Genomic DNA, 114,989 nt, shown 5'->3' on the forward strand with positions numbered 1-114,989 from the left:
CGGTTGAAGACAGGGACTGTTTAAGCGTCGTATTCTTTTTCATGGACTCGCCCTCGCTGCCGTTGGCTTCTTAGACTGCCACCGTGGCGCATTGACGCCTCGGCGTGGGCGAGTCCATCCAATTACAGGGGGGGGATGTAATTTTCGGAAGGTCAGAAACGCAAAAACCCGCTTTCGCGGGTTTCTGTGAAATTCAAGGCCGTAACCTTGAATTTGAATTGGTGCCCAGAAGAAGACTCGAACTTCCACGACCTTGCGGTCACCAGCACCTGAAGCTGGCGTGTCTACCAATTTCACCATCTGGGCATTCATCTTCAGCGTTGCCGCTGTTGATGTGGCGCACTATACGGAGCGTGTTTTGATCTGTAAACCCCTGATTTTAAAATTAATAAATCAGAGCTCCAGAATGCAAAAAACCCGCTTTCGCGGGTTTTTGTGTGAGCCTTGAAATTGATCTAATCTCAAGCTCGAAATTGGTGCCCAGAAGAAGACTCGAACTTCCACGACCTTGCGGTCACCAGCACCTGAAGCTGGCGTGTCTACCAATTTCACCATCTGGGCAGTATCGGCAACGTCTCCGTCGTCGATGGCGCGCACTATACGGAGCGTCTTTTTAACTGTAAACCCCCAGGCTCAAAAAAACCTGGAAAATTTCGCCAGCGGTCTTCAAAACAGCTTTGCGGTGTCGATATGGGGCTTTAGATGGGGTGTCTTAGCCTGAAATTTCCCGTTTCATTACGCCTATGCCAAACTAACCCGTATATAGACAAGGTGAAAACTCTCTAATGGCCGATTGGCAGTCCCTCGATCCCGAGGCCGCTCGTGAAGCGGAAAAATACGAAAACCCTATTCCTAGCCGCGAACTGATCCTTCAGCACCTTGCTGATCGGGGTTCGCCTGCTAACCGCGAGCAGCTGGTCGAAGAGTTTGGTCTGACCACAGAAGACCAGATCGAAGCCCTGCGCCGCCGCCTGCGCGCCATGGAGCGCGATGCTCAACTCATCTATACCCGTCGCGGCACGTATGCGCCGGTGGACAAGCTTGACCTGATCCTGGGCCGCATCAGCGGTCACCGTGACGGTTTCGGCTTCCTGGTGCCGGACGACGGCAGCGACGACCTGTTCATGAGCCCGGCGCAAATGCGTCTGGTGTTCGACGGTGACCGTGCGCTGGCCCGAGTGTCTGGCCTGGATCGTCGCGGTCGCCGCGAAGGCATGATCGTCGAAGTGGTGTCCCGCGCTCACGAAACCATCGTCGGCCGCTACTTCGAAGAGGGCGGCATCGGTTTTGTAGTTGCCGACAATCCGAAGATCCAGCAAGAAGTGCTGGTGACGCCGGGTCGTAACGCCAATGCACAGGTAGGTCAGTTCGTCGAAGTGAAGATCACTCACTGGCCGACACCACGCTTCCAGCCGCAAGGTGACGTGGTCGAAGTCGTGGGCAACTACATGGCGCCGGGCATGGAGATTGATGTCGCCCTGCGCACCTACGACATTCCTCACGTCTGGCCTGACGCCGTACTCAAGGAAGCCGCCAAGCTCAAGCCGGAAGTCGAAGAGAAAGACAAAGAGAAGCGCATCGACCTGCGCCATCTGCCGTTCGTCACCATCGACGGCGAAGATGCTCGCGACTTCGATGACGCGGTCTACTGCGAAGCCCGTCCGGGCAAGCTGCGCCTGTTCTCCGGCGGCTGGAAGTTGTACGTGGCGATTGCCGACGTTTCCAGCTACGTGAAACTCGGTTCGGCGCTGGACGCCGAAGCCCAGGTTCGCGGCAACTCGGTGTACTTCCCTGAGCGCGTGATCCCTATGCTGCCTGAGCAGCTGTCCAACGGTCTGTGCTCGCTGAATCCGCAAGTCGATCGCCTGGCCATGGTTTGCGAGATGACCATCTCCAAATCCGGCGAAATGACTGACTACTGCTTCTACGAAGCGGTGATCCACTCCCATGCCCGCCTGACCTACAACAAAGTCAGCGCGATGCTGGAAACGCCGAAAGCCACCGAAGGGCGCAAACTGCGTGGCGAATACACCGACGTGGTGCCGCACCTCAAACAGTTGTACTCGCTGTACAAGGTGTTGCTGGCGGCCCGTCACGTGCGTGGTGCGATCGATTTCGAAACTCAGGAAACCCGGATCATCTTCGGTTCCGAGCGCAAGATCGCCGAAATCCGTCCGACCGTGCGCAACGATGCGCACAAGCTGATCGAGGAATGCATGCTGGCGGCCAACGTGGCCACCGCCGAATTCCTGAAAAAGCACGAAATCCCGGCGCTGTACCGCGTTCACGATGGTCCGCCACCGGAGCGTCTGGAAAAACTGCGCGCGTTCCTCGGTGAGCTCGGTCTTTCCTTGCACAAAGGCAAGGACGGCCCGTCGCCGAAGGATTACCAGGCATTGCTGGCTGGTATCAAGGATCGTCCGGATTTCCACCTGATCCAGACCGTCATGCTGCGTTCGTTGAGCCAGGCGGTGTACAGCGCTGATAACCAGGGCCACTTCGGCCTGAATTACGAGGCGTACACCCACTTCACCTCGCCGATCCGCCGCTACCCGGACTTGCTCACGCATCGGGCGATCCGCAGCGTGATCCATTCGAAGCAGGACACCCCGCACGTTCGCCGTGCTGGTGCGATGACCATTCCGAAGGCGCGCATCTATCCGTACGACGAAGCGGCCCTGGAACAGCTCGGCGAGCAGTGCTCGATGAGCGAGCGCCGTGCCGACGAAGCGACCCGCGACGTAGTGAACTGGCTCAAGTGTGAGTTCATGAAAGACCGCGTGGGCGAATCGTTCCCGGGTGTGATCACCGCAGTAACCGGTTTTGGCCTGTTCGTCGAGCTGACCGACATCTACGTCGAAGGCCTGGTGCACGTCACTGCGCTGCCGGGCGATTACTACCACTTCGATCCTGTGCACCACCGCTTGGCCGGTGAGCGTACCGGCCGCAGCTTCCGCCTTGGCGATACCGTAGAAGTGCGGGTCATGCGCGTCGATCTCGACGAGCGCAAGATCGACTTCGAGATGGCTGAAAACACCATCAACGCGCCAATCGGTCGCAAGAAGCGTGGCGCCGAAACTGCGGCACCTGCCTCCAAGTCCGCCGCAGAACCGGCGCCGGCGAAAACCGGTCGTCGTCCTGCAAAGGAAAAGACTGCCGAAGCCTATCGCCCAAGCGATGCAGCGGCAAAAAACGCCGAAGTGCGCAAAAGCCGTGAAATGAAGCAGGCGTTGCTCGCCGGTGCGAAAAGCGGCGGTAAAGCGGCGTCTGGGGGAAAGACCAGTCGGTCGGCGGCTGACAACGCTGTCGGCGGCAAGCCAGCCAAACCGAGCAAACATCGTAAAGGCCCGCCAAAAGCGGGCTCGGCCCCAGCCAAAAGCGGCGGGGCGCGTAAACCTAAGGCCAAGTCATGAGTCAGTTGGAAAAGATCTACGGCGTGCATGCTGTAGAAGCGTTGCTGCGCCACCACCCGAAACGCGTCAAGCAGATCTGGCTGGCCGAAGGTCGCAGTGATCCGCGGGTTCAGACCCTGATCGAACTGGCCAACGAAAATCGTGTTCAGGTCGGCCAGGCCGAGCGTCGCGAAATGGATGCCTGGGTCGAAGGCGTGCACCAGGGCGTGGTTGCAGACGTCAGTCCGAGCCAGGTCTGGGGCGAGGCAATGCTCGACGAGCTGCTGGATCGCACCGATGGCGCACCGCTGCTGTTGGTGCTCGACGGCGTGACCGATCCGCACAACCTCGGCGCCTGCCTGCGCTCTGCCGATGCGGCAGGTGCGCTGGCGGTGATTGTGCCGAAAGACAAGTCAGCAACCCTGACACCGGTTGTACGAAAAGTCGCCTGCGGTGCGGCGGAAGTGATTCCGTTGGTTGCCGTCACCAACCTGGCGCGCACTCTGGAAAAACTCCAGCAGCGCGGTTTGTGGGTAGTGGGCACGGCGGGTGAGGCCGAGGTCAGCATTTATGACCAGGACCTGACCGGCCCGACGATCCTGATCATGGGCGCCGAAGGCAAGGGCATGCGTCGTTTGACCCGCGAGCATTGCGACTACCTGGTGAACCTGCCGATGGCCGGTAGCGTCAGCAGTCTCAACGTTTCCGTGGCGACTGGCGTATGCCTGTTCGAGGCGCAGCGTCAGCGCAGTGCCAAAGCCAAGGCTGCCACCAAGAAGTCCTGATCCAGCCTGTAGGAGCCGGCTTGCTGGCGATTCATGCGCCTCGGTGTGTCTGACATGCCCGGTCGCATGGATCGCCAGCAAGCCGGCTCCTACGGGTGTGTGGTAAATGGTGGCTGTTCAAATAATCACCAATTACCTTGCGCCTCTCTCGCCCCTTCTCTACAATTGCGCCCCTTGCTGTGATGGCAGGCACCTACGTGTCTAGCGTCCGCAAGTCCATAAGTGTCATTCACTCCTTGTCTGACCGCTTTTGAGCGGCAGGCTACAACCCGTAAGGAGCATTCATGCGTCATTACGAAATCATCTTTTTGGTCCACCCGGATCAAAGCGAGCAAGTCGGCGGCATGGTTGAGCGTTACACCAAGCTGATCGAAGAAGACGGCGGCAAAATCCACCGTCTGGAAGATTGGGGCCGTCGTCAACTGGCCTACGCAATCAACAATGTTCACAAGGCTCACTACGTGATGCTGAACGTTGAGTGCACTGGCAAGGCCCTGGCCGAGCTGGAAGACAACTTCCGCTACAACGATGCAGTGATCCGTAACCTGGTCATCCGTCGCGAAGAAGCCGTTACCGGCCAATCCGAGATGCTCAAGGCTGAAGAAAACCGCAGTGAGCGCCGTGAGCGTCGCGACCGTCCTGAGCACGAAGGCGCTGAAAGCGCTGATAGTGATGACAGCGACAACAGCGATAACGCTGACGAGTAATCCACGGACCTTTTAAGGAGCCTATCAAATGGCACGTTTCTTCCGTCGTCGTAAATTCTGCCGCTTCACCGCTGAAGACGTGAAAGAGATCGATTACAAAGATCTCAACACTCTGAAAGCTTACGTATCCGAGACCGGCAAAATTGTTCCAAGCCGCATCACCGGTACCAAAGCTCGTTATCAGCGTCAGCTGGCCACCGCTATCAAGCGCGCCCGCTTCCTGGCCCTGCTGGCCTACACCGACAGCCACGGCCGCTGAGACCGGGCAGTCGACACGTAGCAAAGGATTGAATGCATGCGTGCCATAGCTGAGTTCATCATGCGCGGCCGTATGCAGGCCACTCTTGTAGTGGCTGGATGCGCGGCATTGCCGTTGTTGTATTGGTTGGGTGCTGCCGCTGGATGCCTTGTGCTCCTGCGGCGCGGATTGAAGGACGCCATAGGCGTTCTTGCTCTGGGAATGCTGCCGGCCTTGGCCTGGTGGCTCTACTCCGACGACCCACGGGCACTTCTGGTGCTGCTGGGGTCTGCGAGCCTTGCGTTGGTTTTGCGCGCAAGCGAGTCCTGGAACCGCGTGCTGCTGGTCAGCATAGCGATGGGAGTGGTGTTTTCAGTGGTGCTGGGGACGGCTTTTGGTCCCCAGATCGAGATGCTGGCGCAGGCTTTGATCAAAGTCATGCCGTCGCTACTCGGTGATGTCTACCAGAAGTTGTCGGTAGACGAGCAAGCGCGTTTCGCGTCCCTGATTGCACCAGTCCTGACCGGCCTGATTGCGGCCTTGTTGCAAATCGTCAGTGTGCTGAGCCTGCTTGCCGGGCGCTACTGGCAGGCGTTGTTGTACAACCCGGGCGGTTTTGGTCGCGAGTTTCGCGCCATCCGCTTCCCGCTTTTGCCGGCGATGTTACTGCTGGCGTGCATGCTTCTGGGGCCGAATCTCGGTTCGCAGATGGCCATGTTGACGCCGTTGTGCAGTGTACCGCTGATGTTTGCCGGGCTGGCCCTGATTCACGGGCTGGTGGCGCAAAAGCGACTGGCCAGGTTCTGGTTGGTGGGGTTGTACGTCACGCTGTTGCTGTTCATGCAGCTGATCTATCCGTTGCTGGTGGTCCTGGCCATCGTCGACAGCCTGATTGATTTTCGCGGTCGTTCGGCACCGAAAGATGCCGATAGCGCGAACGGTGAAGGTTAAAAGTTAAGAGGATTTTCACATGCAACTGATCCTTCTGGAAAAAGTCACCAACCTGGGCAACCTGGGTGACAAAGTGAACGTTAAGGCTGGTTACGGTCGTAACTACCTGCTGCCTTACGGCAAAGCTACCGCTGCGACCCCAGCCAACCTGGCTGCGTTCGAAGAGCGTCGTGCTGAGCTGGAAAAAGCAGCAGCAGATCGTAAATCGTCGGCTGAAAGCCGCGCTGCCCAACTGGCCGAGCTGGAAGTGACTATCACTGCCACCGCTGGCGACGAAGGCAAGCTGTTCGGTTCGATCGGTACTCACGACATCGCTGACGCACTGACCGCCTCCGGCGTTGAAGTGCAGAAGAGCGAAGTTCGTCTGCCGAACGGCACCATCCGCAACGTAGGCGAATTCGACGTAGCCGTGCACCTGCACGCCGAAGTTGAAGCCACCGTACGCGTTGTTGTGGTAGCAGCTTAAGCAGCACTTGTCGGCTGGCACCCTTGGGTGCTTGCCGGTAACATCGGGCACGATCCTGTTTACAGGTCGTGCCCTTTGTCTTTCTGATTCCTCCAATTTCAAGTGGCCATGAACGATATCTCCGCTCCTGAGCAATACGATCTGCAAACCGCCGCGCTGAAAGTGCCGCCGCATTCCATCGAAGCCGAACAGGCTGTACTCGGTGGTCTGATGCTGGACAACAACGCCTGGGAGCGTGTGCTCGATCAAGTCTCCGACGGCGATTTCTATCGACATGACCACCGCCTGATCTTCCGTGCGATCGCCAAACTGGCCGATCAGAACTCCCCGATTGACGTCGTGACCCTTGCCGAACAACTGGACAAGGAAGGTCAGACGTCTCAAGTGGGTGGCCTCGGTTATCTTGGTGAACTGGCGAAAAACACGCCGTCCGTCGCCAACATCAAGGCCTATGCGCAGATCGTCCGTCAGCGCGCGACGTTGCGCCAACTGATCGGCATCAGCACCGAGATCGCCGACAGCGCCTTCAACCCGGAAGGTCGCACTGCTGAAGAGATCCTCGACGAAGCGGAACGCCAGATCTTCGCGATTGCCGAGGCCCGGCCGAAAACCGGTGGCCCGGTGGGTGTGAATGATTTGCTGACCAAGGCCATCGATCGCATCGACACGCTGTTCAACACAGACAACGCCATTACCGGCCTGTCCACTGGTTACACCGACCTTGATGAAAAGACCAGCGGCCTGCAGCCGGCCGACTTGATCATCGTCGCCGGTCGTCCGTCGATGGGTAAAACCACCTTCGCGATGAACCTGGTGGAAAACGCCGTACTGCGTAGCGACAAAGCTGTTCTGGTGTATTCCCTCGAGATGCCAGGCGAATCGCTGATCATGCGTATGCTGTCGTCCCTCGGTCGGATCGACCAGACCAAGGTGCGCTCCGGTCAGTTGGAAGATGACGACTGGCCGCGCCTGACTTCGGCGGTGAACCTGCTCAATGACCGCAAGCTGTTCATCGACGACACCGCCGGGATCAGCCCGTCGGAAATGCGTGCGCGTACCCGGCGCCTGGCGCGTGAGCACGGTGAGATCGGCCTGATCATGATCGACTACCTTCAGTTGATGCAGATTCCAGGTTCCGGCGGCGACAACCGAACCAACGAGATTTCGGAAATCTCGCGTTCCTTGAAAGCCTTGGCCAAGGAGTTCAACTGCCCGGTGGTGGCGCTGTCCCAGCTCAACCGTTCCCTCGAGCAGCGGCCGAACAAACGGCCGATCAACTCCGACCTCCGGGAATCCGGAGCGATCGAGCAGGACGCCGACGTGATCATGTTCGTTTACCGCGACGAGGTGTATCACCCGGAAACCGAGCACAAAGGCATCGCCGAAATCATTATCGGCAAGCAGCGTAACGGGCCTATCGGCTTTATTCGTCTGGCCTTTATCGGTAAATACACCCGCTTCGAGAACCTGGCACCGGGTAGCTACAATTTCGATGATGACGAGTAAGGTATTTAGTGTCCTGAAAGGCCCCATCGCCGGCAAGCCAGCTCCTACAGGGGGGGCGTCGTACCTGTAGGAGCAAGCTTGCTCGCGATAGGGGCGACGCAATTTCCGACCATAGCCGTCGGAATTGGTCAAAAAATGTGCTATATTCCGCGCCCGCGAAATTCAATGAAAGCCAACACCGGTTATCGACATGCAAGCAGCCAAGCCGTTATTTGACTATCCCAAGTACTGGGCCGAATGTTTCGGGCCAGCGCCGTTCCTGCCCATGAGCAGGGAGGAGATGGATCAGCTCGGCTGGGATTCCTGCGACATCATCATCGTGACCGGTGATGCGTACGTCGACCACCCGTCGTTCGGCATGGCGATCATCGGCCGGCTGCTGGAGTCCCAGGGCTTCCGCGTCGGGATCATCGCCCAGCCTAACTGGCAGTCCAAAGACGACTTCATGAAACTCGGCGAGCCGAACCTGTTCTTCGGCGTCGCGGCCGGCAACATGGATTCGATGATCAACCGCTACACCGCCGACAAAAAAGTCCGCTCCGATGACGCCTACACTCCGGGCGGCATGGCGGGTAAGCGTCCGGACCGCGCCAGCCTGGTTTACAGCCAGCGCTGCAAGGAAGCCTACAAGCACGTGCCAATCGTGCTCGGCGGCATTGAAGCGTCCCTGCGCCGCATTGCACATTACGATTACTGGCAGGACCGGGTTCGCAACTCGATCCTGATCGATGCCTGCGCCGACATCCTGCTTTACGGCAACGCCGAGCGTGCGATTGTTGAAGTCGCCCAGCGCCTGTCGTTCGGTCACAAGATCGAAGACATCACCGACGTGCGCGGCACCGCGTTCATCCGCCGTGATACGCCAAAAGACTGGTACGAAGTCGACTCCACGCGCATCGACCGTCCGGGCAAGATCGACAAGATCATCAACCCGTACGTGAACACCCAGGACACCCAGGCCTGCGCCATCGAGCAGGAAAAAGGTCCGGTTGAAGATCCGCAGGAAGCCAAGGTCGTGCAGATTCTGGCCAGCCCGCGCATGACTCGCGACAAGACCGTGATCCGTTTGCCGTCGGTGGAAAAAGTCCGTGGCGACGCTGTTCTCTACGCCCACGCCAACCGTGTGTTGCACCTGGAAACCAACCCGGGCAACGCCCGTGCGCTGGTGCAGAAGCACGGCGAAGTCGACGTCTGGTTCAACCCGCCGCCGATTCCGATGACCACCGAAGAAATGGACTACGTGTTCGGCATGCCTTACGCGCGCATTCCGCACCCGGCGTACGGCAAGGAGAAAATCCCGGCCTACGACATGATCCGCTTCTCGGTGAACATCATGCGTGGCTGCTTCGGCGGCTGCACTTTCTGCTCGATCACCGAGCATGAAGGCCGGATCATCCAGAACCGTTCCCACGAATCGATCATTCGCGAAATCGAAGAGATTCGCGACAAGGTCCCGGGTTTTACCGGCGTGATCTCCGACCTCGGCGGCCCGACCGCGAACATGTACCGCATCGCCTGCAAGAGCCCGGAAATCGAATCCGCGTGCCGCAAGCCATCCTGCGTGTTCCCCGGTATCTGCCCGAACCTGAACACCGACCACTCGGCGCTGATCCAGTTGTACCGCAGCGCTCGTGAGTTGCCGGGTGTGAAGAAGATCCTGATCGCTTCCGGCCTGCGTTACGACCTCGCGGTCGAGTCGCCGGAGTACGTTAAAGAGCTGGTGACCCACCACGTCGGTGGTTACCTGAAGATCGCCCCGGAACACACCGAGGAAGGTCCGCTCAATCAGATGATGAAACCGGGCATCGGCAGCTATGACAAGTTCAAGCGCATGTTCGAGAAGTACTCCAAGGAAGCGGGCAAGGAGCAGTACCTGATTCCTTACTTCATCGCCGCCCACCCGGGCACCACCGATGAAGACATGATGAACCTGGCGCTGTGGCTCAAGGGCAACGGTTTCCGTGCCGACCAGGTGCAGGCGTTCTACCCGTCGCCGATGGCCACCGCCACCGCGATGTATCACTCGGGCAAGAACCCGCTGCGCAAGGTCACCTACAAGAGTGATTCGGTAACTATCGTCAAGAGCGAAGAGCAGCGTCGTCTGCACAAGGCGTTCTTGCGTTATCACGACCCGAAAGGCTGGCCGATGCTGCGTGAAGCGTTGACCCGCATGGGCCGTGCCGACCTGATCGGGCCGGGCAAGAACCAGTTGATCCCGCTGCATCAGCCGTCCACCGACAGCTACCAGAGCGCTCGTCGCAAGAACTCGACGCCGGCCGGCAGCCACAAGGTTGCAGGGGAAAAGACCACCAAGATCCTGACCCAGCATACCGGCCTGCCACCACGTGCCAGCGATGGCGGCAATCCGTGGGACAAGCGCGAACAGGCCAAGGCGGCGGCGTTTGCCCGCAACCAGCAGGCCGCCAAGGATCGCAAGGACGCCGCCAAGGGCAAAGGCCCCAAGCCGACCCGCAAGCCGGTCGTGCCGCGCTAAACCGCGCTTGAGCTGAACAGAACGCCAACCTTCGGGTTGGCGTTTTGCATTTTCAGGCATAGGAAATGTGTTGAAGCCATAGGCCTCATCGCTGGCAAGCCAGCTCCCACAAGGATCTTCAATGGCCACAGTATTGTGAATGGCAGATAAACCTGTGGGAGCTGGCTTGCCAGCGATGAGGCCGGCTCATTCAACCTTTCAGCAACTGCTCGCCACATTAAGGCGCAACTACCTCAATCCATTTCCTCGCATCGCCCGATTTTGGTGCTGTACTGCCTCCAGTAACCGGAGAAAGCGCCAGCACTGCTGGGTGGCATAAGTTTTGCGCGCTTTCGAATACGCTTAGGGCTCGCAGGAGGCACGCCGTGTCGATTCATGTCGCATTGCACCACGTCACGCATTACCGCTATGACCGCGCTGTCGAGCTCGGCCCGCAGATCGTTCGACTGCGTCCCGCCGCCCACAGCCGCACGCGGATTCTGTCCTATGCGCTGAAGGTCTCGCCCGAGCAGCACTTCATCAACTGGCAGCAAGACCCGCAGGGTAATTACCTGGCGCGGCTGGTGTTCCCGGAGAAAACCGAGGAACTGCGCATCGAGGTCGATCTGCTGGCCGAGATGGCGATCTTCAATCCGTTCGATTTTTTCCTTGAGCCCTACGCAGAAAAAATCCCCTTCGCGTATGCCGCCGATGAGCGCAAGGAATTGGCTCCGTATCTGGAAACCTTGCCGCTGGCGCCGGCGTTCAAGGCCTATCTGGACGGAATCGACCGTACCCCTTTGCCAGCCGTGGATTTCCTCGTCGCGCTCAATCAGCGCCTGAGCGATGACATTGATTACCTGATCCGCATGGAACCGGGCGTGCAAACGCCCGAGTACACCCTCGCGCAGGCGTCCGGTTCCTGCCGCGATTCCGCGTGGCTGTTGGTTCAGTTGCTGCGCAATCTGGGATTGGCGGCGCGTTTCGTCTCCGGTTACCTGATCCAGTTGACCGCCGACGTCAAAAGCCTCGACGGTCCATCGGGTACCGACGTCGATTTCACCGACCTGCATGCCTGGTGCGAAGTCTATTTGCCCGGCGCTGGCTGGATCGGCCTGGATGCGACCTCCGGGTTGTTCGCCGGTGAAGGACATATTCCGTTGGCCTGTAGTCCCGATCCGTCATCGGCGGCACCGATCAGTGGCCTGGTGGAACCTTGCGAGTGCGAATTCAGCCACGAAATGTCCGTAGAGCGGATTTGGGAAGCGCCGCGGGTTACCAAGCCCTACACCGACGAACAATGGCTGGCGATCCAGGCCCTGGGTCGGCAGATCGATGCCGACCTGCTGGAAGGCGATGTGCGCCTGACCATGGGCGGCGAACCGACGTTCGTGTCCATCGATGACCCGGATGGTGCCGAATGGAATACAGCGGCACTGGGGCCGAACAAGCGGCAGCTGTCCGCCGAACTGTTCCAGCGCATGCGTAAGCGTTATGCACCGCAAGGCCTGGTGCATTTCGGTCAGGGCAAATGGTATCCGGGCGAGCAACTGCCGCGCTGGTCGCTCAATTGCTATTGGCGCCGTGATGGCGTGCCGATCTGGCAAAACAATGCGTTGGTCGCCGATGAGCAAGAAGATTACGGCGCCGATGGGGTGCTGGCCGGGCGTTTTCTGGCGAGCGTTGCCGAACGCCTGAAAATTCCGACACGCTTTGTATTCCCGGCCTACGAAGACAATTTCTATTACCTCTGGCGCGAAGGGACGTTGCCGCAGAACGTCAGCGCCGAAGACTCACGCCTGGAAGAACCGCTGGAACGTGCGCGTCTGCGCAAAGTCTTCAGCCAGGGCCTGGACAAGGTCATCGGTCAGGTCTTGCCGCTGGCTCGCACGGCCAAGGGCGATCAATGGCAGAGCGGTCGCTGGTACCTGCGGGACGAGCATTGCCGATTGGTGCCTGGGGATTCTGCGCTGGGCTATCGCTTGCCGTTGGGTTCGCAGCCCTGGGCGAAAGCGGCGGAGTATCCGTTCATTCATCCGCAGGATCCGAATCAGGCATTCCCGCCGCTGCCGGATACGGCGCAACTTCAAAACCAGGGCGCAGCTGCCGAAACTGAAGATCGAGCGCCAAAGATCGATGAGTCGGCAGACTGGCTGACCCGCACCGCGCTGTGTGCCGAAGCCCGGGAAGGGCGGTTGTACTTGTTCATGCCGCCGCTGGAACGGGCCGAGGACTATCTCGAACTCGTCACCGCCATCGAAGCCACCGCCGAAGAACTGCGTTGCCCGGTGTTGCTGGAAGGTTACGAGCCGCCGAGCGATCCAAGATTGGGTAACTTCCGTATCACGCCGGACCCCGGTGTGATCGAGGTCAACGTGCAGCCATCCTCGTCGTGGGATGAATTGGTGGAGCGCACCGAATTTCTCTACGAAGAAGCACGCCAGACCCGCCTGACCACCGAGAAATTCATGATCGACGGCCGGCACACCGGAACCGGTGGCGGTAACCATTTCGTACTGGGTGGCGCGACACCGGCTGACTCTCCGTTTCTGCGTCGTCCGGATTTGCTGCGCAGCCTGATCAGCTACTGGCATAACCATCCGTCCCTTTCCTACCTGTTTTCCGGATTGTTCATCGGCCCGACGTCCCAGGCGCCGCGTGTCGATGAAGCGCGCAACGATGCCTTGTATGAACTGGAAATCGCGTTTGCGCAGATGCCCGAACCGGGCGAGGAGTGTCCGCCATGGTTGGTGGATCGACTGCTGCGCAACCTGCTGATCGATGTCACCGGCAATACTCATCGGGCCGAATTCTGCATCGACAAACTCTACTCGCCGGACGGCGCCACCGGCCGACTCGGGCTGCTGGAGTTGCGCGCTTTTGAAATGCCACCCCATGCGCGCATGAGTCTGGCCCAGCAATTGTTGCTGCGAGCGCTGGTTGCACGATTCTGGCGTGAACCCTACGCGCCGCCGACACTGGCGCGCTGGGGCACGGAGCTGCACGATCGTTTCCTGTTGCCGCACTTTATCGAACAGGATTTCGCCGACGTCATCGTCGAGCTCAACACAGCGGGTTATCCGCTGCGGGCCGAGTGGTTCGCGGCGCACCTTGAGTTCCGCTTTCCCAAGGTCGGCGATTACGCCGTCAGTGGCATCGCGCTGGAGCTGCGTCAGGCGCTTGAACCGTGGCATGTGCTGGGCGAAGAGGGCGCGGTCGGTGGCACGGTGCGTTATGTGGATTCCTCGCTTGAACGTTTGCAGATCAAACTCAGCGGTCTGCCGCCCCAGCGTTATCTGCTGACCTGCAACGGCATTCCCGTGCCCTTGCAACCCACCGGGCGTGTAGGCGAATTCGTAGCTGGAGTGAGATTTCGCGCCTGGCAACCGGCGAACTGTCTGCAACCGACTATTCCGGTGCATGCGCCGTTGGTATTCGACTTGCTCGACACCTGGATGCAGCGTTCGCTGGGTGGTTGCCAGTACCACGTTGCCCATCCGGGGGGACGCAATTACGACAGCCTGCCGGTCAATGCCAACGAGGCCGAGAGCCGCCGTATGGCGCGTTTCTTCCGTATCGGACACACGCCTGGGAAACTTCCTATACCGAATCTGGAAATAAACGACGAGCTACCGATGACTCTCGATTTACGACGTTTCTAAACCGTACGCGACGCTCGGATTTTTCGTCTATCCGGGCGTCATAAGCCTGCGTTAGTCTGACCGTTCATTGCTGTCTGCCGAGCTTTCCATGCCTGACCTGCTAGACCGCTACCCGCTGACGGCGGGCACCTATCACGAACTGCTCGACGACAGCGGCGCTGTGCGCCCGCACTGGCGCCGGCTGTTCGACCAATTGCAGCGCAGCACACCGGCGCAACTGGTGCAGCGTCAGGCATTGTTGACCCGGCAGATTCAGGAAAACGGTGTCACTTACAACGTCTATGCCGATCCCAAGGGCGCAGACCGGTCGTGGGAACTGGATCTGCTGCCCCATGTGATTGCGGCTGATGAGTGGCAGCAATTGTCTGCGGGCATTGCTCAGCGAGGGCGATTGCTCAATGCGGTTCTGGCAGATCTGTATGGCCCGCAACGGCTGATCGCCGAAGGGCTGTTACCGGCCGAACTGGTGTTCGGGCACAACAACTTCCTCTGGCCCTGTCAGGGTGTAAAACCGCCTGACGGGGCCTTTCTGCATCTGTATGCCGTGGATCTGGCGCGCACACCTGATGGACGTTGGTGGGTGACCGCGGACCGCACGCAAGCGCCGTCCGGTGCGGGGTATGCGCTGGAAAACCGCACCATCGTGTCCCGGGCGTTTCCCGAGTTGTACCGTGATTTGAAGGTGCAGCATCTCGCTGGATTTTTCCGCACGCTCCAGGAAACCCTGGCCCGGCAGGCGCCGTGTGGTGATGAGGCACCCTTGGTGGTGTTGCTGACGCCGGGGCGCTTCAATGAAAGCTATTTTGAACATTTGTACCTGGCTCGCCAGCTCGGCTATCCGCTGGTGGAAGGTGGTGACCTGACGGTTCGCGATGCCACGGTCTACCTGAAAACGTTGAGTGGCCTGCGCCGTGTGCACGCCGTCATGCGTCGGCTGGATGACGATTTCTGCGACCCGCTGGAGCTGCGTACCGACTCGGCCCTCGGCGTGCCGGGCCTGCTTGAAGCCGTGCGGCAGGGGCGGGTGCTGGTGGCCAATGCCCTCGGTAGCGGCGTGCTGGAGTCGCCGGGGTTGTTGGGTTTTTTGCCGAGGATCAATCAATTCCTGTTCGGCGAAGACCTGATTCTGCCGTCCATCGCGACCTGGTGGTGCGGCGAAGCGCCGGTGCTGGCCGAGGCGTTGGAAAAACTCCCCGAATTGTTGATCAAACCGGCGTTTCCCTCCCAGAGCTTCGCTCCGGTGTTCGGCCGTGATTTGAGTGAAAAGCAGCGCCAGGAGCTCGCCGAGCGCATGCAGGCACGACCTTATGCCTATGTTGCGCAAGAACTCGCGCAATTGTCGCAAGCGCCGATCTGGCAGGCTGACGACGGTCAGCTGCAACCCCGGGCGATCGGCATGCGCGTGTATGCGGTGGCGAGTCGCGAGGGCTATCGGGTTCTGCCGGGCGGTTTGACCCGGGTGGCCGCCGAAGCGGATGCCGAAGTGGTGTCCATGCAGCGCGGTGGTGCGAGCAAAGACACTTGGGTGCTGGGTGATCGCCCACCCAGCGGTGAGCAGTGGAAGGCGCAACGCAACATCGGCGTGCACGACCTGGTGCGACGGGATCCGTATCTGCCCTCTCGGGTGGTGGAAAACCTGTTCTGGTTCGGACGTTATTGTGAGCGTTGCGACGACAGCGCCCGATTGCTGCGCATCATGCTCGCCCGTTATGTCGATGGTGATGACCCGCAGGCCTTGCAGGCAGCGGTCGATCTGGGCGAACGCCTGATGTTGTTGCCGGATGAAGGCGAACTTCCGGAACGACTGCTGGCCGCGCTGCTGGGTGATGACTGGCCGTTCAGCCTGCGTTCCAACCTGCAGCGCTTGCAATGGGCGGCTTCGCAGGTGCGCGGCAAGCTTTCCCGGGAAAACTGGCAGGCACTGGTGGAGTTACAGCGCGAGGCCATGGAACTGGAAACTGAAGAGCCTGACTTCGGCGAGCTGTTGGACTTTCTCAACCGCTTGGTGATGTCCCTCGCGGCGCTGTCCGGTTTTGCCCTGGATGACATGACTCGCGACGAAGGCTGGCGATTCCTGATAATTGGCCGGCGAATAGAACGCCTGCAATTTCTCAGCGGCAGTCTGGCGGCGTTCCTGCGGGGAACCGAGACGTTTGATCAAGTCGGGCTGGAATGGCTGCTGGAACTGGGGAACAGCAGCATCACCTACCGTTCACGGTATCTGGCGGTGGCGCAATTGATCCCGGTGCTCGACCTGTTGCTGCTCGACGAACAGAACCCCCACGCCGTGTTGTTTCAGTTGAAACTGGTGACCCGGACCGTCAAACGCCTGAACGACGACTTTGGCGCCCCGCGTGAAACGGGGCTGCGGCAACTGGTGGAGCGTCTGGCGCGGTTCGACCTGAGTTGTCTGGAGCATTCGCTGTTCGGTGACGCCAGCGTTCGCGCCGCCATCGAGGGGCTGGCCGGGCTGCTGCAAGAAATCGCCGACGCCAGCAGCCAGGTCTCGGATCGCCTCGCGCTGCGGCATTTTGCCCACGTCGATGATGTCAGCCAGCGCACGGTGTCCGTCTGATGAGTGCCCGCTACCAGATTTTCCACGACACCCACTATCACTACGACAGTCCGGTGTCCCTTGCCCAGCAACTGGCCCATCTGTGGCCACGTGATTGTGCGTGGCAGCGCTGCACCGACCGGCAATTGCAGATCAGCCCCGAGCCGACGTCGCGTCGCGATGAGCTGGATGTCTTCGGTAACCCGCTGACACGGCTGGCATTCGAGCGGCCTCATGATGAATTGCTGGTCAATGCGAGCCTCACGATCGAAGTGCTTCCCCGGCCGGTGCTGGATTTCAACCGGTCTGCGGCATGGGAAGACACCCGCAGCGCATTGACCTACAACAGCCAACCTTTGTCGCCCGAACGGATCGAAGCGTGCCGTTATCGGTTCGAATCACCGTATGTGCATTTGAAGCGCAACTTCGTCGAGTTTTCCGAGAGCTGTTTCCCGGCGGGGCGGCCGCTGCTGCTGGGCGTTCAGGCCTTGATGGAGAAAATCTTCAGCGAATTCACCTTCGATGCCGAAGCGACTCAGGTGGCGACGCCGCTGGTAGAAGTGCTGGAGCGTCGGCGCGGGGTCTGTCAGGACTTTGCTCACCTGATGCTCGCCTGCGTGCGTTCTCGTGGTTTGGCGGCGCGGTACATCAGCGGTTACTTGCTGACTCAGCCACCGCCGGGGCAACCACGCTTGATTGGCGCTGATGCGTCCCATGCCTGGGTGTCGGTGTTTTGCCCAGAGTTGGGCTGGGTGGACTTCGATCCGACCAACAACGTGCAGCCAGCGCTGGAGCACATCACTTTGGCGTGGGGGCGGGATTTTTCCGATGTGTCGCCGTTGCGGGGGGTGATTCTGGGCGGGGGCAACCATGACCCGGAAGTACGCGTCACCGTGATGCCTATTGAATAAGCACGCCCCTCGTAGGAGCAGCCTTCGGCAGCTCCTACAGGGTCGGCAGCAAAACCGCCGACCCTGGACACAGATCCGGTGGGCCTGATCAGGTTATCGGGTCCGGAGGGTCTCAGGCGTCGGGCGCCTGATCTTTCGGTGCATCAACATCATCTTCTGCGGCTACTTCACCCTCAGGGTTCAGTTCCGTCTCTTCAGCTGTAGCTTTCTTGCGCTGAAGCTTTTCCTCTTTCTTCTGCTCCTTGGCCAAGTCTCTCTGACGTTTGGCGAAGGAATAATTAGGTTTAGCCATGGGCGATCCTCTGGGGTCGAAGGTGAGGTTGAGCGGCGCATATTCTGCCCTGTATCGGGGCCGAGCCGTTAGCTGGGTTTTTGCTCGGCCCATTTAGGCGCTACGCAAGGTTGCCAGGCATCCAGTGCGTCGAGCAGGGTTTGCGGCGATTCGCTCATTTGCAGCATGTCACGGTGCTGCCCGCGAACGAAGCCTTCGCCGACGATATGATCGAGAAAAGACGTCAACTTGTCGTAGAAACCGTTCACCTCGAGCAAACCCAGCGGTTTACCGTGGTAGCCGAGTTGGCCCCAGGTCCAGACTTCGAACAATTCTTCCAGCGTTCCCAGGCCACCGGGCAGGGCGATGAAGGCGTCGCTGAGTTCAGCCATCCGCGCTTTGCGTGCGTGCATGCCATCGACCACTTCCAGGCGAGTCAGGCCGCTGTGGCCGATTTCCTTGTCCTTGAGGCTTTGCGGGATGATGCCGATCACTTCACCACCGGCCGCCAGGGCCGCATCGGCGACGATGCCCATCAGCCCCACGGCGCCGCCGCCATACACCAGGGTCAGCTTGCGTTCGGCCAAGGCCTGGCCCAGGGCAATGGCGGCTTCACGATAAGCCGGGTTGGTGCCGGTACTGGCACCGCAAAATACACAAACGGACGCTAAAGACATGCCTTACTCCATGCTCGATCAGGGCCACAGAGTAAAGGCAGGCGCGCGACGCTCCAAGGGCTAAACTTCGAAATCGGGTGTTTCGTACGAACCGCTGGCGCCACAGGCATAGGCGGCCAGCAAACTGCACAACAGGCTATTGATGGACATGACAGACGCTCCGCTAAGTGATGACGGTCTGATCATAGGGCCGGGCTAGACGCTTGGCTGGTAGATTGTTTCGATGGGCGCCATAGCCCGAAAGTTGTATACAATTTTTGATTCAAGTCATATGAACTTGCGAGCTTTTCAGGCAGTCTTCTGTCCATTCACGTTTTCGTTAACCCTGCCTTGGAGATTCACCATGTTTGCCAAACTTGTTGCGGTATCCCTGTTGACACTGGCCAGCAGCCAACTGATGGCTGCCGAGTGCAAGACCACCGTTGACTCCACCGATCAAATGTCCTTCAACACCAAGGCCATTGAAATCGACAAGAGCTGCAAGACGTTCACCGTCGAACTGACCCACTCCGGCAGCCTGCCGAAAAACGTCATGGGTCATAACTGGGTACTGAGCAAAGAAGCCGACATGCAGCCGATCGCTACTGACGGCCTGAGCGCCGGCATCGACAAGAACTACCTGAAAGAAGGCGACACCCGCGTGATCGCCCACACCAAGGTCATCGGCGCCAAGGAAACCGATTCGGTGACCTTCGACGTGTCGAAGCTCGCGGCCGGTGAAAAGTACGGGTTCTTCTGCTCGTTCCCGGGCCACATCTCGATGATGAAAGGCACGGTTACCCTGAAGTAATCAGGCACACGCGTCATCGTTCATCGCTGGCAAGCCAGCTCCCACAGGTTTTGTGAACGACACAAATCACTGTAGGAGCTGGCTTGCCAGCGAATGGGCCAAAAGCATCAATGCATGTGTTGGCCAAAGAAAAAGCCCGCTGAAGCTCAACACTTCAGCGGGCTTTTTCATTCATTCACGCCTCAAGGCGCAAAGGGCATCACACGTTTGTGGCGCGTCTTGTTGAACGTGTCGACGATGATCTTGAACGCTTCCTCGCGCACCGGTTCGCCGTGCAGGAAGGCATCGATCTCGGCGTAGGTCACGCCATGGGATGCTTCGTCCGGTTTGCCGGGGGACAGGTCTTCAAGGTCGGCGGTCGGGATTTTTTCCACCAGCGATTCTGGCGCACCGAAACTGCGGGCAATCGCGCGGACCTGGTTTTTCACCAGACCACTCAGTGGTGCCAGGTCGCAGGCGCCATCACCGAACTTGGTGAAGAATCCCATCACCGCTTCCGCCGCATGATCGGTGCCGATCACCAGACCGTGGGCCGCGCCGGCGATGGTGTACTGGGCGACCATGCGCATCCGCGCCTTGGTGTTGCCAAGTACGAAATCCACCGAGACCGCATGCTTGCCTTCAAACGCGGCCACTTCATTGGCCAGGGATTTGACGGCCGGGCCGATGTTCACCGTGTGGCGCTCGTCCGGTTTGATGAAATCCACCGATGCCTGGGCGTCGTGTTCATCGAATTGGGTTTCGTAGGGCAGGCGCACGGCAATGAACTTGTAGCCGTCTTCGCCCGTGCGTTGGCGCAATTCACGCATGGCACGTTGGGCCAGCAGGCCGGCGGTCAGGGAGTCGACGCCGCCACTGATGCCCAGCACCAGGGTTTTCAGCCCGGAATTGACCAGGCAATCCTGGATGAAAGTCACTCGCCGGGCGACTTCGGCCTCAAGGGCGGCCTCATTGGCGAACGGCGGTTGGACCTTGAGCTGCTCAGCAATCTCACGCTGTACGGCTTGCATGAATTCACTCCTTGCTTGATGGACTGGAAAGGGCGGCAGGAACCTGGAAAACGTGTCGCAAGTAAGCGACGAAATTCGGGTCTTTGCAGTGGGTCTTGCCGGGCTCGTCGGAGATCTTCGCCACCGGTTGGCCGTTGCAGGCGGTCATTTTAAGCACGATGCTCATCGGTTCGACACCCGGAATGTCACACGTCAGGTTGGTGCCGATGCCGAAGCTGACATTGATCCGGCCGCGCAGCGCCCGGAATATCTCCAAAGCCCTGGGCAGGGTCAGGCTGTCGGAGAATGTCAGCGTCTTGCTCATCGGGTCGATGCCGAGCCGGTGGTAGTGAGCGATGGCTTTTTCCGCCCAAATCACCGGATCACCGGAGTCATGGCGCAAGCCGTCGAAGAGCTTGGCGAAAAACAGATCGAAATCGCCGAGGAAAGCATCGCTGGTGATGCAGTCGGTCAGGGCAATCCCCAGCAGACCCCGGTACTCACGGACCCAGCAATCGAGGGCGGCAATCTGGCTGTCGATCAGCCGTGGGCCGAGTTGCTGGTGGGCCATGATCCACTCATGGGCCATGGTGCCCAGCGGTTTCATGTCCAGTTCCCGCGACAAATGCACATTGCTGGTGCCGACGAAACGGCCCGGGAAATCATGCTTGAGCACGTTCACCACTTCTTCCTGAACGCGGTACGAAAAGCGACGGCGCGTGCCGAAATCGGCTACCTGCAATTCCGCCAATTCGTCAGTGCTGGCGTTGGCGCTCAGCCAGTCGAACTTGCGATAGAGCTGTTCGCGGGCCTGTTCCAGGACGATTTCACGGTAGCGATAGCGGTTGCGCACCTCGCTGACCATTGCCAGCAGCGGTACTTCGAACAGGATCACATGTAACCAGGGGCCCCGCAGGCGGATAAACAACTCGCCGTTCTCGATGCCGGTGTGGATATAGCGCAGGTTGAAGCGAAACAGTCCGAGAAAGCGCAGGAAGTCCGGTTTGAGGAAGCTGATGCGCTCCAGAAAACTCAACTGGTCGGCGCTCAGGCTCAGCTCGGCGAGACGTTCGATCTGAAAACGGATCTCCGCCAGGTACGGGCGCAGATCCTCACTGTTACGGCAACGAAACTCCCATTCGACTTCTACGTTCGGGTAGTTGTGCAGCACCGCCTGCATCATCGTCAGTTTGTAGAAATCGGTGTCGAGCAGGTTCTGCACGATGCGATCGGCAAACACACTCTCGCTCATAACGGGAATCTCCAGCGTTGCAGCGGTATTGATCAGTGGCGCTAGTGGCGCATATCCCAGACAGGGATTACCAGCATTTTTTCGACAAGCGCAGACCCTTGTAGGAGCTGGCTTGCCAGCGAAGAGGCCGGCACATCCAATATGAATGTCGATTGAAAGACCGCCTTCGCTTGCAAGCCAGCTCCTACAAGGCGATGGCGCCCATCAGGTTGCTTCCGGGCTATCGATCTGCTCCAACATCCACTTCACAAAATCCCGCACCTTGGGCACTTCCGCCGAGTGCTCCGGGTAGGCCAGGTAATACGCATCGCTGCTGGACATTGCATGCTGCCAGGGAATGACCAGTTTGCCGTCGGCCAGTTCCTCTTCCACCAGAAACCGCGGCAGCAACGCCACGCCGCAGCCGACCTGAGCGGCACGGATGCACATATAAAAGGTTTCGAAACGCGGGCCGTGGTAGCTGTGCTCGGTGTGGTAGCCCTGATGTTCGAACCAGTCGTGCCAGGCCTGGGGGCGTGAGGCGTTTTGCAGCAGTACCAGGTCGGCCAGTTGCGTCGGATCGGTGAATGGCGTGTCCGGCAAACTGCCCGGGGCGCACACCGGCACCAGTTCTTCGCCGAACAGTTTCAGGCATTCGGTGCCCGGTCGTGAGCCCTGGCCGAAGTAGAACGCCAGATCGCTGCGCCCTTGCAGCAGATCATCGGCCTCCTGCTCGCTGCACAGGTCCAAGTGAATCGACGGATGACGCAGGCGCCAGCCTTTCAAGCGAGGCACCAGCCAGCGTGCGCCGAAGGTCGGTGGCGTCGAGACGCGCAGGACTTCCGTCTCGCCGCCGTAGGAACGCAGGTAATGGGTCGACATCTCGACTTGTGTGAGGATTTTTCGTACTTCCACCAGATACAAATCCCCGGCCGGGGTCATTTGCAGGCGACGGCGTACCCGGCGAAACAGCAGGTGTTGTAGCAGCTCTTCGAGTTGCGCAACCTGCTTGCTGACCGCGCTCTGCGTCAGGTTCAGTTCTTCGGCGGCCCGGGTGAAACTCAAATGTCGGGTCACGGCTTCGAAACACTGCAACGCAGCAATCGATGGCAAGTAGCGTTTATTGAGCATGGGCGGTCCTTTGTTCTTGTCTCTTTATTGCCAGCAATGCACAGCATGAATAAACGGAATGATATCTCTCTTAAAGGTCGTTTGTTGAGTAACCTCCGGGAGGCTAAAACTACAGGTCTGATCAGCCGTGATTTTCCGGCTGCACCTGTTCCGTTTTTTGCTTGAGGAGTGACCCATGGTTGCCGCATTGCTTGATCGTCTTGGTGTGAACCCTGCCCTGTACCAGAACGGCAAAGTGCCGGTGCATTCGCCGATCGATGGCAGCAGGATCGCCGCCGTGAACTGGGAAGGCGCCGCTGAAGTCGAGCAGCACATCAGTCGCGCAGATCATGCGTTCGAACTGTGGCGCAAGGTTCCGGCACCGCGCCGTGGTGAACTGGTGCGGCAACTGGGTGACATCCTGCGTGAATACAAGGCCGACCTCGGCGAACTGGTGTCCTGGGAAGCTGGCAAGATCACCCAGGAAGGTCTGGGCGAAGTTCAGGAAATGATCGACATCTGTGACTTCGCCGTCGGCCTGTCCCGCCAGTTGTACGGTTTGACGATTGCTTCCGAGCGTCCTGGCCACCATATGCGTGAAACCTGGCATCCGCTGGGTGTCGTCGGCGTGATCAGCGCGTTCAACTTCCCGGTCGCGGTCTGGGCGTGGAACGCCACGCTGGCGCTGGTCTGCGGCAACCCGGTGATCTGGAAACCGTCGGAAAAGACCCCGCTGACCGCGCTCGCATGCCAGGCATTGTTCGACCGTGTTCTGAAGAATTTCAGCGACGCACCGCCTCACCTGAGCCAGGTGATCATCGGTGGTCGCGACGCCGGTGAAGCGTTGGTCGATGACCCGCGTGTCGCGCTGGTCAGCGCCACCGGCAGTACCCGCATGGGCCGTGAAGTGGCGCCGAAAATCGCCGCGCGTTTCGCCCGCAGCATCCTCGAACTGGGCGGCAACAACGCGATGATCCTCGGCCCAAGCGCCGATCTGGACATGGCCGTTCGCGCCATTCTGTTCAGCGCCGTCGGCACCGCCGGCCAGCGTTGCACCACCCTGCGCCGCTTGATTGCCCATGAGTCGGTGAAGGAAGAAATCGTCACCCGCCTCAAAGCCGCTTACTCCAAAGTGCGCATCGGTCATCCGCTGGAGGGCAACCTGATCGGCCCGCTGATCGACAAACAAAGCTTCGACAACATGCAGGACGCACTCGAGCAGGCACTGAGCGAAGGCGGCCGGGTGTTCGGCGGCAAGCGTCAGATGGAAGACAAGTTCCCGAACGCCTATTACGTATCGCCAGCCATCGTCGAAATGCCGGAGCAGAGCGATGTGGTCTGCCACGAAACCTTCGCACCGATTCTGTACGTGATCGGCTACAGCGATTTCCAGGAAGCCCTGCGCCTGAACAACGCCGTGCCACAAGGCCTGTCGTCGTGCATCTTCACCACCGACGTGCGTGAAGCCGAGCAGTTCATGTCGGCCGTGGGCAGCGATTGCGGCATCGCCAACGTCAACATCGGCCCGAGCGGTGCGGAAATCGGTGGTGCGTTCGGCGGTGAAAAAGAAACCGGTGGCGGCCGTGAATCGGGCTCCGACGCATGGCGCGGCTACATGCGTCGCCAGACCAACACCGTGAACTACTCGCTGGAGTTGCCGTTGGCGCAGGGCATCACATTTGACTAAATACATCCTTTGAACCCATGAAGATCACTGTGGGAGCGGGCTTGCCCGCGATAGCAATCTGTCAGTCACGTAAATGTTGAATGTGCTGACGCTATCGCGGGCAAGCCCGCTCCTACAGGTAAATGGTGTGTTGGTTAGGTTTCTGTTGGAGTCTGGCAATGCCGTTACGCGAAGAGTGTCTGTGGGAAAAACTGACGCCGCAAAGGCCTGACAATGCGGCGCTCAAGGGTGAAGTGACAGTGGATGTCTGCGTCATCGGTGCCGGTTTCACCGGGCTGTCGGCGGCGGTGCATTTGCTGGAACAGGGCAAGACAGTGTGTGTGCTGGAGGCCCATCGCGCCGGCCATGGCGGATCGGGACGCAATGTCGGGCTGGTCAACGCCGGGATGTGGATTCCCCCGGACGACATCGAGGCCGGATTCGGTGAGGCGGTGGGCAGTCAGCTCAACCGCATGCTGGGCGCGGCACCCTCCCTGGTGTTCAGCCTTGTGGATAAGTACAACATCGACTGCCAGTTGCGTCGCGAAGGCACGCTGCACATGGCGCATAACGCCCGCGGCGAAGCCGACTTGCGCAGTCGTGAAGAACAATGGAAACGTCGCGGCGCGCCGGTGGAGCTACTGACCGGCCAGGCGTGCGAGCAAGCGACGGGCACCAAAAAGATCGCCGCAGCATTGCTGGATCGCCGTGCCGGTACGCTCAATCCGATGGCCTACACCACGGGGCTGGCCAACGCGGCCATCGGCCTCGGCGGTCAATTGTTCGATCATTCCCCTGTCACCCGACTCGAACGCCAGGGCCAGCGCTGGTCGGTGCAGACCGCCCAGGGTTCGGTCATGGCCGAGAAAGTGGTCATTGCGTCCAACGCCTACACCGAAGGCGACTGGACGGAACTGCGCCGCAATTTCTTCCCGGGTTATTACTATCAGGTCGCTTCGGTGCCGCTGACCGAAGACGCAGCTCAGCAAATTCTCCCCGGGGGCCAAGGCTCGTGGGACACCCGGCAGGTCCTGAGCAGTATTCGTCGAGACAGGGACGGTCGTCTGCTGCTTGGCAGTCTCGGTAATGGCAACCAGAAACCGGCCTGGTTTCTCAAAGCCTGGGCCGATCGGGTTCAGCAACACTATTTCCCGTACCTCAAACCGGTTGAATGGGAATGCACCTGGACCGGTTGCATCGCATTCACGCCCGATCATTTGATGCGCCTGTTCGAGCCGGCGCCCGGTTTAGTGGCAGTCACCGGTTACAACGGCCGGGGCGTGACCACGGGGACAGTGGTCGGCAAAGCCTTTGCCGATTATTTGTGTAATGGAAATCCTCAGGCGCTCCCCATTCCCTTTGCCCCCATGCAGCCATTGGCCGGCGTGGGGTTGCGCAGCTGTCTGTACGAGGCGGGATTTTCGCTGTATCACGCGGGCCAGTGCTTGCGGATCGTCATTTGAATGTTGAAATTTGTTGCTGAAAGCGGCGCTTTTTCGTTCAACAGCTAGCCTGTAGTGGTGCGGGTTGTAGCAGTCCCGCACCAGCAGTGTGCACTTCGGTGACGAACGGTGTTACAGGCTGGTTGCACGATGTTTGGTGCCGCGGTTGCAATGATGGCGCATGAGGGTTGCGCCTAAAAAAATATCAGGTTTTACCTTCCGCGGTTTAGACGGTTGCACACCCAATGAAAATGGGACCGAAACAGTCGAAAAAACAATAAGGCAGCGACTTTTTTCAGAATAAAAAACCGATGGCACGGCCCTTGCTCTGAGCATTCAGTGAAGTCGCAGTGCCAATTAAAAAAAACCATGGAGCACCACCTCATGTCCCAGACGTTTTACAAGAAAGGTTTTCTGGCCCTCGCAGTGGCAACTGCGCTGGGTGTTTCTGCGTTTGCTCAGGCTGACATCAAGATCGGCGTAGCGGGACCAATGACTGGCGCCAACGCGGCATTTGGTGAACAGTACATGAAGGGTGCACAAGCGGCGGCCGATGCGGTCAACGCAGCGGGCGGCGTCAACGGGGAAAAAATCGTCCTGGTCAAGGGCGATGACGCCTGCGAACCGAAACAGGCTGTGACGGTTGCCAAAGACCTGACCAACCAGAAAGTCGCCGGCGTGGTCGGTCACTTCTGCTCCTCGTCGACCATCCCGGCCTCCGAGATCTATGACGAAGCGGGCATCATCGCGATCACTCCAGGTTCCACCAACCCACAGGTTACCGAGCGCGGCCTGAGTGCCATGTTCCGCATGTGCGGTCGTGACGACCAGCAAGGCATCGTGGCCGGTGACTACATCGTCGACATGCTCAAGGGCAAAAAGGTTGTCGTGCTGCACGACAAAGACACCTACGGCCAAGGCCTGGCGGATGCCACCAAGGCTCAACTGGTCAAGCGCGGCGTGACGCCGGTGCTGTATGAAGGCCTGACCCGCGGCGAGAAAGACTTCAGTGCCGTCGTGACCAAGATCCGTGCGGCCGGTGCCGATGTCGTCTACTTCGGCGGCCTGCACCCAGAAGCGGGTCCACTGGTTAAACAACTGCGTACCGAAGGCCTGAAAGACGTGAAATTCATGTCCGACGACGGCATCGTGACCGACGAACTGGTGACCACCGCTGGCGGCCCGCAATACGTTGACGGCGTGCTGATGACCTTCGGCGCCGACCCACGCATGCTGCCAGACAGCAAGACTGTCGTAGACGCATTCCGCAAGGCTGGCACCGAGCCTGAAGGCTACACCCTGTATGCCTACGCTTCGGTCCAGACCCTGGCCGCTGCCTTCAATGGCGCCAAGTCCAACAAGGGCGAAGACGCTGCTGCCTGGCTGAAGAAAAACCCGGTCAAGACCGTTATGGGCGAGAAGACCTGGGACAGCAAGGGCGACCTGAAAGTGTCCGACTACGTGGTTTACCAGTGGGACGCAACCGGCAAATACCACCAGCTGGAAAAACAGAAGTAAGGGCTGACCCGATCAGGGCTCCCCGATGAACCTTTTGTCGGAGCCGGCTTGCTGGCGAAGGCGGACTTGCAGGCGACATGTTTGTCGACTGTTCAATCGCTATCGCTGGCAAGCCAGCTCCTACAGGGGCCGGTGAGCGCTGCCTGTTCGTGTCTGACATTGCTCCGACGTATATCTGTATTTTCCTTAGAAGAACCGCACCCCCACAGGAGTGCAGGTTCTCATTGCGTGAGATTGCGTTATGGATGGTATTTTCCTGCAGCAACTGGTCAACGGCCTGACCCTCGGGTCGGTCTATGGCCTGATCGCCATCGGCTACACAATGGTCTATGGCATCATCGGCATGATCAACTTCGCCCACGGCGAGGTTTACATGATTTCCGCTTACCTCGCGGCGATCAGTCTGGCTCTGCTGGCATACTTCGGTATTGAATCCTTCCCTCTGCTGATGCTTGGCACACTGATCTTCACCATCGTCGTCACGGCGGTGTATGGCTGGGTCATCGAGCGTGTCGCCTACAAACCCCTGCGTAACTCCACCCGACTGGCACCCTTGATCAGCGCCATCGGTATTTCGCTGATCCTGCAAAACTATGCGCAGATCGCTCAGGGCGCCCGCCAACAAGGCGTACCGACCCTGCTGACCGGTGCATGGCGCGTCGATGTCGGAAGCGGCTTCGTCCAGCTCACCTACACCAAAATCTTCATCCTGGTCGCCGCATTTGCCGGGATGGCCCTGCTGACCTACGTCATCAAGTACACCAAGCTCGGCCGTATGTGCCGCGCGACCCAACAAGACCGCAAGATGGCTTCGATCCTCGGGATCAACACCGACCGGGTGATTTCCTATGTGTTCATCATCGGTGCAGCGATGGCGGCCCTGGCCGGCGTACTGATCACCATGAACTACGGCACTTTCGACTTCTACGCGGGCTTCGTCATCGGCATCAAGGCCTTCACCGCGGCGGTACTCGGCGGGATCGGCTCGCTGCCTGGCGCCATGCTCGGCGGGATCATCCTCGGGATTTCCGAGTCGCTGTTCTCCGGTCTGGTCAACTCGGACTACAAAGACGTCTTCAGCTTCTCGCTGCTGGTTCTCGTTCTGGTCTTTCGGCCCCAAGGCCTGCTCGGCCGTCCTCTTGTGTCGAAGGTGTAAGCGATGTCTTCAACCACTAAAAAAACCATTGATGTCAAAAAAAGCCTGGTTGACGCGATTCTTGCCGGTCTCATTGCCCTGATCGTGTTCGGGCCGATTGTCGGCGTCGTGCTCGATGGCTACGGCTTCAACCTGGAAACTTCGCGGGTGGCATGGATCATTGCCATCGTCATGGCGGGGCGTTTTGCCTTGAGCCTGTTTCTGCAAACCCCCAAAGGCCTGAGAATCCTCGAGGGGTTTGAAACCACCGGTTCCGGCGTTCATGTGCTGCCGCCCGACTACAAAACCCGACTGCGCTGGATCATCCCGCTGATCATTGTGATTGCCGTGGTGTTTCCGTTTTTCTCCAACTCCTATCTGTTGGGCGTGGTCATCCTCGGTTTGATCTACGTGCTGCTGGGCCTGGGGCTGAACATTGTGGTCGGGCTGGCCGGCCTGCTTGACCTGGGTTATGTGGCGTTCTACGCCATTGGTGCCTACGGCCTGGCGCTCGGTTACCAGTACCTGGGGCTGGGCTTCTGGACGGTGCTGCCATTGGCGGCGATCACCGCTGGCCTCGCCGGGTGCATCCTCGGTTTTCCGGTGCTGCGTCTGCACGGCGACTATCTGGCGATCGTGACCCTGGGCTTCGGTGAAATCATCCGCTTGATCCTCAACAACTGGCTGTCGCTGACCGGTGGTCCGAACGGCATGCCGGCGCCACTGCCAACGTTCTTCGGCCTGGAGTTCGGCAAGCGGGCGAAGGATGGCGGGGTACCGTTTCACGAGTTCTTTGGCATCGCCTACAACCCGGACGTGAAGTACTACTTCATCTACGCGGTGTTGTTCCTGGTGGTATTGGCCGTGCTGTACATCAAGCATCGTCTGGTCAAGATGCCAGTCGGTCGCGCCTGGGAAGCCCTGCGTGAAGACGAAATCGCCTGCCGCTCCATGGGCCTGAACCACGTGCTGGTCAAACTCTCGGCGTTCACCATCGGTGCATCGACTGCAGGCCTTGCCGGCGTGTTCTTTGCGACCTACCAGGGTTTCGTCAACCCGACCTCGTTTACCTTCTTCGAATCGGCCCTGATCCTCGCCATTGTGGTGCTGGGCGGTATGGGTTCGACCATCGGCGTGGTGATTGCGGCGTTCGTGCTGACCGTCGCCCCTGAACTGCTGCGCGGCTTCGCCGAATACCGCGTGTTGCTGTTCGGCATCCTGATGGTGTTGATGATGATCTGGCGACCGCGCGGCCTGATTCGGATCAGCCGTACCGGTGTGACACCGCGTAAAGGAGTAGCGCCATGAGCGAAGTCGTACTCTCGGTAGAGAAGCTGATGATGCACTTCGGCGGCATCAAGGCGTTGAACGATGTCAGCCTGAAAGTCGAACGCAATTCGATCTTCGCCTTGATCGGCCCCAACGGTGCTGGCAAAACCACGGTGTTCAACTGCCTGACCGGGTTCTACAAGGCCTCGGGCGGCAAGATTGAGCTCAACGTGCGGGGCGAGCAGACCAACGTCATCCAACTGCTGGGCGAATCGTTCAAACCGACCGACTTCGTCTCGCCGAAATCCTTTGCCAGTCGCCTGTACTACAAAATGTTCGGCGGCACCCACCTGGTCAACCGCGCAGGCCTGGCACGTACCTTCCAGAACATTCGCCTGTTCAAGGAAATGTCGGTGCTGGAAAACCTGCTGGTGGCGCAACACATGTGGGTCAACCGCAGCATGCTCGCCGGTATCCTCAACACCAAGGGTTATCGCAAGGCTGAAAGCGATGCACTGGACCACGCGTTCTACTGGCTGGAAGTGGTGGACCTGGTGGACTGCGCCAACCGTCTGGCCGGTGAGCTGTCCTACGGTCAGCAACGTCGTCTGGAAATCGCCCGGGCCATGTGCACCCGTCCGCAGATCATCTGCCTCGACGAGCCGGCTGCCGGCCTCAACCCTCAGGAAACCGAAGCGCTGAGCGCGATGATCCGGCTGCTGCGCGACGAGCACGATCTGACCGTGGTGCTGATCGAACACGACATGGGCATGGTAATGAGCATTTCCGACCACATCGTGGTGCTGGACCACGGCATCGTCATCGCCGAGGGTGGACCCGATGCGATTCGTAACGATCCGAAAGTGATTGCGGCCTACCTGGGCGCCGATGAAGAGGAAGTGGTGCTATGAGCCAACCCATCCTCGAACTCAAGGAACTGGATGTGTTCTACGGGCCGATCCAGGCCCTGAAAGGTGTCTCGCTGCACATCAACGAAGGGGAAACCGTCAGCCTGATCGGCTCCAACGGTGCCGGCAAGTCGACCCTGCTGATGTCGATCTTCGGCCAGCCAAGGGCAGCGGACGGGCAGATCCTCTATCAGGGTGTGGACATCACTCACAAGTCGTCGCACTACATTGCTTCCAACGGCATCGCGCAATCGCCGGAAGGGCGGCGGGTGTTCCCCGACATGACCGTCGAGGAAAACCTGCTGATGGGTACCATCCCTATCGGCGACAAGTACGCCAAGGAAGACATGCAGCGCATGTTCGAGTTGTTTCCGCGGCTCGAAGAACGGCGTACCCAGCGTGCGATGACCATGTCCGGCGGCGAGCAGCAAATGCTCGCCATCGCCCGTGCCCTGATGAGCCGACCCAAGTTGCTGCTGCTTGACGAGCCCAGCCTGGGCCTGGCGCCAATCGTGGTGAAGCAGATCTTCGCGACCCTGCGGGAACTGGCCAAGACTGGCATGACCATCTTCCTGGTGGAGCAGAACGCCAACCACGCCCTGCGGCTGTCTGACCGGGCGTATGTGATGGTTAACGGCGAAATCCGCATGACGGGCACTGGCAAGGAACTGTTGGTCAACGAGGATGTGCGTAGCGCTTATCTCGGCGGGCATTGAGTTTTGTTGTTATGCACAAGCCCCGGCACGCAATCGCCGGGGCTTTTTTACATCTCCCAAACACCGCAATCCCCTGTAGGAGCGAGCCTGCTCGCGAAGATCCCCAGGACAACGCGTTTATCCAGAGTGCTCGCGTTTTCGTTGACGCCCATCGCGAGCAGGCTCGCTCCTACAGGGGTTGTGGTATGCCCGATGGAAATTGTGGAAAACATTATTCCAAAGCTCCCAAAGCGCGACATAAAGCCGCTGCAAATACCTGTTTTGTCACGGTTTTGACTTGTCCCCGTTTGCTGTGGAACCGGCTGTGAATAACGTGGGAGTAGCTGGCTGGAGGCCTTTTAAACCGCGGCTTGCAGAGGTGTGGTTGTTTTTTGCTCAGCTGTTTTTGCTCAGCTTTCAAGTCGCTTTGTCAACCTTTTTGTTCGGGGTGAAAATGCATGGAATTGACGTGTGCAAGCCTGTGGATAAGTCTGTGATTAAACTCTGGAAAGAGTCGGCTGAAGGCCGTGGTTACTGGCTTGGCGCCATCGCCGGTTTGACCCGTCAGTCATGAAAATGGCCAAGGGCTGCACGGCAGGTGGTTGAGGGTCAAGCAAAAAAGTTTCAAAACTTCGCGCAAAGCCTTGTGGATAGCGGCTTGCAGCTTTTCCACTTGCCCCCAAAGACTGTGGACCGGCCTGTGGATAACGTGCGCGCACATGGCTGTAGGCCAAGCGGGTCAAGGGCTTGCCGGGATTGAGCGTTTTTTGAACAGTTTGAGCGGTGGTTGCCGCTGTGAACAAGGCCGGGCATGCTGCCTGCTGAATTTCTATTTCAATGGCTGGCGATCAGCCGATGCAAGGAGAACACGATGTCCGACACCCTGTTTATTACCGGCGCGACGTCCGGTTTTGGTGAAGCCTGTGCCCGTCGTTTTGCCGAGGCCGGCTGGAAACTGGTGCTGACTGGCCGTCGTGAAGAGCGCCTCAATGCACTGTGCGCCGAGTTGTCGAAGCAGACCGAGGTCCATGGTCTGGTGCTCGATGTGCGTGATCGCAAGGCCATGGAGGAAGCGATCGGCAATCTGCCGCCGTCCTTTGCCAAGCTACGCGGACTTATCAACAACGCCGGCCTGGCGTTGGGTGCCGACCCGGCACCGAAATGTGATCTGGACGATTGGGACACCATGGTCGATACCAACGTCAAAGGCCTGATGTACAGCACCCGCCTGCTGTTGCCACGCCTGATCGCCCACGGTCGTGGCGCCGGTATCGTCAACCTGGGCTCCATTGCCGGCAATTATCCCTACCCGGGCAGCCACGTGTATGGCGCGACCAAGGCGTTCGTCAAACAGTTCTCCCTGAGCCTGCGCTGCGACCTGCAAGGCACGGGCGTACGGGTCAGCAACATCGAGCCGGGCCTGTGCGAAAGCGAGTTCTCGCTGGTGCGCTTTGCCGGTGACCAGGAGCGCTACAACGCGACCTACGCCGGTGCCGAGCCGATTCAGCCGCAGGACATCGCCGACACCATCTTCTGGGTGCTCAACGCTCCGGCGCACATCAACATCAACAGCCTGGAACTGATGCCGGTCAGCCAGACCTGGGCCGGGTTTGCCATCGATCGAAAGTCTTAAGACCCAGTGATGGCTATCGCGAGCAAGCTCGCTCCCACAAAGGATCTGCGAACACCGAGAACCGATGTGGAAGCGAGCCTGCTCGCGAAGGGGACGGACCAGATACGCTGGACTTCAGCTAGACTCCTCTTCCAATAATCTCGCCGCATCGTGCGGTCTAGAGGTGTTCGAGGAGAACAAGTGCGCAATCGAGAAGAGCAGCTACTGCTCAAACAATCGACGTTCCTGATGCTCCTGGTGACATTCGCCGGAATCATTACCGGTTTTGTTTCAGGTTCCCAATCGATCCTGTTCGATGGTTTCTTTTCGTTGATCGCCGCCTTCATCAAGGTGTTGATGCTGCTCACCGCCCGGCTGATCGCCAAGGAAAGCAATCAGCGCTTCCAGTTCGGCTCCTGGCACCTGGAACCCATGGTGCTGGTGATCGAAGGCTGTTTCATCTTCCTGGTGGCCGTTTACGCGTTTCTCAACGGTGTGTTCGGCATCATCAATGGAGGCCGCGAGGTCGAGCTCGGTCTGGTGATCCTCTACGCGGCGGTGTTCACCGTCGTTGAGCTGATTTACTTCTTCTACGTCCGCCATCGCAATCGCACGCTCAACTCATCGCTGATCCAGTTCGACAACATCAGTTGGCTGGTGGACGCGATGCTGTCGGCGGGACTGCTGGTGAGTTTCCTTATCGCACTGCTGCTCAAAACGCAGGGTTTCGACAAGTGGGCGGTGTATGTCGACCCGATGATCCTGATTCTGCTGGCCTTGGGCATGCTTCCCCCAGCCTTCAAAATCCTCGCTCCGGCCTTACGCGATGTGTTGGGGATCGTCCCGGATCAACTGGACGACAAGGTGCGTCAGGTGATGGAGGTGGCCAAGGTCGAGCATGGTTTCGACGACTACATTTCCTACGTGCAGAAACACGGGCGGGCCTGTTTTATCGAGATTCACATCGTGTTGCCGAAGGATTACTGGCTGGACGGTGTGGGACAACTGGACAGTTTGCGCGAGGAAATATCCACAAACCTCGGTGAGCCGGACGCCGCACGCTGGCTGACGATCAGTTTTACCGGGGATCGCAAGTGGATTGAGTGAAGGTCAGGCGAGGTAGTCGGCCAATCCGCGATAACACGTCGCCAGGTGATACGGCGTGGTGGACGGCATGTCGCGTCGGCTGACTTCACCGCGCTCATCACGACATTCATACCAGCCACCGGCATGCAGGCAGCGCTGCTGCAACGCCTGCAATTGATGCAGCACCGCCGCGTCGCTGTTCGGGCACAGCGTTAGTGCGCGCAGGTACTCGGCCTGAGCCCAGATGCGCTGCGTCGCGTCCCGAGTGCCGCCGTCCGGCCCCAGGGCGAGCATGGCTCGCACGGCACCGGTCTGCTGATCGACACCCAGTTGCTCGGTAAATGCGAAAGCGCGCTCCAGAGCGTCATGCAGTTTCGAGCTGCGCAACAGGTCGGACGATGCCAGCAAGAAGTACCACTCGAACTGGTGGCCTGGCTCGAACCAGTTATCCACAGACCCCAGCGGTTTCTCCATCAACACGCCATGTTGCGTATCGACGAAGCGTGCCTGCATGGCTGTGCATAACTCGACGAGCGCCAGTTGCACGGCAAGGTCTTCACGTACTGACAGGGTGGCGAGAAAGGCTTCGGCCAAGTGCATCAACGGGTTCTGCAGGGGGCCGCTGTCGAGCGATGACCAGTCACGGTCTAGCGTGGCTTCGTACAGGCCGTCGCCTGTGGCAAAGCGTTGCGCGATCACTTCCAGTGAAGCGTTGAGTACCGATTCCACCAGCGGCTCACGGACCTTGGCCCAGTAATGGGCGCAGGCGAACAGGATGAACGCGTGGGTGTAGAGGTCTTTACGCTGATCCAGCGGCGCACCCTGCGGATCGATGCTGTAGAACCAGCCACCGTGCTCGGCGTCGTGGAAGTGTCGCTGCAAGGAACGGAACAATGCGGCGGCACGCTCTTCGGCGCCCGGCACCTGGCCGATCAAGCTGGCAAACAGATACAGCTGCCGCGCACAGGCCATGGCCCGGTAGCGCTGGGCAGGCAACGGTTGATGCCCTGCGTCGAGCGCCTCATAGGGCAACGCCAGGTCGGCATTCCAGCCCGGGCCTTGCCAAAGCGGCACGATGACGTCCAGAAAGTGCTGTTGCACCGAGGCGAACAGGGCGGTCAATTCAGGCTGGGAGGCGGTGCGGGAAACAGGCGGCATGGGCTGGCGTCGTCACGGCAGGGTTGATTGCGCGACATGTTAGCAGAGAGGCCGGCCCGACGGATCCTCGTAGGAGATGCTGCAGGCTGCGATCTTTTGATGTTGATTTTGAATGCAAGATCAAAAGATCGCAGCCTGCGGCAGCTCCTACAGGGAGGGGGGTTAGCCCGCCAGCAACCACGCGCCGGTCGCCGCCGAAGCCCCGCCGGCCAGTCGGATCAGTGGTGCCGCTGCTTGCGGCAACACCCGCACCACGGCATAACCCGCCGCGTGCAACGCTGCTGTGGCCGCGACAAAACCAGCGGCATAAGCCCAGGGGCTCGACATGTCCGGCAGTTCCAGCCCATGAGCTACACCGTGGAACAGCGCAAACAACGCTGTCGCCATAACCGCCATCACCAATGGCGGCCGCACCGCCAGCGCAACCGCCAGACCGAGCGCCAACACCGACGCGGCAATCCCGCTTTCCAGCGCCGGCAGGTTCAATCCTTCAAACCCGAGCATTCCTCCCAGCAACATCGTACCGACGAAGGTGCACGGCAGCGCCCAGCGTGCGGCGCCTTGTTGCTGCGCCGCCCACAGGCCGACTGCGAGCATCGCCAGCAAGTGATCAAGCCCGCCAATCGGATGGCCGATGCCGGCGATCAAACCGTTATCGCCATGCCCCGGGTGGGCGAAGGCAATGGCCGGGGTCAGCAAAAGCGTCAGAGCGCCGAGCATGCATTTGAGTGTCATTGATAAGCTTCCTTGTTGATAAGTCGTCATCAGGCAGCGGTCAGCAAACCCTGGCGTTCGATGAAGGCGATGATTTCATCAAGACCCTGGCCGGTTTTTTGATTGCTGAACACAAACGGCTTGCCGTTGCGCATGCGTTTCGTGTCGCTGTCCATCATCGTCAGCGAAGCGCCCACCAACGGTGCGAGGTCGATTTTGTTGATCACCAGCAGGTCGGATTTGCAGATGCCAGGGCCGCCCTTGCGCGGCAGCTTGTCGCCGGCCGAAACGTCGATCACGTAGATGGTCAGGTCGGACAGTTCGGGGCTGAAGGTCGCCGACAGGTTGTCGCCACCGGACTCCACCAGAATCAGGTCCAGGCCCGGAAAGCGGCGGTTCAGTTGATCCACGGCTTCGAGGTTGATCGAGGCGTCTTCGCGGATCGCCGTGTGCGGACAGCCACCGGTTTCCACGCCGATGATGCGTTCCGGCGCGAGGGCTTCGTTGCGCACCAGAAAGTCGGCGTCTTCGCGGGTGTAGATGTCGTTGGTCACGACGGCCAGGTTGTAACGTTCGCGCAGGGCCAGGCACAGGGCCAGGGTCAGGGCGGTTTTACCGGAGCCGACCGGGCCGCCGATGCCGACGCGCAGAGGTTGTGCGTTCATGTGATTCTCCAAGATAAAAGGCCCTAGGAACGGAACAGACGGCTGTACTGGCGCTCGTGGGCCATACACGCCAGGGACAGGCCGAATGCGGCGCTGCCGTAATGATCGGGATCGATTTGAGTCGCGCTCTGTTGCGCTTGTTGAAGCAACGGCAACAGCTCGCTGGTCAGGCGTTGGGCAGCTTGCTGACCCAGCGGCAGGGTTTTCATCAGCACCGCCAATTGGTTTTCCAGCCAGCTCCAGAGCCACGCAGCCAAGGCGTCTTGCGGGCTGATCTGCCAGGCGCGGGCGGCCAACGCCCAGCCCAGAGCCAGATGCGGCTCGGGGCGTTGATCGAGAAAGGCGCGGGCGGGAGCGTCCAGTTCCGGCAAACCGTTGAGCAGTTGCTGCAACGAGTAGCCCATCTGCCGGCTTTCCTGATGCAACTCGCGGGTTTCACGGCTGGCGCGGTGTTGCTCACAGCGTTGCAGCAACTCGTCCCAGTTTTCCTCATGCGCCGCAACGCAATGGGCAAGTAACAACGGCGCCTCGAAGCGCGCCAGGTTCAGTAACAACTGATCGCTGATCCAGCGCCTGGCACTGTCGGGATCGTGCACACGGCCGTTATCGACCGCCATTTCCAGGCCTTGGGAATAGCTGTAGCCGCCAATCGGCAATTGCGGACTGGCCAGGCGCAGCAGGGCCCAGGCCGGATTCATGTGCGCACGCCGAACTGGTGCAGTTTCGGCGCGTAGTTGAAATCTTCATCGCCATGACGCGAATGGTGATGGCCGCCGCCGTAGGCACCGTGCTCCGGCTGGAACGGTGCTTCCATGTTCTCGGCGCGGGCGCCCAGTTGTTCGAGCATGGCCTTGAGCACGTAGTCGTCGAGCAGACGCAACCAGCCATCGCCGACTTGCAGGGCGACATGGCGGTTGCCCAGGTGATAGGCGGCGCGGGTCAGTTCGAACGCGTTGGCGCAGGTGACGTGCAGCAATTGTTCGGGACGGGCGCAAACGCGGACGATACGCCCGTCTTCGGCTTGCAGGCATTCGCCGTCATACAGCGGCGGCTGACCGCGCTCCAGAAACAACCCGACGTCTTCGCCCTCGGCACTGAAACAGCGCAAACGGCTTTTGCTGCGGGCTTCGAACGTGAGGTGCAGTTCGGCGGCCCAGACGGGTTGAGGGTTGATTCTGCGGTGAATCACCAGCATCGGAAGGCTTCCAGCAATGGACAATGCTGAGGCTAGAGCAAGGGGCTTGCCAATCGGGGAGATGTGTAGGAAATGCCTGTCGGAGGTGTAGGGCGAGAGGCGGTGCGACGAAATCGTGGCAGAAGTTGGTGCGTCATTTCTGGTTTGCGCACCAAGTTGAAGCGACACGGTTAATTGTAGGAGCGAGCTTGCTCGCGATAGCAGTGTAACGGTCACATCGAGGGTGAATTGCATGCCCTCATCGCGAGCAAGCTTGCTCCTACAAGGATTTCATCCACAGAAACTACTCGGTGCTGCCGAGCCCTTGCCAGTGCTTCAGACCGATAAAGATGAAGCGCAGTTGCTGGGTGATTTTCGCCTGGGGCGTCAGATGCTCAGGCAGCGCTTCGGCCGGTGGATCAATGATGTCCGGCAGGGTGGCGAACACGCTTTTGACGATCAGGTCGGCCATGACGTTCAGGCCGGCGATGTCCAGGTGTTGCAGTTTCGGCATCAGCGACAAATCGGCGGCGAGGTCCGAACTGATGTCTTCGCGCAAACGGCCAATCGCCTTGCGCACCGGCAACGAGCCGCCGTACTGCTCACGGGCGAGAAACAGGAACTGCGAACGGTTGGCGCTGACCACGTCGAGAAAGATCCGCACCGAAGCGTCGATGATGCCGCCCATCACGAACTCGTTGTGACGCACCAGGCGAATGGTTTCGCGAAAGGTCTGGCCGACTTCGCTGACCAATACCAGGCCCAGCTCATCCATGTCGGCGAAATGCCGGTAGAAACCGGTGGGTACGATGCCGGCGGTTTTCGCCACTTCGCGCAGGCTCAGGCTGCCGAATCCTCGGCCGCCGTCCATCAAGCGCCGGGCAGCGTCCATCAGGGCGTTACGGGTCTGTTGTTTCTGTTCGGCGCGGGGCAGCATCGCAAGGTGTTTTCTGGACAGGGACAGCGGCGCACTCTAGCAAATCGGCTTTGTCGGCGTCGAACGACTATCGAGGGGATCAAGCGGGGAAGTGCTGCGTCTGTTATCTGGATCGCTATAAAGTCAAAAGCCCAATCCGTTGATTGGGCTTTTTTTCTGAGCGGCCATGGGGCTTAGCTCAGAGCGCTGTTGCGTTCGATCACACGATCACCACCGCCTTCAGCGAGTGTTTGACCTTGTGGAGTGCGGTCCGAGCCATCAGCTGCAAGGGTCTGGCCTTGTGGGGTGCGATCCGAGCCGTCCTGAGTGATCAGGCCTTTTTCTTTCAGGCGATCGTTACCGCCTTCTGCCAGGGTTTGGCCTTGTGGGGTACGGTCCGAACCATCAGCGGCAACGGTTTGGCTGAATACCGAGTGGCTGGCTTTTACTTGCGGGGTCGCCTGGTCAGCGGCCGGAAGAGCGAAAGCGGTGCTGGCCAGCATCGAGAGGGTAAGGCTTAACAGTAATTGGCGTTTCATGATTGTTTTGCTCCAGGGGAGTGCGAGAAAGTGGGTACGAGGGCAATGCTACTCTCGATAAATCGATATAAAAGTTCATAAACGCAATGGTAATAATCAACGGAATTGATTGTTCGCTGGAGGGGCTCTAGACCGGGCGTTTCCGGGGAGCGCTTTTGCACCGGCTTGGGTATTTTCACCCCGCGCTCGCGGTACAAAGGGGCAGGGTCGATAACGCGAATTGACTGATTGGTCATGACTGGACTGGCGGATTTCGGCAAAATCGGTCTTTCGACTAAACCTGCCCGGGTTTTTTCAGTCGTAGATTCCATGGGGGCCGCTTACGGCTCACCGTTTCACCAGGCGTCGCGGTCCGGGCGCTCGGTCGTATCAGGAGCTCTGTGCAATGACGCGCACTCGTAAAATTCTCGCCTGGACCTTCGCCAGCCTCGTTGTCTTGCTGGCGGTGTTGGTGCTGGTCATCGTGTTTTTTGACTGGAACCGGATCAAACCGCCCCTCAATGCCAAAGTCTCGGAAGAGCTGCACCGGGCGTTTGCCATCAACGGCAATCTGTCGGTGGTCTGGCAGCGTGAGCCCGATGAAGGGGGCTGGCGTGCGTGGGTGCCGTGGCCGCATGTGGTGGCGGAGGACTTGAGCCTGGGCAACCCGGACTGGTCCAAGGCGCCGCAGATGGTCACCCTCAAGCGCGTCGAATTGCGCATTTCGCCGTTGGCGCTGTTGGCGCAGCGAGTGGTGATTCCGCGCATCGACCTCACCGAACCGAACGCCAGCCTGCAACGCCTGGCTGACGGGCGCGCCAACTGGACCTTCAAGTTCGATCCCAAGGACCCGAGCGCCGAACCGTCGAATTGGGTGGTCGACATCGGCGCGATCGGTTTCGACAAGGGCCATGTCACCCTCGACGATCAAAACCTCAAGACCCGGCTCGATGTGCTTATCGATCCGCTGGGTAAACCGATTCCCTTCAGCGACATCGTCGGTGTCAAAGCGACGAAGACCGCGCAGGCGCAAGGCGCGGTCCCGCAGGACTATGCGTTCGCCCTCAAGGTCAACGGCCAGTATCACGGCGAGAAACTCGCGGGGCAGGGCAAGATCGGCGGATTGTTGGCCTTGCAGGATTCCACCCGACCGTTTCCGCTTCAGGCGCAGGTGAAGGTGGCGGACTCGAGCATTGAGTTGGCCGGCACCCTGACCGATCCGATGAACCTTGGCGCCCTGGATCTGCGCTTGAAACTCGCCGGTACCAGCCTGGGCAATCTCTATCCGTTGACCGGCATCACCCTGCCGGACACGCCGCCCTACGCCACCGACGGTCACCTGATTGGCAAGCTGCATGAACCCGGCGGCGCGGTGTATCGCTATGAAGACTTCAACGGCAAGATCGGCGACAGCGATATTCACGGCAATCTGACCTACGTTGCCAGCAAACCCCGACCGAAGCTCAGCGGCGCGCTGCTGTCCAATCAAGTGTTGTTTACCGACCTCGCCCCGCTGATCGGTGCCGATTCCAATGCCGAGCAAAAGGCCCGGGGTGGCGACAGCAAGCAACCGACCGATAAAGTGCTGCCGGTCGAAGAATTCAAAACCGATCGCTGGCGCGACATGGACGCCGATGTGGAATTCACCGGCAAGCGCATCGTCCACAGCGAAAAACTGCCGTTCAACGATCTCTACACACACCTGGTACTGACCGACGGCGTGCTCAGCCTTGAGCCGCTGCGCTTTGGTGTCGCTGGCGGGAATCTCGATGCGCAGATTCGCCTGAACGGTCGTACCGACCCGCTGGAAGGCCGGGCAAAACTCACCGCGCGCGGGTTCAAGCTCAAGCAACTGTTCCCGACCTTTGAACCGATGAAAACCAGCTTCGGCGAGCTCAATGGCGATGCCGATATCACCGGGCGTGGCAACTCGGTGGCCAAACTGCTGGGCAGCGCCAATGGCAACCTGAAGATGCTGATCAACGATGGCGCCATCAGTCGCGAACTGATGGAGCTGGCGGGTCTGAACGTCGGCAATTACGTGGTCGGCAAGATCTTTGGTGACAAGGAAGTGAAGATCAACTGCGCGGCGGCCGATTTCGGCATCGAGTCCGGCTTGGCGACTGTCCGTCTGTTCGTCTTCGATACCGAGAACGCCATTGTCTACATCGATGGCACGGCGAACATGGCAACCGAGCAACTGGACCTGACCGTCACCCCGGAATCCAAGGGTTGGCGTTTGATTTCCTTGCGCTCGCCGCTGTATGTGCGAGGCAAGTTCATCAAGCCAGATGCCGGGGTCAAAGCCGTGCCGTTGATGCTGCGCGGCGCGGGGATGGTTGCGCTGGGCGTGATCGCCGCACCGGCGGCGGGTTTGCTCGCACTGGTGGCACCGAGCGGCGGGGAGCCGAGTCAGTGCGCACCGTTGCTGGAGCAGATGAAGGCGGGCAATGTGCCGAAGACGGTTAAACACTGATCCGCGTCCGTTAGCAGTGTTCAAGCGCCGCCGGTTTAAAATCAGGGGCGCTTGAACGGCTTGTGAGGCGGGGTCTTGAAGTCACTGCTGGGGGGGTTGGATGTGCAGTATTTCAGTTTCGATTTTGCGACCCAGTTTCTTCAGGACTTCACTTCGGACATCGTTGTAATGACGAGCATCCAGTGCGCTGCATACCATCCAGACATTGGTCTTGCGGTCGGTGATGGCATTCAGAACAGGCAGGTTGAGGATGTTCGTTGCAAGCGCCTCGGCCGTTTCGAATGTCATTTGTAGGGTAACCACGGTTTTATCGTTGCGAACAATCGTCAGCAGTGCCGCGCTTGAAGCCGTGTTTGCTTTTGCGTTTTTCTGAAGTTTTTCAACGATTTCCTTGTACGCTGTGGAGTCATTGGATAGCGCCGCAATTTGAGAGAAAGCGTTGGCGAGTTCTTTTCGATTGTCTTGTGACAAAGCACTCCCGACGCTTTCATCTATCACATCAAAAAGGCTGCTATTGATAAATTCAATACGCTGCGAGGAACGGCTGTTGAGTATCCAGCCAACTTTTTTAAGTGTGTCTGTGTAAGTTGGCAAGGAAGCGATGCGATCATTGCTCTGTTGTTCGGCTACCAATTCAGCGAGTAGGCTGGACGCTAAAATATCTTTTTTAAAATTGTCGGTATGTGATCCGACAAAAATCGTTATGTTGCCGCTAACAAGATAGCTATCAAATGCGCTAGTTTTCATGATGTGTGCCGTGTGAGGTTGAGTGAGTTGTTTTTAATCGACTGTTTTATTGCCGATTAAAATTAGAAGTCGCCAAAGTCGGGAAGGTCTTCAATGAATTTTTTTCCCGCCTCACTGTACTTGCTGTACAAATTATCCCGCAGACCGGAAAAGACTTTGCTGTCCAGGTAAGTACGCACGGCGCCGGTTTTTATAGTGGTGGACTGACGGGTCGATTTCCAGAACAGGATGCCGCGAGTGCTCTCCCTTGCATCCAGTGAAATACAGTTAAGGATCATGTTCGGATTTCCGCTGTTATCAAGCCAGACCGGGGCGATATCGAATTTTGCCTGAGCACCCAGCTTTGTATTGCGGTCGAAGATTTTAATGGCGCCAGGATTGTTCTGTACCGCATCCACGGCTATTTTCGCGACATTGGCGAGCACCGCGGCAGCGTTAGGGCCAATTAGCCCAGCCGCCACTTCCAGTGCAACCTGATCCATTGTCAGTCCCACCCTTCTGATGGTGACTTCTTGGATGTCTTTACTTTGAATGACCCAGCCCAGTTTGCTCAGACCATTGACGTAATACTTGTACCATTCGAAAAGCTGCGCATCTTCGGGGAATTTTTGGGTGGCCGCGTTTTGCATGATTAATTTGCTGAGATTTACGTCATCGATGATCTGTTGCGGGACGCCGGGCATGAAAGCGTCAATTGTGTCAGGCATGACACTGGCGGTCGGCTTGTTGATGTCGTGTTCGGAGTCGGCCGCGAATACCCGAATTGTAGGCGTCGCGCTCTGCGTCAAGATAGGCAGCGATGGTAGGGAATCAAGAAACTCAAGTCGTTGTTCGAGTAGCATATAAGTAATCCTTTACTTGTTTGTTAAATCGGCCGGTTGGCCGTGTTGGTAGATTAAGTTTATTTAATTTAAAGTCTAGTTTGAGTTTGTAACTGTTGATTTTGTTTTATGTTTTGTCTGCGGTTTTTAATGTAAGTAGTTCAATAAAGTTTAATTCCCGTCAACGCAACGCATGTCCTGACATCATCGCCTCCTCACCCAGCCACGCAAAAAACGCCCGAACCGGCGGATGCCGTTCGCGCCCCGGCACACACAGGGCGCTGTATCCCGCGCCGTCGACCTGCACCTCTCCCCGATAAGCGACCAGCAACCCGCTGGCCACACTTTCCGAAACAAGAATATTGCTCGCCAGCACCAGACCTTGCCCTGCAATCGCTGCTTGCAGGGAGTAATGCTCTTCATCGTATTCGCGCACGGCGGGCTGGCCCGTCAGCCAGGTTTCGCCGGAGCGCGCGCACCAGGCCTCCCAGCCGTGGGCATAGAGTTTCGAATTGTGCCAACGCACGCTGATCAACGTCGGTGTGCGACGGCTCGCCAAGGCGACCTGTTCCGGTGAGCCGTACACGCCGAAGAACTCATCGAACAGGCACAAGCCATACAGGTTCGGATAATCGTCGAGGCTGTAGCGCACAACCAGATCGACGCTGGCGTCCTGATGCAGATCGATGACTTCGCAGTGGGTGTCCAGGCGGATATTGATCGTCGGATGCTGCGCATAAAAGCGGCCCAGCCGTGGCACCAGCCAAAGCGCGGCGAAGGCGGCGGTGGTGGAGATCGTCAGGTTCGCGCCATTGCGCTGCGGGCGCAGGGTGTCGATGCTTTGCGCCACGTCGAGAAATGCACCGTGCAGGCTGTGGAACAGTCGTTCGCCGCACTCGGTCAGGCGTACCTGGCGGGGCAAACGTTCGAACAGCGGCACGCCGAGCCAGGTCTCCAGTGAGCGAATCTGGTGGGACACCGCTGTCGGTGTCACTGACAGTTCTTCGGCGGCGGCCTTGAAACTCAGCAGGCGTGAGGCGGACTCGAAGGCGCGCAGGGCCGTCAACGGCAGCGAGGCAAACATTTGAAACTCCATGGGTGAAATGAATTCACCCTGACTGATTTTTGCTCATTTGAAGTGGGGCAGCCGCGAGCTTCAAGCTGCAAGCCACAAGCCGTTCGAGTTTAGACCTGAGGAGATTCAGATGAGTAGAATTCTTGCTGTTCATGCCAGTCCACGAGGTGAACGGTCGCATTCGCGGCGTTTGGCGGAAGTGTTTTTGTCCGCGTGGCAGGCTCGGTACCCAGAGTCGAAACTGACCCGCCGCGAAGTCGGTCGGGTGTTGATACCACCGGTCAATGAAGCGTTTGTGGCCGCCGCGTTCTATCCCGAACCCGAGGCACGACCGTTGACGATGCAGGCGGATCTGGCGCTCAGCGACCAACTCGTCGACGAATTGCTCGGCCACGATTTGCTGGTGATTTCCACGCCGATGCACAACTTCAGCGTGCCCAGTGGCCTCAAGGCCTGGATCGATCAGATTGTTCGCGTAGGGCTGACGTTCAATCACACGCTGGACAATGGCGTGGCGCAGTACGAACCGCTGGTGCAAGGCAAAAAAGCGCTGATCATCACCAGTCGCGGCGGTTTCGGGTTTGGCCCGGGTGGTGAGCTGGAAGCCTTGAATCATGCCGATACGTTGTTGCGCACGGTGCTCGGGTTCATCGGCATCACCGATGTCACCGTGGTGGCTGCCGAGGGCGAGGAGTCCGCCGAGCGCACCTTCGCAATCTCGGCGGCCGAGGCCGAACAGCGCCTGCTGGCGTTGGTCAGGGAGCTCTAGATGGCCTGGCTGTTTTTGCTGGTCGCCGCCGGGTTCGAAGTGACTTTCGCCATGGGCATGAAGTACGCCGAAGGCTTCACCCGGCTCTGGCCGTCGCTGATCACTGTGGCGGCCGCCGTGGGCGGGATTTACTTCCTGACCCTGGCCATGCGCGAGTTACCGGTGAGTATCGCGTACCCGATCTGGACCGCCATCGGTTCGCTGGGCACGGTGTTTCTCGGTTTCGCGCTGCTGGGCGAGAGCTTGACCGCGGTCAAGCTGGTGTCGGTCGGGCTGATCGTGGCAGGCGTGGTGGGGCTGAAGTAGGGCGGATGTCATAGACTGGTCGTCGAGTTGTCATCTTCGCTGGTGATGCTTGGCGGATGTCTTGCATCCTGCCTTGCGTCATCTCACCGATCACAAGGACGTCCGCCCATGTCGCAAGGTTCTGCCCCGCGCTATCCGTTGGTGCTGGTCCCGGGAATGCTCGGGTTTATTCGTCTGGTGTTGTATCCGTACTGGTACGGGATCGTCGAGGCGTTGCGCCGTGGCGGTGCGGTGGTGTTCGCGGTGCAGGTTTCACCGCTCAATTCCAGTGAAGTACGTGGCGAGCAATTGATGGCGCGAATCGAAGAGATTCTGCGGGAAACCGGCGCCGCCAAGGTCAACCTGATCGGCCACAGCCAAGGCTCACTGACCGCTCGCTATGCGGCGGCCAAGCGCCCGGACCTGGTCGCCTCGGTCACTTCGGTGGCGGGGCCGAATCACGGTTCGGAACTTGCCGATTATCTGCACCGACACTATCCCCATGACAGCGTCTGCGGCCGGCTGCTGACCTTTCTATTGCACATGGTCAACGCGTTGATGTGCCTGCTGGAAACCGGCTATCGCGGGCCGAAGCTGCCGGTGGATATCCATGCCTCCCATCATTCCCTCACCACCGAAGGTGTGGCGCTGTTCAATCAACGATATCCACAGGGCCTGCCCGAAACCTGGGGCGGGCACGGGCCGGAGGAGGTGAACGGCGTGCGTTATTACTCCTGGTCCGGCACGTTGCAACCGGGCATTACCGACCGTGGACGCAATCTGCTGGACGGCACCAATCGCAGTTGCCGGTTGTTCGCCAAAACCTTCGTGCGCGAAGCCGGGCATTGCGACGGTATGGTCGGACGCTACAGCTCGCACCTCGGCACGGTGATTGGCGATGAGTATCCGCTGGATCACTTCGACATCGTCAATCAGTCGTTGGGGTTGGTGGGGAAGGGGGCTGAGCCGATTCGGTTGTTTGTCGAGCATGCGGCGCGGCTGAGTGCGGCGGGTCTTTAGACCGCCCTGTGGCGAGGGAGCTTGCTCCCGCTGGGCTGCGCAGCAGCCCCTATTCAATTGATGGCGACCGCTGCGCGGTCGAACGGGAGCAAGCTCCCTCACCACAATTAATCAGCGGCGGCTCAACACCGTCGTCCAGCGCTCGGAAAGAATCACCCCGCCCAACGTCAGCATCCCGCCCACCAAGTGATACATCGCCAACTGCTCATGCAGCACCACCGCCGCAATCAGCGCGGTGATCAACGGCAGCAGATTGAAAAACAGCGTGGTCCGGCTCGGTCCCAAACGCACCACGGCCTGCATCCACGCCCAGGGAGCGACCATCGAAGCCAACAGGCAGGCGTAAAGCACCAGTGGAATGTTATGCAGCGTCGGGCCGACTTTTTCCGAGGCGAGGAACAGCGGGAACAGCACCACTACGGCCACCAGTATCTGCAAGTACAGCAACACCAGCGGCGGCAGTTTCAGCTGCCATTTTTTCAGCAAGGTGCTGTAGATCGCATAAGCGAGTGTGGCAATCAGCATCATTGCGTCGCCCAGGTTCACGCCGTGTTCCAGCAGTGTGCCGAGGCTGCCGGACGACACCACCACCAGTACTCCGGCGAACGACAGTACCGCACCGGCCAAGGCGCCGAGGGTCAGGCGTTGACCGAGGCTGATGATCGCCATGGCCAACGACATCAGCGGCATCAGCGACAGGATGATGCCCATGTTGGTGGCGGAAGTCAGGGCGGCGGCGAAGTACGCCAGGCTTTGGTAGACGGCCATGCCGAGCACACCGAGGACAAAGATCTTGCCCAGGTTCGCGCGGATCTTCGGCCAATGGCTGAGCACTGGTTTAAGCATGAAAGGCGTGAACAGCAACCCGGCCAGCAGCCAGCGGTAGAAACCGATTTCGGCGGGGAAAATCGCCCCGGCCGACATTTTGGTGATCACGGTGTTGCCAGCCCAGATAAAAATGGCCAGCAGGGGATAAGCGTATTGCATCGGGGAAAACCAGAACGTTAATGAGGGGCAATTATCCCTTGTCTGGATACAAGCCTATACTTCAATCCAGACAACCCATCCCTGATTCCGGACAGCATGACCAGTAAACACATCGACTTGCTGGATTTCAGCGAATTGCCGGCCCCGGTGTACTTCCGTTACGCCGACTTCAACACCCACGAATACGCCGCGCCACACCGGCACCCTTGGGGCACGCTCGAGTATTCGGCCAATGGGGTCTTGCACATGCAGATCGGCAGCAGCCGTTTCATGTCGCCCCCGCAATACGCGGTGTGGGTGCCGCCTGAGACCGAGCACAGTTTCTACAGCAACCAGCCGATCAACTACCGCGCCGTCTGTCTCGCGCCGCCGTTGTGCCATGAGTTGCCGCAACAGGCCTGCACGTTGGCCATCAGCGATATTCTCAAGGCCATCCTCAAGGACTTCGCCGCGCGGGACGTGAAAATCCCCGAACAGGCGGCGGATAAACGTCTGGCTCAGGTGCTGGTGGATCAACTACAGCAGGCGCCGGTACATGAGTGCTATTTGCCCTACGCCAGCAGTTCCGGACTGTTCGCCATCCTTGAGGCGCTCCAGGCCGAACCTGGGGATAACCGGCCGTTGTCGGAATGGGCGGCGCGCATCCATGTCAGCGAGCGCACATTGGCGCGACAGTTTGTGCGGGAGTTGGGCATGAGTTTCGGTGAGTGGCGCCAACGTCTGCGGTTTCTCGCGGCCATCGAGTCCTTGGACAGCCAGCGCAGTATCCAGGAAATCGCTTTCGACATGGGCTACAGCACCGGCTCAGCATTCATCGCGATGTTCCAGCGTCAGGCCGGATGCACGCCGGAGCAATATCGACGCAGCCACCTGGAGAACAGGAAGGTGTGACGGGTGTTGTCTACACTCCAGTGCAAGGCCGTGTCTGTCGGTGCGGCAACAAGGAGAAATCTCCATGAAGATATTGCGTGCCCCGTTGTTGATCGTCGGTTTGCTGCTGTGCTCCCAGGGCTTCGCCGCCAACACGGCCCAACAGGAGAAGATGACCACCTGCAATGCCGACGCTACGGCCAAAAGCCTCAAGGGCGATGAGCGCAAAGCCTTCATGAGTAACTGTCTGAAAGCGGCCCCGGCGGCCAACGAGGCGGGAACAGCCTTGACGCCTCAGCAAGAGAAAATGAAAAACTGCAACGTGAACGCCACGGCCAAACTTCTCAAGGGCGATGAGCGCAAGGCGTTCATGAGTAATTGCCTGAAGCGGTAAAAAGGCTCAAGGATAGTGGCAGCTGTGCTGGCCTCATCGCTAGCCGGCGAGCTCCCACAATGTCCGGTGTTGTAGGAGCAAGCTTGCTCGCGATGAGGCCGGTTGAGGCACTACAAAGCTTTAACCCTCGACCAAGGTCGCCCCACACAATCCCTAGTGCTCACACCGGATCGCTGGCAGACTGCCAATCCTTTTACGCCGTTCGTTTTTGAGGCTGTATGCCAACGTTTTCTCAACGTCAAGTTTTGCTGGTTATCAGCTGGATCATTATTTTTGGTGGTTTGTTGTTGGTGCTGCCGTTGCGCCTGTTGCCCAGCCTGCTGGCCGGATTGCTGGTCTTCGAGCTGGTCAACATGCTCACCCCGCAACTGCAACGGCTGATCGAAGGCCGACGCGCGCGCTGGCTGGCGGTGGCCTTGCTGGGGACCCTGATTGTCAGCGTGCTGTCGCTGATCTTTGCCGGTGCCTTCAGCTTCCTGCTGCACGAGGCGGAAAACCCCGGCGCTTCCCTCGACAAGTTCATGGGAGTGGTCGACCGCGCGCGCGGGCAACTGCCGCCGTTCATCGACGCCTACCTGCCGGCCAGTGCCGCGGAGTTCCGCGTAGCGATTGGCGAGTGGGTCAGCAAGCACCTCAGCGATTTGCAACTGGTGGGCAAGGACGCGGCGCACATGTTCGTGACCTTGCTGATCGGCATGGTGCTCGGTGCGATCATTGCCTTGCAGCGTGTGCCGGACCTGACCAAGCGCAAACCGCTGGCGGCGGCGCTGTTCGAACGTCTGCACCTGCTGGTCCAGGCGTTTCGCAACATCGTGTTTGCGCAGATCAAGATTTCCCTGCTCAACACCGTATTCACCGGGATTTTCCTGGCGGTGATCCTGCCGATGTTCGGCATCAAGCTGCCACTGACCAAAACCCTGATCGTCCTGACGTTCCTGCTCGGCCTGTTGCCGGTGATCGGCAACCTGATGTCGAACACCCTGATCACCATCGTCGGCCTGTCGCTGTCGATCTGGGTGGCGGTGGCGGCCCTGGGTTACCTGATCGTTATCCACAAGCTCGAATACTTCCTCAACGCGCGCATCGTCGGCGGGCAGATCAGTGCCAAGTCGTGGGAGTTGCTGTTGGCGATGCTGGTGTTCGAGGCCGCGTTCGGCCTGCCGGGGGTGGTGGCGGGGCCGATTTACTACGCGTACCTGAAGAGTGAGTTGAAGCAGGTGGGGATGGTCTGACGGCAGCCACAAGCTTCAAGCTTCAAGCTGCAAGTAAAAGCCAAGAGCAAGCGCCGCCCTGCTTTTACTTGAAGCTTGCAGCTAGAGGCTTGCAGCTGCTCCTCAGCCGTATCGCTTGGCCGCTTCAATCGCCAAGCCACTGCCGATACTGCCAAAAATGTTCCCTTCCACATGCCGCGCCTTCGGCAGCATCGCCGAAACACTGTTGCGCAGCGCCGGAATCCCGCTCGAACCGCCGGTGAAGAACACCGTGTCCACCTGATCAACCCGCACGTCGGCGTCCGCCAGCAGTTGGGTGACACTGTTGCGCACGCGCTCGAGCAGGTTGTCGATGGCCGACTCGAACAGTGCACGGCTCAGGTCCACGCTAAGGCCCGCTTCAATGCGGTCCAGTGGCACGTGGCGGCTTTCGGCGTGGGTCAGCTGGATCTTGGTTTCTTCCACTTCCATCGCCAGCCAGTGCCCGGCGCGCTGGTCGATCAGCTTGAACAGGCGATCGATGCCGCCAGTGTCTTCGATGTCGTAGCGCATGCTGCCCAGGGCCAGCTGGGATTTCTGCGAGTACACCGAGTTGATGGTGTGCCAGGTCGCCAGGTTCATGTGATGACTGGTCGGCATGTAGGCGCCGCTCTTCATGCGGCTGCCGTAGCCGAACAGCGGCATCAGGCCTTGCAGGCTGAGCTGTTTGTCGAAGTCGGTTCCGCCGATGTGCACACCACCGGTCGCGAGGATGTCCTCGTGGCGGTTATCCACACCCCGACGCTCCGGCGACAGGCGCACCAGCGAGAAGTCAGAGGTACCACCGCCGATGTCGACGATCAGCACCAGCTCTTCTTTCTCGATGGTCGACTCGTAGTCGAACGCGGCGGCAATCGGTTCGTACTGGAACGAGACTTCCTTGAAGCCGATCTTGCGAGCCACGTCCACCAGAGTGTCTTCGGCTTCTTTGTCGGCCATCGGGTCATCGTCGACAAAGAACACCGGACGGCCCAGCACCACTTCTTCGAATTCCCGACCGGCGGCGGCTTCGGCGCGATTCTTGAGCTGGCCGATGAACAGCCCGAGCAGGTCCTTGAACGGCATCGCCGTGCCGAGGACGCTGGTGTCGTGCTTGATCAGCTTGGAACCCAGCAGGCTCTTGAGCGAGCGCATCAGGCGGCCTTCGTAGCCTTCCAGGTACTCGTGCAGGGCCAGTCGGCCGTATACCGGGCGGCGCTCTTCGATATTGAAGAAGACCACCGACGGCAGGGTGATCTTGTCGTCCTCCAGCGCGATCAGCGTTTCCACGCCGGGGCGCAGCCAGCCGACAGTAGAGTTGGACGTGCCAAAGTCGATACCCAAGGCACGGGCTGGAGATGCGTTGTTCATGTCTTTCAGGTTCCGGTTAAAAAACGGCCGCGCAGTGTATGTCAGTGCGCGACAGATTCGAAGGCCGGTTATCTGCTAAATCTCGCCTGATGATCCTTGAAAGACGACCGTTCACCCCCAAACTACCCTGCATCAACCGGTCAGCCGCTGGGCAGTCGCAAGAAGCCCCGTCTGCTGCCGATAAATTTTTGCTGCGCCGCCCGGTCACTACACTGAGATCGGTCAACCTCAAGGCTGCAAACAAGCGCATGCTGCGACGGTGGCGCGATTTTGATAACGGATGGTGATTCCCGCGATGGACTTCAAAGACTATTACAAGATTCTCGGTGTGGAACCGACCGCCGACGACAAGGCGATCAAGGCCGCCTATCGCAAGCTGGCGCGCAAGTACCACCCCGACGTCAGCAAGGAAAAGGACGCCGAGTCCAAGTTCAAGGACGCATCGGAAGCCTATGAAGCGCTGAAAAGCGCCGACAAGCGCGCCGAATACGACGACCTGCGCCGCTATGGCCAGCATGGCCAACCGTTCCAGGGACCACCGGGCTGGCAGAGCCGTGGCGGTTTCGGTGGCGGTGGCCAGGACACGGGCGATTTCTCGGACTTCTTCAGTTCGATCTTCGGTAACCGTGGGCCTGGTTTTGGTGGCGAACAGCCACGTCGCAGCACCGGACGTCGAGGACAGGACGTGGAAATGGAACTTGGGGTTTTTCTCGAAGAAACACTGTCGACCGAATCGAAGAAGGTCACGTTCCAGGTGCCGCAATACAATGCGGCCGGCCAGCATGTGAGCAACACCAGCAAAAGCCTGAACGTGAAGATCCCGGCCGGTGTGGCCGATGGCGAGCGTATTCGCCTCAAGGGGCAGGGCGCGCCGGGTGTCGGTGGCGGCGCCAATGGCGACCTGTACCTGACGATCCGTTTTGCGCCGCACCCGAAATTCGACGTCGAAGGCGAGAACCTGATCATCACCTTGCCGCTGGCACCGTGGGAGCTGGCGCTGGGCGCTGAAGTCGCCGTGCCGACCCTGACCGGCAAGATCAACCTCAAGGTCCCGGCCGGCAGCCAGAACGGCCAGCGCATGCGCGCCAAGGGCCATGGCTTGATGAACAAGGCCGGTGAGCGTGGTTACCTGTTCGTGCAGCTGAAGGCGGTCATGCCGAAGAAATCGGACGACGACATCAAGGCCCTGTGGCAGGAACTGGCGAAAAAAGCCGCGTTCGATCCGCGTGAGAACTTTTGATCCCATAGAACCAAGGAGTCGCTGACAATGAGCAGTCCCCTGATCGTTCAACTGGACCTGGCAGAATTCTGTGAGGCGACCGACCTGACGGACGTCTACGTGATCGAAATCGTCGAACACGGCATCCTCGAACCTCAGGGCGCTCAGCCCAAGGACTGGCGCTTCACCGACTACGAGCTGGCCCTGGCCAAACGCGCCGCCAAGCTGCGGCGCGATCTTGACCTGGAATGGGAAGGCGTCGCCCTGGCGCTGGACCTGCTCGAAGAGGTCCGGCAACTGCGGGCGGAGAACCGGATGTTGAGGCAGCGGTTAGGGCGGTTGTTGGTGTAGGAGCTGCCGAAGGCTGCGATCTTTTGATCTTTGGCCCCCTGGGTGGTCATGAAAAACAAGATCGCAACCTTCGGCAGCGCCTACGTGTGCTGTCGAGTTTGCACTTTGCGTGGCAGCACCACGGTAAACGTCGTCCCATCCGCCTCATTGGAACTGATTTCAATCGTTCCCTGATGCGCATCCACCACTTGCTTGACGATAAACAGCCCCAACCCGAGGCTGGTGGTCGGCTCGCCGAGTTCTTCGCTGGCGCTGCGCACCAACGGGTCGAAGAGGGTCGGGATCGCGTCGACGGGAATCGGCAGGCCGTGGTTGTGCACCGTCAGCCGCACGCTGCGTGCGTCGCCGCTGAGGGTCAGCGTCACTTCGCGTTTGTTCGAACCATGCTGCAGCGCGTTGCCGATCAGGTTTTGCAGCATTTGATCGAGCCGTCGCGGGTCCCACGCACCGTGGGTATCGCCCGTAATCGTCAGGGTCGGATCGCATTCCGGCTGTCCGGCACAGGCGCGGGCAATCGCTTCTTGTGCCACTTCGGCCAGGTCCATGGACGCCGGCTCGATCGGCAGGCTTTTGCCGAGGCGGCTGCGCACCAGTTCCAGTAAATCACTGACCATCATTGCCAGGTGTCCGGTGCCGCGCTTGATGTTGATTGCGCACTTGAGCGCATCCCCTTCCAGCGTTGCTTTGCGCAGCAGGATTTCGGTGGACATGCTCACCGCTTGCAGCGGTGCACGCAGGTCATGGCCGAGGATCGCCAGGAAGATGTCCCGCGAGCGATTGACCTGCTCGGCATAAGTGGCCGTGGATTCCGCCAGGGCTTCGTCGATGGCTTCGTTGAAGCGGATCATGTCTTGGAAGTAAGTCAGGTCCGGGGACTCGAGGCTGTCGACCCACAATCGGATCACACAGGCGCGCAGATGGCGGAATTCGCTGGTCATCTGCACCAAATCAAAACCCACGGTATGCCGAAGTTCGCCATGGCTGGCGCCGGCCTCGTCGAGGCTCGGGGTTTTCTCCGGCCCTTCACCTCTGGCCTTGGCGGCTTGTTCACTGGGCGTCTGCGGTTTGTTCATGTCCCGTGCCGAGGCCAACAGAATCGAACGTGCATGATCGCGCAAGGCAACGCTGTCCATGGTGTCAGCGGCCGGGGTGATGGTTTTGGCGAATTGCTCCCACTCATCGACGATGCGATCAACATTCAAGACGATGAACTCGGAAAGGCGCATGACGGTTACCTGGGCATGAAACAAGGGGACGAGTCGAAATAGTAGACCCTTTGGCGAGAAAAACATGACCGTGCGTTCGACGGCATAAGCAAGGGCCGGGCGGGCGGTACATATGTATTTTCGGCAGCGTGTTTTTCGAACGAAACGAGCCATTTGACGCGGTTGGATCCACGTTTTTTTTGACTTTTATTTGGGCGTACCGTGAATAAGCTGGTGGCTCCCAATTCGTTATAAAAGTGAACCAACAATGGCCGATTTGCATGGAAGCAATTCGATAGAAAACGCCGAGTCCGTTTCGAACGACAACAAGGGAGTTCATTACAACCGCGTACTCGAAGCGATACCGTCGGCAATAAAAACGGCTCCGATTGCGCGTTTGAAAACGCTGGTCGAAACCAAACCGGCGATGCCGGATTGGTATGCAGGCGCGTCAGAAGTCGATCGCCGAGAACTCAAAGCGTTGATGGACGAGCGCTGGCGCCTGCAAGGGCAACTGGACAAGACGCTCGGCGACTTGCAGCACGACATCAGCGCGTTTGCCAAGCCTTTGCTGAGCAAGGGGTTGCAGTCGACATTCAATACCTCTTGGAACGTTGATGACCTGACCGTCCAACTTGAAGTGCCGAGCACAATCATCTTCGGCATCGATACCGGCGCCAGTCGTGTGCGCACCTCAACGATTGTGGAAGCCGCGCTGCACAACTTCGAAGCGTCCGAAACCGAACAGAGCGCCTATCGAAACAGTTCCGGTGTATACAGCAAGGATGCGTGCGGCAATCTCGTGCGCGAGGCGGCGATCACGTTGCCAGGTTTCGCGACGTTATGTCGGGAGCTGGATATCGGTGGGCAATATCAGAAACACATCCAATCCATCTTGTTGCCAACTTCTGCCCAGGCCAAACAGAGGTTGCAGCAGGAGTCGGTGGCCAGTGAAAAGTCTGCTTTCCATGTGGCTGCGCGGATTGCGCTATTGAAAGGCGACGTCAGCTCACAGGCGTATGGAAAATTGCTGGAGCTGCATAGCGGCCACACCAATGTCTCGCTGCATGATCGGCCGTTGCTCAGTCATCGCCTGTCGCTGATGGGATTCCGACTGACCGGCATTGTGCTGTTCAGTGCTGTCGCCGAGCCTTTGCAGATCAAGCGGGCAATCGATGCGTTGACCCCTGCGCAATGGAAGTTCTGGACTGACTGGTCTGAACGTATCCCGGGCCTGAGTGGTAACGCCTACGATAAATTCAAGCTTTTGCAAGCGTACTTCGCCAATGGGCCAAAGGGTGTGGTCAATGAGCTCAATCGCAACGATGACCTTCATCAGCAGAGTCGCTTGACCGGTCCGCTGATCGCCTACGTGCCGGATGACCCGGACCATCCGTTGAAGGAATACGCATCGCTGACCGACTTCATGAAGGCGCTCATCAGCCAGTTGCGAGACTCGAACTATCAAGCGTTCTTCAGCCGGTTTGTCGCGCACAGGGACAAAGGGCATTTCTTCGCTCGGGTCAACGAACGCCTCAAGACCTTCACATGGGCACAGCGCGAACCCCTCGACATGGGCCCCTGGTGGCGAGAAACGGCGGTCGAGAATCCCGATGCCGAGCCCATCACCAACGTCATTGTCGGGGATTTATGGTTGCGCCTGTTCATCGACCGACGCGACAAGGCCATCGCCGATGTGCGCAGCATTGCCGTGCCGACCGGCGATGAAGACGCAACGACGCGGTTCAAACGCCTGACCAGCTATTTCGACATCGGTTGGAACATTTTCAATTTCGGCGCAATGCTCGTCCCCGGTTTAGGCGAGGTCGTGCTGGGCATCATGGTCGCGCAAATGCTGGCAGAGTTGGCCGAGGGGATCGAAGACTGGAGCAAAGGTGATACGGAAGAAGGGGCCGCGTATATCAATGGCGTCTTGATCAACTTCGCTCAACTGGCACTCATGGGTGCCGGGCATGCTGTGCCGGGCGGGGTGGTGAGCCCGGTCAAAGTGTCGCCGTTTGTCGAGGGTCTTAAGCCGGTGGCATTCGGGGAGGGAGAAAAGCTCTGGAACCCTGACTTGAAACCTTACGAGCATCCGGCCGTCGTGCCCGAAAACACGGTGGCCAGTGACGATGGACTGTACCGGCATCAAGGGCAGGATCTGCTGCGGATCGACGATAAGCATTATGCGGTCAAGCAAGACCCGGCGACAGGACAGCAGCGACTTGCGCACCCGACCCGGCCTGATGCTTATCAGCCGTTGCTGGAGCATAACGGGGTCGGCACCTGGAAGACGGAACTCGACAAGCCGCTGGAATGGGACAAGGAGACAGTGCTCCGGCGTTTGGGAGCGCCTGTTGACGGATTCTCCGATGAAACCCTGGAGCAGATTCTGAGCGTCAGTGGCGTGGACGAAAGTGCGTTGCGCCGAATGCATGTCGAACAGGAAACCATACCTGCACTGTTGGGCGACACGATAAAACGCTTCAAGGCATACGCCGACGCCGAGGCGTGTGAAGCATACATTCTGGCCAATCGAGTCAATGCCGACTGGGCGGGATTGCTGCCCCGTTTCATGACTGAGTTATCCGGCTGGCTACAGGGTAAGGCCATTGAAGTGTTCGAAGGGGCCGACTTTTCCGGTGCCTCGACCAAGGAGGGATCTTTCGACGCAGTCCCGGCCGACACATTGAAGATAAGTCGTCAGGAACTCATCGCAGGAAAACTGCCTGAAGGGGTCATCGACTTCCTGAATGAAGAAGGCCAGCGTGAGCTGCTGGGGCAGTGGCTGTCGGGTGATCGGCAGGCGCGCGTCGAAGCGTTGCGCAAGCAACTTTCCGGGCAGGCAGCAAAGCGCAAAAAGTACCTGTTCGACAGCTTGTATGCGCAGCGTGAAGGCTCGACCAATCCGTTGGTCAATCGACTCAAGGGTGACACCTCGGGACTGTCGACCATCCTGTCCGAAGAGCTGCTGCGCAACGCGGACCCTGCCGACGTGCAACACATGAGCGACAAACAGCGGGTGCCTTTGGCGCTGTCTCGAAAGGCTGAACAGGCGCAACAGCAATTGCGTCTGAACCGTGCCTATGAGGGGCTTTACCTCACAGAACTGCATAATCCGGATACAACTCGATTGGCCCTGCACACCCTGGAAACATTGCCGGGTTGGTCAAGGGACCTGCGATTGGAAATTCGTGACTTTTCTGCGCAAGGAGCCTTGTTCGACAGCATTGGGTCAGAAAACGCGCCGACACGAAAAATATTGATCCGGGATCAAGAGGGCCGCTTCGAGGCGCGTGACGAGCGCGATCAGCACCTGCACGGTCAGGACAGTTTTTATGCTGCGGTGCTGCATGCCTTGCCCGACACGCAACGCACGGCGTTGGGTTTCGATACCCATGAAGCGACGAGGCTAGAGGAGGCCGTTCGAGGAAAACCGCTGAGTCACGAACGGCTTGAACCGATCCTGCTGGAGAACCCGATCCGCAAACCGCATTACGATCCCGACATCATGAAGTTGCGGGGCGGCATGCAAGGTTACGCGCGGCAAGCCATCGAGAGGGCAGGGTTTCAGCGGCGCGCCGGTTCGTTGTATCCGGGTTTTGCCCGCGAGCAGATTGAAACGCTGCTGACCGGGTTCGGGCAGGATAATGCGGCAGTTGAACTGCGGCTCAGGGCATTGGAAACCGAGTTCGATCAGTTGAACCGGACTCTGCAGCAATGGATCAATTCCCAAACGGTGTCGTTTCGGTTCAGCCCGGCGGGTGTGGCCGAGTGGGAGTCCAGAAATCGCCTGTACAAATTGATCAGGCAGTGCTGGCAGCGAGTCGGACCACAAGGGATCGAAGTGCCTGGAGTCATCCGCCCGCAAGCGCTTGTCCTGGATGATCTGCCGATGAGTCGGCATCTTGTGCAACTGCCGGAGTTACCGGGCAATTTTGATCATGTAACGCGATTAAGCCTGCGTAAAACCAACCTGCTGGCCAGCCAGTCTCGATTTCTTGCGTCCTTCGGTCGAGTGCGAAATCTGGACCTTACCGGCAACCTGCTTAATCGCCTGCCCCATGAAGTGGGTGAGATGCGGTTCCTCACGCACCTGTTTCTCAATGACAACCAGATCGAACTGACCCACAGCGCCGTTGCGCGTTTGAAAAGCCTGACGAGGCTCCAATGGCTGGAAATGAATGGCAATCCGTTGGGGTTGGTGCCGAATATCAGCCAGATGCCGAATCTGGAGATTCTGGCGTTGGTGGGAACCGAGATTGACCGCTGGCCTGTAGGGTTGTTCTCGAAGCCACGTCCCCGGCGTATCTACCTGGATCTGCGTTTCAATCGACTCCTTCAGATTCCCGAAGTTGCCCCCGGCTCATTTCGTGCCGAACTGCTCACGCGCACCCGGTTGAGTCGCGAACCGGCGTGGATTTCGTCGCAGGGCCTGGACACACTCAGGCTTTATGCCGAATCAGTTGGCCTGGAGCCTGATCGTCCGTATCCGCCACGTGAGCCGGTAGACAGTGCCTTGTGGGACGAGGGGTTGACCGAAGAGGAATGGAACGCAAGGCAACCCATATGGGACGCGATAGAGGATGAGTACCACTCCGTGAAGTTTTTCGATGAGATCAGGAGGTTGACGCAATCCGCTGACTTCACGGCTGGAGGTGCGTACCAGATCGACCTGACCGGCAAAGTCTGGCGAATGCTCGAAGCGATGGCTGAGAACACTGAGTTGCGTGAAAAACTGTTCAACGAAGCCATTGCCCCCACCCAGTGTGTAGACGGAGGGACTCAACTGTTCAATGCGATGGGCATCGAAGTGTTGGTCCATGAAGCTTACGCGCTGCTCAGCGAAGACCTGGTCGAAGCCGAACTGTTAAGCCTCGCCCGGGGTAAATCACGACTCGATGAGATTGGTGCCATTGCTCGTCATCGTGTCGCCGAACGTCTGGCGGCAGGCGAACGTTTCAGGCAGGTGAATGCGCACGGTGAAGTCACCGGGACAATCGATGAGGTGGAGGTTCATCTGGCTTACATGACGGATCTGGCGCAGCGACTGGACCTGCCGTGGCAGGCGCGCGGCATGCAGTTTCGCAAGATCGCCGGTGTGACGCCGCAGATGATCGAAGCGGCTGCGCAACGGATTCAGGCGCTGGAGGAAGGGGCGCTGTTACGCGACTCGATAGCGCAACAGCCCTTGTGGAGAACGTATGTTGAAGGATCCAACCGTGAGGCGTTCAGTCGTTTGCGTCGTCGAATCGATGCAACCACCGAATACAAGATAGCGCTGGACGAAAGGGCCGAAGCGGTCACTTTGTCGGTGGAGGAGACCACCCGGCTCAATGCAGACATCAAGGCGTTAGCCGCTGAGTTGGGGAAACCGGAAAGTGACTACGCACCGGGGCGTGTCATGGGTGAAGAGGACTATGTGGCGCAGCTTGCGCTTATTGATGCGGAAACAAACGCACTGGTGCTAAAACTGACGCAGGAAGCAATGGACCGGGCAAAACTGCAAAGGACTGAAATCCCTTTTACCGTCAAGCAAAGCAGCTGATTGCTTGAACCTGGCCCCGATGACAGTGATGTGTCATCGGGGCTTTTTCTGCGCGCAATCCTGCTTAAAACAGGAAATAACGCTGCGCCATCGGCAACGTTTCTGCGGGCTCACACCACAACAACACGCCGTCAGCCTTGACCTGGTAAGTCTGCGGATCAACGTCGATGCTCGGCAGGTAATCGTTGTGAATCAGGTCGGTTTTCTGCACATCGCGACAGCCTTTGACCACGGCGATTTTCTTCTTCAGCCCCAACGCTTCCGGTAATCCCGCCTCCTGTGCCGCCTGGCTGATGAAGGTCATGCTGGTGGCGTGCAGCGAGCCGCCGAAGCTGGCAAACATTGGACGGTAATGCACCGGTTGCGGCGTCGGGATCGAAGCGTTGGCATCGCCCATCAGGCTGGCCGCGATGGCACCACCCTTGAGAATCAGCGTCGGTTTCACGCCAAAAAATGCCGGACGCCAGAGCACCAGATCGGCCCATTTCCCGACTTCGACCGAGCCCACTTCATGGCTGATGCCATGGGTGATCGCCGGGTTGATGGTGTATTTGGCGATGTAGCGCTTGGCGCGGAAGTTGTCATTGCCTTCACCGTCCAGCGGCAGCGGACCGCGCTGTTTTTTCATCTTGTCGGCGGTCTGCCAGGTGCGTGTGATGACCTCGCCGACGCGGCCCATGGCCTGGCTGTCGGAGCTGATCATCGAGAACGCGCCGAGGTCGTGCAGGATGTCTTCGGCGGCAATCGTTTCGCGACGGATACGGCTTTCGGCGAAGGCCACGTCTTCGGCAATGCTCGGGTCCAGGTGATGGCAGACCATGAGCATGTCGAGGTGTTCATCGATGGTGTTGCGGGTGAAGGGTCGGGTCGGGTTGGTCGAACTCGGCAGCACGTTGGCAAAGCCGCAAGCCTTGATGATGTCCGGCGCGTGACCGCCACCGGCACCTTCGGTGTGGTACGTGTGGATGGTGCGGCCCTTGAAGGCGGCAAGGGTGGTTTCGACGAAACCGGACTCGTTAAGGGTGTCGGTGTGGATCGCGACTTGTACGTCGAACTGATCAGCCACCGTCAGGCAGTTGTCGATGCTCGCCGGCGTGGTGCCCCAATCTTCGTGCAGCTTGAGACCGATGGCACCGGCCCTGACCTGCTCGATGAGCGGTTCCGGCAGGCTGGCGTTGCCTTTGCCGGTGAGGCCGATGTTCATCGGGAACGCGTCGGCGGCCTGGAGCATGCGCGCCAGATGCCACGGTCCGGACGTGCAGGTCGTGGCGTTGGTGCCGGTGGCAGGGCCGGTGCCACCGCCGATCATGGTGGTGACGCCGCTCATCAGCGCTTCTTCGATCTGTTGCGGGCAGATGAAGTGAATGTGCGTGTCGATGCCGCCGGCGGTGAGGATCATGCCTTCACCGGCGATCACTTCGGTGCTGGCGCCGATGGCGATGTTGACGTTGGGCTGGATGTCCGGGTTGCCGGCCTTGCCAATCGCAGCGATGCGGCCGTCCTTGAGGCCAACGTCGGCTTTGACGATGCCCCAGTGGTCGATGATCAGTGCGTTGGTAATCACCGTGTCGACGACTTCGGCGGCCAGCAGTTGGCTTTGGCCCTGACCGTCGCGGATCACTTTGCCGCCGCCGAATTTCACTTCTTCGCCGTAGGTGGTGAAGTCCTTTTCGACTTCGATCCACAGCTCGGTGTCGGCCAGGCGCACCTTGTCACCGACGGTGGGACCGAACATGTCGGCGTAGGCTTGTCTTGAGATTTTCATGCGCATGCCTTGGGATTTAATTGAAATTCAAACCGCTCGCGTTGCTCGCTATCGCAGCCTCGCTGCGCTCGGCAGCTCCTACAGGTCATCGCAAAAGCGGTGTTGGAATACGATTCCCTGTAGGAGCCGGCTTGCTGGCGAAGGGGCCGGTACTGGCGCGGCATGGCTTAGAGATCACCCATGATCCTGCCGGCAAAACCGAACACCCGACGATGCCCCGCCAAATCCACCAACTCGACCTCGCGACTCTGCCCCGGCTCAAACCGCACGGCGGTTCCCGCAGGGATGTTCAAGCGCATGCCGCGACTGGCGGCGCGGTCGAACGTCAGCGCATCGTTGGTTTCAAAAAAGTGGTAGTGCGAGCCCACCTGGATCGGCCGGTCGCCGCTGTTGGCCACTTTCAGGCTGAGGGTGCGGCGGCCGACGTTGAGTTCGATCTCGCCGCTCTGGATCTGGTATTCACCGGGAATCATCAATGGGCTCCTTGGAGAATCTTGTAGTAGAGGGCGGTCGGCTTGTAGCAGCCATTCGGGTCGCAGGCGTAGTCGGGAATTTCCCCGGCGCGGGTGTAGCCCAAGGCCTTGTAGAAATCCTCGGCGGGCGAGCCTGCCTCGGTGTCGAGGTAGAGCAAGCCACGTTTGTGTTGCAGGGCCGCTTGTTCCAGAGCTGCCATCAATTGCTGGCCCAGACCGCGACGCCGTGCATGCTCGCGCACCAGCAGTTTCTGCACTTCGGCGCGGTTCAGGCCATTGGCTTTCTGGCACAAACCCAATTGCACGCTGGCCTGCACCTGTTCGTCCTTGACCACCACCCACAGCAGCACATTGCCCTTGTTGAGGTTGTCCTGGACCTCGTCGAAATAGGCGTGGGCCTGCATCGCATCCAGGTCAGCCATAAAGCCGACGCTGGCGCCGTAACCGACGGCATCGAGCAATAAGTCGATCAGGCCCTGACGATAATGCGCAAAGCTTTCAACGTTGACGCGTCGCAGTTGGGCAGCGTTCATCGGGCCTTACTCCTTGTTGATGCTGGGCGGCAGCGCGCCAGGATTGAGGGTCAATTGCATGAAGGTCAGGTCCAGCCAGCGACCGAATTTGGTGCCCACTTGCGGCATTTGTCCGGTGATCACGAAACCGGCACGCTCATGCAAGCGAATGGACGCGGTGTTGCCGCTTTCGATGGCCGCGACCATCACGTGTTTGTCGCAGCCTTTGGCGCGCTCGATCAGCACGTCCATCAGTTTCGGGCCGAGGCCGTTACCGCGCTGGTCGCTGCGCACGTAAACCGAGTGCTCGACGGTGTGACGGAAACCGTCGAACGGGCGCCAGTCGCCGAACGAGGCATAACCGAGCACGTTATTGTCTGCATCGACGACGACCAGAATCGGATAGCCCTGGGTTTGCCGGGCGCTGAACCAGGCTTGACGGTTGTTCAGGTCGACGGCTTGTTCATTCCAGATCGCGGTGGTGTTGAGCACGGCGTCGTTGTAGATGTCGCGGATTGCCGGGAGGTCGGCGTGCTCGGCATCGCGGATGGAGTAAGTCATGGCGCGACCTCAGGCGATGGGTTGGTGGACGGTGACCAGTTTGGTGCCGTCGGGGAAGGTGGCTTCGACCTGAATCTCGGGGATCATTTCCGGGATGCCCTCCATCACTTGTTCGCGGGTCAGCAGGGTGGTGCCGAAATGCATCAGCTCGGCGACGGTACGGCCGTCACGCGCTTCTTCGAGCAGCGCGGCGGAGATGTAGGCCATGGCTTCCGGGTAGTTGAGTTTCACACCGCGCGCCAAACGCCGCTCGGCCACCAGGCCTGCGGTGAAGATCAGCAGCTTGTCTTTTTCGCGTGGGGTCAGGTCCATCGTTGGAGTCCATTTTTGGCAGAATGAATATCGTGCGATCGGTGTTCAGGTGTTCCATATTCTGGGTGGTATGGCTTCGCGACCAAGCAATGCCGGGCGCAGCAACTTCCACAAATCAATCAGCCATCCCCGCGCCAACAACGCTTCACTGGCCAGGCACCGTGCAACCAGTAACCCCGGCAATTGCGTCAGGTCCCCGCGCACGTCGTTGGGCAGTGAACGGCAGGTCTCCAGCAAATCGCCATCGACTTCACCCGTCACCAGCAAGGTCGCGAACACGGGCTGCCCGTCCAGGCCAATCGGCGAATCGAGCAAACCGTCATTCCCGACAATGCGCTGGCGTTCGTGCCAGAGCAACTGGCCGTCACGGCGGATATCGAGTTGCGCCTGGAAGTGCCCAAGGTCGAAGCGCTCGCCACTGGCCGGTCGGCCCAGCGCAACAACGTCCCAGTAGAACAGCCGCGCATCGCCTTCAAGGTCGATGCGGGTGCTCAGTTCTGCCTGGGCGGCGCTGAAGATGATCGTCTCTTGCGGCACCCACTCCAGCGTCGCACCGGCCGCCACCTGCAACGTCAACTGCTGATAAGCGGCACCGGCCGCGCGATACCACTTGGCTGCGCCGGGGCTGGTGATCTGCGCCCAGGCGTCGGTGCCAACGCTGGCCGAGATGTCCAGCCGATCACCTCCGGCAATGCCACCGGGCGGATGGACGATGATGTGCTGGCAGACTTCAGGCCCTTCGGCATACAGATGCTTCTGCACCCGCAGCGGGCCTTGATGACGACGCAGAACCGGGCGGGTGCTGGCACCGAATCGGGCATAACCCAGCTCCAGTTCGGCGTGCCAACTGGGTGTGAACAAAACGCCGGAAGCTGGAAGAGTCATAGTCGGTGCTTACTGTGAGGTAAGCAGGTCTCTGCAAAGGCTGTGCCGGGGGGATTGCAGGCAGGAGGTCGCTAATGATCGTCGTCGCGCACCAACAGGAGGCGTCGCATGGATAAAGACGCAACATATTGGTGCTTCATGCTTCTTTGAACCGGCGAAGATCAGATCGTTACCAGCCCGCGCACACCCTCGGCCTCCATGTTTTCGCCACGGCCTTGTTGCACGATCTCACCCCGGGACATCACCACGTAGTGGTCAGCCAGTTCGGCGGCGAAATCGTAGAATTGCTCCACCAGCAAAATCGCCATGTCGCCCCGGGCCGCGAGTTTTTTGATCACCGCGCCGATTTCCTTTATCACCGACGGCTGAATGCCTTCGGTGGGTTCGTCGAGGATCAGCAGGCGAGGGCGGCTGGCCAAGGCGCGGCCGATAGCCAGTTGCTGTTGTTGGCCGCCGGACAGATCGCCGCCGCGGCGGTCTTTCATTTGCAGCAGAACCGGGAACAGCTCGTAGATGAACGCCGGGACTTCTTTGGCTTCGCTGCCGGGGAAGCGCGACAGGCCCATCAGCAGGTTTTCCTCGACGGTGAGGCGACCGAAGATTTCCCGGCCCTGCGGTACATAGGCGATTCCCGCGTGTACGCGCTGGTGCGGTTTGAACGTGGTGATCGGTTTGCCTTCCCAGTTCACGGAACCTTCCTTGGCCGGTAGCAGGCCCATCAGGCATTTGAGCAGGGTGGTCTTGCCCACGCCGTTACGGCCGAGCAGGCAGGTGACTTCGCCGACCTTCACGTCAAACGACAGGCCGCGCAGGATGTGGCTTCCGCCGTAGTACTGGTGCAGTTTTTCGACTTGCAGCATTCTCACGTTCTCCTCAAATCCCCTGTAGGAGCTGGCTTGCCAGCGATGAGGCCATGACATTCAACATCAATGTCGGCAGTTCCATCGCTATCGCTGGCAAGCCAGCTCCTACAGGTTTTGTATTCGAAAACTTCAGCGACCGAGGTAGACCTCGATGACGCGCTCGTTTTCCTGCACCTGCTCCAGCGACCCTTCGGCCAGCACGCTGCCCTGATGCAACACGGTGACGTGATCGGCAATCGAGCCGACGAAGCCCATGTCGTGCTCCACCACCATCAGCGAATGCTTGCCTGCCAGGCGCTTGAACAGCTCGGCGGTGAATTCGGTTTCGGCGTCGGTCATGCCCGCCACCGGCTCGTCGAGCAGCAGCAGTTGCGGGTCTTGCATCAGCAACATGCCAATCTCAAGAAATTGCTTCTGACCGTGGGACAGCAAGCCGGCGGGGCGATTGACCGACGTGGTCAGGCGAATGGTCTCCAGTACTTCGGCGATGCGGTCTTTTTGTTCGCCATTCAGACGAGCGTGCAAACTGGCCCATACCGATTTGTCGGTTTTCTGCGCCAGCTCAAGATTCTCGAACACGCTCAAGGCTTCGAACACCGTCGGTTTCTGGAACTTGCGACCGATGCCCGCCTGGGCGATCTGCACTTCACTCATTTGCGTCAGGTCCAGGGTTTCGCCGAACCAGGCCTTGCCGTGACTGGGCCGGGTCTTGCCGGTGATCACGTCCATCAGCGTGGTCTTGCCCGCGCCGTTGGGGCCGATGATGCAGCGCAACTCGCCGACGCCGATGTACAGGTTCAGATTGTTCAGTGCACGAAAACCGTCGAAGCTGACGCTGATGTCTTCCAGGGTCAGGATCGTGCCGTGACGGGTGTTCAGTCCGGGACCGACACGTTGACCGAGCCCGAGGGCGTCGCGGCTGGTGCCGGCATCGCGGTTGGGTTCCAGTGGTGGAAAGAACGCCGGTTCGAGCATGAATTCAGCCGTTGCCGTGACTCTCATTGTTCACCTCTTTTCTTCAGCAAACCGATCACGCCTTTGGGCAGGTACAGGGTCACGACGATGAACAGCGCACCGAGAAAGAACAGCCAGTACTCGGGAAATGCCACGGTGAACCAGCTCTTCATGCCGTTGACCACACCGGCGCCGAGCAAAGGGCCGATCAAAGTGCCGCGTCCACCGAGTGCGACCCACACCGCCGCTTCAATCGAGTTGGTCGGCGACATTTCGCTCGGGTTGATGATGCCGACCTGAGGCACGTACAACGCCCCCGCCAGGCCGCACAACACCGCGCTCAACACCCAGACAAACAGCTTGAAACCGCGCGGGTCATAGCCGCAGAACATCAGGCGGTTTTCCGCATCGCGCAGCGCGGTCAGGACCCGGCCGAACTTGCTTTGCGCCAGACGCCAACCGATGTACAGGCTCGCCACCAACAGCAGCACCGTGCAAAAAAACAGCACGGCACGAGTGCCCGGTTCAGTGATGCCGAAGCCGAGAATCGTGCGGAAATTGGTGAAGCCGTTGTTGCCGCCGAAACCGGTCTCGTTGCGGAAAAACAACAGCATGCCGGCGAAGGTCAGGGCCTGGGTCATGATCGAGAAATACACGCCCTTGATTCGCGAACGGAAGGCGAAAAAACCGAACACCAGCGCCAGCAATCCCGGCGCCAAGACCACCAGGCACAGGGTCCAGAGAAAGCTGCTGGTGCCGGTCCAGAACCACGGCAATTCAGTCCACGACAGGAACGTCATGAACGCCGGCAAGCCGTCGCCCGAGGCCTGGCGCATCAGGTACATGCCCATCGCATAACCGCCGAGGGCGAAGAACAGACCATGACCGAGGGACAGCAATCCGGCGTAACCCCAGACCAGATCCAGCGCCAGGGCGACGATGGCGTAGCAAAGGATCTTGCCCACCAGGGTCAGGGTGTAAGCCGAGACGTGCAGCGCGTTGTCGGGTGACAGCAACGACAGCAGCGGCAATGCCAACAGCAGAACGAGGATCACCACACCGACGGTAATCGAGACTTTAGGTCCGGCTTTTTGGGTCGCGGTAACGAGCAGGGGCTGGTTCATCAGTCGATCACCCGTCCTTTCAATGCGAAGAGGCCTTGCGGACGTTTCTGGATGAACAGAATGATCAGCGCGAGGATGAGGATCTTGCCGAGCACGGCACCGATCTGCGGTTCGAGAATCTTGTTGGCAATCCCGAGACCGAACGCGGCGAACACGCTACCGGCCAACTGCCCGACACCGCCGAGCACCACCACCAGGAACGAGTCGATGATGTAGCTCTGGCCGAGGTCCGGGCCGACGTTGCCGATCTGGCTCAGCGCCACACCGCCGAGGCCGGCGATGCCCGAGCCGAGGCCGAAGGCGAGCATGTCCACGCGTCCGGTGGGCACGCCGCAGCAGGCCGCCATGTTGCGGTTCTGCGTGACAGCGCGCACGTTCAGGCCCAGGCGTGTCTTGTTCAACAGAAGCCAGGTCAGCACCACCACGGACAAGGCGAAGGCGATGATGACGATGCGGTTGTACGGCAACACCAGGTTCGGCAGCACCTGAATCCCACCCGACAACCACGCCGGGTTGGCCACTTCGACGTTTTGCGCACCGAACACCAGACGCACCAGTTGAATCAGCATCAGGCTGATGCCCCAGGTGGCGAGCAGGGTTTCCAGCGGACGGCCGTAGAGGTGGCGAATCACCGTGCGCTCCAGCGCCATGCCGATGGCGGCGGTGACGAAAAACGCCACCGGCAACGCAATCAATGGATAGAACTCGATGGCCTGCGGTGCGTAGCGCTGGAACATCAACTGCACGACATAGGTAGAGTAGGCGCCGAGCATCAGCATTTCGCCGTGGGCCATGTTGATCACGCCGAGCAGGCCGAAGGTGATCGCCAGTCCCAATGCGGCGAGCAGCAAAATCGAGCCCAGCGACATACCACTGAAGGCCTGACCCAAGAGTTCGCCGATCAGCAGTTTGCGTTTGACTTGAGCGAGGCTGGTTTCGGCGGCGGTATGCACGGTGGCGTCGGTTTCAACGCCGGGTTCGAGCAAGCCTTCGAGGCGGGTGCGGGCCAGCGGGTCGCCGGTTTCACCGAGCAAGCGCACGGCGGCGAGGCGCACGGCGGGATCGCTGTCGACCAATTGCAGATTGGCCAGGGCAAGGCTCAGGGCGCTGTGAACGCCTTCGTCCTGTTCGCCCGCCAGTTGCCGGTCGAGGAATTTCAGTTGCGCCGGTTTGGCGCTTTTCTGCAATTGTTGCGCGGCGCTCAGGCGGATTTTGGCGTCGGCGGCGAGCAACTGGTGACTGGCCAGGGCGGTGTCGATCAGACCGCGCAGGCGGTTGTTCAGGCGCAAGGTTTTTGGCTGGCCGTCGACGGTCAATTCGCCTTGTTGCAGGGCGTTGATCAGTTCGATGCGGGCTGGATCTGGCTGCGCGGCCCAGGCTTCCAGCAGCTTGGCTTGCTGTACGGGATTGGCGGCGATGAAGTCTTCGGCGTCGCCGGCGTGAGTGGCCATTGGCAACAAGAGCGCAATGGCGAGGATCAAGCGATAAAGGGCGGTGGGCATGTCGAACGTCCTGGTCATGCACGGACCCTGTAGGAGCTGGCTTGCCAGCGATGGCATCACCTCGGAGCATCAAATACGACCGAGTCGTCTGCATCGCTGGCAAGCCAGCTCCTACAGGTGTTGTGTCAGACCCGAGCTCAAAGCTCGGGCCCGGCATCCAGTGGCTTTAGTTGCTCTTCATCGCATAGTCCGGCTTCTTGTCGTTGCCCTGAATGAACGGGCTCCACGGCTGGGCGCGGATTGGCCCATCGGTCTGCCACACCACGTTGAACTGACCGTCGGCCTGGATCTCGCCGATCATCACCGGCTTGTGCAGGTGGTGGTTGGTCTTGTCCATGGTCAGGGTGTAGCCGGACGGTGCGGCAAAGGTCTGGCCGGCGAGGGCTTCGCGGACTTTGTCGACGTCGGTGGACTTGGCTTTTTCAGCAGCCTGCGCCCACATATGGATGCCGACATAAGTGGCCTCCATCGGGTCGTTGGTCACCGCTTTGTCAGCACCCGGCAGGTTGTGTTTCTTGGCGTAGGCTTTCCAGTCGGCGACGAATTTCTTGTTCGCCGGGTTCTCCACCGACTCGAAGTAGTTCCACGCTGCGAGGTTGCCCACCAACGGTTTGGTGTCGATGCCGCGCAGTTCTTCTTCACCGACCGAGAACGCCACGACCGGAACGTCGGTGGCTTTCAGGCCCTGGTTGGCCAGTTCTTTGTAGAACGGCACGTTGGAGTCGCCGTTGACCGTCGAGATAACGGCTGTCTTGCCGCCGGCCGAGAATTTCTTGATGTTGGCGACGATGGTTTGATAGTCGCTGTGGCCGAACGGGGTGTAGACCTCTTCGATGTCCTTGTCGGCCACGCCTTTGGAATGCAGGAACGAACGCAGAATCTTGTTGGTGGTGCGCGGGTAGACGTAGTCGGTGCCGAGCAGGAAGTAGCGCTTGGCGCTGCCGCCTTCTTCGCTCATCAGGTATTCAACGGCGGGAATCGCTTGCTGGTTCGGCGCGGCACCGGTGTAGAACACGTTTGGCGACATCTCTTCGCCTTCGTATTGCACCGGGTAGAACAGCAGGCCATTGAGCTCTTCGAACACCGGCAATACCGATTTGCGCGACACGGAGGTCCAGCAGCCGAACACCACGGCGACCTTGTCCTGGGTCAGCAGCTGACGGCCCTTCTCGGCGAACAGTGGCCAGTTCGATGCAGGGTCCACCACCACCGGTTCCAGCATCTTGCCGTTCACGCCGCCCTTGGCGTTGATCTCGTCGATGGTCATCAGCGCCATGTCCTTGAGCGATGTCTCGGAGATCGCCATGGTCCCGGACAGGGAATGCAGAATGCCGACCTTGATGGTCTCTGCGGCCTGGACGGTCCAGGTCATACCCATCGCGGCAATGGATGCCGTGAGTGTGAAAGCCTTGATCAAGCTGCGACGCTTCATTGTGCGATCTCCATGAACTTATGAATTTTCTGGGTGGCAGATGCGGACTACTGAAGGGTCTATAGCAAGGGTTGTGCCCGGTCGGAGAAAGGCATGAAAATGTCGTGCTAGAGGGGTTGCGCGATTTTGCATCGCACCATGAAGGATCGGGTCTGGCGCATTGGTGCGTTGTGCTGCGCCAGATTGGCGCACGGACAAGTTCGCAATGGGTAGGAGCTGTCGAGCGAAGCGAGGCTGTGATCTTTTGACCTTGATCTGCAAAAAGATCGCAGCCTCGCTTCGCTCGACAGCTCCTACAGGGAATGTGGCGGTCGGGTGCCTACAGGCAGCGCACCAGACTTATGAGGATGATGAGGCACTCTCTGACTGCCGGGTGAAGCGCGACAGCAGCACACGATCAAGCACCCAGACGACCACCAGCGAAGCACCCACCAACGGGAAGGCCACCGCCAACGCGAACATGATGACCATCGCGGTTTTCCATTTCGGCAGGTCGTGGCGCAGCGGCGGTACGCCCAATTTGCCTTGCGGGCGACGCTTCCACCAGATCACCACGCCGCTGACGGCGCTGAGCAGGATCATCAGGCAGATGATCAGCACGATGATCTGGTTGACCACCCCGAACATCTTGCCTTCGTGCAGCATCACGCCGATTTCCGTGGCGCGGGCGACAGTGCCGTATTGCTCGAAACGCACATCGGCGAGGACGTCGCCGGTGTACTGGTCGACGTGCAGCGTGGCGTCGTTGCGAGGGTCGTCGGCGAACACGGCGATGGTGAAGACACCCGTGGCGGTGGTCGGGAAGGTGATGCTGTAACCGGGTTCGACCTTGCGCTGCACGGCGATGTTCTGCACATCTTGCAAACTGATGGTCGGCGCGGCCGGACTGGCCTGTGCACCACCGTGGGCCATGTGTTCGGCATGGTCACCGGACATTGGCATCGGCGTGTTTTCCATGGCCCACGGCACGGTCTGGCGGGTGGCGCTGTTGAGGCTGCGCGCTTCGACGTCGGACTTCGGCACGTCATCCCACATCGCTGCGGGGAACACGTTCCACACCGCCGCGTATTGCTTTCCCCAGAACCCGGTCCAGGTCATGCCGCTGAGCAGCATCACCAGCAGCAAGGACGCGCCCCAGAACCCGGTGACCGCGTGCAGATCGCGCCACAAAACGCGGCCTCGACTGTTCAAACGTGGCCACAGAATGCCCGCCGCCTGACCGCGCGGCCACCACAGAAACACCCCGGAAACCACCAGCACCACGCCCCAGCCAGCGGCCAGTTCGATCAGACGGTCGCCGACGGTGCCGATCATCAGCTCACCGTGTATCGCCCGGGCGATGGCTTGCAGGTTCTGCTTGGCATCCTGTTCACCGAGGATGTCGCCGTGGTACGGATCGACGAACACATTCAGCTCGTTGCCGCCATTGAGCACCACAAACTGCGCGCTGCGCTCGGCGCTGACCGGTGGCAGGTATTGCTTGATGGTCGCCTGTGGATAGGCGTCTTTCACGCGCTTGAGCAAGTCGTCGGCCGAGACCGTGTGATGGCCGGCCGGGACGTTGAGCAGGCTGCTGTACATCAACGAATCGAGTTGCGGTTTGAACAGGTAGATCGTGCCGGTCAGGGCCAGCATCACCATGAAGGGCGCAACGAATAATCCGGCATAGAAATGCCAACGCCAGGCCAGGTTGTAGAAATTCACTTTGGGCTGTTTCATCGCGTGTGCTCCGCGTGGCTGGATCTTTTAGTTGTTTGTTTTGCGGTTGCTGCGCAACCGATCGCGAGCAAGCTCGCTCCTACAAAAGAGCGGCTTGCCTGCGCTGTTGTCAGAAGCTCATGTCCACCTTGGTCCAGAGCGTTCGCCCCGGTTCCTTGATGGCTTGCGGGTCGTTGGCGGGGTAGCCGAACCCGGCGTTGCCGGCCAGGTTCAGGTGTTCGGCGTAAGCCTTGCCGAACAGGTTGTCCACGCCGCTGCTGACCTTCCAGTGCTTGTTGATCCGATAGGCGCCGTTGAGGGAGAACACGCCGAAGCCCGGTGTCTTGTCGTAGTCCTTGCCGACCACGTTGCCCTTGTTCTGGTCGATACGGTTTTGCGCGGCGACCACTCGCCACAGTGCGCCGGCGCTCCAGTTGTCTTCGCTGTAGGTCAGACCGAAACGCGCATCCAGCGGCGGCATTTGCGGCAACGCATTGCCATCGCTGCTGTTCTTGCCCCAGGCGTAAGCCAGGGTCGCGTCGGCTTTCCAGTTTTCGGTCAGCTTGTAGGCCGCGCCCAATTCGCCGCCCATGATCCGTGCGTCGATGTTCTCGGCTTGCGAGGTTGTGCCCATCATTGTCGGGGTGTAGTTGAACAAAATGTAATCGCGCACCTGGCCGACGTAACCCGAAGCCCAGGCTTCGAGGTCTTCGGTTTTGTATTGCAGGCCGAAGTCGAGCTGAGTGGTTTTTTCAGGCTTGATCGAATCGAACGCGTTCACCGATCCGGCGGGCCCGGATTTTGGCGAAAACAACTCCCAGTAATCCGGGAAACGCTGGGTGTGACCGAGGCCCGCGTACAGCGTGGTCGGGCTGTCGGCCAAGTCATGCTCGTAGCGAACGAAGCCGCTGGGCAGCGTATCGGCGCGGGTGTCGTCGGCGGTCGGATTCGGGCGGGTCATCATTCCCGAGCCGGTGGTCTGCCGGTAATCCTTGGCCGAAGCACGGTCCAGGCGCGCGCCACTGATCAAGCGATCACGGTCGGCGGCGTACCAGGTCAGTTCGCCGAACACACCGTAGTTATGGAAGTCGGCGTCCTTGGTGTAGGGCACGTCCTTGTAGGTGTCGATGCCCATGGCGCTGCGTTGGCGATGTTCGTTGGTCTGCGCGTCGATGCCGCTGATCAACTGCACATCGGCCCAGCGCCATGTCGCCTTGACCCGTGCGCCGAGGGTCCGACGGTCGACGTTGGACGCCATGGGGCCGGCCATCATCCCGGTGCCGGACGGCGTGCGCAGGGTGTAGTTGTCCATCACGTGGTCGGCGTAGTTGTAGTAGACCTGCGCTTCGATCTTGTCGAGCACGTCGCCGATGTTGGACTGTTCGAAACGCAGGCCAAGGCTCTCGCGCAAGAACTGCGTACCGTCCATGCCGCGTCCGGCGTATCGGGCCTCGCCATCGCCCTTGCCGGCAGTCAGTTCCAGCAGCGTGTCGGCGTTCGGCGTCCAGCCGACGGCAACGTCGCCGTTCCATTTGTCATAGCGCGACGGCACGGTGTCGTTATTGCCGTCCTGGTAGTCGTCCGCCTGGGCGGTGTTGCCTATGACGCGCACATAACCCAATGGCCCGCCGGCAGCGGCGTCCACGACTTTGTCGAAACGTCCGTTGGAGCCGGTCAGCACACTGGCGTTTACCCGTGTGCCGAGTTCACCAAAGCTTTCCGGCTCACGGTCGAACAGGATCGTGCCGGCCGAAGCCCCCGGGCCCCAGAGCACGGTTTGCGGGCCTTTGATCACGGTCAGTTTGTCGTAGGTTTCCGGTGAGATGTACGAGGTTGGCGCGTCCATGCGACCCGGGCAGGCGCCCAGCAGCATGCTGCCGTTGGTGAGGATGTTCAGCCGCGAACCGAACATGCCACGCAATACCGGATCGCCGTTGGTGCCGCCGTTGCGTACTTGAGCGAAGCCCGGAATGGTTTTCAGATAATCAGAACCGTCGCTGGCCGGCACCGGCTGGCGTGGTTCTTTGGGGTTGGTGACGATGGTCAGCGGTGAACTTGGAGCAATGGCGGTGATGACCGTCGGGCTCAGTTCCTCACTGTGACCGGCGTGTTCATCGGCCAGCGCGCAAGGCGCCAGCAAGGCACCGCACAGAATCGCGGTGGCGTGCCTGAAGCGAATGCTGGATTCGCTCAGGGAGAAGGCGGCTTGAGCAGTGCTCAAGCACGGGACAGCAGAAAACCTGGACATGACAATTTCCATCGAACAGTCGTAAACCACACGGCCGACAACCTGCACAATCCCTGTAGGAGCGAGCTTGCGGACCGTGTGAAATCAGAGTTGAGTGTTTACGCGACGACAGGCGGGGCGCGGGTGCGGGCGCCGGGGAAGAAGGTTTGCCGGGCATGACCCAGGCGTGGGGAAGGGGTGGTGAAGGTGTTGACGGGTGGGATGTCGAATGTGGCGAATGAACCGCCACCGGTCAGCGCCGGGCAATTGAACAGCAGGCTGCAATAGCCGCACTTTTCCCACAGCGCATGGTGGCCCGCTTCTGGCGGGCAATGTTCGGCAGCAGGTTGCGCGCCGTGCCCGGCGTGCTCCATTGCCGACATGTCCATGATCATGTCCATCGACATTTCCATGGACATCGGGGTGCGCTGATCCATCGGCATCGACTGAGAAATCAGTGGACCGATAAAGATCATCAGCATGGCGAACAGGCTGATCCAGCTGCCGCGTGTCAGGTTCAATGACTGACCGTGTGACCTGGATGCCCTGGCGCTAAGCGGGCGCATGGCGAATGCAGCTCAGGTGCTTACTGGGCGTGCACGTGCTGCGGCATGCTGTCTGGCGCTTTTTTCTGCACCGCCACTTCGACGGTTACATCACCGGCTTTCTCGAAGTGCAGGGTCATGGGAAAACGCTTGCCGTCAGTGAGCAGGCTGCGGTCTTTCAGGTTTACCAGCATGACGTGGTAGGCCATGGGGGCGAAGGTGACGTTGCCGCCGGCGGGAATGTCCACGCTCGGTACGGGCTGCATTTTCATCAGGTCGTTTTTCATCACGTGCTCGTGCAATTGCGCTTCGCCCGAAATCGGCGAATCGACGCTGAGCAGTCGATCAGCGGAGTTGCCGCTGTTGTGGATGATGAAATACGCAGCGACGGTCGGCGCATTGGGCGGCAGCTCTTGCGACCAGGGATGTGCGACTTCCAGTGCGCCGACCTTGTATTCGTGGGCATTGGCAAAGCAGGCAGGCAGCAGCAATGCGGCCAGAACGATGAATTTTTTCAGCATGGCAGTTCTCCAGAACGATTCAAAACGCAGGTTGAATGCGAGAAGGAATCACACCAGAGGGGATGCGCGGGGATTGAGACTTGGCCATTGCTGGCGCGGTGTCGGGGTGTTCAGGGATGGAGGCGGCAGGCTCCGATTGGACTCGAAGTGCGCGAAATACAGTTGCGGCTGATGGCCTGGCAACGCCACCAACGGCGCGGAGCCGGAGCAACACCAGCAATGCTGCATGTTGGAGTGGTCGTCGTTCTGCGGGGATTTCTGTTCGATATCCCCCAGGGAGATCGCCATCATTTTGGTGCCGCCGGAAGAGCAGAAACTGCCCCACAACAATTGTTCGGCAGGCGTTTTCGCCGACTGCGCCATCGCACCGGTCATCGGCATGGCGAGCATGTTGAACAGCACTGCGAAGCAGGCGATCCAGGCAATTGCGAGCCGTTGTCGGGACATGGGACAAATCCGGTGGGTGGGCGATCAGACGCGGCTATTTAGCCTGATCAGGGCCGATAAGTAAAAAAGCGCTGTGCGGTTTGGTGTCGCAGTGCAATCAGACAGCGATTGCATGTAATCGCAGGCCTAAAGCCTTCATCACCTTCATGATAGTCGCGAACTCCGGATTGCCACTACTGCTCAGTGCTTTGTATAGGCTTTCGCGACCAAGTCCTGCATCACGAGCAATTTGCGTCATGCCTTTCGCTCGGGCGATATCGTTGAGTGCTGCGCGTATCAATACGCCGTCACCAGCATCTTCTTCAAAGCACGCATCCAGATAAGCCGCCATTTCTTGCGGTGTTTTAAGAAACTCCGCAGCATCAAAACGGGTAAATTGTTCGGCCATGATTTACTCCTCACTACCGATTTTGTGTGCCATTTGAATTGCTTTGCCGATGGAGTCCTTAAGTGAATTGAGCCATTGAGCAAATACTCGGGATCGTTCGAATTCGACAATATTTATCGTATTCCATGGGATACGAAGGGGCAAGCGACAAGTTTTCTGGGGATTGCCATTTTTTCGAGAATGGCGGCAGCGCTTGATCCATCCCGGGAGGCGGGAACGATAGAGGGTCGGTTGTAGAGTGGACAGCCAGCTTTCTCCGAGTGTGCTGTCAGAAAATTCGCAATCTCTAGCGGATGCCAGGCATTGATAACGCTTCCAGCACATCTGCCACCGACCCAAACTCCCTATCAACCCCCGGCAACACCGGCCGCGTCAACACAATCACCGGTACCCTGCGCTCCCGTGCCACCTCCAGTTTCGGTTCAGTAGCGCTGCTGCCGCTGTTCTTGCTGATCAGCACGTCGATATGGCGCCGTTCGAACAGCGCACGTTCATCGTCGATCAGGAACGGACCACGTGCACCGATCACTTCGCAGCGTTCGTTGCCCGGGTAAACGTCCAGTGCGCGCAGGGTCCAGAATTGCTCCGCAGGGATTTCGTCCAGATGTTGCAACGGCTCGCGGCCGAGGGTGAACAGGGGGCGGCGGAAGGGTTTCAGGGTTTCGATCAGTTCGGCCCAGTCGCTGACTTCCCGCCAGTCATCGCCAGGTTGTGGTTGCCACGCCGGACGTCGCAGCGCCCAACAGGCAATGCCGCTCAAGCGGGCGGCGGTCGCGACGTTCTGGCTGATCTGGGCGGCGTAAGGATGGGTGGCGTCGAGGAGGAGATCGACGCCTTGCTCGCGGATGTATTGCGCCAGGCCTTCCGCGCCGCCAAAACCGCCGACACGAACCTGGCACCGCAGATCTGTCGGCACCCGACCGATACCGGCCAGGCTATAGATGTGTTGTGGCCCCAGTGTGCGGGCGATGGCCAAGGCTTCGGTCACACCGCCGAGCAGCAGGATTCGTTTCATTCAAACGCTCCAGCATGACCGACGATCCCACCCTGACGGTCGATGGCAAACACCTCGACCTGAACCTGTGCCGGCACGACGCTGCGGGCGAAGTTCAGGGCGTGTCGGCACACCTCATCACCGAGGGCGACCCCGGCGGCGCTGGCCATGGCCAAGGCTTGTTGACTGGTATTGGCCTCGCGAATGCTGTGCTGCAAAGCCGTATCGGCACCGATTGCAGCCGCCCATTCGGCCAGTTGCGGCAGATCGATGCTCGAGTGGCGGCTGTGCAAATCCATGTGTCCGGCGGCCAGTTTGCTGATCTTGCCGAAGCCGCCGCAAAGGCTGAGTTTATCCACAGGCACTTTGCGCAGGTGCTTGAGCACGGCGCCGACGAAGTCGCCCATTTCGATCAGGGCGATCTCCGGCAAGTTGTAGACCCTGCGCATGGTGTCTTCGCTGGCGTTGCCGGTGCAGGCGGCGATGTGCAGGTAACCGTTGGTCTTGGCGACATCGATGCCTTGATGGATCGAGGCGATGTAGGCCGCACAGGAGAACGGCCGAACGATGCCACTGGTGCCCAGGATCGACAGACCGCCCAGAATCCCCAGGCGGGGGTTCATGGTTTTCAACGCCAGGACCTCGCCGTCCTCGACGTTGATCGTGACGTCAAAACCGCCGCCATAACTGAATTCGTCAGCCAGCCGCGCCAGATGATCACCGATCATTTTGCGTGGCACCGGGTTGATCGCCGGTTCACCGACACCCAGCACCAGACCCGGCCGGGTAACCGTGCCGACACCGCGACCAGCGATGAAGCGAACGCCCGGCTCGGCGCTCAACCGAACCTCGCAGAAGAGCAGTGCGCCGTGGGTCACGTCCGGATCGTCACCGGCGTCCTTGATGGTTCCCGCCTCCGCGCCGTGTTCGGTCAGGCGGCAGAATTCCAGGCGCATCTGCACCTGTTTGCCCTTGGGCAGAATGATTTCGACCGCGTCGGCAGACAGGCCGCCGAGCAACAGTCGTGCAGCGGCGAGGCTGGTGGCGGTGGCGCAGCTGCCGGTGGTCAGGCCACTGCGCAGGGGCGCCGGTTGTTCGGCGGTTTCATCACGCATCGAAAGGCTTCGTCACGTCCAGCAGGGTAATCGGCAAGGCCTGACGCCAGGTGTCGAAGTCTCCCAGTGGTTGTGCCTGGGCGATATGGATGCGCGTCAGCTCACCGCCATACCGTTCGCGCCAGTTCATCAGGGTCATTTCACTTTGCAGGGTGACGGCGTTGGCGATCAATCGGCCGCCAGGTTTGAGTGCGCTCCAGCACTGTTCGAGCATGCCCTCGCGAGTGACCCCGCCACCGATGAAAATGGCGTCGGGCCGCTCCAGCCCGGTCAGCGCTTGCGGAGCGCTGCCGCGAACCAGCTGCAAACCTGGAACGCCGAGCGCATCGCGGTTGTGCTCGATCAGTGTTTGCCGGCCGTCATCGGCTTCGATCGCAATCGCACGACAACTGGGGTGGGCGCGCATCCATTCGATGCCGATCGAGCCGCAGCCTGCACCGACATCCCACAGCAGTTCACCGGGGACCGGGGCCAGGCGCGCGAGCGTGATCGCACGTACATCGCGCTTGGTCAGTTGGCCGTCGTGCTGGAAGGCCGAGTCCGGCAGCCCAGCCAGTCGCGACAGGCGCGGCGTGTTCGGTTCGGCGATGCAGTCGATGGCGATCAGGTTCAGGTCGGCGATGGCGGGATCGGTCCAGTCGTTGGCGACACCGTCGATGCGTCGTTCGGTTTCACCGCCCAAATGTTCCAACACACTCAGGCGACTCGGCCCGAATCCGCGCTCGCGCAGCAATTCGGCAATCAGAGACGGGGTTTTGCCGTCGTTGCTGAGAACCAGCAGGCGAATGCCGCTGAAGAGCTGCGCATTAAGCGCCGCGATTGGGCGGGCGACCACGGATAGGGTGACCACTTCCTGTAACGGCCAGCCCATTCGTGCGGCGGCCAGAGAGCATGACGAAGGCGCTGGCAGTATCAGCATTTCATCGTTGGGCAGCTGCCGGGCGAGGCTGGCGCCGACACCGAAAAACATCGGATCGCCACTGGCGAGCACGCAGACCGGCTCACCGCGCATGGCCAGCAGCGCATCGAGGGAGAATGGGATCGGCCAGCATTGGCGTTCACCGCGAATGCAGGGCGGTAGCAGGTCCAATTGGCGCTGGCTGCCGAAGACCTTCGACGCGGCCAGCAACGCATGCCGGGCATTTCTGCCCAAACCTTTGAAGCCGTCCTCACCAATGCCTGTCACGGTCAACCAGCGCGTCATGGATATTCTCATTTCATCTGTATAAAGCGGCACATGATACGCGTCGAAGGCAAAGGCGAGTAATGGAATGTTTTAAGTTTGCCACTCCGCACGATGGTTGGGGGTTGTGAAGTTGTATAGGCTGGATGTTCAATCATTAACTTTAAAAGGATTTAAAGATGCATTGTTCGGAAAAGGAACTCCTGGACTTGTTGGCTTATCCCGAAAACTTTGAACGAGATTTCGTGCCTGTCAAAAAACGGTCTGCTCAAGGGTTTTCCTCACTCGATCAGCAAGGGGCTGCCGGGTCGTTGTTGGGCGGCAATTTGATTGCCACGGCGCGAGGCCTGTCACGTCAGGACAAACGCGACGTCAACGCTTCCGTACGCTATGCGCAGTGGTATGCGAGTCAGACCCGTGATCGTGAAACGGATTCCCAAGGCTGGTTTTCAGCTTTTGCAATTACGCTGTGGGGAATGGGCTGGGAATATGAAGATAAAAACGTTGTTGAGGAAAGTTACAGTAGCTTTTCTGGTCGGCTGAGTTCGGCTTATTTGAACATGATTGCGGGTGTTAATAGTCGAATGGCGAAAATCACAAGCGATATGTTTGAGGCTCTTATGGTTAATTCGTCTGCCCTTGTTTCATTGTCTAAAGAAAGTCGCTACGGCAGGGAGTTTGCGATTGCCCCGGCTGAATATGACAGCGGGGGGCGGTTGGTGGTGGGGTTGAATGATTACTCGTTAAGGGCAAAGGTCCAGCGTGAGGAGTTTCTGTTTTGGGATTGGCGCGTGGGCGATGTGACGCTCACGCATCGTGCTGTGCCGTTAACTCTGAACAGAGCCAGGTTTGAAGAGGTCCGTCAGGAGTTGAATCACCGGCTCGACCTGATTGCCGATGCGATTTTCGAGTTTTACGCGGAACGTCGGTGAGAGCGACTGTATGTCGGTTTGAGGGGCGGACCCTTTACGACACGCGGTCTTATGATGACGCGCGCCAATGCAGGCATAATATGGCGCGCTTCCGGTTGGAGGCGCTTTCATTTTTTGATCTGGTAGCCCTTTGAACAACCTTCCTCTTCCCCGCGCATTACGCCCCTCGGCTTGTCCGGGGTTACTGCGAATTGTGCAGGCCAGAGACGGTGGTATCTGCCGCATAAAACTCACCGGAGGTGTGTTGAGCGCGATGCAGGCGAACGCCATTGCCGATGGTGCGCAGCGTTATGCCAGTTCGGTGATCGAGGCCACCAACAGGGCAAATGTGCAGATTCGAGGCATTGGCAAGGACGAAGCTGCATTGATCGAAGGTCTGATCACGGCGGGCCTCGGCCCATCGAAGGCGGCGGGCGACGATGTGCGCAACCTTATGTTGAGTCCGAGTGCGGGCATTGATTCGCAGATGCTGTTCGATACGCGAAACCTGGCTCAGCAAATCCTTGCGACACTCCAGGAACATGAGCGCTTTCACGAGCTCAGCGCTAAATTCGCCGTGCAACTCGACGGCGGCGAAACTTTGGCGATGCTCGAACACGCCCATGATCTGTGGTTGTCGGCTGTCCATTGTGATGGTGAACTGCGGTTGGCATTCGGGCTTGCGGGATGTCCCACCGAATTGCCGGCCGGTACTGTCGGGTTGGATGACGGACACGGCCTGATGGTCGCAGTGCTTGAGCTGTTCCTGGAACTGGCGGGCCCCGACCAAACGCGCATGCGCCACTTGCTGGCCAATGTTTCGACCGCGGTGTTCCTCGGTCGACTGGCCGAGCGCGTGCCCTTCAGCCCTATTGCAGATTGGCAGCGATCATCGAAACCAAACGTCCTGCACATTGGCGCGAATCCGCAGGCGCAATCCGGTTATGTCCATGTTGGCGCTGTGCCGCCGCTGGGGCGGCTCGATGGCACCATGCTGCGTGGCGTAGCTCAATTGGCACAGGATTACGGCGATGCAACATTGCGGTTCACACCCTGGCAAAGCTTGTTGCTGCCGAATATTCGCGATGAGGACGCCGCTGAAGTCATGCGTCGCCTGCGCGCGTTGGGCCTGTTATGTGACGCTGATCAAGCATTGTCACGGTTGATCGCTTGTACCGGTTCGACGGGCTGCGGCAAAGGTCTAGCCGATACCAAGGGTGATGCCTTGCAATTGGCTGCGCTGCTGCAAGGACAGGGGCAGGTACTGAATGTGCACCTGAGCGGTTGCTCGCGATCCTGTGCCGCCGCACACACTGCGCCAGTCACCCTGCTGGCCGTTTCCGCCGGTCATTATGACCTCTATTTTCGCGATGCAGCGCAACCGGGTTTCGGCACGCTGCACGCACACAACCTGACTATTGAAGCGGTCGCAGCCCTGCTCGACGCCCGCTCACGGAGCCCCCTTGATGCTTGATTACATCCGCGACGGTCAGGAGATCTATCGCAACTCCTTCGCGATCATTCGCGCCGAGGCCAACCTCGACCGCATCCCGGCCGATCTGGAGAAACTCGCGGTCCGTGTGATTCACGCGTGCGGCATGGTCGAGGCCATCGACGGTTTGCAGTTTTCCGAAGGCGCGGGTAAGGCCGGGCGTGATGCGCTGGCTGCTGGTGCGCCGATCCTCTGTGATGCGCGGATGGTTTCCGAAGGTGTGACCCGTGCGCGCTTGCCGGCGAACAATCCAGTGATCTGCACCCTGCGCGATGAAAGCGTTCCCGAGCTAGCCCGCGAGCTGGGCAACACTCGCTCCGCCGCCGCGCTGGAACTGTGGCGGCCGCATATGGAAGGCAGTGTGGTGGTGATCGGCAACGCGCCGACCGCGCTGTTCTATCTGTTGGAAATGCTCGATGCCGGCGCACCGAAACCGGCGCTGATCCTCGGCTTCCCGGTAGGTTTCGTCGGTGCCGCCGAATCCAAGGCAGCGCTGGCGGCGGACAGCCGTGGCGTGCCGTTTGTCATCATGCAAGGTCGCCTGGGCGGAAGCGCCATGGCCGCCGCCGCTGTCAATGCCCTCGCCACGGAGATCGAATGATGCAGCAACCTGGACGTTTGATCGGCCTTGGCGTGGGCCCTGGTGATCCGGAACTGATTACCGTCAAGGCCTTGCGCCTGCTGCGCGAATCGCCGGTGGTGGCGTACTTCGTGGCCAAGGGCAAGAAGGGCAACGCTTTCGGCATCATCGAAGCGCATCTGCAAGACGCGCAGAATCTGCTGCCGCTGGTTTATCCGGTGACTACCGAAGTGCTGCCGGCACCGCTGTCCTATGAGCAAGTCATCAGTGATTTCTACGATGAGGCCGCCCAGGCGGTGGCCGCGCATCTGGATGCCGGTCGCGATGTGGCGGTGATCTGCGAAGGTGATCCGTTCTTCTACGGTTCCTACATGTACCTGCACGACCGCCTCGCCGAGCGTTATCAAGCGGAAGTGGTGCCGGGTGTGTGTTCGATGCTGGGTGGCGCATCGGTGCTCGGCGCGCCGCTGGTGTATCGCAATCAGAGTTTGTCGGTGCTTTCCGGTGTGCTGCCGCACGATGAGCTCAAGCGTCGCCTGGCCGATGCCGATGCGGCGGTGATCATGAAGTTGGGACGTAACTTTCCCAAGGTGCGCCAGGTGCTGGAAGAACTCGGCCTTGCCGAACGTGCGTTGTACGTCGAGCGCGCGACCATGGCCAATCAGAAGATCGTGCCGCTGGATCAGGTCGAGCCGATGTCTTCGCCGTACTTCTCGTTGATCATCGTTCCCGGCGAAAGGTGGCAAGGCTGATGACCCGTCCAGTTCCGGCGATTGTCATTCTCGGCAATGGCAGCCTCGCCACCGCGCGCAGGATTCAACAGGTCTACCCCGACGCCCTGATCCACGGATTGGCCGAACGGGTGGACGGTGCTGATCATGTCTATCGTGAATTCGGTTCGACCTTGCGCGAGTTGTATCAACAAGGTACGCCGATCATTGCTCTGTGCGCTGCCGGGATTGTGATCCGCACGCTGGCGCCGCTGTTGCTGGAAAAAGGTGCCGAGCCTCCAGTACTGGCGGTGGCCGAAGATGGCAGCGCCGTAGTTCCGCTGTTGGGCGGTCTCGGCGGGGTGAATGTGATGGCGCGTGAGATTGCCGCCGCACTGGACGTTTCGGCGGCGATCACCACCAGCGGTGAGTTGCGTTTCGGAACGTGTCTGCTCAACCCGCCCAGCGGCTATGTCCTTGGCGATCTGGAATTGGGTAAGCGTTTTGTTTCCGACCTGCTGGCCGGTGAAACGGTGCGCATCGAAGGTTCTGCACCGTGGCTGGCCCAAGCGCAATTGCCTGAGGATGCTCAGGCGCGACTGGCGCTACATGTCGGCCATGCCGAACGGACGCCGCAGGCTAACGAACTGCTGATCTATCCACGTAGCGTCGTGGTGGCGGTCAGTGGTGCGGTTTCAGATCTGTCGAACGCCATTCGCCAGGTTTTGCATCAGGCCGCAATTGCCGTGCAATCGCTGGCTTGCCTGTTGGCCCCCGATACCGAAATGACCCACCCGGCGCTGCGAGAAACTGCGCGTGAACTGGGTGTGCCCTTGCGGTTTGCCAAGGCTGAAACCGATATGGGTGAACTGGCGCGCAACGCTGTCGGCCAGCCTGTTTCCATTCTTGGCGATGACGCGATTGCCATCGCTGTTGCCGATAACCCACTGGATCCGTTGCTGATCGGTCGCCCTCGCGGACGCTTGGCGGTGATTGGTCTGGGGCCGGGCGCCGCCGAACTGATGGTGCCAGCGGTCAAGTCGGAGCTGGCTCGCGCCAATGATGTGCTGGGTTACGAGACTTACGTACGCATGGCCGGGCCGTTTCGCGCGGATCAGGTGCTGCACTGCACTGACAACCGCGAAGAGATGCAGCGCGCCCGTCACGCCTTCGAACTCGCCGCTCAGGGGCGCTCTGTCGTGGTGGTGTCCTCGGGTGACCCGGGCGTTTTCGCCATGGCCGCGGCGGTGCTGGAGGCGTTGCACGAATCCACTGATGTCCATTGGCACAATGTCGATCTCGAGATTCTGCCCGGGGTTTCCGCCTCGCTGGCGACGGCTGCCCAGGCCGGTGCGCCGCTGGGGCATGATTTCTGTGTGCTGTCGCTGTCGGATAACCTCAAACCCTGGGCCATTATCGAGAAGCGCCTGGACCTGGCGGCTCAAGCCGATCTGGCGCTGGCCTTTTACAACCCGATCTCGCGCTCTCGACCATGGCAATTGGGTCGGGCATTGGAAATTGTCGCCGGACATCGCTCCCCTGAAACCCCGATAGTGCTGGGGCGAGATATTGGTCGTCCGGGTCAGACGCTGCGAGTGACAACACTTGGCCAGTTGACTCCAGACCAGGTGGATATGCGCACCATGGTCCTGGTGGGCTCATCCACTACTAGTGCATTTACGCGTGCAGGTGGCGGTAGTTGGGTATACACGCCACGCTGGTACGGAGAAAAACCCGCCTCTTGAAGTCTTGACCTTCGACAAAAAAGCCACGGCAGCTGAGTATTTATTCGTGCTGCTGTGGCTTTTTTGTTCTCTTGACCAATGCGTCAGAGAATGTAGGTTAATGCTGGCATGTGCAGCAGATATTGACTTGCCTAATTATGTATTGAGTCGGAGTGTTTGCCTTTGCCTTTGCCTTTGCCTTTGCCTTTGCCTTTGCCTTTGCGTGAAGCGTGAGTTGTTGTGTGTGATTTTGTATGTTCATTTGCGTGCTTTTTTTCAAAAATTATTTAATGCCGTTTCAGTGGTATTTTTTAGTTGCTTTTTAAGGCCTTGAAGTTACTTGGTGGTTGCGATAGGTTTTGTTGGGTGATTTATTGAAGTTATCGTCAGTATTAAATAAAAAAGGAATTTTAAATGAACAAGATGAATGATGCAGAAGCTCACGCATACTTAGATCAATGCCTTGAGCAATGTAGGATGAAGTTGGCGCTGGCCGGTCCGAAGAGTCGGATGCGTATGGCAATGCAGCTGCCGATTGATCGGGATGAACTGAACGCCGCAATCATGGGCGATGGCATTGTTGGTTTTTTGGAGGGGATGAGCAGGCGTAACAAACGTATTGTAAAAAATACCTACGCGTATGCTTCGATCTCTGCAAAGATCCTGTTCCCGAGTAAAACGCAGAGGGCCGCCCGTTACGAGGCTTTCAAAAATCTGATGTTCGCCCTTGGGTGGACCAATTATCATGCAGCTTTAACTCGCTACAAGTCGAGCAGCGCTAAATTGACGATGGACAATGTAGCTCTGGACATTGTTCATTCGGCAGCCGGTGGGCTGGCTGGCACCGCCGCTAATGCGCTTAAAGTCGTGGCGGACAAAACCATTGATGCACTCAAGAAACAACCCGATGCGGTAAATTTATTCGAGAGGAATACTGCAGATGCCGATGGTATTAACTTCGGCGTTTCTGTTTGCAAGCAAGATGACGATGCGGAAGTGTCGATGGTCGTGGGTACGGTGAGTTGCATTCCATCGATGCAGCACACTAGAGTGCTGTTCGTGGAATGGAATAGCTCCGATCTGGATATTTATCAAGGTAAAGCGTATTTCACTATTCACGAAGAGGATCTGAGGAAAGAGGCTGAGACCATCAAGTTTCTTGACGAGCTCCGAGAGGCTCTTTTTTACGAGTATTCGCCGACTTAAGTACAACTCGGTTGCCAGAGGCATTTACCTCTGGCTTTACGTCGCGGCTATCCCTAAGGCACCAGATACCCCTTCACCCCGGTGAAAATAATCTGCGCCGCCAACGCACACACAAACAACCCCATCAACCGGCTGACAATCTGCAAGCCCTGGTCGCCGAGAATGCGTTCGATGCGGCCGGACAGATACAGCACCACTCCTACGGTGAAGCTGGCTAACGCAATACCCACGATGGCCGTGAGCTTGTCGTCCCAGTGCGGCTGGCCCACGCCCATCACCAGCAAGGCGCCGATGGTGCCGGGCCCAACCGTCAGGGGAATGGTCAGCGGGACGATGGTCACGTCCTGCTGCACGTTGTCGGTCTGTACCGCTGACTTGCCTTGCGCCATGGCCAGTGCCGAGATGAACAGCACGCTACCGGCACCAATGCGGAATGCGTCCACAGTAATGCCGAAGACGCTGAAAATCACCCGTCCGAACAAGTACAGCAACACGCTGGAGATCAGTGTGGCGAGGGCCACTTTCCAGGCCAGGCGGCGCTGTTCCTTGCGTGAATAACCGCGAGTCAGGCTGATGAAGCAGGACAACACGAAGAAGGGGCTGTAGAGCACCAGCATCTTCAGGTAAACACTGAACAACACATGGAGCATGGTGCAAGCTCACTGGCGAGGGAAGTCGAGGGGGAGTCTATCAGGCGCTGCGGGGTCTGTCGGCTCAGGACGTGGGTGTCGCCGCCCGATTTAGCTGATCACGTTGGGTGACCCAGTGTTCGATCAATTCGCGCAATTGCGAAAGCTCGACCGGTTTGGCCATGTGCCCATCCATGCCGGCCTGGCGTGCACGCTCTTTATGCTCAGCGAGAATGTGGGCGGTCAATGCCACCACCGGAGTACGAGTCCGTTGGTTGCCAACTTCCCATGCGCGCAATTGCTGGGTGGCGGAGAAGCCATCGAGGATCGGCATTTCGCAGTCCATCAGGACGAGGTCGTAACGTTGGGCTTTCATCGCCTGCAAGGCTTCTTCGCCATTGCTGGCAGTGTCCGGTTGCAGGTTGAGCTTGCCCAGCATGCCGCGGATGACCTTGGTCGAAATGCTGTTGTCTTCCGCGACCAGAATACGGAAATCACTCGGAACCTTGACCGGCAGGGTAGGGACGTTTTGCGGTAGCTGAGTGAAGGCGAGACCCTTGTTGCGCTGCGTCAACTCGTCGGCGAGGGTCGTTTTAAGCGTGTACCCGGCGACCGGTTTGGCGAGGATGCGTTTGATCCCCGAGTTGCGGGCGATGATCTTGCTGGGCGCATTGCTGATGCCGGTCAGCATGATCAACAGGATGTCGTGGTTCAGGCTTGGGTCTTCCTTGATCTTGGCCGCCAGTTGCATGCCAGTCATGCCGGGCATGTTCTGGTCGAGCAGGACCACATCGAAGTAATCGCGCAGGTGTGCCTTGGTGCGCAACAGCGCCAGCGCTTCCTTGCCGGAAGGCGCGGCGCTGACGTTCAGCCCCCAGGCCGTGCACTGTTGCACCAGCACCTTGCGACAGGTGTCGTTGTCATCCACCACCAGCACGCGTGCGCCTTGCAGCGGGCCATCGAGGTCGGAGGTCGGGTGTTCGAGGCGGTCGGGGTCCAGCGGCAAGGTCAGCCATAGCGTGCTGCCTTGATTGGTGCCGCTCTTGATGCCGAATTCCCCTTGCATCAGGCGAATCAGTTGGCGAGCGATCACCAGCCCCAGGTTGCCGCCCAGATGCGTGGCCGAGAGGAAGTGCCTGCTGTGCAGTTCGGCGTGCATCAGCGCATCGCGCTCTTCGGCGTTCATGGGTTCGCCGCTGTCCTGTACGGCGATGCGCAGGCGCGGTTTGGCGGTGCGCTCATCGAGAGCGACGACGATCAGGATTTCGCCTTCGTCGGTTTTCTTCAGGGCGTTTTCAAGCAGGCTCAGGAGGGTCTGGCGCAGACGCGTCGGGTCTCCGCTGATGACCCGTGGGACCTGCGGCTGAATAAAGCTGATCAGCTCGACGTTCTGCTGTTCGGCCTTGGCACGGAAGATACTCAGGCAATCTTCGATCAGCGCGTTGAGATCGAACTGCACATCATCGAGTTCGATCTGCCCGGATTCGAGCTTGGAAATGTCGAGAATTTCGTTGATCAATGTCAGCAGTTCGTTGCCGGCACTGTGGATGGTCTGCACATAGTCGCGCTGCTTGACCGAGAGCGGCGTGCCCAGCAGCAGCTCGGTCATGCCCAGTACGCCGTTCATCGGCGTGCGGATTTCATGGCTGATTTTCGCCAGGAACTCCGCCTTGGCATTGATCTCGGCATTGCTGGCGGCCAGATCGCGACTGATGCTGAAACGGCTTTCGGTGATGCTGCGCTGTCGCTCACTCAGGGCAATGCTCATCAGCAAACCACTGAGGCAGATGAGTGCCAGCAAGATAGTGATCAACCCGTGGGGCTCGATCAGGGTCAACCCCAACAGGGCTGGGAGAATAATCAGCGTCCCAAGGTTGAACACAACCATCGCCGCCACGAAAAAGCGTGCCGGGCGATAGTTTTTTTGCCAGTGATAGGCGCTGATGAACAACATGGTCAGCCCCGCCAGGGCCACCAAGCCGTAGGTGATGAAGTTCAGTGGCAAGGTGTTGACGAACAACAACATCAGGCCACAGGAGGAGATGAGCAGCACTTCTCCCATGATCAGCTTGTTCAGGGGGTGCGGACCCAGAGGAGCGAAGAACCGGTTAGTCAGCATCAGGCCGCAAGGCGCTGTCAGCAGCAACGCCAGGTACGCTCCTGGCGTTTGCAGTGCACGCCAGTCCGGCAGCCAGGCCCCGGCGATGTTCAGAAACAACAGCAGGCTGAGCATCAGCAAGCCCTCGCATGCCGCTACCCAGAGGCTGCTGCGAGAACGGGTGTAGGTATAGCGCAGGAGGTTGTGCAGGATCAGCATCGTGATGCAGCCGAACAGCAGTCCGTAGATCAGCGTCTGGCCCTGATTGGCGGCGGTCATGACGGCCGCTTGCAGGGTGACGTAGGGCCTCAACTGATGGTCGGAGTTAAGCCGCAGGTAGACGTCGAGTGGCTTGTCGCTTTGGGGTAGCGGCAACATGAAATCACTGCTGGGCAGTGGCCGCGCCGCCTGGGGCTGTTCGTTGCCCGTGTTGGCTTGATCGACCAGCTTGTCGCCGTCCAGCACATACAGGTCGAGTTGGCGCAGATCGGGAGCGAACACCCGCAGCAATTGTTCATGCTTGCCGGGCGAGAGTCTGAATCGCAGCCATAAGGCGCCATCGGGCTCGGCTGCCGTGAGGCGGTCGAGTTCGATGGGGCTGAATTGATTGGTGTAGCGGGCAGAGCGGATGTCGCTGAGTTGCAGGTCGCCCTGTTCGTCGAGCAATACTGCCCAGCCACTGCCTTGCTCGGCCTGGGCCGGTAGCATGCAGAGCAAGGTCAGCAGCGTGACGGTTAAACTTATGGCAATCCTGAGCCAGCGCACGGCGAAATCCCTTCTTAGGTTAATGCCAGAATATAACGATGCGCGGCGCCGGAATAGCCAGGCAAGGAATCGAGTCCGTTGCCTGGCGCGGTGTTGACCTTATTCCTGATTTTCGCCACGCTCGCGGGCAATGGCGCGGTAGCCAATGTCCTTGCGATAGAAACAGCCTTCCCAATCAATGCTGGCCGCCAGCTTGTAAGCCTGCTGTTGGGCAGCGTCGACGCTGACGCCCATGGCAGTGGCGCAAAGCACCCGACCACCGGCCGTTACAACCTGACCGTCCTTGAGCGCCGTACCAGCGTGGAAAACTTTGCCTTCCAATGCTGCCGCAGCGTCCAGGCCGTTGATAGCCACGCCTTTGGCGTAGTCACCAGGATAGCCGCCTGCGGCCAATACGATACCGACGCTCGGGCGTGGATCCCATTGCGCTTCGACCTTGTCCAGCGCCTGCGCCAGGGCCGCTTCGACCAGCAGCACCAGGCTCGACTGCAAACGCAGCATGACCGGTTGGGTCTCAGGGTCGCCGAAACGGCAGTTAAATTCGATAACTTTTGGGTTACCAGCCTTGTCAATCATCAGGCCTGCATACAGGAAGCCAGTGTAGACGTTACCTTCCTCGGCCATGCCGCGCACGGTCGGCCAGATCACCAGGTCCATGACGCGCTTGTGCACGTCGGCGGTGACGACCGGGGCAGGGGAGTAAGCACCCATGCCGCCAGTGTTCGGGCCAGTATCGCCGTCGCCAACGCGTTTGTGGTCCTGGCTGGTGGCCATCGGCAAGACGTTCTTGCCATCGACCATGACGATGAAGCTGGCTTCTTCGCCGTCCAGGAACTCTTCGATGACGACGCGCGAACCGGCTTCGCCAAAGGCATTGCCTGCCAACATGTCGCGTACCGCGTCTTCGGCTTCAGTCAGGGTCATGGCGACGATCACGCCTTTACCGGCGGCCAGGCCGTCGGCCTTGATTACGATCGGCGCACCTTTTTCACGCAGATAAGCCAGGGCAGGCTCGATCTCGGTGAAGTTCTGGTAGTCGGCAGTCGGGATCTTGTGGCGCGCCAGGAAGTCCTTGGTGAACGCTTTCGAACCTTCCAGCTGCGCAGCGCCAGCGGTCGGACCGAAGCAGTCCAGGCCACGGCTGCGGAACAGGTCTACAACGCCGGCAACCAATGGCACTTCAGGGCCAACGATGGTCAGGGAAACGTTTTTCTCGGCGAAGTCTGCCAGTTGCTCCAGGGCCAGCACGTCGATGGCGACGTTCTCGCACTTGGCTTCGATGGCGGTGCCGGCGTTACCCGGTGCCACGAACACTTTCTGCACGCGAGGATCCTGAGCCACTTTCCAGGCCAGTGCGTGTTCACGGCCACCGCTGCCAATGATCAAAACATTCATTTCAAAAACCTCGGATGACGCTAATTCGGGGATGCATCCTGCTGGATGCTGACTGTAGGAGCCGGCTTGCTGGCGATCGGGTCATCGCTGTTTACCTGCCAGACCGCTATCGCCAGCAAGCCGGCTCCTACAGTGGGTGTGTTATCAGTGACGGAAGTGACGCATGCCGGTGAGCACCATGGCGATGCCGGCTTCGTCGGCAGCAGCAATCACTTCGTTGTCACGCATCGAGCCGCCTGGCTGGATCACCGCAGTGATACCGACCTTGGCCGCGTTGTCGATGCCGTCGCGGAACGGGAAGAATGCGTCGGATGCCATGACCGCACCTTGAACCTGCAGGCCAGCATGCTCTGCCTTGATGGCAGCAATGCGTGCGGAGTTCACGCGGCTCATCTGGCCAGCGCCGACACCGATGGTCTGGCGGTTCTTGGCGTAGACGATGGCGTTGGACTTCACGTACTTGGCGACTTTCCAGGCGAAGATCAGGTCATTGATTTCCTGTTCGCTCGGGGCGCGCTTGGTCACCACTTTCAGGTCGTCGGCGCCGATCATGCCGATGTCGCGGCTCTGCACCAGCAGGCCACCGTTGACGCGTTTGTAATCCCAGGCAGCGGCGCGATCAGCCGCCCACTCGCCGCAGGCCAGCAGGCGCACGTTGGCTTTGGCGGCAACGATGGCGCGGGCCTCTTCGCTGACGCTCGGGGCGATGATCACTTCGACGAACTGACGCTCGACGATGGCCTTGGCGGTCTCGGCATCGAGTTCGCGGTTGAAGGCGATGATGCCGCCGAAAGCCGATTCGGTATCGGTGGCGTAGGCCAGTTCGTAAGCCTGACGGATGCCGCCTTCGGCGTCCGGGCTCACCGCCACGCCGCACGGGTTGGCGTGCTTGACGATCACGCAGGCTGGCTTGACGAAGCTCTTCACGCATTCCAGCGCGGCATCGGTGTCAGCCACGTTGTTGTACGACAGCTCTTTGCCTTGCAGTTGGGTCGCGGTGGCGATGCCGACTTCGGCAGGCTTGGCTTCCACGTAGAACGCCGCGCTCTGGTGCGGGTTCTCGCCGTAGCGCATTTCCTGAGCCTTGATGAACTGGCTGTTGAAGGTGCGTGGGAACTCGCTGCGACCGGAGGTCGAGAGTGTCTCGGCAGCCTGATTCACGGTGCCCATGTAGTTGGCGATCATGCCGTCGTAGGCCGCGGTGTGTTCGAATGCCTTGAGCATCAGGTCGAAACGCTGAGCGTAGGTCAGGCCGCCGGCCTTGAGGCCTTCCAGGACGCTGGCGTAGTCGCCGGCATTGACCACGATGGCCACGTCTTTATGGTTTTTTGCTGCCGAACGGACCATGGTCGGGCCGCCGATGTCGATGTTCTCGATAGCGGTCGGCAGGTCGCAGTCAGGCTTGTTGATGGTGGCTTCGAACGGGTACAGGTTGACCGCGACCAGATCGATCGGCTTGATGCCGTGCTCGTTCATGATGGCGTCGTCGATGCCGCGACGACCGAGGATGCCGCCGTGGATTTTCGGGTGCAGGGTTTTCACCCGGCCGTCCATCATTTCCGCGAAACCGGTGTAATCCGCGACTTCCACTGCGGCAACGCCGTTGTCCTGCAGCAGCTTGAACGTTCCGCCGGTGGAGAGAATCTCGACGCCCAGGGCTTCAAGCTCTTTGGCGAATTCGAGGATCCCGGTCTTGTCGGAAACACTGATCAAGGCGCGGCGGATCGGCAGGCGGGTAGTCTGGTCGGTCATTTCAATTTCCATCAAAAGCAAAGGAGTCAGCAAAAAAGGCGACCGGTTTTACGCGGGCGCCTTTCTGGTTTGATTGAATGCTTACAGCAAATCGTACTGCTTGAGTTTCTTGCGCAGCGTGCCCCGGTTCAGTCCGAGCATCTCGCTGGCCTTGGTCTGGTTGCCCTTGACGTAGTTCATCACGCACTCGAGCAGGGGGGCCTCGACTTCGGAGAGCACCAGGTTGTACACATCCGTGACGGCAGCGCCCTCAAGGTGGGCGAAATAATTGTGCAGCGCCTTCTCGACACTCCCGCGAAGGGTCTGACCTTCTTCGCTCGGCGTATTGAGGTGCTGTTTCAAATTCACGTTGTCGCTCACGGGTGTTGTTCCACTCACTAAAGTCTCGGTCATCATCGTCATGCGGCCACCCCTTCTCCGTCCCCTGTCAGGCTCTTGTAACGCTCGGCAAAAAACTCCCGAACGTTGGCGCATTGTGTTTCCGTACCATCCAAACGATTGAAGTGGGCGCGAAATTCCCTGGCGCCCGGCAAGGTTGCGAGATACCAGCCCACATGCTTTCGAGCGATACGGACGCCCATGACATCGCCATAGAAGACGTGCAGGGCAGCCAGATGCTCTAGCAGAATGCGTTCCACCTCGATCAGCTCCAGCGCCGGGAGTTTCTCGCCGGTACGCAGGAAATGATCGATCTCACGAAAAATCCACGGCCGCCCCTGGGCCGCCCGGCCAATCAACAGGCCGTCAACACCGGTCGCATCGAGCACGTACCGGGCTTTCTCCGGCGAATCGATATCGCCGTTGGCGAAAACCGGTATCGACACGGCCTGCTTGATCGCGGCAATCGTGTCGTACTCGGCTTCACCGGTGTACAGGTCGGCTCGGGTGCGGCCATGCACCGCCAGTGCCGTAATGCCTGCCTGTTCAGCGATCTTCGCCACCGTCAGGCCGTTCTTGTTGTCCCGGTCCCATCCGGTCCGGATCTTCAGGGTCACCGGCACATCAACCGCAGCCACGACGGCCTGCAGGATCTCGGTAACCAAGGCTTCATCCTTCAACAGCGCGGAACCGGCAGCCTTGTTGCAGACCTTCTTCGCCGGACAGCCCATGTTGATGTCAATAATCTGTGCGCCCAGTTCGACGTTGGCCCGGGCCGCGTCCGCCAGCATCTGTGCGTCACCACCGGCGATCTGTACCGAGCGTGGCTCGGGATCACCTTCGTGGATCATGCGCATGCGCGATTTGCGGGTATTCCACAAACTCATGTCGCTGGTGACCATTTCCGAGACGACTAGCCCTGCACCCAAGCGCTTGCAGAGCTGACGAAAGGGTTGGTCAGTGACGCCCGCCATCGGGGCGAGAATCAAGCTGTTTTGTAATGTGTATGGACCGATGCGTACCGCCGACATAGGACTTCCCTGTTGTGGGGCCGGATCATGAGAGTTCGAAAAAGGGTTGGCATGATACCCGCTCTCGATGACTGGATAAAGGCTGAATTGAACAAAATCTGAACAGTTATTCTGTTATTACCAGCGGTTTGGTTCGGTGGGAGGCAGTCAGAAAGTCGACGTCAATCCCGGCGCGGGGAAGCTTTTCACTCCGGCGAGTGAAAGCTCAGGCTGTAGTTCACCGCTTTGGCGCCTGGATCGAGAATGTCCAGTGCGATGTGGATAGGCGTTTGTGGTGGCATTTCCACCATGCCTTCGAGATCGCCGTTGAGGTACTCGCCGGGTTTGAAGCGTCGACTGGCGATCAGGTGGCCGTTGAGGTCTGCAAAGCGCAGTTCCAGCAGTGGGAAGGGTTGGGAGAAAGGGGCGCGATTATAGATGATGGCATCGACCACCAGCGCGCCGTTGAACTCCGGATGGCTGCGCACAACCAGGTTGCTGCTTTTGATTTTCGCGATGTCGACCCTGGACGGAACGTCGCAACCGATTTGCGGGCACAGTTGCTGGAACCATGGACGGTATTGGTCTTGTCGCGCCAGGTTGTCGAAGTCGTAGGCGATGTACTGGCCGACGAGGGCGCCAGCGGCGAGCAGGGTCAACAACAACCAGAACAGGCGGCGGCCCCAGGGAGAGCGGCGCTTTTGCCAGTCCAGTTGCAGCGGATCGTCGGTCAGGTCCTGCAGTACTTCAGCGCGCACGCCGGGTTCGCTGCGTTCGCGTCGCTGGCGCAGCGGTTCGACCGGCGGCAGTTCATCGTCGATCTCGTGCTCGTCGGCTGCCGACAGGCGTTCATGGTTGAGCGGTGTGTCGAGCGGATCGTGCAGTCGCAGTTGTGGCGGCTGCGATTCGTCGTCCAGCTCCACCGGCTCCAGAGACAGGGAAGGTTCGGTGCGCGAGCCTTTGTCCGATTCAATCGTCGGCTCGGGTGTCTCGAAACTGTCGAACGGGGGCTCGGTTTTTGCGCGATCGGCGGCCGACTCGCTGAACAGACTGTCGGACCACGGCTCATCGTCCTGTTCGACGGAATCGCGACGGGCACTCAGCGAGTCGTCGCGATGGCGACCAAGTTCGGTGGCGGGCTGGATTTCCCGCTGTTCAAGCCGGGCAAGCTCTTCGTCGAGATCCAGGCTGTCCAGATCCAGCGCGGTCGCGCTCCATTGCTTTTGGCTGATGGCGCGGGGCTCTTGCGGCGTTTCGGCTGCCGGTGGGATTGGCGCCTCCTTGCCGGCCTGCTCAAGCAGTTGCTTGGCGGCATTGAACACCTGCAGGCACGAGCCGCAACGAACCACGCCCCGCGCCACGCTCAACTGAGCATGGCTGACGCGGAAGCTGGTTTGGCAATGCGGGCACTGGGTGACGAAACTGTCGGTCATGCGGCGATCCGGTATAGGCAGGCGGTCATTCTAGCGCCGACGACCAGTGATGCGCACCCAGCCGTCGCGATTGGCGATCGGGTCCAGATCGAAGTCCTTCGCGTAGGCGGCAGCGACGTCATCGCCTTGCTCGGCGAGGATGCCCGACAGCGCCAGGCGGCCGCCTGATTTCACCAGGCGGGTCAACTGTGGCGCCAGGGACACCAGCGGGCCGGCGAGAATGTTGGCCACCAGCACGTCGGCCTGAACCTGCGGCAGATCTTCCGGCAGGTACAGCGGGAACAGGTGTTCGGCGATGTTGTTGCGCCCGGCATTGTCGCGGGAAGCTTCCAGCGCCTGCACGTCGATGTCGGTGCCCACGGCTTCCTTGGCGCCCAGCAGCAGGGCGGCAATCGCCAGAATCCCCGAGCCGCAGCCAAAGTCCAGCACGTTGCAGTCTTTCAGGTCCTGGCCGTCGAGCCATTCCAGGCACAGTGCGGTGGTCGGGTGGGTGCCGGTGCCGAATGCGAGGCCCGGGTCTAGCAGCAGGTTCACTGCATCGGGTTCCGGTGCGGCGTGCCAGCTCGGCACGATCCACAGGCGCTGGCCGAATTGCATCGGCTGGAAACCGTCCATCCAGCTGCGTTCCCAGTCCTGGTCTTCGATCACTTCGCTGTGGTGCTCGGGCAGCGGGCTGCCGGTCAGCAGCTCAAGATGGGCCAATACCGGGCCTGGCTCGGTGCCGCCTTCGAACAGCGCCAGCAGGTGCGTGTGGGACCACAGCGGGGTGGTGTTGAGTTCCGGTTCGAAGATCGGTTGATCCTCGGCATCCATGAAGGTCACCGACACGGCGCCCACTTCAAGGAAAGCGTCTTCGTAGGTTTCGGCTTGTTCTGGGCTGATGGCGAGACGGACTTGCAGCCAAGGCATGGCGGGCACCTTTGAAAAATATTGATTGCAGCCTAGCGGGCTGCGAGAAGCGCGCAAGTTTACGCGAGCGCGACGTCGATGACGACCATGGAGAAAAATCAAAAGATCGCAGGGTAGGAGCTGCCGCAGGCTGCGATCTTTTGATCTTTCTTTTTCCGCAAACAACAAAGCCGCCCGAAGGCGGCTTTGTCGATAGGGTCGAAGCTTAGTGCTTCTCGCCAGCCAGCTTGTGCTCGAGGTAGTGAATGTTCACGCCCCCTTTGCAGAAGCCTTCGTCGCGGGTCAGGTCGCGGTGCAGCGGGATGTTGGTCTTGATCCCGTCTACCACGATCTCGTCCAGCGCATTGCGCATGCGCGCCATGGCTTCGTCACGGGTTGCGCCGTAGGTGATCAGCTTGCCGATCAACGAATCGTAGTTCGGCGGAACGGCATAGCCACTGTACAGGTGGGAATCGACGCGAACGCCGTTGCCGCCTGGAGCGTGGAAATGCTTGACCGTGCCAGGGCTTGGCATGAAGGTTTTCGGGTCTTCGGCGTTGATCCGGCATTCCAGCGAGTGACCGCGGATGACCACGTCATCCTGGGTGAACGACAGCTTGTTGCCGGCGGCGATGCTGAGCATCTCCTTGACGATGTCGATACCGGTGACCATTTCCGAAACCGGGTGCTCTACCTGGACACGAGTGTTCATCTCGATGAAGTAGAAGCGACCGTTCTCGTACAGGAACTCGAAAGTACCGGCGCCACGGTAACCGATGTCGATGCACGCCTTGACGCAGCGGGCGAAGACTTCCTGGCGAGCCTGCTCGTCGATGCCCGGTGCCGGCGCTTCTTCGAGGACTTTCTGGTGGCGACGTTGCAGCGAGCAATCGCGGTCACCCAGGTGGATGGCGTGGCCCTGGCCGTCGGAGAGAACCTGAACTTCCACGTGACGTGGGTTGGTCAGGAATTTTTCCAGGTAGACCATCGGGTTGCCGAACGCCGCGCCTGCTTCAGAGCGGGTCAGTTGTGCCGAGGAAATCAGGTCTTCTTCCTTGTGCACAACGCGCATGCCGCGACCACCGCCGCCGCCAGCGGCCTTGATGATCACCGGATAACCCACTTCGCGACCAATGCGCAGAGCGGTTTCTTCGTCTTCCGGCAGCGGGCCGTCGGAACCCGGAACGGTTGGAACGCCGGCGGCGATCATGGCGTGCTTGGCCGATACCTTGTCGCCCATCAGGCGAATGGTGTCGGCTTTCGGGCCAATGAACGCGAAGCCTGAGTTCTCGACCTGCTCGGCGAAGTCGGCGTTTTCCGCAAGGAAGCCGTAGCCCGGGTGAATGGCGGTGGCGCCAGTCACTTCAGCCGCGGCGATGATTGCCGGAATGTGCAGGTAAGAGTGGGCGGCCGATGCCGGACCGATGCAGACGGATTCGTCTGCCAGGCCCAGGTGCATCAGTTCCTTGTCAGCCTTGGAGTAAACGGCGACGGTCTTGATGCCCATCTCTTTGCAGGCGCGCAGGATCCGCAGGGCGATCTCACCGCGGTTGGCGATCAGAACTTTTTCCAACTTCGCAGTCATCAAAGGCTCTCCGCGGTTCAAACGATGGTGAACAGCGGTTGGTCGTACTCAACCGGCTGGCCGTCTTCAACGAGGATGGATTCGATCACACCGCTGGTTTCAGCTTCGATGTGGTTCATCATCTTCATGGCTTCAACGATGCACAGGGTGTCGCCTTTCTTCACGGTCTGGCCGACTTCAACGAAGGACGGCGAGCTTGGCGAAGATTTGCGATAGAACGTACCGACCATCGGCGAACGGGCAACGGTGCCGTTCAGCACTGGAGCGGCCGGAGCAGCTGGTGCGGCAGCGGCAGCCGGAGCGGCGGCAGCGACAGGCGCAGGGGCCGGAGCATGCATTGGAGCTGGCGCGTAGTACTGCTGAGCCGGGGTCTTGCTATGACGGCTGATGCGTACGGACTCTTCGCCTTCCTTGATCTCGAGCTCGTCGATGCCGGACTCTTCCAGCAATTCGATCAGTTTCTTAACTTTACGGATATCCATGAATCATCAACTCCCAAGGGTCGGTCAGGGGCGGTTAACTTGTTGTTCAAGCTGTTCCAGGGCGGCCTCCAGGGCCAGTCGGTAACCGCTGGCGCCAAGGCCGCAGATCACTCCCACCGCTACGTCGGAGAAGTAAGAGTGATGGCGAAAAGGTTCGCGTTTGTGCACGTTAGACAAATGCACTTCGATGAATGGGATGCTCACTGCCAGCAGCGCGTCACGTAAAGCGACACTTGTATGCGTAAAAGCTGCCGGATTGATCAAAATGAAGTCCACGCCTTCGCTGCGCGCGGCGTGGATGCGGTCGATCAATTCGTACTCGGCATTGCTTTGCAGGTGCAGCAAATGGTGACCGGCTTCGCGGGCACGGCGTTCCAGGTCCTGGTTGATCTGCGCCAGTGTCGTGGCGCCATAGGTGCCCGGTTCGCGGGTGCCGAGCAAATTCAGGTTGGGTCCGTGCAGTACGAGTAGCGTCGCCATCGGCTGTTCCTTGTTATCAGCGTGCAATTGTCAGAACCCGGCGACTATGCCGCAAAGGGTTTGTGACTGTCCAGTTCTCTGCAATAGCCAGCACGTTGCCCGATGTTTGCGCAAAATATATGACTGCTTGGTTAAATCTGGTCATTCGCCTTCACAACACGTTCAGCGAAGTCTTTGGCGCTGATCTCGCCGATCACCCGAACATCGGCGCGTTCGACGCCATCCTTGCCGAAAAACATCAGTGCCGGTGGCCCGAACAGTTGATAGCGGTCGAGCAGGGCGCGTTGCTCGGCGTTGCTGGCGGTGATGTCGAAGCGGATCAGACGATAGCCCTTGAGACGTTCGACGACGATCGGGTCTTTGAGCACTTCATGTTCGATGACTTTGCAGCTGATGCACCAGTCGGCGTACCAGTCGAGCAGCAACGGGGTGCCGGAGGATCGTGCCTCGGCGAGCACACGGTCCAGGTCGGCCGGGGTGCTGACGGTTTGCCAGGCGCTGATGCTTGGCGCTTGACCGGCTGCCTCGACGAGACGCGGCTGGCCAATCGGGTTGAACGGGTCGGTCTGGCCACTGAACGCGCCGTACCAGCAAGCCAGGGCATAAAACAGCAAAAACATCCCGAGCAACTGGCCCAGGCGTTTTCTCGGCGGTTTGTAGACGAACTCCAGCGCTCCCAAGAACAATCCGACGCCACCGGCCAGCAAGCCGATCAGCAGCAAGGTAATTTGGCCGGGCAGGACACGGCTGAGGAGGCCGATCGCCAGCCCCAGCAACAACACGCCAATCGCATTCTTCACATAGATCAGCCATGGCCCGCTTTTCGGTAGCCACGCCGCGCCGCCTGTAGCCACCAGCAGCAGCGGGGTGCCCATGCCGAGGCCGAGCATGAACAGTTTCAATCCGCCACCCAAAGCATCGCCGCTGGCGCTGATGTACAGCAAGGCCCCGGCCAATGGCGCCGAAACGCAGGGCGAAACCAGCAGGCTGGAAACCACGCCCAGCACCGCTGCGCCCCACAGGGAGCCGCCCTCGGTACGACCGGCGATACGGTCCAGGCGACTGCTGATGGCCTGCGGCAGCTTGAGTTCAAATACGCCGAACATCGCCAGGGCAAACACGGCAAAAAACATCGCGAAGGGCACCAGCACCCAGACGGATTGAAGGCGTGCCTGAAGATTCAGCTGCGCGCCGAACATCCCCATCAACGCACCGAGCAGGGCGAAACAGGCAGCCATTGGCAGCACGTACGCCAGCGAAAGATTGAACCCGCGCAAGCCGCCCACCTGACCGCGCAAGACAACACCCGACAGGATCGGCAGCATCGGCAGCACGCAGGGCGTGAAGGTCAGGCCCAGGCCGGCGAGGAAGAACAGCGCCAGTTCTCGCCAGCTCCAGTTGTAGGGCGTCGCTGCGGCGCTACTGTCACTGATGCTCAGGCGCTCGGTTTCGGGCGGGTAGCACAGGCCTTTGTCGGCGCAGCCTTGATACGTCACGGCCAGGGTGAAAGCGCGTGAGTCCGTGCGCGGTAGCTCGACGTCGAGAATGCCGTGATAGACCTCGACATCGCCGAAGTACTCATCGTGTTTTTTTTGCCCGTCGGGCAGGCGTGCCGTGCCGAGCAGGGCGTCGGCCGGATCGGCACGAAATTGAAATCGATGGCGATAGAGGTAGTAACCCTCGGTGGCGACAAAACGCAGCTTGATCGATTGCGGCGTGCTGTCGACCAGACTCAACTGAAAGGCTTCGCGTACCGGCAAAAAGTCTGCGCTGTTGTTGATCGAACCCAGAGTGGAACTGGGTCGGCTCTCCAGCAACCCGGTGGCGGCGACCGGCAAGGCGAAGACAAACAGCAGCAGGCAGAGCAAACGGCGCATGACAATCTCGCGTATCGGAATTGGGGGGATGATAGCGGACAGTCGCAGTGTATGCAGACACGCTTTTGTGGCGAGGGGGCTTGCCCCCGTTGGACCGCGAAGCGGACCCAAACCCTGCCCTTCATTTCAATTGGCGGACCGCGAAGCATCGGATTCGGTTGCTGCGCAACCGGACGGGGGCAAGCCCCCTCGTCACAAAGGTACGTCAGACGCGAAAGGCCTGAACGGCAGTATGCAATCGCCCACCCAGTACCAGCAGGTTTTCCCCTTGCTCACGCCCCTCGCCGATACGCAGCAAGTTATCCCCACCCAGCTGGTGAATCCGCTCGCTGTGATCGCGGATTTCGCTGACGGCGCCGCTCTGTTGTGCGGTGACATCGGCGATGCGCACAGCGGTGTCGGAAATGGTCTGGATCGCCCCGACGATTTTATCCAGCGCGCCGTCAGCCGCCTGAGCCTGGCTGGCGGTGGCTTGGGCGTGTTCGACCTGGGCGCGCATGCCTTCCACCGATTGCCGGGCGGCGGTTTGCAGGCCGGCGATCAAGGTTTGGATCTCGGCCGTGGCCCCGGCGGTGCGTTGTGCCAGTGAGCGCACTTCTTCCGCCACCACGGCAAACCCCCGGCCCATTTCCCCGGCACGAGCGGCTTCGATAGCGGCGTTGAGGGCCAGCAGGTTGGTCTGGTCGGCAATCGAGCGAATGACAGTCAACACGCCGCCGATCGTGGCGGACTCCTCGGCCAGGTGCTCGATCATCTGCGCATTGCCTTGCACTTCGTCCACCAACGCATGCAGGCCTGTGAGGCTCAGGCCGATGACTTTCTGTCCGTGCTCGACCGCCAGCCCCGCATGACGACTGGCGTCGGCAGCCTGGCTGGCATCGCCGGCCACTTGCTGGATGGTGGCTTCCAGCTCACTGAGCGAGTCGCGGATCAGTGCCGTATCACCGGCCTGATGTTCCGCTCCGTCGTGCAGGTCGTTACTGAGGTCAGCCAGGGTTCGGCTGCTGCCGGCGACCTGTTCGGCGTTGCGGCGAATGGTCCCCACCAGGTCCACCAGATAGGCACGCAGGCGATTGAGCGACGCTTCGATGTCATGCAGTTCACGGTTGGTGTTGCCCAGTTGAATGTCGCGGCTGAAGTCGCCTTCGGCCCAGGTCGACAGGGCCGGGGCGAGGTTGGTCAGGGTCCGGGCGAGTTTGCGTTGCAGCGTGTCGATTAGCAGGGCAATCAGCAAGATCAGGCCGATCATGATGCCTTGAATCAATCGCACTTCGCTCTGGATCTGCCCGTGCTGGGCCCGCACCACGGGCTCCAGCCCGGCGATAGCCTGTTGCACATCGGCGATTTTCAGGTGTGTTGCCGCGCTGAGGTCGGCGCGCTTCTGGATTTGATCACGAGTGCGTGCGAGTTCGGCCGGGTAGCGGGTGAGCAGGCTGTTGAGTTCGCGTTTGAGTCCGACGCCGGCATCTTCGGCAGCGGCTTTTTCGGTGTTCTCCAAACCCATCATCGAGGCGAAATCATCGGTGTTCGATTCGCTGCTGGCTGTTACGCCGAGCAACGGCAGGGCGTCCAGCTTTTCCGCTTGAGCGCGAATGTTGCCGACTTCGCGTTCGACATCGGCGGCCAGCTCACTGCGACCGCTGCTGACCAGCTTGTCCCGGGCCAGCGACAACTTGCCCAGATGTTGCGAGGCGGCCAGCAATGGCGCCAGGTAGGCCGCGTTGCCGCTGGCGTATTGGTTGAGCTGATCAAGGTTGGCGCCGAGCTCCCGTTCAGCTTGCAGCAACAGCGCTTGTGGGTCGCCGGCGAGCTTGCCGGCCGCCAGCAGGTCGGTTTTGCTGAACTCACTCAGGTTCGACAGGCTCGGACGCAGGGTCTCGGCCAGTGTCGGCGGCAACTCATCGAGTTCTTTTTGAACGCCCTCAATGGCCTGGCTGGCGCTGCTCAGGCGCAAGGCATCGCCGCTGCCGAGATAATCCTCAACGCTACGCGCGACTTCATTCTGGAAAGTCTGCGACAGGCCCAGGTAGCGCTCCATTAACAGGTATGGACGCTCAAGGGCTTTTTGTGACCACCACAGCGTGGCGCCGAGGGCGACACAAACGGCCACCAACAGAAGGGTATTGAGATTGGTCAGCAGCTTCAGGCGCATTACGGGACTACCAACGGCAGAAATGGTAAGGGCCTGAAGTTATTGCGTTTCTATTACAAAGTTATGACCGTATCGGTTGATTCCGATAAAAAAGTGGCACTTTGCTTTGACACCCGTGCAGCTTGCACGCGGTTGCGTCCGCCATGTTTGGCGCGGTACAGGGCTTCGTCTGCCTGACTGGCCATCGTCAGGCTGTCCGAGCTTTCGCACAGCTCGACCACCCCGGCGCTGAACGTGCACCAGAGGTCATGGGGCTGCGCCGGGTAGTGAATTTCGGCAAAGCGCTGTCGGATTTCGTCGAGCACGCTGTAGGCCGCTTCGATATCGGTGTCCGGCATCACAATCGCGAATTCCTCGCCGCCGTAACGGCCGATGAAGTCGGTTTTGCGCAACCGTTGCTTGAGGAACAGTGCCAGGCTCTTGATCACTCGGTCGCCCATGGGGTGGCCGTGGCTGTCGTTGACCCGTTTGAAGTGGTCGATGTCGAGCATGGCAAAGCTCAGCGGCTTGTTCTCGCGACGGGCGCGGAACGAGCAATCTTCGAGCAATTGCAAAATGTGGGTGTGGTTGTACAGGCCGGTGAGGCTGTCGCGGACCATTCGCGCCTTGAGGTTGCGCGCACGCGCCGCACGGTTGCGCACGGTGGTGATCAAGTGCCGCGGCTTGATCGGTTTGGTCAGGAAGTCGTCGCCGCCTTCGCTCATGGCGTCGAGTTGTTTGTCCAGGTCGTCTTCGGCGGACAAGTAGATGATCGGCACGCTGACATAACGGTCGTTGTGGCGGATCACCTTGGCCAGTTCCGTCCCGGTGCAGGCCGGCATGTACATGTCGAGGATGATCAGGTCGGGTTGGAAGTCCGCCAGTTCGGCCATGGCCTGGATCGGCTCGATCAACGTCCGGGTGACGATCCCGGCGCTGTTGAGCAGGCGCTCGGTGTGCAAGGCCTGGGCGCGGGAGTCGTCGATGATCAGCACTTTATAAGGTTCGTACTGGGCAACGCAGGTCAGGACTTCGATTTTTTCCAGCAGACTCGACGCTTCGAGGGTGCCGGTCAGAAACTCCTGGCCACCGGCACGCACGGCGGCGAGACGGGTGGGTGTGTCGGTTTCGTGCAGGCTGAAGAACAACAGCGGCAACTGATGATCCAGGCCTTCCTGGGCTTCGGCGGCCAGTTTCAGGCCGATGCCGGGACCACTGAAGTCGACGTCCATGACAATGGCCGCCGGCAGGCGCTCGATCATCGAGGCGCGAAACGCAGCGACACTGTCCAGGCATTGGGCACTGAGCCCGAAGAATTCCAGTTGTTTGGCCAGGCGCTCGGCGCGGTCGTGATCCTGAAGCATGACGTAGATCGGTTTGCGCAGAGGCGGCAGGAACGTCTGATCGAGCTGATCGCCTTGGCGCAGGCCGGTGCGCGACAGGCGTTGCATCAAGCGATTGAGGTCGGTGATCAGGCCACTGCTCAGGCGTCCGCGATTGGCGTCCACAGCCTCCAGCGACTGACCGATATGCAGCGCCAGTTGCGAGTGTTCCGGTTGTTCGAAGCGCTCGGCAAAGCGCAACAGGCGCAGGTTGGCTTCGCTCAATTCCGCAAGGTCGGCGGTGGACCACTCACTGCGCTGCAGGCGCTGCCATATCTCAAGAATCTGACGTGCCTGATGAATTACCCGCTGGGCAAAGTGGTGCTTGAGGCGCTCGCGGCTGGGATCTTCTGGCTCGGTCATATCCTGACTACTGATTAGGGGGCGCGCTGAGGTCGAGTGGTGGCTCTATGCTAGCACCACTTTTCGGTTACATGAGCGCTATACGTCAATAATCTGCAATGTAATCTCATTCAGTTTCTGACCGGTCAGTCTGCTTTTGGCCCGTAAAGTCTGGGTGGAAGGTGGCGGGGAGCTTTGTTCATGGACGTTTGGTGCTGACCGTTGCGTTTCGCGGGGATGAGCGACGGTGCAGGCATCCGGTTTTCTCCCCAGAGTCGTTTCGGGCTAAAAGGGCATCAGGGATTCCCTTAGTGGGTGCGATCCCATCCATTAGCCGTATTTGCGTTGCGCAGCGCTGCCGTTCAGGGCGGAGTTTTTTGTCCGCAGGTGCGGCAATTTCTGCCATCAGCACAATGGGCGCGTGCCGGGCGAAGGCACGTTGTTGTATGGTTGTGGTCGAACCGTGAACTCAAGTGATTGAAAGGATATCGCCATGCTGGACTGGAAAAACCGCGCAGGCAGTGCGCCCGAACGTGCCGCTGAGCCGAAATCGGACACCCGCAGTTATCTGGGCGGCCTGTTGTTCAGCCGGGCGCTGGCCACTCTGATTGCTCTTTACCTGCTGGTGGCGAGTGTTTTGGGATGGTACTGGAGCCAGGAACCCGCGCTGTTCCCGGTCCAGCAAACGGCCCAGCAAGCGGCCGAAAAAGAAGGTAAGCAGATGGTCGTCGGCTACACCACGGTCGAAACCCTCAAGACCGTCGCCGGCACTTTGCTGACCAAGCCGGGCGGCTACATTTCCAATGACCGGTTCCCGCCGGGCTTGTGGATGGACAACATGCCGAGTTGGGAATACGGCGTGCTGGTGCAGGTCCGCGACCTGAGCCGTGCGTTGCGCAAAGACTTCGCCCGTTCGCAGTCGCAGTCCGCCGAAGACGCCGATCTGGCCAAGGCCGAGCCGCGTTTCAACTTCGACAATAAAAGCTGGGTGCTGCCATCCAGTGAGTCCGAGTACCAGGAAGGCATCAATTCCCTGAGCCGCTATCAGGCGCGCCTGTCCGATCCGAACCAGAAGAGCGCGCTGTTCTATGCCCGCGCCGACAACCTCAACAATTGGCTGGGTGATGTCGGGACTCGTCTGGGTTCGCTGTCGCAACGGCTGTCGGCCAGCGTTGGCCGAGTCAAGCTCAATACCGCTTTGAAGACCGAAGTCGTGGTACCGGGTGTGGCGCCGCAGGTCGACGAAGAAGTCGTCGAGACGCCGTGGATGCAGATCGATAACGTGTTCTATGAAGCCCGTGGTCAGGCGTGGGCCTTGTCTCACCTGCTGCGCGCCATCGAAGTCGACTTCGCCGATGTATTGGCCAAGAAGAACGCTACCGTCAGCGTGCGTCAGATCATTCGCGAACTGGAAGCCTCGCAGGAGCCAGTCTGGAGCCCGATGATTCTCAATGGCAGCGGCTTCGGCGTGCTGGCCAACCACTCGCTGGTCATGGCCAACTACATTTCCCGGGCCAACGCGGCGGTGATCGATTTGCGTCAACTGCTCAATCAGGGCTGAGTCATGGTCGATAGCTCCATCGATAACCTGCGAGAGGCCGCGCACCGTGCGGCCTCGGATGCCGAGCAAATCGCCTGGGTCGACGAGCAGGACAACCTGCTCGGCGCCCTGGTCCGTTCCGATTTGCGCGAGCGCGGGTTGATCGGGCGCGGCACCTACATCATGTTGTTCAATTCTGCCGGTGAGCTGTGTGTGCATCGGCGCACGCTCAGCAAGGCGATTTATCCCGGCTACTGGGACGTGGCGGCAGGTGGCATGGTGCTCGCCAGTGAAACTTACGCCGAATCGGCGGCCCGGGAGCTTGAAGAAGAGTTGGGCGTGAGTGGCGTGGAACTGATCGCCCATGACCACTTTTTCTTTGAAGACACCGGCAATCGTCTCTGGTGTTCGGCCTTTTCGGCGGTGTGGGACGGCCCGTTGATCCTGCAACCTGAAGAGGTGCTGGAAGCGCGCTTTATCCCCATCGATCAGGTCATGCTGGAAATCGAGCAAAAGCCTTATTGCCCGGACTCTTTGGCCGCGTTGAAGCGCTATCTGCGTTCACGACAAACCGACGTCGCAAAACCGCTATAAATTGGCGCCGATTGGCTCTTAGCAATCGGCGTTTTTGCCGTTACACTGCGCGACCTTTTAAAGCTGAACCGGTATTGCTTGTTGTTGCTGTAGGAGCGAGCTTGCTCGCGATGGACGTCAACGATAACGCGGGCATCCAGAATGAACGCGTCGCCTTTGAGTTCATCGCGAGCAAGCTCGCTCCTACAGTGACGTGAATGTTGTGCCGTTTCAGTAGCGCTGCCCCTGCCTGAGTGGGGCTTCGCGGTCGATAGCCCTGCCCAGGTGCTGCGACCAGTCTTTGTCCTCCAAAGAGGATTGCCGGTGGCCAAAAAAGCCGCATCCTTCGCCGCCCTCGGTGGCTTGGTATTTTCCACCGACGCAGGTCGTCATTGCCCGGAATGCAGTAAGCCGGTGGACGCCTGTATCTGCAAACAAAGCGTTATCCCGGCCGGCGACGGCATCGCTCGCGTGCGTCGCGAAAGCAAGGGCCGTGGCGGCAAGACGGTGACTACCATCACCGGCGTGCCGTTGGCAGAAGACGCGCTCAGGGAGCTGGCCACGACGTTGAAGAAACGCTGTGGGACCGGTGGGGCGTTGAAAGACGGGATCATTGAAATCCAGGGCGATCATGTCGAGCTACTCTTGGCTGAACTGATCAAGTACGGTTTCAAGGCAAAGAAGTCCGGCGGCTAGCAGCCTCTGTGAAAACCACCCCCGGCTTGATCCGGTCCTGATGACATTCAGGTCCGGCATCGTCTACATGGTTTTCACAGAGCCTGTTCATGACCGGTATCTAAACTCACTGCGGTCGGCGGGGTCTATTGCCCCGTTGACGAACCGTCATTTTCATTCTTTAGACTGCGCCGGCCTGAACCCAGGCGACGCACTATGACTTCTTTATAGGGGACTTCGATGTCCGTACGACGCACACGCAAAGACGATGGCAGCCAATGGACAGTTGCGGACAGCCGCAGTGTTTACGGGATTCGCCATTGGGGGGCCGGGTATTTCGCGATCAATGACGCCGGTCGCGTCGAAGTTCGTCCGAACGGGCCGAGCAGTTCGCCTATCGACCTGTTCGAGCAAGTCGACCAGCTGCGCAAAAGCGGCCTGTCCTTGCCGTTGCTGGTGCGCTTCCCCGACATTCTGCAAGACCGCGTGCGTCAGCTGACCGGCGCATTCGACGCCAACATCGAGCGTCTGGAATACCAGAGCAAGTACACCGCGCTGTACCCGATCAAGGTGAATCAGCAGGAGGCGGTGATCGAAAACATCATCGCTACCCAGAACGTGTCCATCGGTCTGGAAGCGGGCTCCAAGCCTGAACTGCTGGCGGTGCTGGCACTGGCGCCGAAGGGCGGCACCATCGTCTGCAACGGCTACAAGGACCGCGAGTTCATTCGTCTGGCGCTGATGGGCCAGAAGCTCGGCCACAACGTGTTCATCGTGATCGAGAAAGAATCCGAAGTCGGCCTGGTGATCGAAGAAGCGGCCTCGCTCAAGGTCAAGCCACAGGTCGGTCTGCGCGTGCGTCTGTCGTCCCTGGCCTCGAGCAAGTGGGCGGACACCGGCGGCGAGAAATCCAAGTTCGGTCTGTCGGCGGCGCAACTGCTGTCGGTGGTCGAGCGTTTCCGCGCAGCCGGTCTGGACCAGGGCATTCGCCTGCTGCACTTCCACATGGGTTCGCAAATTGCCAACCTGGCGGACTACCAGCACGGCTTCAAGGAAGCGATCCGTTACTACGGCGAACTGCGCAACCTCGGTCTGCCGGTGGATCACATCGACGTCGGCGGTGGCCTGGGCGTGGACTACGACGGCACGCATTCGCGTAACGCCAGTTCGATCAACTACGACATGGACGATTACGCCGGTGTCGTAGTCGGGATGCTCAAGGAGTTCTGTGATGCACAGAGCCTGCCGCACCCGAACATCTTCTCCGAAAGCGGCCGCTCGCTGACCGCGCACCACGCGATGCTGGTGATCCAGGTGACCGACGTCGAGAAACACAACGACGACGTGCCGCAGATCGAGAACAAGGAGTCGCTGCCGGAAACCGTGCAGTGGCTGGTAGACCTGCTGGGTCCGACCGACATCGAGATGGTCACCGAAACCTACTGGCGCGCCACGCACTACATGAGTGACATTGCTTCCCAGTACGCCGACGGCAAGCTGACCCTGGCCGAGAAAGCCCTGGCCGAGCAGTGCTACTTCGCCGTGTGCCGTCGCCTGCACAACTCGTTGAAGGCGCGTCAGCGTTCCCACCGTCAGGTGCTGGACGAACTCAACGACAAGCTGGCCGACAAGTACATCTGCAACTTCTCGGTGTTCCAGAGCCTGCCGGACACCTGGGCCATCGACCAGGTCCTGCCGATCATCCCGCTGCACCGTCTCGACGAAGAGCCGCTGCGTCGTGCGGTGCTGCAAGACCTGACCTGCGACTCCGACGGCAAGATCAACCAGTACGTCGACGAGCAGAGCATCGAAACCAGTTTGCCGGTGCATGCCCTGAAGGACGGCGAGGACTACCTGTTGGGTGTGTTCCTGGTCGGCGCCTATCAGGAAATTCTCGGTGACATGCACAACCTGTTCGGTGACACCGATTCGGTGAACATCTACCAGAACGCCGACGGCAGCGTGTACCACGCCGGTATCGAAACCCACGACACCATCGAAGACATGCTGCGTTACGTGCACTTGTCGCCGGAAGAGCTGATGACCCACTACCGCGACAAGTGCGCCAGCGCCCGCATCAGTGCCTCCGAGCGCACCCAGTTCCTCGATGCTTTGCGTCTGGGCCTGACCCGCTCGTCTTACCTGTCTTCCTGAGGTAAGTCTCACGCTCATCAGGTCGTCTGAAAATTTACCGTTTGCTGCGGAAATTTCAGATGACCTGGTGCGGCGATTCTCTTATCCATCTCGAAATTTCCCACGTCCTCGGCGATCCAGGCCATTTGGTCTTCTTTTCGCGTAGGTCATTTCCTAAGTTGTGTTTCAGCTCTCTACTCGGCCATGCCTCTCGGCGAGAATCCCCGGCCGCCCCTCCTGTAGAGAAACGCGATGTTCGATCCAGTCAGCGAGCCTTCATTTCGTCTGGATGTAGCAGGACTGCCCGACGCCTTCGAAGTCTTGGCCTTTACCGGTAGCGAAGCCATCAGCGAACCGTTTGTGTTCGACATGGAACTGCTGATCGATGACCCGACGCTTGACCTCGCCAGCCTGTTGTACCGTTCGGCCACTTTGCATGTCGGGCCTGCGGATAGTTGTATCCATGGTCAATTGCACGAAATCGTCCAGCGCGATCACGGCGCAGGGAGCAGGCTTTGTCAGGTGCGTCTGGGCCCCAGGTTGACCTGTCTGGCCCAGCGCTTCAGTCAGCGAATTTTCAGTGGTCGGCCAGTGCCGGAGATTCTCGATCAGGTCCTCAGGGAGCACGGTATCGTCGGCGCCTCACGGCGTTTCGAATTGAGCGATGATTACCCGCCCCGGGATTTCTGCACGCAGTTTCGGGAGTCGGATCTGCAGTTTCTCCAACGGCTGTGCGCCGAAGAACGGCTGCATTACCGTTTCGAACATCAGGCTTGTCGGCATTGCATGGTGTTCAGCGATGATCAGCGGCATTTCCCATTGGGCGAGCCTGTGATGTTCCGGGTCGAAGGTGGGCCACCGGCCGTGCGTCAGTTCGAGCATCAGCGATGCGCTCAGTCGGCGGTGCAATCGGCAGAGTGTCTTACGGACCTGACAACCTTGCGCAGCGGCCAGTTGATGCCGCTGTCGGGTCACCCGGACTCGGAGTGTAATCACCTTTGGTTGCTGACTGATATCAGCCATCAGGGCAGTCAGGATCTGGCAATGCCTTATCACAATCAGGTCCGGGCCCTTCACTGGACGGCGTCCTTCGAGCCGCCGTGTCCGGCCGTCAAACCGCGGATGCACAGCCTGCATCGCGCGTGGGTGGTCGATGTCGATGAGCCGCTCCCCGACCCGGGCAGGCCGGTGCCGGTGCAGTTCGACTGGCTCTATCAGGGAGAGGGCGCGGTGCCCAGCCATTGCTGGCTGGCGCTGGACGCACAACTTCAGGCCAGCACTGTTGCGCCGTTGCGAGAGGGCACTGAACTGGTCGTGAGTTTTATCGAAGGTGATCCGGATCAACCCCTGATCACCGGACTGCTGCATATACCAAACGCTACGGAAGAAATAGTCGATTGCGTGTCATCCCCGGACGCTGCAGATGAGGTGGGACTGCCGCAATGGTTACGCTCCGGTGAACCATTGATGTTGCTGTGTCTGCTGCCCGGTGGCGGCAGCTTCAATCATTGTGCGCAGGTGCTCTGTACCTGCCGGGCGGCGACACGGTTCGGCCAGAGCGGTGGCGTATGATCGCGGCCCCGTCCACGCCTGACTCGCCTGCGCAATGGTTGTTGCTTGAGGCAATGGCCGCGTCAGCGGCGGTAGAAGTGTTGCAACAGGCGTTCGGGCAGGCGCGTTGGTTCTGGTTGTTCGAGGGCACGGAATGGCAGGCGCAAAAGGCGCAGGGACCGATCCTCGTCGATCTGCGGACATGCCCGGCCCTGGCTGATTTGTACCGCGTGGATGGGCGGCGCTGGCGCGGCTTGCTGATTGCCAGTGAAACATCGACCACGTCATTGCTGGCCCATCTGCGGCGCATGCTGACCGTCACGTTCGGCCTGCACCGGGCCATGCTGAGCTACTTCAACCCGAACACCGCAAGCTACTTTTTCGACGCTTGTGATGCCGCAGAGCTGAGTCGCTGGCTGGGGCCGATCAGCCAGTTGCGCTGGTTCGGCGGAACCTGGGCTGACCGCGCAATGGGCTGTGACGGTTGGCAACGCTTGCAAAACCCCGGATTGACGGTGAGGCAGTTGGCCGTTGAAGAAGACCTCAGCGCCGGGCAACAGGAAAAACTTCAACTGTGCCTGCTCGAACAACATGCCTGGTGCTGGAGCCGATCCACCGCCACTGAGTATCCCGATCTGTGGGCCAAACTGCAGGAGGGGTTGGTGTTGGGTTTCAGCGAGCGTGCGGTGCTCGATGACTGGTTATGGCTACGATTGCAGCATCCCGACGCCGTGCCTGAGCCGCCGCTGTCGGGGCTGACTCAGCAGGAACGACTCGATAATCTGCGCCGCCTGTGGCAGCGCGATCAGTGAGTGGCGCGGGTGAACCAGCCATCGTTGCGACGCAGGCGCCAGGCGATCACGCCGAGCGTCAGGCTGCGCAGTAACATGAACAACAGGAAGGTTATCCACAGGCCGTGGTTGCCCCGGTCTTGCAGCAACCAGCCGAACGGCACCACCAGCGCCACCGTCAGCAGCATGCCGTTGCGCATTTCCCGGGCGCGGGTGGCGCCGATGAACAGGCCGTCGAGCAGGTAACTCCAGACCGCAATCAATGGCAGTGCCGCGAGATAGGGCAGGTAGATGAACGCGGTGTCGCGCACGCTTTGAATGTCGGTCTGCATCTCGATGAACAGATGCCCCGCGAACAGAAACAGCACTGCAAACCCCAGGCTCGCCAATAACGACCAACCGCACGCCACCACCAATGAACGGCGCAGGGCATCGCGATCGCGGGCGCCGATGGCGTGCCCGCACAGGGCTTCCACAGCATGGGCCAGACCATCGAGGGCGTGGGCGGTCAGCAGCAGGCCATTGAGCAAAAGGGCGTTGGCGGCGACCGTGGCATCGCCCAGTCGCGCGCCTTGCACGGTGATCAGGAAAAACACAGATTGCAGCGCCAGGCTACGAATGAAAATGTCGCGGTTGACCGCCAGCAGTGGACGCCAACTCTGCCACACCGCCAATGCCGCCCAGACGATATGCCCGGGGTAGGCGCGCAAGGCCTTGCGGGTCATCAACAGGCCGATCAGTGCACCGGTCCATTCGGCAATCACCGAGGCCCAGGCGGCGCCGACCACACCCCATTCCAGGTCAAGGACGAACCACAGGTTCAGGGCAATGTTGACCAGGTTGGTGCTCAGCAAAATCGCCAGCGGTGCCCGGGCATTCTGGGTGCCGAGGAACCAGCCGACCAGCGCGTAACTGGCCAGTGCCGCCGGCAGGCCAAACAGTCGGGTGTGGAAAAACTCGCGGGTGAGCTGATCGAGTTCTGCCGAAGGTTGCATGAAGTGCAACGCGACCCCGCTCAACGGCACGCCCACCGCGCCCAATACAATTGCCAGTCCCATGGCCAGCAGCAACCCCTGCAACAGGATCTGTCGCAGCGCCGCACCATCCCCGCGCCCGGCGGCTTGCGCCGCGAATCCGGTGGAACCCATGCGCAGAAAGCCCATGGCCCAGGCGAGGAAGGTGTACAGGCTGGCGCCAACCGCCACGGCGCCAAGTTGATGGGCGTGGGGCAGGTGACCGATGACGGTACTGTCGACCAGCGCCACCAGCGGTACGGAAATGTTCGAGAGAATCATCGGCGCGGCCAGCGCCCAGACCCGGCGATGGGTAGGGCGGTCGCGCCAGTCGGCGGTCAGGTTGGACATGCAGGCTCCTTGGGGGAGCGGGCATTGTAGCGACACATCGAGAGCATACTGCGATCTATTGTGGTGAGGGAGCTTGCTCCCGTTGGGGCGCGAAGCGGCCCTTTTTGTCATCAGACCGCAGGCGACTGCTTCGCAGCCGAGCGGGAGCAAGCTCCCTCGCCACAGGTAATTGTGCAGGGCTAGTGGATGATCCAGCTGAGCAACCAAAGCCCCAGCATCAACCAGATGATGCCCATGATGAACGACGCATTGAGAAATGCGCGGATGGCCGACCACAGCAGGATCAGCCCGAGGATCAAGGTAATGATGCTGACAATCGAGGTATCCATGCCCAGCGCGCTGGACAGACCTTCGACAAAGTTGCTGCTGGCATTGCTCAGCAGGTTGAACAGCCCACTGAGGCCATCAACGATGAAACGGATGATCGAGCCAAGTGCCTGGCCGAGCCATTCGGAAAAACCTTCTACCTGCATGGAGTGAGCGTCCTGATTAAAAGAGAGTGAGTCTTGGGCTGTCGATCATGCTGCCGAGTTCCCACAAGCATAGAGGGTTGCACCGTACCTGTGGGAGGGAGCCTGCTCGTGAAAGCGACGGATCATCCGGCATTAAACGTTGTCACTTGCCATCCTCGGTCATCCCCCCGAAGCTATACGCCTTCAGGAGAGCCCGATGAACCTTGTTGAACTGACCGAACGCCTGCACGCCATCCGTGATCGCAATGACTGGCGGCAATTTCACAGCCCGAAAAACCTGGCCATGGCCGCGAGCGTGGAGATGGCCGAGCTGGTAGAAATTTTCCAGTGGCTGAGCGAAGACCAGTCACGCCAGTTGCCGGCAGACAAGCTCGCACACGCAGGGCAGGAAGTCGGCGATATCGTCCTGTATCTGCTGTTGCTGTGCAGCGAGTTAGGTCTGGACATGGAACAAGTGGTGCGCAGCAAACTGGCGGACAGCGAGCGGAGGTTTACCTGATGAGCGACCGTCACTTCGATCAGTTGGCGACCCGTTTCGCCGAAAAAATCTACGGCGGCGCCAAAGGTGCAATCCGTCTTGCGGTGTTGCAGGCCGACCTGTCCGAAACCTTGCCGGATCGACCGCTGCGGGTGCTGGATATCGGCGCCGGCCTGGGTCACATGTCGTTGTGGCTGGCCGAGCGCGGGCATCAGGTGACCCTCGCCGAGCCCGCCGAACCGATGCTCGAAGGCGCTCGCCAACGCTTCGCCGACGCAGGGCAGACGGCGACGTTTATCCAGGCGCCATGGCAAGACCTGCTGGGCCAGCTCACCGAACCTTACGATCTGGTGCTGTGCCACGCGGTGCTGGAATGGCTGGCCGAACCCCATGCGATTTTGCCGGTGCTGCATCAGCTGACCAAGTCGGACGGCTGGCTGTCCCTCGCGTTCTACAACCGTGATGCTTTGATTTACCGCAACTTGCTCAAGGGCCATTTCCGCAAGATGCGCAAGAACGACATGGCCGGTGAAAAGCAGAGCCTGACCCCGCAACAGCCCCTTGATCCACGCGAGCTGGCGGCGCAACTTGAGGGTCTGTGGCAGGTCGAGACCCAGAGTGGCGTGCGGGTTTTTCACGATTACATGCCGGTGGAATTCCAGGCCCGCGCCGAGTTGGTGGACTTGCTGGAAATGGAACTGGCCCACCGTCGTCACCCGAGCTTTGCCGGGCTCGGGCGTTACTTGCACTGGATTTGCCGGCCGGTCTGATCGGAGTACAAAATGAAAACTCGTTCAGGGTTGTTGGTGATCTGTCTGGGGTTGATCGCTTGCCAGGGCAGCAACCCTTACGTGGCCACGTCCAACCCCTTGCCTCCGGCGCCGGCCCAAGCCGCCAAAACCTTCGACCGCAGTGCCTACCCGGCGGCGCCCCGTGACTACGGACGCTACCGCAGCTGGGCCTGGCTCGACGGGCAACTGCCAGCTGGCACGGCCTGGGCGGACTCGGCGCAGGTGGCCGAAGCGGTCAGCAGTGCGCTGGATCAACGTGGCTTGCGCCCGTTGCACGATAATCGCCCGGCCGACCTGTTCGTCAGTGCCGACC

102 protein-coding genes and 2 tRNA genes (1 of these 104 running past the window's edge) are annotated in these 114,989 nt (G+C 59.7%); 48 read left to right on the forward strand and 56 right to left on the reverse strand.

The features are described 5' to 3' along the window. Positions 1-219 precede the first annotated feature (219 nt). A tRNA-Leu gene (locus CKW15_RS14080) sits at positions 220-306 on the reverse strand. Between the two features lie 168 nt (positions 307-474). Then, a tRNA-Leu gene (locus CKW15_RS14085) sits at positions 475-561 on the reverse strand. A gap of 224 nt (positions 562-785) precedes the next feature. Between CKW15_RS14085 and rnr the strand changes: the two genes are divergently transcribed. The 11 genes from rnr to CKW15_RS14140 all read left to right on the forward strand — a co-directional run bounded on the left by rnr (position 786) and on the right by CKW15_RS14140 (position 17,645). After that, positions 786-3,413: a ribonuclease R gene (rnr, locus tag CKW15_RS14090; protein WP_095152255.1), complete on the forward strand. Its 2,628-nt coding sequence runs from the start codon at positions 786-788 to the stop codon at positions 3,411-3,413. Next, positions 3,410-4,177: a 23S rRNA (guanosine(2251)-2'-O)-methyltransferase RlmB gene (rlmB, locus tag CKW15_RS14095; protein ID WP_095056359.1), complete on the forward strand. Its 768-nt coding sequence runs from the start codon at positions 3,410-3,412 to the stop codon at positions 4,175-4,177. Before rnr ends, rlmB begins: the two co-directional genes overlap by 4 nt. A gap of 284 nt (positions 4,178-4,461) precedes the next feature. Then, positions 4,462-4,884: a 30S ribosomal protein S6 gene (gene rpsF / locus CKW15_RS14100; RefSeq protein ID WP_003217491.1), complete on the forward strand. Its 423-nt coding sequence runs from the start codon at positions 4,462-4,464 to the stop codon at positions 4,882-4,884. A 28-nt stretch (positions 4,885-4,912) separates the two neighbouring features. Next, positions 4,913-5,143, forward strand: coding sequence for a 30S ribosomal protein S18 (gene rpsR, locus CKW15_RS14105; protein WP_002551829.1), 231 nt, complete (start codon positions 4,913-4,915; stop codon positions 5,141-5,143). Positions 5,144-5,179: 36 nt separating this feature from the next. Next, a complete protein-coding gene (locus CKW15_RS14110) occupies positions 5,180-6,073 on the forward strand; it encodes a hypothetical protein (RefSeq protein ID WP_053153717.1) in 894 nt (297 codons plus the stop codon). Positions 6,074-6,092: 19 nt separating this feature from the next. After that, positions 6,093-6,539, forward strand: a complete 447-nt coding sequence (gene rplI / locus CKW15_RS14115; protein ID WP_034149636.1) for a 50S ribosomal protein L9 — start codon at positions 6,093-6,095, stop codon at positions 6,537-6,539. A 108-nt stretch (positions 6,540-6,647) separates the two neighbouring features. Next, entirely contained in the window at positions 6,648-8,045 is a 1,398-nt protein-coding gene (gene dnaB / locus CKW15_RS14120; RefSeq protein WP_095056358.1) for a replicative DNA helicase, read from the forward strand. 190 nt (positions 8,046-8,235) lie between these two features. Continuing rightward, positions 8,236-10,539, forward strand: a complete 2,304-nt coding sequence (locus tag CKW15_RS14125; RefSeq protein WP_095056357.1) for a YgiQ family radical SAM protein — start codon at positions 8,236-8,238, stop codon at positions 10,537-10,539. A gap of 365 nt (positions 10,540-10,904) precedes the next feature. Next, positions 10,905-14,180: a DUF2126 domain-containing protein gene (locus CKW15_RS14130; protein ID WP_095152256.1), complete on the forward strand. Its 3,276-nt coding sequence runs from the start codon at positions 10,905-10,907 to the stop codon at positions 14,178-14,180. An 88-nt stretch (positions 14,181-14,268) separates the two neighbouring features. Then, complete coding sequence (locus CKW15_RS14135; protein WP_095056355.1) at positions 14,269-16,755, forward strand: circularly permuted type 2 ATP-grasp protein; 2,487 nt, start codon at positions 14,269-14,271, stop codon at positions 16,753-16,755. Beyond that, entirely contained in the window at positions 16,755-17,645 is an 891-nt protein-coding gene (locus CKW15_RS14140) for a transglutaminase family protein (RefSeq protein ID WP_095152257.1), read from the forward strand. The genes CKW15_RS14135 and CKW15_RS14140 overlap by 1 nt, the downstream gene beginning before the upstream one ends. 112 nt (positions 17,646-17,757) lie before the next feature. Here the strand turns inward: CKW15_RS14140 and CKW15_RS14145 are convergent, their stop codons facing one another. Next, a complete protein-coding gene (locus CKW15_RS14145) occupies positions 17,758-17,937 on the reverse strand; it encodes a hypothetical protein (RefSeq protein WP_095056353.1) in 180 nt (59 codons plus the stop codon). Between the two features lie 68 nt (positions 17,938-18,005). Next, the gene (locus tag CKW15_RS14150; protein WP_095056352.1) at positions 18,006-18,593 is read right to left on the reverse strand and encodes a TIGR00730 family Rossman fold protein; all 588 of its coding nucleotides are present in this window, start codon (positions 18,591-18,593) and stop codon (positions 18,006-18,008) included. Between the two features lie 343 nt (positions 18,594-18,936). Between CKW15_RS14150 and azu the strand changes: the two genes are divergently transcribed. Continuing rightward, positions 18,937-19,383, forward strand: coding sequence for an azurin (azu, locus tag CKW15_RS14155; RefSeq protein ID WP_095056351.1), 447 nt, complete (start codon positions 18,937-18,939; stop codon positions 19,381-19,383). A gap of 182 nt (positions 19,384-19,565) precedes the next feature. On the opposite strand, the gene nadE is transcribed toward azu, so the two are convergent. The 3 genes from nadE to CKW15_RS14170 all read right to left on the reverse strand — a co-directional run bounded on the left by nadE (position 19,566) and on the right by CKW15_RS14170 (position 22,734). Beyond that, complete coding sequence (gene nadE / locus CKW15_RS14160) at positions 19,566-20,393, reverse strand: ammonia-dependent NAD(+) synthetase (RefSeq protein ID WP_095152258.1); 828 nt, start codon at positions 20,391-20,393, stop codon at positions 19,566-19,568. A gap of 4 nt (positions 20,394-20,397) precedes the next feature. Next, positions 20,398-21,624: a nicotinate phosphoribosyltransferase gene (gene pncB, locus CKW15_RS14165; RefSeq protein WP_095152259.1), complete on the reverse strand. Its 1,227-nt coding sequence runs from the start codon at positions 21,622-21,624 to the stop codon at positions 20,398-20,400. Positions 21,625-21,828: 204 nt separating this feature from the next. Continuing rightward, a complete protein-coding gene (locus CKW15_RS14170; RefSeq protein WP_095056348.1) occupies positions 21,829-22,734 on the reverse strand; it encodes a LysR family transcriptional regulator in 906 nt (301 codons plus the stop codon). Positions 22,735-22,909: 175 nt separating this feature from the next. On the opposite strand from CKW15_RS14170, the gene CKW15_RS14175 reads away from it, so the two are divergent. From CKW15_RS14175 to CKW15_RS14220, 10 genes are all read left to right on the forward strand, one after another. Further along, positions 22,910-24,400, forward strand: coding sequence for an aldehyde dehydrogenase family protein (locus tag CKW15_RS14175; protein WP_095152260.1), 1,491 nt, complete (start codon positions 22,910-22,912; stop codon positions 24,398-24,400). 158 nt (positions 24,401-24,558) lie between these two features. After that, positions 24,559-25,842, forward strand: coding sequence for an FAD-binding oxidoreductase (locus tag CKW15_RS14180; RefSeq protein ID WP_095152261.1), 1,284 nt, complete (start codon positions 24,559-24,561; stop codon positions 25,840-25,842). Between the two features lie 363 nt (positions 25,843-26,205). Beyond that, on the forward strand, positions 26,206-27,339 hold the full coding sequence (locus tag CKW15_RS14185) for a branched-chain amino acid ABC transporter substrate-binding protein (RefSeq protein WP_095056345.1): 1,134 nt from the start codon (positions 26,206-26,208) through the stop codon (positions 27,337-27,339). Positions 27,340-27,580: 241 nt separating this feature from the next. After that, positions 27,581-28,495: a branched-chain amino acid ABC transporter permease LivH gene (locus tag CKW15_RS14190; protein WP_095056344.1), complete on the forward strand. Its 915-nt coding sequence runs from the start codon at positions 27,581-27,583 to the stop codon at positions 28,493-28,495. 3 nt (positions 28,496-28,498) lie between these two features. After that, complete coding sequence (gene livM, locus CKW15_RS14195) at positions 28,499-29,782, forward strand: high-affinity branched-chain amino acid ABC transporter permease LivM (protein ID WP_095056343.1); 1,284 nt, start codon at positions 28,499-28,501, stop codon at positions 29,780-29,782. Then, entirely contained in the window at positions 29,779-30,654 is an 876-nt protein-coding gene (locus CKW15_RS14200; RefSeq protein WP_095056342.1) for an ABC transporter ATP-binding protein, read from the forward strand. The genes livM and CKW15_RS14200 overlap by 4 nt, the downstream gene beginning before the upstream one ends. Beyond that, positions 30,651-31,367, forward strand: a complete 717-nt coding sequence (locus CKW15_RS14205) for an ABC transporter ATP-binding protein (protein WP_095056341.1) — start codon at positions 30,651-30,653, stop codon at positions 31,365-31,367. Before CKW15_RS14200 ends, CKW15_RS14205 begins: the two co-directional genes overlap by 4 nt. A gap of 304 nt (positions 31,368-31,671) precedes the next feature. After that, positions 31,672-31,920 carry a hypothetical protein gene (locus tag CKW15_RS14210; protein ID WP_095152262.1) on the forward strand — a complete coding sequence of 83 codons (249 nt, stop codon included), beginning with the start codon at positions 31,672-31,674 and terminating at the stop codon, positions 31,918-31,920. A 297-nt stretch (positions 31,921-32,217) separates the two neighbouring features. After that, positions 32,218-32,979: an SDR family oxidoreductase gene (locus CKW15_RS14215; protein ID WP_095056339.1), complete on the forward strand. Its 762-nt coding sequence runs from the start codon at positions 32,218-32,220 to the stop codon at positions 32,977-32,979. A 180-nt stretch (positions 32,980-33,159) separates the two neighbouring features. Next, on the forward strand, positions 33,160-34,065 hold the full coding sequence (locus CKW15_RS14220; RefSeq protein WP_095056338.1) for a cation diffusion facilitator family transporter: 906 nt from the start codon (positions 33,160-33,162) through the stop codon (positions 34,063-34,065). 3 nt (positions 34,066-34,068) lie between these two features. Here the strand turns inward: CKW15_RS14220 and CKW15_RS14225 are convergent, their stop codons facing one another. From CKW15_RS14225 to CKW15_RS14255, 7 genes are all read right to left on the reverse strand, one after another. Continuing rightward, a complete protein-coding gene (locus CKW15_RS14225) occupies positions 34,069-35,202 on the reverse strand; it encodes an AGE family epimerase/isomerase (protein WP_095152263.1) in 1,134 nt (377 codons plus the stop codon). A 162-nt stretch (positions 35,203-35,364) separates the two neighbouring features. Next, positions 35,365-35,937, reverse strand: a complete 573-nt coding sequence (locus CKW15_RS14230) for a HupE/UreJ family protein (RefSeq protein WP_095152264.1) — start codon at positions 35,935-35,937, stop codon at positions 35,365-35,367. A 29-nt stretch (positions 35,938-35,966) separates the two neighbouring features. Further along, positions 35,967-36,581 carry an urease accessory protein UreG gene (gene ureG, locus CKW15_RS14235; protein ID WP_095152265.1) on the reverse strand — a complete coding sequence of 205 codons (615 nt, stop codon included), beginning with the start codon at positions 36,579-36,581 and terminating at the stop codon, positions 35,967-35,969. Between the two features lie 23 nt (positions 36,582-36,604). Continuing rightward, the gene (locus tag CKW15_RS14240; RefSeq protein ID WP_095152266.1) at positions 36,605-37,279 is read right to left on the reverse strand and encodes an urease accessory protein UreF; all 675 of its coding nucleotides are present in this window, start codon (positions 37,277-37,279) and stop codon (positions 36,605-36,607) included. Next, positions 37,276-37,776, reverse strand: a complete 501-nt coding sequence (ureE, locus tag CKW15_RS14245; protein ID WP_095056333.1) for an urease accessory protein UreE — start codon at positions 37,774-37,776, stop codon at positions 37,276-37,278. The genes CKW15_RS14240 and ureE overlap by 4 nt, the downstream gene beginning before the upstream one ends. Positions 37,777-38,059: 283 nt before the next feature. Beyond that, positions 38,060-38,692 (reverse strand): TetR family transcriptional regulator, encoded by a 633-nt coding sequence (locus tag CKW15_RS14250; protein WP_095056332.1) that lies wholly within the window; start codon positions 38,690-38,692, stop codon positions 38,060-38,062. Positions 38,693-38,865: 173 nt separating this feature from the next. Next, positions 38,866-39,210 (reverse strand): hypothetical protein, encoded by a 345-nt coding sequence (locus tag CKW15_RS14255; RefSeq protein ID WP_095152267.1) that lies wholly within the window; start codon positions 39,208-39,210, stop codon positions 38,866-38,868. Between the two features lie 385 nt (positions 39,211-39,595). Between CKW15_RS14255 and CKW15_RS14260 the strand changes: the two genes are divergently transcribed. Then, positions 39,596-41,665, forward strand: coding sequence for an AsmA family protein (locus CKW15_RS14260; protein ID WP_095152268.1), 2,070 nt, complete (start codon positions 39,596-39,598; stop codon positions 41,663-41,665). 81 nt (positions 41,666-41,746) lie between these two features. On the opposite strand, the gene CKW15_RS14265 is transcribed toward CKW15_RS14260, so the two are convergent. The 3 genes from CKW15_RS14265 to CKW15_RS14275 all read right to left on the reverse strand — a co-directional run bounded on the left by CKW15_RS14265 (position 41,747) and on the right by CKW15_RS14275 (position 44,329). Then, entirely contained in the window at positions 41,747-42,412 is a 666-nt protein-coding gene (locus CKW15_RS14265; RefSeq protein WP_095152269.1) for a hypothetical protein, read from the reverse strand. 62 nt (positions 42,413-42,474) lie between these two features. Beyond that, positions 42,475-43,254, reverse strand: coding sequence for a hypothetical protein (locus tag CKW15_RS14270; protein WP_095152270.1), 780 nt, complete (start codon positions 43,252-43,254; stop codon positions 42,475-42,477). Positions 43,255-43,414: 160 nt separating this feature from the next. Continuing rightward, positions 43,415-44,329: a LysR substrate-binding domain-containing protein gene (locus CKW15_RS14275; protein WP_177450580.1), complete on the reverse strand. Its 915-nt coding sequence runs from the start codon at positions 44,327-44,329 to the stop codon at positions 43,415-43,417. A 109-nt stretch (positions 44,330-44,438) separates the two neighbouring features. Here CKW15_RS14275 and CKW15_RS14280 point away from each other — a divergent pair, with 109 nt between their 5' ends. From CKW15_RS14280 to CKW15_RS14290, 3 genes are all read left to right on the forward strand, one after another. Next, entirely contained in the window at positions 44,439-45,077 is a 639-nt protein-coding gene (locus CKW15_RS14280) for an FMN-dependent NADH-azoreductase (RefSeq protein WP_095152272.1), read from the forward strand. Beyond that, the gene (locus CKW15_RS14285; protein WP_095056325.1) at positions 45,078-45,383 is read left to right on the forward strand and encodes a multidrug efflux SMR transporter; all 306 of its coding nucleotides are present in this window, start codon (positions 45,078-45,080) and stop codon (positions 45,381-45,383) included. A gap of 108 nt (positions 45,384-45,491) precedes the next feature. Beyond that, positions 45,492-46,382, forward strand: a complete 891-nt coding sequence (locus CKW15_RS14290) for a triacylglycerol lipase (RefSeq protein WP_095152273.1) — start codon at positions 45,492-45,494, stop codon at positions 46,380-46,382. 111 nt (positions 46,383-46,493) lie between these two features. Here the strand turns inward: CKW15_RS14290 and CKW15_RS14295 are convergent, their stop codons facing one another. After that, on the reverse strand, positions 46,494-47,369 hold the full coding sequence (locus CKW15_RS14295; protein WP_095056323.1) for a DMT family transporter: 876 nt from the start codon (positions 47,367-47,369) through the stop codon (positions 46,494-46,496). Between the two features lie 96 nt (positions 47,370-47,465). On the opposite strand from CKW15_RS14295, the gene CKW15_RS14300 reads away from it, so the two are divergent. The 3 genes from CKW15_RS14300 (at position 47,466) to CKW15_RS14310 (ending at position 49,865) form a co-directional block, all read left to right on the forward strand. Further along, positions 47,466-48,260 carry a helix-turn-helix transcriptional regulator gene (locus CKW15_RS14300; protein ID WP_095152274.1) on the forward strand — a complete coding sequence of 265 codons (795 nt, stop codon included), beginning with the start codon at positions 47,466-47,468 and terminating at the stop codon, positions 48,258-48,260. Positions 48,261-48,324: 64 nt separating this feature from the next. Further along, on the forward strand, positions 48,325-48,633 hold the full coding sequence (locus CKW15_RS14305; protein ID WP_095152275.1) for a PsiF family protein: 309 nt from the start codon (positions 48,325-48,327) through the stop codon (positions 48,631-48,633). Between the two features lie 218 nt (positions 48,634-48,851). Then, complete coding sequence (locus CKW15_RS14310) at positions 48,852-49,865, forward strand: AI-2E family transporter (protein WP_095056320.1); 1,014 nt, start codon at positions 48,852-48,854, stop codon at positions 49,863-49,865. A gap of 102 nt (positions 49,866-49,967) precedes the next feature. Here CKW15_RS14310 and CKW15_RS14315 read toward each other — a convergent pair whose 3' ends face one another. Further along, positions 49,968-51,233, reverse strand: coding sequence for an Hsp70 family protein (locus CKW15_RS14315; RefSeq protein ID WP_095152276.1), 1,266 nt, complete (start codon positions 51,231-51,233; stop codon positions 49,968-49,970). A 295-nt stretch (positions 51,234-51,528) separates the two neighbouring features. Between CKW15_RS14315 and CKW15_RS14320 the strand changes: the two genes are divergently transcribed. After that, the gene (locus CKW15_RS14320; protein WP_095152277.1) at positions 51,529-52,473 is read left to right on the forward strand and encodes a DnaJ C-terminal domain-containing protein; all 945 of its coding nucleotides are present in this window, start codon (positions 51,529-51,531) and stop codon (positions 52,471-52,473) included. Positions 52,474-52,500: 27 nt separating this feature from the next. Next, positions 52,501-52,803 (forward strand): chaperone modulator CbpM, encoded by a 303-nt coding sequence (locus CKW15_RS14325; protein WP_095152278.1) that lies wholly within the window; start codon positions 52,501-52,503, stop codon positions 52,801-52,803. Positions 52,804-52,883: 80 nt separating this feature from the next. Here CKW15_RS14325 and CKW15_RS14330 read toward each other — a convergent pair whose 3' ends face one another. Further along, the gene (locus CKW15_RS14330; RefSeq protein ID WP_095152279.1) at positions 52,884-54,029 is read right to left on the reverse strand and encodes a sensor histidine kinase KdpD; all 1,146 of its coding nucleotides are present in this window, start codon (positions 54,027-54,029) and stop codon (positions 52,884-52,886) included. Positions 54,030-54,276: 247 nt separating this feature from the next. Between CKW15_RS14330 and CKW15_RS14335 the strand changes: the two genes are divergently transcribed. Next, positions 54,277-59,556 (forward strand): NEL-type E3 ubiquitin ligase domain-containing protein, encoded by a 5,280-nt coding sequence (locus CKW15_RS14335; protein WP_095152280.1) that lies wholly within the window; start codon positions 54,277-54,279, stop codon positions 59,554-59,556. Between the two features lie 64 nt (positions 59,557-59,620). Here CKW15_RS14335 and ureC read toward each other — a convergent pair whose 3' ends face one another. From ureC to cbiE, 20 genes are all read right to left on the reverse strand, one after another. Further along, positions 59,621-61,321, reverse strand: a complete 1,701-nt coding sequence (gene ureC, locus CKW15_RS14340) for an urease subunit alpha (RefSeq protein ID WP_095152281.1) — start codon at positions 61,319-61,321, stop codon at positions 59,621-59,623. Positions 61,322-61,488: 167 nt separating this feature from the next. After that, positions 61,489-61,794 carry an urease subunit beta gene (locus CKW15_RS14345; protein ID WP_095056312.1) on the reverse strand — a complete coding sequence of 102 codons (306 nt, stop codon included), beginning with the start codon at positions 61,792-61,794 and terminating at the stop codon, positions 61,489-61,491. Then, complete coding sequence (locus CKW15_RS14350; protein WP_095152282.1) at positions 61,794-62,327, reverse strand: GNAT family N-acetyltransferase; 534 nt, start codon at positions 62,325-62,327, stop codon at positions 61,794-61,796. The genes CKW15_RS14345 and CKW15_RS14350 overlap by 1 nt, the downstream gene beginning before the upstream one ends. 6 nt (positions 62,328-62,333) lie before the next feature. Then, positions 62,334-62,867 (reverse strand): GNAT family N-acetyltransferase, encoded by a 534-nt coding sequence (locus CKW15_RS14355; RefSeq protein ID WP_095152283.1) that lies wholly within the window; start codon positions 62,865-62,867, stop codon positions 62,334-62,336. Positions 62,868-62,876: 9 nt separating this feature from the next. After that, positions 62,877-63,179 carry an urease subunit gamma gene (gene ureA / locus CKW15_RS14360; protein ID WP_095152284.1) on the reverse strand — a complete coding sequence of 101 codons (303 nt, stop codon included), beginning with the start codon at positions 63,177-63,179 and terminating at the stop codon, positions 62,877-62,879. A gap of 45 nt (positions 63,180-63,224) precedes the next feature. Then, positions 63,225-64,064 carry an urease accessory protein UreD gene (locus CKW15_RS14365; protein ID WP_095152285.1) on the reverse strand — a complete coding sequence of 280 codons (840 nt, stop codon included), beginning with the start codon at positions 64,062-64,064 and terminating at the stop codon, positions 63,225-63,227. Positions 64,065-64,225: 161 nt separating this feature from the next. Next, on the reverse strand, positions 64,226-64,924 hold the full coding sequence (gene urtE, locus CKW15_RS14370; protein ID WP_095056307.1) for an urea ABC transporter ATP-binding subunit UrtE: 699 nt from the start codon (positions 64,922-64,924) through the stop codon (positions 64,226-64,228). Between the two features lie 132 nt (positions 64,925-65,056). Beyond that, a complete protein-coding gene (gene urtD, locus CKW15_RS14375; protein WP_095152286.1) occupies positions 65,057-65,929 on the reverse strand; it encodes an urea ABC transporter ATP-binding protein UrtD in 873 nt (290 codons plus the stop codon). Continuing rightward, the gene (gene urtC / locus CKW15_RS14380; protein WP_095152287.1) at positions 65,926-67,005 is read right to left on the reverse strand and encodes an urea ABC transporter permease subunit UrtC; all 1,080 of its coding nucleotides are present in this window, start codon (positions 67,003-67,005) and stop codon (positions 65,926-65,928) included. Before urtC ends, urtD begins: the two co-directional genes overlap by 4 nt. Beyond that, positions 67,005-68,507 carry an urea ABC transporter permease subunit UrtB gene (urtB, locus tag CKW15_RS14385; RefSeq protein WP_095152288.1) on the reverse strand — a complete coding sequence of 501 codons (1,503 nt, stop codon included), beginning with the start codon at positions 68,505-68,507 and terminating at the stop codon, positions 67,005-67,007. Before urtB ends, urtC begins: the two co-directional genes overlap by 1 nt. Positions 68,508-68,673: 166 nt before the next feature. Beyond that, positions 68,674-69,939 (reverse strand): urea ABC transporter substrate-binding protein, encoded by a 1,266-nt coding sequence (gene urtA / locus CKW15_RS14390; protein WP_095056303.1) that lies wholly within the window; start codon positions 69,937-69,939, stop codon positions 68,674-68,676. A gap of 339 nt (positions 69,940-70,278) precedes the next feature. Beyond that, positions 70,279-71,658 carry a PepSY domain-containing protein gene (locus tag CKW15_RS14395; RefSeq protein WP_095056302.1) on the reverse strand — a complete coding sequence of 460 codons (1,380 nt, stop codon included), beginning with the start codon at positions 71,656-71,658 and terminating at the stop codon, positions 70,279-70,281. A 109-nt stretch (positions 71,659-71,767) separates the two neighbouring features. Next, positions 71,768-73,885 (reverse strand): TonB-dependent copper receptor, encoded by a 2,118-nt coding sequence (locus CKW15_RS14400; protein ID WP_095152289.1) that lies wholly within the window; start codon positions 73,883-73,885, stop codon positions 71,768-71,770. 98 nt (positions 73,886-73,983) lie between these two features. Continuing rightward, on the reverse strand, positions 73,984-74,430 hold the full coding sequence (locus tag CKW15_RS14405) for a DUF2946 domain-containing protein (protein WP_095152290.1): 447 nt from the start codon (positions 74,428-74,430) through the stop codon (positions 73,984-73,986). 20 nt (positions 74,431-74,450) lie between these two features. Next, positions 74,451-74,930, reverse strand: a complete 480-nt coding sequence (locus CKW15_RS14410) for a copper chaperone PCu(A)C (protein WP_095056299.1) — start codon at positions 74,928-74,930, stop codon at positions 74,451-74,453. A gap of 48 nt (positions 74,931-74,978) precedes the next feature. Beyond that, complete coding sequence (locus CKW15_RS14415) at positions 74,979-75,377, reverse strand: DUF2946 domain-containing protein (RefSeq protein ID WP_095056298.1); 399 nt, start codon at positions 75,375-75,377, stop codon at positions 74,979-74,981. A gap of 97 nt (positions 75,378-75,474) precedes the next feature. Further along, complete coding sequence (locus CKW15_RS14420) at positions 75,475-75,765, reverse strand: addiction module antidote protein (protein ID WP_095056297.1); 291 nt, start codon at positions 75,763-75,765, stop codon at positions 75,475-75,477. A 286-nt stretch (positions 75,766-76,051) separates the two neighbouring features. Then, positions 76,052-76,780: a cobalt-precorrin-6A reductase gene (locus CKW15_RS14425; RefSeq protein ID WP_095152291.1), complete on the reverse strand. Its 729-nt coding sequence runs from the start codon at positions 76,778-76,780 to the stop codon at positions 76,052-76,054. After that, positions 76,777-77,874, reverse strand: a complete 1,098-nt coding sequence (locus CKW15_RS14430; protein ID WP_095152292.1) for a cobalt-precorrin-5B (C(1))-methyltransferase — start codon at positions 77,872-77,874, stop codon at positions 76,777-76,779. Before CKW15_RS14430 ends, CKW15_RS14425 begins: the two co-directional genes overlap by 4 nt. Beyond that, positions 77,867-79,078: a precorrin-6y C5,15-methyltransferase (decarboxylating) subunit CbiE gene (cbiE, locus tag CKW15_RS14435; protein WP_095152293.1), complete on the reverse strand. Its 1,212-nt coding sequence runs from the start codon at positions 79,076-79,078 to the stop codon at positions 77,867-77,869. The genes CKW15_RS14430 and cbiE overlap by 8 nt, the downstream gene beginning before the upstream one ends. A gap of 158 nt (positions 79,079-79,236) precedes the next feature. Between cbiE and CKW15_RS14440 the strand changes: the two genes are divergently transcribed. From CKW15_RS14440 to CKW15_RS14465, 6 genes are all read left to right on the forward strand, one after another. Continuing rightward, the gene (locus tag CKW15_RS14440; protein WP_095152294.1) at positions 79,237-79,989 is read left to right on the forward strand and encodes a hypothetical protein; all 753 of its coding nucleotides are present in this window, start codon (positions 79,237-79,239) and stop codon (positions 79,987-79,989) included. Positions 79,990-80,119: 130 nt separating this feature from the next. Further along, a complete protein-coding gene (cobG, locus tag CKW15_RS14445) occupies positions 80,120-81,442 on the forward strand; it encodes a precorrin-3B synthase (RefSeq protein WP_095152295.1) in 1,323 nt (440 codons plus the stop codon). Further along, positions 81,435-82,061, forward strand: a complete 627-nt coding sequence (locus tag CKW15_RS14450; protein ID WP_095152296.1) for a precorrin-8X methylmutase — start codon at positions 81,435-81,437, stop codon at positions 82,059-82,061. The genes cobG and CKW15_RS14450 overlap by 8 nt, the downstream gene beginning before the upstream one ends. Further along, entirely contained in the window at positions 82,061-82,792 is a 732-nt protein-coding gene (locus tag CKW15_RS14455) for a precorrin-2 C(20)-methyltransferase (protein ID WP_095056511.1), read from the forward strand. The genes CKW15_RS14450 and CKW15_RS14455 overlap by 1 nt, the downstream gene beginning before the upstream one ends. Continuing rightward, the gene (gene cobJ, locus CKW15_RS14460) at positions 82,792-84,495 is read left to right on the forward strand and encodes a precorrin-3B C(17)-methyltransferase (protein ID WP_095152297.1); all 1,704 of its coding nucleotides are present in this window, start codon (positions 82,792-82,794) and stop codon (positions 84,493-84,495) included. The genes CKW15_RS14455 and cobJ overlap by 1 nt, the downstream gene beginning before the upstream one ends. Before the next feature lie 393 nt (positions 84,496-84,888). Beyond that, the gene (locus CKW15_RS14465; RefSeq protein ID WP_095152298.1) at positions 84,889-85,680 is read left to right on the forward strand and encodes a hypothetical protein; all 792 of its coding nucleotides are present in this window, start codon (positions 84,889-84,891) and stop codon (positions 85,678-85,680) included. A 53-nt stretch (positions 85,681-85,733) separates the two neighbouring features. On the opposite strand, the gene CKW15_RS14470 is transcribed toward CKW15_RS14465, so the two are convergent. From CKW15_RS14470 to prmA, 8 genes are all read right to left on the reverse strand, one after another. Beyond that, entirely contained in the window at positions 85,734-86,330 is a 597-nt protein-coding gene (locus CKW15_RS14470) for a MarC family protein (RefSeq protein WP_095056287.1), read from the reverse strand. A 64-nt stretch (positions 86,331-86,394) separates the two neighbouring features. After that, the gene (locus CKW15_RS14475; RefSeq protein WP_095152299.1) at positions 86,395-89,172 is read right to left on the reverse strand and encodes a hybrid sensor histidine kinase/response regulator; all 2,778 of its coding nucleotides are present in this window, start codon (positions 89,170-89,172) and stop codon (positions 86,395-86,397) included. A 99-nt stretch (positions 89,173-89,271) separates the two neighbouring features. After that, complete coding sequence (purD, locus tag CKW15_RS14480; protein WP_095152300.1) at positions 89,272-90,567, reverse strand: phosphoribosylamine--glycine ligase; 1,296 nt, start codon at positions 90,565-90,567, stop codon at positions 89,272-89,274. Positions 90,568-90,711: 144 nt separating this feature from the next. Beyond that, positions 90,712-92,319 carry a bifunctional phosphoribosylaminoimidazolecarboxamide formyltransferase/IMP cyclohydrolase gene (purH, locus tag CKW15_RS14485; RefSeq protein WP_095152301.1) on the reverse strand — a complete coding sequence of 536 codons (1,608 nt, stop codon included), beginning with the start codon at positions 92,317-92,319 and terminating at the stop codon, positions 90,712-90,714. Positions 92,320-92,400: 81 nt separating this feature from the next. Further along, positions 92,401-92,721, reverse strand: a complete 321-nt coding sequence (gene fis / locus CKW15_RS14490; RefSeq protein WP_015093301.1) for a DNA-binding transcriptional regulator Fis — start codon at positions 92,719-92,721, stop codon at positions 92,401-92,403. After that, positions 92,718-93,728 carry a tRNA dihydrouridine synthase DusB gene (dusB, locus tag CKW15_RS14495; RefSeq protein WP_095056283.1) on the reverse strand — a complete coding sequence of 337 codons (1,011 nt, stop codon included), beginning with the start codon at positions 93,726-93,728 and terminating at the stop codon, positions 92,718-92,720. Before dusB ends, fis begins: the two co-directional genes overlap by 4 nt. 185 nt (positions 93,729-93,913) lie before the next feature. After that, positions 93,914-95,140: a DUF3426 domain-containing protein gene (locus tag CKW15_RS14500; RefSeq protein WP_095152302.1), complete on the reverse strand. Its 1,227-nt coding sequence runs from the start codon at positions 95,138-95,140 to the stop codon at positions 93,914-93,916. Positions 95,141-95,170: 30 nt separating this feature from the next. Further along, positions 95,171-96,049, reverse strand: a complete 879-nt coding sequence (prmA, locus tag CKW15_RS14505; RefSeq protein ID WP_095056281.1) for a 50S ribosomal protein L11 methyltransferase — start codon at positions 96,047-96,049, stop codon at positions 95,171-95,173. An 11-nt stretch (positions 96,050-96,060) separates the two neighbouring features. Between prmA and CKW15_RS28085 the strand changes: the two genes are divergently transcribed. After that, positions 96,061-96,258 carry a hypothetical protein gene (locus tag CKW15_RS28085; RefSeq protein ID WP_143498439.1) on the forward strand — a complete coding sequence of 66 codons (198 nt, stop codon included), beginning with the start codon at positions 96,061-96,063 and terminating at the stop codon, positions 96,256-96,258. Here the strand turns inward: CKW15_RS28085 and accC are convergent. The 6 genes from accC to gcbA form a co-directional block, all read right to left on the reverse strand. After that, entirely contained in the window at positions 96,255-97,613 is a 1,359-nt protein-coding gene (accC, locus tag CKW15_RS14510) for an acetyl-CoA carboxylase biotin carboxylase subunit (RefSeq protein ID WP_095056280.1), read from the reverse strand. The two genes, CKW15_RS28085 and accC, sit on opposite strands and share 4 nt — an antisense overlap. A gap of 17 nt (positions 97,614-97,630) precedes the next feature. Continuing rightward, positions 97,631-98,095: an acetyl-CoA carboxylase biotin carboxyl carrier protein gene (accB, locus tag CKW15_RS14515; RefSeq protein WP_095152303.1), complete on the reverse strand. Its 465-nt coding sequence runs from the start codon at positions 98,093-98,095 to the stop codon at positions 97,631-97,633. A 24-nt stretch (positions 98,096-98,119) separates the two neighbouring features. Then, on the reverse strand, positions 98,120-98,575 hold the full coding sequence (aroQ, locus tag CKW15_RS14520; protein ID WP_007971361.1) for a type II 3-dehydroquinate dehydratase: 456 nt from the start codon (positions 98,573-98,575) through the stop codon (positions 98,120-98,122). A 131-nt stretch (positions 98,576-98,706) separates the two neighbouring features. Continuing rightward, positions 98,707-100,452 carry a protein-disulfide reductase DsbD gene (locus CKW15_RS14525; protein ID WP_095056278.1) on the reverse strand — a complete coding sequence of 582 codons (1,746 nt, stop codon included), beginning with the start codon at positions 100,450-100,452 and terminating at the stop codon, positions 98,707-98,709. Positions 100,453-100,657: 205 nt separating this feature from the next. After that, the gene (locus tag CKW15_RS14530; RefSeq protein ID WP_095152304.1) at positions 100,658-102,604 is read right to left on the reverse strand and encodes a methyl-accepting chemotaxis protein; all 1,947 of its coding nucleotides are present in this window, start codon (positions 102,602-102,604) and stop codon (positions 100,658-100,660) included. A gap of 53 nt (positions 102,605-102,657) precedes the next feature. Further along, on the reverse strand, positions 102,658-104,328 hold the full coding sequence (gene gcbA / locus CKW15_RS14535; RefSeq protein WP_095056276.1) for a diguanylate cyclase GcbA: 1,671 nt from the start codon (positions 104,326-104,328) through the stop codon (positions 102,658-102,660). Positions 104,329-104,800: 472 nt separating this feature from the next. On the opposite strand from gcbA, the gene CKW15_RS14540 reads away from it, so the two are divergent. From CKW15_RS14540 to CKW15_RS14565, 6 genes are all read left to right on the forward strand, one after another. Further along, complete coding sequence (locus CKW15_RS14540) at positions 104,801-105,868, forward strand: DUF2333 family protein (protein WP_095056275.1); 1,068 nt, start codon at positions 104,801-104,803, stop codon at positions 105,866-105,868. 3 nt (positions 105,869-105,871) lie between these two features. Beyond that, positions 105,872-106,441, forward strand: a complete 570-nt coding sequence (locus tag CKW15_RS14545) for an NUDIX hydrolase (RefSeq protein WP_095152305.1) — start codon at positions 105,872-105,874, stop codon at positions 106,439-106,441. A gap of 303 nt (positions 106,442-106,744) precedes the next feature. After that, a complete protein-coding gene (locus CKW15_RS14550; protein ID WP_095152306.1) occupies positions 106,745-107,116 on the forward strand; it encodes a translation initiation factor Sui1 in 372 nt (123 codons plus the stop codon). 219 nt (positions 107,117-107,335) lie between these two features. Next, complete coding sequence (speA, locus tag CKW15_RS14555; protein WP_095152307.1) at positions 107,336-109,249, forward strand: arginine decarboxylase; 1,914 nt, start codon at positions 107,336-107,338, stop codon at positions 109,247-109,249. Positions 109,250-109,480: 231 nt separating this feature from the next. Then, entirely contained in the window at positions 109,481-110,800 is a 1,320-nt protein-coding gene (locus CKW15_RS14560) for a type VI secretion system Vgr family protein (protein WP_095152308.1), read from the forward strand. Next, positions 110,800-111,591: a DUF4123 domain-containing protein gene (locus CKW15_RS14565; RefSeq protein ID WP_371856297.1), complete on the forward strand. Its 792-nt coding sequence runs from the start codon at positions 110,800-110,802 to the stop codon at positions 111,589-111,591. Before CKW15_RS14560 ends, CKW15_RS14565 begins: the two co-directional genes overlap by 1 nt. On the opposite strand, the gene CKW15_RS14570 is transcribed toward CKW15_RS14565, so the two are convergent. Continuing rightward, on the reverse strand, positions 111,585-112,934 hold the full coding sequence (locus CKW15_RS14570; RefSeq protein ID WP_095152310.1) for an MATE family efflux transporter: 1,350 nt from the start codon (positions 112,932-112,934) through the stop codon (positions 111,585-111,587). The genes CKW15_RS14565 and CKW15_RS14570 overlap by 7 nt on opposite strands. A 179-nt stretch (positions 112,935-113,113) precedes the next feature. After that, positions 113,114-113,407: a hypothetical protein gene (locus tag CKW15_RS14575; protein WP_095056268.1), complete on the reverse strand. Its 294-nt coding sequence runs from the start codon at positions 113,405-113,407 to the stop codon at positions 113,114-113,116. A gap of 196 nt (positions 113,408-113,603) precedes the next feature. Here CKW15_RS14575 and CKW15_RS14580 point away from each other — a divergent pair, with 196 nt between their 5' ends. The 3 genes in view from CKW15_RS14580 to CKW15_RS14590 are tightly spaced (at most 12 nt apart) and all read left to right on the forward strand, a layout consistent with a single transcriptional unit that may run on beyond the window. Further along, positions 113,604-113,906 carry a MazG-like family protein gene (locus CKW15_RS14580; protein WP_095152311.1) on the forward strand — a complete coding sequence of 101 codons (303 nt, stop codon included), beginning with the start codon at positions 113,604-113,606 and terminating at the stop codon, positions 113,904-113,906. Next, positions 113,906-114,655 carry a methyltransferase domain-containing protein gene (locus tag CKW15_RS14585; RefSeq protein ID WP_095056266.1) on the forward strand — a complete coding sequence of 250 codons (750 nt, stop codon included), beginning with the start codon at positions 113,906-113,908 and terminating at the stop codon, positions 114,653-114,655. Before CKW15_RS14580 ends, CKW15_RS14585 begins: the two co-directional genes overlap by 1 nt. 12 nt (positions 114,656-114,667) lie before the next feature. Further along, on the forward strand, positions 114,668-114,989 hold the 5' portion of the coding sequence (locus CKW15_RS14590; protein ID WP_095152312.1) for a DUF4136 domain-containing protein. 299 nt of this gene lie beyond the right edge of the window; only the first 322 of its 621 coding nucleotides appear in the window; its start codon is at positions 114,668-114,670; the stop codon falls past the right edge of the window.

Origin of the sequence: Pseudomonas sp. Irchel s3b5, assembly GCF_900187435.1 — a bacterium.
Lineage (GTDB): Bacteria > Pseudomonadota > Gammaproteobacteria > Pseudomonadales > Pseudomonadaceae > Aquipseudomonas.

Excerpts from the sequence above, each read along its gene's own strand:
- rnr (WP_095152255.1), top strand. The coding sequence starts at position 786 with ATGGCCGATTGGCAGTCCCTCGATCCCGAGGCCGCTCGTGAAGCGGAA.
- rlmB (WP_095056359.1), top strand. The coding sequence starts at position 3,410 with ATGAGTCAGTTGGAAAAGATCTACGGCGTGCATGCTGTAGAAGCGTTG.
- rpsF (WP_003217491.1), top strand. The coding sequence starts at position 4,462 with ATGCGTCATTACGAAATCATCTTTTTGGTCCACCCGGATCAAAGCGAG.
- rpsR (WP_002551829.1), top strand. The coding sequence starts at position 4,913 with ATGGCACGTTTCTTCCGTCGTCGTAAATTCTGCCGCTTCACCGCTGAA.
- CKW15_RS14110 (WP_053153717.1), top strand. The coding sequence starts at position 5,180 with ATGCGTGCCATAGCTGAGTTCATCATGCGCGGCCGTATGCAGGCCACT.
- rplI (WP_034149636.1), top strand. The coding sequence starts at position 6,093 with ATGCAACTGATCCTTCTGGAAAAAGTCACCAACCTGGGCAACCTGGGT.
- dnaB (WP_095056358.1), top strand. The coding sequence starts at position 6,648 with ATGAACGATATCTCCGCTCCTGAGCAATACGATCTGCAAACCGCCGCG.
- CKW15_RS14125 (WP_095056357.1), top strand. The coding sequence starts at position 8,236 with ATGCAAGCAGCCAAGCCGTTATTTGACTATCCCAAGTACTGGGCCGAA.
- CKW15_RS14135 (WP_095056355.1), top strand. The coding sequence starts at position 14,269 with ATGCCTGACCTGCTAGACCGCTACCCGCTGACGGCGGGCACCTATCAC.
- CKW15_RS14140 (WP_095152257.1), top strand. The coding sequence starts at position 16,755 with ATGAGTGCCCGCTACCAGATTTTCCACGACACCCACTATCACTACGAC.
- CKW15_RS14145 (WP_095056353.1), bottom strand. The coding sequence starts at position 17,937 with ATGGCTAAACCTAATTATTCCTTCGCCAAACGTCAGAGAGACTTGGCC.
- CKW15_RS14150 (WP_095056352.1), bottom strand. The coding sequence starts at position 18,593 with ATGTCTTTAGCGTCCGTTTGTGTATTTTGCGGTGCCAGTACCGGCACC.
- azu (WP_095056351.1), top strand. The coding sequence starts at position 18,937 with ATGTTTGCCAAACTTGTTGCGGTATCCCTGTTGACACTGGCCAGCAGC.
- nadE (WP_095152258.1), bottom strand. The coding sequence starts at position 20,393 with ATGCAAGCCGTACAGCGTGAGATTGCTGAGCAGCTCAAGGTCCAACCG.
- pncB (WP_095152259.1), bottom strand. The coding sequence starts at position 21,624 with ATGAGCGAGAGTGTGTTTGCCGATCGCATCGTGCAGAACCTGCTCGAC.
- CKW15_RS14170 (WP_095056348.1), bottom strand. The coding sequence starts at position 22,734 with ATGCTCAATAAACGCTACTTGCCATCGATTGCTGCGTTGCAGTGTTTC.
- CKW15_RS14175 (WP_095152260.1), top strand. The coding sequence starts at position 22,910 with ATGGTTGCCGCATTGCTTGATCGTCTTGGTGTGAACCCTGCCCTGTAC.
- CKW15_RS14180 (WP_095152261.1), top strand. The coding sequence starts at position 24,559 with ATGCCGTTACGCGAAGAGTGTCTGTGGGAAAAACTGACGCCGCAAAGG.
- CKW15_RS14185 (WP_095056345.1), top strand. The coding sequence starts at position 26,206 with ATGTCCCAGACGTTTTACAAGAAAGGTTTTCTGGCCCTCGCAGTGGCA.
- CKW15_RS14190 (WP_095056344.1), top strand. The coding sequence starts at position 27,581 with ATGGATGGTATTTTCCTGCAGCAACTGGTCAACGGCCTGACCCTCGGG.
- livM (WP_095056343.1), top strand. The coding sequence starts at position 28,499 with ATGTCTTCAACCACTAAAAAAACCATTGATGTCAAAAAAAGCCTGGTT.
- CKW15_RS14200 (WP_095056342.1), top strand. The coding sequence starts at position 29,779 with ATGAGCGAAGTCGTACTCTCGGTAGAGAAGCTGATGATGCACTTCGGC.
- CKW15_RS14205 (WP_095056341.1), top strand. The coding sequence starts at position 30,651 with ATGAGCCAACCCATCCTCGAACTCAAGGAACTGGATGTGTTCTACGGG.
- CKW15_RS14215 (WP_095056339.1), top strand. The coding sequence starts at position 32,218 with ATGTCCGACACCCTGTTTATTACCGGCGCGACGTCCGGTTTTGGTGAA.
- CKW15_RS14225 (WP_095152263.1), bottom strand. The coding sequence starts at position 35,202 with ATGCCGCCTGTTTCCCGCACCGCCTCCCAGCCTGAATTGACCGCCCTG.
- CKW15_RS14230 (WP_095152264.1), bottom strand. The coding sequence starts at position 35,937 with ATGACACTCAAATGCATGCTCGGCGCTCTGACGCTTTTGCTGACCCCG.
- ureG (WP_095152265.1), bottom strand. The coding sequence starts at position 36,581 with ATGAACGCACAACCTCTGCGCGTCGGCATCGGCGGCCCGGTCGGCTCC.
- CKW15_RS14240 (WP_095152266.1), bottom strand. The coding sequence starts at position 37,279 with ATGAATCCGGCCTGGGCCCTGCTGCGCCTGGCCAGTCCGCAATTGCCG.
- ureE (WP_095056333.1), bottom strand. The coding sequence starts at position 37,776 with ATGCTGGTGATTCACCGCAGAATCAACCCTCAACCCGTCTGGGCCGCC.
- CKW15_RS14250 (WP_095056332.1), bottom strand. The coding sequence starts at position 38,692 with ATGCTGCCCCGCGCCGAACAGAAACAACAGACCCGTAACGCCCTGATG.
- CKW15_RS14255 (WP_095152267.1), bottom strand. The coding sequence starts at position 39,210 with ATGAAACGCCAATTACTGTTAAGCCTTACCCTCTCGATGCTGGCCAGC.
- CKW15_RS14260 (WP_095152268.1), top strand. The coding sequence starts at position 39,596 with ATGACGCGCACTCGTAAAATTCTCGCCTGGACCTTCGCCAGCCTCGTT.
- CKW15_RS14265 (WP_095152269.1), bottom strand. The coding sequence starts at position 42,412 with ATGAAAACTAGCGCATTTGATAGCTATCTTGTTAGCGGCAACATAACG.
- CKW15_RS14270 (WP_095152270.1), bottom strand. The coding sequence starts at position 43,254 with ATGCTACTCGAACAACGACTTGAGTTTCTTGATTCCCTACCATCGCTG.
- CKW15_RS14275 (WP_177450580.1), bottom strand. The coding sequence starts at position 44,329 with ATGGAGTTTCAAATGTTTGCCTCGCTGCCGTTGACGGCCCTGCGCGCC.
- CKW15_RS14280 (WP_095152272.1), top strand. The coding sequence starts at position 44,439 with ATGAGTAGAATTCTTGCTGTTCATGCCAGTCCACGAGGTGAACGGTCG.
- CKW15_RS14285 (WP_095056325.1), top strand. The coding sequence starts at position 45,078 with ATGGCCTGGCTGTTTTTGCTGGTCGCCGCCGGGTTCGAAGTGACTTTC.
- CKW15_RS14290 (WP_095152273.1), top strand. The coding sequence starts at position 45,492 with ATGTCGCAAGGTTCTGCCCCGCGCTATCCGTTGGTGCTGGTCCCGGGA.
- CKW15_RS14295 (WP_095056323.1), bottom strand. The coding sequence starts at position 47,369 with ATGCAATACGCTTATCCCCTGCTGGCCATTTTTATCTGGGCTGGCAAC.
- CKW15_RS14300 (WP_095152274.1), top strand. The coding sequence starts at position 47,466 with ATGACCAGTAAACACATCGACTTGCTGGATTTCAGCGAATTGCCGGCC.
- CKW15_RS14305 (WP_095152275.1), top strand. The coding sequence starts at position 48,325 with ATGAAGATATTGCGTGCCCCGTTGTTGATCGTCGGTTTGCTGCTGTGC.
- CKW15_RS14310 (WP_095056320.1), top strand. The coding sequence starts at position 48,852 with ATGCCAACGTTTTCTCAACGTCAAGTTTTGCTGGTTATCAGCTGGATC.
- CKW15_RS14315 (WP_095152276.1), bottom strand. The coding sequence starts at position 51,233 with ATGAACAACGCATCTCCAGCCCGTGCCTTGGGTATCGACTTTGGCACG.
- CKW15_RS14320 (WP_095152277.1), top strand. The coding sequence starts at position 51,529 with ATGGACTTCAAAGACTATTACAAGATTCTCGGTGTGGAACCGACCGCC.
- CKW15_RS14325 (WP_095152278.1), top strand. The coding sequence starts at position 52,501 with ATGAGCAGTCCCCTGATCGTTCAACTGGACCTGGCAGAATTCTGTGAG.
- CKW15_RS14330 (WP_095152279.1), bottom strand. The coding sequence starts at position 54,029 with ATGCGCCTTTCCGAGTTCATCGTCTTGAATGTTGATCGCATCGTCGAT.
- CKW15_RS14335 (WP_095152280.1), top strand. The coding sequence starts at position 54,277 with ATGGCCGATTTGCATGGAAGCAATTCGATAGAAAACGCCGAGTCCGTT.
- ureC (WP_095152281.1), bottom strand. The coding sequence starts at position 61,321 with ATGAAAATCTCAAGACAAGCCTACGCCGACATGTTCGGTCCCACCGTC.
- CKW15_RS14345 (WP_095056312.1), bottom strand. The coding sequence starts at position 61,794 with ATGATTCCCGGTGAATACCAGATCCAGAGCGGCGAGATCGAACTCAAC.
- CKW15_RS14350 (WP_095152282.1), bottom strand. The coding sequence starts at position 62,327 with ATGAACGCTGCCCAACTGCGACGCGTCAACGTTGAAAGCTTTGCGCAT.
- CKW15_RS14355 (WP_095152283.1), bottom strand. The coding sequence starts at position 62,867 with ATGACTTACTCCATCCGCGATGCCGAGCACGCCGACCTCCCGGCAATC.
- ureA (WP_095152284.1), bottom strand. The coding sequence starts at position 63,179 with ATGGACCTGACCCCACGCGAAAAAGACAAGCTGCTGATCTTCACCGCA.
- CKW15_RS14365 (WP_095152285.1), bottom strand. The coding sequence starts at position 64,064 with ATGACTCTTCCAGCTTCCGGCGTTTTGTTCACACCCAGTTGGCACGCC.
- urtE (WP_095056307.1), bottom strand. The coding sequence starts at position 64,924 with ATGCTGCAAGTCGAAAAACTGCACCAGTACTACGGCGGAAGCCACATC.
- urtD (WP_095152286.1), bottom strand. The coding sequence starts at position 65,929 with ATGAGAGTCACGGCAACGGCTGAATTCATGCTCGAACCGGCGTTCTTT.
- urtC (WP_095152287.1), bottom strand. The coding sequence starts at position 67,005 with ATGAACCAGCCCCTGCTCGTTACCGCGACCCAAAAAGCCGGACCTAAA.
- urtB (WP_095152288.1), bottom strand. The coding sequence starts at position 68,507 with ATGCCCACCGCCCTTTATCGCTTGATCCTCGCCATTGCGCTCTTGTTG.
- urtA (WP_095056303.1), bottom strand. The coding sequence starts at position 69,939 with ATGAAGCGTCGCAGCTTGATCAAGGCTTTCACACTCACGGCATCCATT.
- CKW15_RS14395 (WP_095056302.1), bottom strand. The coding sequence starts at position 71,658 with ATGAAACAGCCCAAAGTGAATTTCTACAACCTGGCCTGGCGTTGGCAT.
- CKW15_RS14400 (WP_095152289.1), bottom strand. The coding sequence starts at position 73,885 with ATGTCCAGGTTTTCTGCTGTCCCGTGCTTGAGCACTGCTCAAGCCGCC.
- CKW15_RS14405 (WP_095152290.1), bottom strand. The coding sequence starts at position 74,430 with ATGCGCCCGCTTAGCGCCAGGGCATCCAGGTCACACGGTCAGTCATTG.
- CKW15_RS14410 (WP_095056299.1), bottom strand. The coding sequence starts at position 74,930 with ATGCTGAAAAAATTCATCGTTCTGGCCGCATTGCTGCTGCCTGCCTGC.
- CKW15_RS14415 (WP_095056298.1), bottom strand. The coding sequence starts at position 75,377 with ATGTCCCGACAACGGCTCGCAATTGCCTGGATCGCCTGCTTCGCAGTG.
- CKW15_RS14420 (WP_095056297.1), bottom strand. The coding sequence starts at position 75,765 with ATGGCCGAACAATTTACCCGTTTTGATGCTGCGGAGTTTCTTAAAACA.
- CKW15_RS14425 (WP_095152291.1), bottom strand. The coding sequence starts at position 76,780 with ATGAAACGAATCCTGCTGCTCGGCGGTGTGACCGAAGCCTTGGCCATC.
- CKW15_RS14430 (WP_095152292.1), bottom strand. The coding sequence starts at position 77,874 with ATGCGTGATGAAACCGCCGAACAACCGGCGCCCCTGCGCAGTGGCCTG.
- cbiE (WP_095152293.1), bottom strand. The coding sequence starts at position 79,078 with ATGACGCGCTGGTTGACCGTGACAGGCATTGGTGAGGACGGCTTCAAA.
- CKW15_RS14440 (WP_095152294.1), top strand. The coding sequence starts at position 79,237 with ATGCATTGTTCGGAAAAGGAACTCCTGGACTTGTTGGCTTATCCCGAA.
- CKW15_RS14450 (WP_095152296.1), top strand. The coding sequence starts at position 81,435 with ATGCTTGATTACATCCGCGACGGTCAGGAGATCTATCGCAACTCCTTC.
- CKW15_RS14455 (WP_095056511.1), top strand. The coding sequence starts at position 82,061 with ATGCAGCAACCTGGACGTTTGATCGGCCTTGGCGTGGGCCCTGGTGAT.
- cobJ (WP_095152297.1), top strand. The coding sequence starts at position 82,792 with ATGACCCGTCCAGTTCCGGCGATTGTCATTCTCGGCAATGGCAGCCTC.
- CKW15_RS14465 (WP_095152298.1), top strand. The coding sequence starts at position 84,889 with ATGAACAAGATGAATGATGCAGAAGCTCACGCATACTTAGATCAATGC.
- CKW15_RS14470 (WP_095056287.1), bottom strand. The coding sequence starts at position 86,330 with ATGCTCCATGTGTTGTTCAGTGTTTACCTGAAGATGCTGGTGCTCTAC.
- purD (WP_095152300.1), bottom strand. The coding sequence starts at position 90,567 with ATGAATGTTTTGATCATTGGCAGCGGTGGCCGTGAACACGCACTGGCC.
- purH (WP_095152301.1), bottom strand. The coding sequence starts at position 92,319 with ATGACCGACCAGACTACCCGCCTGCCGATCCGCCGCGCCTTGATCAGT.
- fis (WP_015093301.1), bottom strand. The coding sequence starts at position 92,721 with ATGACGATGATGACCGAGACTTTAGTGAGTGGAACAACACCCGTGAGC.
- dusB (WP_095056283.1), bottom strand. The coding sequence starts at position 93,728 with ATGTCGGCGGTACGCATCGGTCCATACACATTACAAAACAGCTTGATT.
- CKW15_RS14500 (WP_095152302.1), bottom strand. The coding sequence starts at position 95,140 with ATGACCGACAGTTTCGTCACCCAGTGCCCGCATTGCCAAACCAGCTTC.
- prmA (WP_095056281.1), bottom strand. The coding sequence starts at position 96,049 with ATGCCTTGGCTGCAAGTCCGTCTCGCCATCAGCCCAGAACAAGCCGAA.
- accC (WP_095056280.1), bottom strand. The coding sequence starts at position 97,613 with ATGACTGCGAAGTTGGAAAAAGTTCTGATCGCCAACCGCGGTGAGATC.
- accB (WP_095152303.1), bottom strand. The coding sequence starts at position 98,095 with ATGGATATCCGTAAAGTTAAGAAACTGATCGAATTGCTGGAAGAGTCC.
- aroQ (WP_007971361.1), bottom strand. The coding sequence starts at position 98,575 with ATGGCGACGCTACTCGTACTGCACGGACCCAACCTGAATTTGCTCGGC.
- CKW15_RS14525 (WP_095056278.1), bottom strand. The coding sequence starts at position 100,452 with ATGCGCCGTTTGCTCTGCCTGCTGCTGTTTGTCTTCGCCTTGCCGGTC.
- CKW15_RS14530 (WP_095152304.1), bottom strand. The coding sequence starts at position 102,604 with ATGCGCCTGAAGCTGCTGACCAATCTCAATACCCTTCTGTTGGTGGCC.
- gcbA (WP_095056276.1), bottom strand. The coding sequence starts at position 104,328 with ATGACCGAGCCAGAAGATCCCAGCCGCGAGCGCCTCAAGCACCACTTT.
- CKW15_RS14540 (WP_095056275.1), top strand. The coding sequence starts at position 104,801 with ATGCTGGACTGGAAAAACCGCGCAGGCAGTGCGCCCGAACGTGCCGCT.
- CKW15_RS14545 (WP_095152305.1), top strand. The coding sequence starts at position 105,872 with ATGGTCGATAGCTCCATCGATAACCTGCGAGAGGCCGCGCACCGTGCG.
- speA (WP_095152307.1), top strand. The coding sequence starts at position 107,336 with ATGTCCGTACGACGCACACGCAAAGACGATGGCAGCCAATGGACAGTT.
- CKW15_RS14560 (WP_095152308.1), top strand. The coding sequence starts at position 109,481 with ATGTTCGATCCAGTCAGCGAGCCTTCATTTCGTCTGGATGTAGCAGGA.
- CKW15_RS14570 (WP_095152310.1), bottom strand. The coding sequence starts at position 112,934 with ATGTCCAACCTGACCGCCGACTGGCGCGACCGCCCTACCCATCGCCGG.
- CKW15_RS14575 (WP_095056268.1), bottom strand. The coding sequence starts at position 113,407 with ATGCAGGTAGAAGGTTTTTCCGAATGGCTCGGCCAGGCACTTGGCTCG.
- CKW15_RS14580 (WP_095152311.1), top strand. The coding sequence starts at position 113,604 with ATGAACCTTGTTGAACTGACCGAACGCCTGCACGCCATCCGTGATCGC.
- CKW15_RS14585 (WP_095056266.1), top strand. The coding sequence starts at position 113,906 with ATGAGCGACCGTCACTTCGATCAGTTGGCGACCCGTTTCGCCGAAAAA.